The 110,567-nt window shown below is 70.3% G+C and carries 114 protein-coding genes and 5 pseudogenes (2 of these 119 only partly in view); 68 read left to right on the top strand and 51 right to left on the bottom strand.

The window, feature by feature from the left end:
* A protein-coding gene (gene arsM / locus K3769_RS39660; RefSeq protein ID WP_267031050.1) for an arsenite methyltransferase crosses the window boundary here: on the bottom strand, positions 1–185 show its 5' end (the start). Its footprint begins 598 nt before the window's first position; 185 of the gene's 783 nt are visible here — the first part of the coding sequence; it begins with the start codon at positions 183–185; its stop codon lies off the left edge, out of view.
* Positions 186–291: 106 nt separating this feature from the next.
* Between arsM and K3769_RS39655 the strand changes: the two genes are divergently transcribed.
* Together K3769_RS39655 and K3769_RS39650 are read left to right on the top strand one after the other, a co-directional pair.
* Entirely contained in the window at positions 292–678 is a 387-nt protein-coding gene (locus tag K3769_RS39655; RefSeq protein ID WP_267031049.1) for an ArsR/SmtB family transcription factor, read from the top strand.
* Between the two features lie 63 nt (positions 679–741).
* Positions 742–1,161 carry an arsenate reductase ArsC gene (locus tag K3769_RS39650; RefSeq protein WP_267031048.1) on the top strand — a complete coding sequence of 140 codons (420 nt, stop codon included), beginning with the start codon at positions 742–744 and terminating at the stop codon, positions 1,159–1,161.
* A gap of 119 nt (positions 1,162–1,280) precedes the next feature.
* Here K3769_RS39650 and K3769_RS39645 read toward each other — a convergent pair whose 3' ends face one another.
* The 3 genes and pseudogenes from K3769_RS39645 to K3769_RS39635 all read right to left on the bottom strand — a co-directional run.
* Positions 1,281–1,652: a TrkA C-terminal domain-containing protein gene (locus K3769_RS39645; protein ID WP_372515190.1), complete on the bottom strand. Its 372-nt coding sequence runs from the start codon at positions 1,650–1,652 to the stop codon at positions 1,281–1,283.
* Positions 1,644–1,703 (bottom strand): annotated as a pseudogene (locus K3769_RS39640) (hypothetical protein); the annotation flags it as partial. The pseudogene K3769_RS39640 and the gene K3769_RS39645, both read right to left, overlap by 9 nt.
* Positions 1,704–1,809: 106 nt before the next feature.
* Positions 1,810–2,481: pseudogene (locus tag K3769_RS39635) on the bottom strand (HAD-IC family P-type ATPase); the annotation flags it as partial.
* A 486-nt stretch (positions 2,482–2,967) separates the two neighbouring features.
* On the opposite strand from K3769_RS39635, the gene K3769_RS39630 reads away from it, so the two are divergent.
* From K3769_RS39630 to K3769_RS41005, 4 genes and pseudogenes are all read left to right on the top strand, one after another.
* On the top strand, positions 2,968–4,812 hold the full coding sequence (locus tag K3769_RS39630; RefSeq protein WP_435369370.1) for a stealth family protein: 1,845 nt from the start codon (positions 2,968–2,970) through the stop codon (positions 4,810–4,812).
* Between the two features lie 138 nt (positions 4,813–4,950).
* Entirely contained in the window at positions 4,951–5,559 is a 609-nt protein-coding gene (locus K3769_RS39625) for a universal stress protein (RefSeq protein WP_267031047.1), read from the top strand.
* A gap of 16 nt (positions 5,560–5,575) precedes the next feature.
* Positions 5,576–5,971 (top strand): annotated as a pseudogene (locus K3769_RS39620) (flavodoxin domain-containing protein); the annotation flags it as partial.
* Positions 5,972–6,110: 139 nt separating this feature from the next.
* A pseudogene (locus K3769_RS41005) lies at positions 6,111–6,170 on the top strand (hypothetical protein); the annotation flags it as partial.
* 363 nt (positions 6,171–6,533) lie between these two features.
* Here K3769_RS41005 and K3769_RS39615 read toward each other — a convergent pair.
* Positions 6,534–7,202: a ferritin-like domain-containing protein gene (locus tag K3769_RS39615; RefSeq protein ID WP_267031046.1), complete on the bottom strand. Its 669-nt coding sequence runs from the start codon at positions 7,200–7,202 to the stop codon at positions 6,534–6,536.
* 173 nt (positions 7,203–7,375) lie between these two features.
* Here K3769_RS39615 and K3769_RS39610 point away from each other — a divergent pair, with 173 nt between their 5' ends.
* From K3769_RS39610 to K3769_RS39590, 5 genes are all read left to right on the top strand, one after another.
* Positions 7,376–8,074 (top strand): response regulator transcription factor, encoded by a 699-nt coding sequence (locus K3769_RS39610; RefSeq protein ID WP_267031045.1) that lies wholly within the window; start codon positions 7,376–7,378, stop codon positions 8,072–8,074.
* Positions 8,064–9,551, top strand: coding sequence for a sensor histidine kinase (locus K3769_RS39605; protein WP_267031044.1), 1,488 nt, complete (start codon positions 8,064–8,066; stop codon positions 9,549–9,551). Before K3769_RS39610 ends, K3769_RS39605 begins: the two co-directional genes overlap by 11 nt.
* Positions 9,552–9,724: 173 nt before the next feature.
* On the top strand, positions 9,725–10,954 hold the full coding sequence (locus K3769_RS39600) for an NAD(P)/FAD-dependent oxidoreductase (RefSeq protein ID WP_267031043.1): 1,230 nt from the start codon (positions 9,725–9,727) through the stop codon (positions 10,952–10,954).
* 154 nt (positions 10,955–11,108) lie between these two features.
* Positions 11,109–12,494, top strand: a complete 1,386-nt coding sequence (locus K3769_RS39595) for an MBL fold metallo-hydrolase (protein ID WP_267031042.1) — start codon at positions 11,109–11,111, stop codon at positions 12,492–12,494.
* Positions 12,495–12,614: 120 nt separating this feature from the next.
* Positions 12,615–12,905: a hypothetical protein gene (locus tag K3769_RS39590; RefSeq protein WP_267031041.1), complete on the top strand. Its 291-nt coding sequence runs from the start codon at positions 12,615–12,617 to the stop codon at positions 12,903–12,905.
* Between the two features lie 67 nt (positions 12,906–12,972).
* Here the strand turns inward: K3769_RS39590 and K3769_RS39585 are convergent, their stop codons facing one another.
* The 3 genes from K3769_RS39585 to sqr form a co-directional block, all read right to left on the bottom strand.
* The gene (locus tag K3769_RS39585) at positions 12,973–13,446 is read right to left on the bottom strand and encodes a DsrE/DsrF/DrsH-like family protein (protein WP_267031040.1); all 474 of its coding nucleotides are present in this window, start codon (positions 13,444–13,446) and stop codon (positions 12,973–12,975) included.
* Positions 13,447–13,464: 18 nt separating this feature from the next.
* Positions 13,465–13,782: a TusE/DsrC/DsvC family sulfur relay protein gene (locus K3769_RS39580; RefSeq protein ID WP_267031039.1), complete on the bottom strand. Its 318-nt coding sequence runs from the start codon at positions 13,780–13,782 to the stop codon at positions 13,465–13,467.
* Positions 13,783–13,863: 81 nt separating this feature from the next.
* The gene (sqr, locus tag K3769_RS39575) at positions 13,864–15,105 is read right to left on the bottom strand and encodes a type III sulfide quinone reductase, selenoprotein subtype (RefSeq protein WP_267031038.1); all 1,242 of its coding nucleotides are present in this window, start codon (positions 15,103–15,105) and stop codon (positions 13,864–13,866) included.
* 275 nt (positions 15,106–15,380) lie between these two features.
* Between sqr and K3769_RS39570 the strand changes: the two genes are divergently transcribed.
* Entirely contained in the window at positions 15,381–15,848 is a 468-nt protein-coding gene (locus K3769_RS39570) for an OsmC family protein (RefSeq protein ID WP_267031037.1), read from the top strand.
* A gap of 46 nt (positions 15,849–15,894) precedes the next feature.
* On the opposite strand, the gene K3769_RS39565 is transcribed toward K3769_RS39570, so the two are convergent.
* The gene (locus K3769_RS39565) at positions 15,895–16,482 is read right to left on the bottom strand and encodes a rhodanese-like domain-containing protein (RefSeq protein WP_267031036.1); all 588 of its coding nucleotides are present in this window, start codon (positions 16,480–16,482) and stop codon (positions 15,895–15,897) included.
* Positions 16,483–16,563: 81 nt separating this feature from the next.
* Here K3769_RS39565 and K3769_RS39560 point away from each other — a divergent pair, with 81 nt between their 5' ends.
* Positions 16,564–16,851: a metal-sensitive transcriptional regulator gene (locus K3769_RS39560; RefSeq protein ID WP_267031035.1), complete on the top strand. Its 288-nt coding sequence runs from the start codon at positions 16,564–16,566 to the stop codon at positions 16,849–16,851.
* A 21-nt stretch (positions 16,852–16,872) separates the two neighbouring features.
* On the opposite strand, the gene K3769_RS39555 is transcribed toward K3769_RS39560, so the two are convergent.
* Together K3769_RS39555 and K3769_RS39550 are read right to left on the bottom strand one after the other, a co-directional pair.
* Positions 16,873–17,619 carry a sulfite exporter TauE/SafE family protein gene (locus tag K3769_RS39555; protein ID WP_267031034.1) on the bottom strand — a complete coding sequence of 249 codons (747 nt, stop codon included), beginning with the start codon at positions 17,617–17,619 and terminating at the stop codon, positions 16,873–16,875.
* Positions 17,620–18,029: 410 nt separating this feature from the next.
* Positions 18,030–18,329: a hypothetical protein gene (locus K3769_RS39550; RefSeq protein ID WP_267031033.1), complete on the bottom strand. Its 300-nt coding sequence runs from the start codon at positions 18,327–18,329 to the stop codon at positions 18,030–18,032.
* A gap of 100 nt (positions 18,330–18,429) precedes the next feature.
* Between K3769_RS39550 and K3769_RS39545 the strand changes: the two genes are divergently transcribed.
* A complete protein-coding gene (locus K3769_RS39545) occupies positions 18,430–18,645 on the top strand; it encodes a universal stress protein (protein ID WP_267031032.1) in 216 nt (71 codons plus the stop codon).
* Positions 18,646–18,834: 189 nt separating this feature from the next.
* Positions 18,835–19,821: an Acg family FMN-binding oxidoreductase gene (locus K3769_RS39540; protein ID WP_267031031.1), complete on the top strand. Its 987-nt coding sequence runs from the start codon at positions 18,835–18,837 to the stop codon at positions 19,819–19,821.
* A 100-nt stretch (positions 19,822–19,921) separates the two neighbouring features.
* On the opposite strand, the gene K3769_RS39535 is transcribed toward K3769_RS39540, so the two are convergent.
* The 3 genes from K3769_RS39535 to K3769_RS39520 all read right to left on the bottom strand — a co-directional run bounded on the left by K3769_RS39535 (position 19,922) and on the right by K3769_RS39520 (position 22,298).
* Entirely contained in the window at positions 19,922–20,485 is a 564-nt protein-coding gene (locus tag K3769_RS39535; RefSeq protein ID WP_267031030.1) for a TerD family protein, read from the bottom strand.
* A 134-nt stretch (positions 20,486–20,619) separates the two neighbouring features.
* A complete protein-coding gene (locus K3769_RS39530) occupies positions 20,620–21,099 on the bottom strand; it encodes a MarR family winged helix-turn-helix transcriptional regulator (protein WP_267031029.1) in 480 nt (159 codons plus the stop codon).
* Positions 21,100–21,383: 284 nt separating this feature from the next.
* Complete coding sequence (locus K3769_RS39520; protein WP_267031028.1) at positions 21,384–22,298, bottom strand: NADP-dependent oxidoreductase; 915 nt, start codon at positions 22,296–22,298, stop codon at positions 21,384–21,386.
* Positions 22,299–22,711: 413 nt separating this feature from the next.
* On the opposite strand from K3769_RS39520, the gene K3769_RS39515 reads away from it, so the two are divergent.
* Together K3769_RS39515 and K3769_RS39510 are read left to right on the top strand one after the other, a co-directional pair.
* Positions 22,712–23,662, top strand: a complete 951-nt coding sequence (locus K3769_RS39515; RefSeq protein ID WP_267031027.1) for a hypothetical protein — start codon at positions 22,712–22,714, stop codon at positions 23,660–23,662.
* A 10-nt stretch (positions 23,663–23,672) separates the two neighbouring features.
* Complete coding sequence (locus K3769_RS39510; protein WP_267031026.1) at positions 23,673–24,086, top strand: peptidase inhibitor family I36 protein; 414 nt, start codon at positions 23,673–23,675, stop codon at positions 24,084–24,086.
* A gap of 83 nt (positions 24,087–24,169) precedes the next feature.
* Here the strand turns inward: K3769_RS39510 and K3769_RS39505 are convergent, their stop codons facing one another.
* The 3 genes from K3769_RS39505 to K3769_RS39495 are packed head-to-tail and all read right to left on the bottom strand — an operon-like array spanning position 24,170 to position 26,424.
* The gene (locus K3769_RS39505) at positions 24,170–25,219 is read right to left on the bottom strand and encodes an alpha/beta fold hydrolase (protein WP_267031025.1); all 1,050 of its coding nucleotides are present in this window, start codon (positions 25,217–25,219) and stop codon (positions 24,170–24,172) included.
* Positions 25,220–25,243: 24 nt separating this feature from the next.
* Positions 25,244–25,759, bottom strand: a complete 516-nt coding sequence (locus tag K3769_RS39500; protein ID WP_267031024.1) for a DinB family protein — start codon at positions 25,757–25,759, stop codon at positions 25,244–25,246.
* A gap of 38 nt (positions 25,760–25,797) precedes the next feature.
* Entirely contained in the window at positions 25,798–26,424 is a 627-nt protein-coding gene (locus K3769_RS39495; protein WP_267031023.1) for a class I SAM-dependent methyltransferase, read from the bottom strand.
* Positions 26,425–26,513: 89 nt separating this feature from the next.
* Between K3769_RS39495 and K3769_RS39490 the strand changes: the two genes are divergently transcribed.
* The 7 genes from K3769_RS39490 to K3769_RS39460 all read left to right on the top strand — a co-directional run bounded on the left by K3769_RS39490 (position 26,514) and on the right by K3769_RS39460 (position 34,043).
* Positions 26,514–27,122 (top strand): helix-turn-helix domain-containing protein, encoded by a 609-nt coding sequence (locus K3769_RS39490; RefSeq protein ID WP_267031022.1) that lies wholly within the window; start codon positions 26,514–26,516, stop codon positions 27,120–27,122.
* Positions 27,123–27,274: 152 nt separating this feature from the next.
* The gene (locus K3769_RS39485; RefSeq protein ID WP_267031021.1) at positions 27,275–27,808 is read left to right on the top strand and encodes a DUF4396 domain-containing protein; all 534 of its coding nucleotides are present in this window, start codon (positions 27,275–27,277) and stop codon (positions 27,806–27,808) included.
* Positions 27,809–28,010: 202 nt separating this feature from the next.
* Positions 28,011–29,147 (top strand): PQQ-dependent sugar dehydrogenase, encoded by a 1,137-nt coding sequence (locus tag K3769_RS39480; RefSeq protein ID WP_267031020.1) that lies wholly within the window; start codon positions 28,011–28,013, stop codon positions 29,145–29,147.
* A gap of 244 nt (positions 29,148–29,391) precedes the next feature.
* A complete protein-coding gene (locus tag K3769_RS39475; RefSeq protein WP_267031019.1) occupies positions 29,392–30,309 on the top strand; it encodes an endo-beta-N-acetylglucosaminidase H in 918 nt (305 codons plus the stop codon).
* Positions 30,310–30,533: 224 nt separating this feature from the next.
* The gene (locus K3769_RS39470) at positions 30,534–30,746 is read left to right on the top strand and encodes a hypothetical protein (RefSeq protein ID WP_267031018.1); all 213 of its coding nucleotides are present in this window, start codon (positions 30,534–30,536) and stop codon (positions 30,744–30,746) included.
* Positions 30,747–31,098: 352 nt separating this feature from the next.
* A complete protein-coding gene (locus K3769_RS39465) occupies positions 31,099–33,453 on the top strand; it encodes a ricin-type beta-trefoil lectin domain protein (RefSeq protein WP_372515189.1) in 2,355 nt (784 codons plus the stop codon).
* Positions 33,454–33,638: 185 nt separating this feature from the next.
* Complete coding sequence (locus K3769_RS39460; RefSeq protein ID WP_267031017.1) at positions 33,639–34,043, top strand: hypothetical protein; 405 nt, start codon at positions 33,639–33,641, stop codon at positions 34,041–34,043.
* 9 nt (positions 34,044–34,052) lie between these two features.
* Here K3769_RS39460 and K3769_RS39455 read toward each other — a convergent pair whose 3' ends face one another.
* The 3 genes from K3769_RS39455 to K3769_RS39445 form a co-directional block, all read right to left on the bottom strand.
* Positions 34,053–34,382, bottom strand: coding sequence for a type II toxin-antitoxin system PemK/MazF family toxin (locus K3769_RS39455; protein ID WP_267031016.1), 330 nt, complete (start codon positions 34,380–34,382; stop codon positions 34,053–34,055).
* A 116-nt stretch (positions 34,383–34,498) separates the two neighbouring features.
* A complete protein-coding gene (locus tag K3769_RS39450) occupies positions 34,499–35,395 on the bottom strand; it encodes an RNA polymerase sigma-70 factor (protein WP_267031015.1) in 897 nt (298 codons plus the stop codon).
* Between the two features lie 90 nt (positions 35,396–35,485).
* Entirely contained in the window at positions 35,486–36,694 is a 1,209-nt protein-coding gene (locus tag K3769_RS39445) for an NAD(P)/FAD-dependent oxidoreductase (RefSeq protein ID WP_267031014.1), read from the bottom strand.
* Between the two features lie 114 nt (positions 36,695–36,808).
* Between K3769_RS39445 and K3769_RS39440 the strand changes: the two genes are divergently transcribed.
* Both K3769_RS39440 and K3769_RS39435 read left to right on the top strand, forming a co-directional pair.
* Complete coding sequence (locus K3769_RS39440; protein WP_267031013.1) at positions 36,809–37,372, top strand: dihydrofolate reductase family protein; 564 nt, start codon at positions 36,809–36,811, stop codon at positions 37,370–37,372.
* A 117-nt stretch (positions 37,373–37,489) separates the two neighbouring features.
* Positions 37,490–38,167 carry a class I SAM-dependent methyltransferase gene (locus tag K3769_RS39435; protein ID WP_267031012.1) on the top strand — a complete coding sequence of 226 codons (678 nt, stop codon included), beginning with the start codon at positions 37,490–37,492 and terminating at the stop codon, positions 38,165–38,167.
* Positions 38,168–38,293: 126 nt separating this feature from the next.
* On the opposite strand, the gene htpG is transcribed toward K3769_RS39435, so the two are convergent.
* Both htpG and K3769_RS39425 read right to left on the bottom strand, forming a co-directional pair.
* Entirely contained in the window at positions 38,294–40,207 is a 1,914-nt protein-coding gene (htpG, locus tag K3769_RS39430) for a molecular chaperone HtpG (protein WP_267031011.1), read from the bottom strand.
* Between the two features lie 310 nt (positions 40,208–40,517).
* Entirely contained in the window at positions 40,518–41,978 is a 1,461-nt protein-coding gene (locus K3769_RS39425) for an MFS transporter (RefSeq protein ID WP_267031010.1), read from the bottom strand.
* Positions 41,979–42,191: 213 nt separating this feature from the next.
* Here K3769_RS39425 and K3769_RS39420 point away from each other — a divergent pair, with 213 nt between their 5' ends.
* Entirely contained in the window at positions 42,192–42,839 is a 648-nt protein-coding gene (locus tag K3769_RS39420) for a TetR/AcrR family transcriptional regulator (protein ID WP_267031009.1), read from the top strand.
* Here K3769_RS39420 and K3769_RS39415 read toward each other — a convergent pair.
* The 5 genes and pseudogenes from K3769_RS39415 to K3769_RS39390 form a co-directional block, all read right to left on the bottom strand.
* Complete coding sequence (locus tag K3769_RS39415; protein ID WP_308216454.1) at positions 42,808–43,263, bottom strand: hypothetical protein; 456 nt, start codon at positions 43,261–43,263, stop codon at positions 42,808–42,810. The two genes, K3769_RS39420 and K3769_RS39415, sit on opposite strands and share 32 nt — an antisense overlap.
* Positions 43,260–43,937, bottom strand: a pseudogene (locus K3769_RS39410) (response regulator transcription factor). Before K3769_RS39410 ends, K3769_RS39415 begins: the two are co-directional and overlap by 4 nt.
* A gap of 272 nt (positions 43,938–44,209) precedes the next feature.
* Positions 44,210–44,782 carry a DUF305 domain-containing protein gene (locus tag K3769_RS39400; RefSeq protein ID WP_267031008.1) on the bottom strand — a complete coding sequence of 191 codons (573 nt, stop codon included), beginning with the start codon at positions 44,780–44,782 and terminating at the stop codon, positions 44,210–44,212.
* Positions 44,758–46,092, bottom strand: a complete 1,335-nt coding sequence (locus K3769_RS39395; RefSeq protein WP_267031007.1) for a DUF1996 domain-containing protein — start codon at positions 46,090–46,092, stop codon at positions 44,758–44,760. The genes K3769_RS39400 and K3769_RS39395 overlap by 25 nt, the downstream gene beginning before the upstream one ends.
* Positions 46,093–46,181: 89 nt before the next feature.
* The gene (locus K3769_RS39390) at positions 46,182–47,900 is read right to left on the bottom strand and encodes a discoidin domain-containing protein (RefSeq protein ID WP_267031006.1); all 1,719 of its coding nucleotides are present in this window, start codon (positions 47,898–47,900) and stop codon (positions 46,182–46,184) included.
* Between the two features lie 327 nt (positions 47,901–48,227).
* Between K3769_RS39390 and K3769_RS39385 the strand changes: the two genes are divergently transcribed.
* The gene (locus K3769_RS39385; protein ID WP_267031005.1) at positions 48,228–49,220 is read left to right on the top strand and encodes a LacI family DNA-binding transcriptional regulator; all 993 of its coding nucleotides are present in this window, start codon (positions 48,228–48,230) and stop codon (positions 49,218–49,220) included.
* 31 nt (positions 49,221–49,251) lie between these two features.
* Here K3769_RS39385 and K3769_RS39380 read toward each other — a convergent pair whose 3' ends face one another.
* The 4 genes from K3769_RS39380 to K3769_RS39365 form a co-directional block, all read right to left on the bottom strand.
* On the bottom strand, positions 49,252–49,863 hold the full coding sequence (locus K3769_RS39380; RefSeq protein WP_267031004.1) for a class I SAM-dependent methyltransferase: 612 nt from the start codon (positions 49,861–49,863) through the stop codon (positions 49,252–49,254).
* Between the two features lie 352 nt (positions 49,864–50,215).
* Positions 50,216–50,917, bottom strand: a complete 702-nt coding sequence (locus tag K3769_RS39375) for a DAK2 domain-containing protein (RefSeq protein WP_267031003.1) — start codon at positions 50,915–50,917, stop codon at positions 50,216–50,218.
* Positions 50,914–51,939, bottom strand: a complete 1,026-nt coding sequence (locus K3769_RS39370; RefSeq protein ID WP_267031002.1) for a dihydroxyacetone kinase subunit DhaK — start codon at positions 51,937–51,939, stop codon at positions 50,914–50,916. Before K3769_RS39370 ends, K3769_RS39375 begins: the two co-directional genes overlap by 4 nt.
* The gene (locus tag K3769_RS39365) at positions 51,936–53,294 is read right to left on the bottom strand and encodes an MFS transporter (protein ID WP_267031001.1); all 1,359 of its coding nucleotides are present in this window, start codon (positions 53,292–53,294) and stop codon (positions 51,936–51,938) included. The genes K3769_RS39370 and K3769_RS39365 overlap by 4 nt, the downstream gene beginning before the upstream one ends.
* Positions 53,295–53,481: 187 nt before the next feature.
* On the opposite strand from K3769_RS39365, the gene K3769_RS39360 reads away from it, so the two are divergent.
* Together K3769_RS39360 and K3769_RS39355 are read left to right on the top strand one after the other, a co-directional pair.
* On the top strand, positions 53,482–54,369 hold the full coding sequence (locus K3769_RS39360; protein WP_267031000.1) for a dihydrodipicolinate synthase family protein: 888 nt from the start codon (positions 53,482–53,484) through the stop codon (positions 54,367–54,369).
* A 60-nt stretch (positions 54,370–54,429) separates the two neighbouring features.
* A complete protein-coding gene (locus K3769_RS39355) occupies positions 54,430–55,128 on the top strand; it encodes a GntR family transcriptional regulator (protein ID WP_267030999.1) in 699 nt (232 codons plus the stop codon).
* A 141-nt stretch (positions 55,129–55,269) separates the two neighbouring features.
* Here the strand turns inward: K3769_RS39355 and K3769_RS39350 are convergent, their stop codons facing one another.
* Entirely contained in the window at positions 55,270–56,004 is a 735-nt protein-coding gene (locus tag K3769_RS39350) for an alpha/beta fold hydrolase (RefSeq protein WP_267030998.1), read from the bottom strand.
* A 209-nt stretch (positions 56,005–56,213) separates the two neighbouring features.
* Here K3769_RS39350 and K3769_RS39345 point away from each other — a divergent pair, with 209 nt between their 5' ends.
* Positions 56,214–56,687 (top strand): winged helix-turn-helix transcriptional regulator, encoded by a 474-nt coding sequence (locus K3769_RS39345; protein ID WP_267030997.1) that lies wholly within the window; start codon positions 56,214–56,216, stop codon positions 56,685–56,687.
* A gap of 7 nt (positions 56,688–56,694) precedes the next feature.
* Here K3769_RS39345 and K3769_RS39340 read toward each other — a convergent pair whose 3' ends face one another.
* Both K3769_RS39340 and K3769_RS39335 read right to left on the bottom strand, forming a co-directional pair.
* Complete coding sequence (locus tag K3769_RS39340; RefSeq protein ID WP_267030996.1) at positions 56,695–57,009, bottom strand: hypothetical protein; 315 nt, start codon at positions 57,007–57,009, stop codon at positions 56,695–56,697.
* A 149-nt stretch (positions 57,010–57,158) separates the two neighbouring features.
* Entirely contained in the window at positions 57,159–58,103 is a 945-nt protein-coding gene (locus K3769_RS39335) for an alpha/beta fold hydrolase (RefSeq protein WP_267030995.1), read from the bottom strand.
* A 127-nt stretch (positions 58,104–58,230) separates the two neighbouring features.
* On the opposite strand from K3769_RS39335, the gene K3769_RS39330 reads away from it, so the two are divergent.
* Positions 58,231–58,836, top strand: coding sequence for a TetR/AcrR family transcriptional regulator (locus tag K3769_RS39330; protein ID WP_267030994.1), 606 nt, complete (start codon positions 58,231–58,233; stop codon positions 58,834–58,836).
* A gap of 131 nt (positions 58,837–58,967) precedes the next feature.
* Here K3769_RS39330 and K3769_RS39325 read toward each other — a convergent pair whose 3' ends face one another.
* The gene (locus K3769_RS39325; protein ID WP_267030993.1) at positions 58,968–60,695 is read right to left on the bottom strand and encodes a sensor histidine kinase; all 1,728 of its coding nucleotides are present in this window, start codon (positions 60,693–60,695) and stop codon (positions 58,968–58,970) included.
* 299 nt (positions 60,696–60,994) lie between these two features.
* Positions 60,995–61,906 (bottom strand): universal stress protein, encoded by a 912-nt coding sequence (locus K3769_RS39320; RefSeq protein WP_267030992.1) that lies wholly within the window; start codon positions 61,904–61,906, stop codon positions 60,995–60,997.
* A 335-nt stretch (positions 61,907–62,241) separates the two neighbouring features.
* On the opposite strand from K3769_RS39320, the gene K3769_RS39315 reads away from it, so the two are divergent.
* The 3 genes from K3769_RS39315 to K3769_RS39305 all read left to right on the top strand — a co-directional run bounded on the left by K3769_RS39315 (position 62,242) and on the right by K3769_RS39305 (position 64,997).
* Positions 62,242–62,706, top strand: coding sequence for a Crp/Fnr family transcriptional regulator (locus tag K3769_RS39315; RefSeq protein ID WP_267030991.1), 465 nt, complete (start codon positions 62,242–62,244; stop codon positions 62,704–62,706).
* A gap of 35 nt (positions 62,707–62,741) precedes the next feature.
* A complete protein-coding gene (locus tag K3769_RS39310) occupies positions 62,742–63,416 on the top strand; it encodes a CBS domain-containing protein (protein ID WP_267031742.1) in 675 nt (224 codons plus the stop codon).
* 105 nt (positions 63,417–63,521) lie between these two features.
* Positions 63,522–64,997 carry a SulP family inorganic anion transporter gene (locus K3769_RS39305; RefSeq protein ID WP_267030990.1) on the top strand — a complete coding sequence of 492 codons (1,476 nt, stop codon included), beginning with the start codon at positions 63,522–63,524 and terminating at the stop codon, positions 64,995–64,997.
* Between the two features lie 51 nt (positions 64,998–65,048).
* Here the strand turns inward: K3769_RS39305 and K3769_RS39300 are convergent, their stop codons facing one another.
* Positions 65,049–66,188, bottom strand: a complete 1,140-nt coding sequence (locus K3769_RS39300; RefSeq protein ID WP_267030989.1) for a PucR family transcriptional regulator — start codon at positions 66,186–66,188, stop codon at positions 65,049–65,051.
* 86 nt (positions 66,189–66,274) lie between these two features.
* Between K3769_RS39300 and K3769_RS39295 the strand changes: the two genes are divergently transcribed.
* Both K3769_RS39295 and K3769_RS39290 read left to right on the top strand, forming a co-directional pair.
* On the top strand, positions 66,275–67,330 hold the full coding sequence (locus K3769_RS39295) for a ferredoxin reductase (RefSeq protein WP_267030988.1): 1,056 nt from the start codon (positions 66,275–66,277) through the stop codon (positions 67,328–67,330).
* A gap of 7 nt (positions 67,331–67,337) precedes the next feature.
* Positions 67,338–68,456, top strand: coding sequence for a fatty acid desaturase family protein (locus tag K3769_RS39290; protein ID WP_267030987.1), 1,119 nt, complete (start codon positions 67,338–67,340; stop codon positions 68,454–68,456).
* An 87-nt stretch (positions 68,457–68,543) separates the two neighbouring features.
* Here the strand turns inward: K3769_RS39290 and K3769_RS39285 are convergent, their stop codons facing one another.
* Positions 68,544–69,461: a LysR family transcriptional regulator gene (locus K3769_RS39285; RefSeq protein ID WP_267030986.1), complete on the bottom strand. Its 918-nt coding sequence runs from the start codon at positions 69,459–69,461 to the stop codon at positions 68,544–68,546.
* A gap of 201 nt (positions 69,462–69,662) precedes the next feature.
* Between K3769_RS39285 and K3769_RS39280 the strand changes: the two genes are divergently transcribed.
* The 8 genes from K3769_RS39280 (at position 69,663) to K3769_RS39245 (ending at position 77,228) form a co-directional block, all read left to right on the top strand.
* Entirely contained in the window at positions 69,663–70,676 is a 1,014-nt protein-coding gene (locus K3769_RS39280) for a fumarylacetoacetate hydrolase family protein (protein WP_267030985.1), read from the top strand.
* The gene (locus tag K3769_RS39275; RefSeq protein ID WP_267030984.1) at positions 70,673–71,635 is read left to right on the top strand and encodes a cyclase family protein; all 963 of its coding nucleotides are present in this window, start codon (positions 70,673–70,675) and stop codon (positions 71,633–71,635) included. Before K3769_RS39280 ends, K3769_RS39275 begins: the two co-directional genes overlap by 4 nt.
* Positions 71,636–71,689: 54 nt before the next feature.
* Positions 71,690–72,820, top strand: a complete 1,131-nt coding sequence (locus tag K3769_RS39270) for an FAD-dependent oxidoreductase (RefSeq protein WP_267030983.1) — start codon at positions 71,690–71,692, stop codon at positions 72,818–72,820.
* Positions 72,817–73,824 carry an amidohydrolase family protein gene (locus K3769_RS39265; RefSeq protein ID WP_267030982.1) on the top strand — a complete coding sequence of 336 codons (1,008 nt, stop codon included), beginning with the start codon at positions 72,817–72,819 and terminating at the stop codon, positions 73,822–73,824. Before K3769_RS39270 ends, K3769_RS39265 begins: the two co-directional genes overlap by 4 nt.
* Positions 73,821–74,759: a VOC family protein gene (locus K3769_RS39260; protein WP_267030981.1), complete on the top strand. Its 939-nt coding sequence runs from the start codon at positions 73,821–73,823 to the stop codon at positions 74,757–74,759. Before K3769_RS39265 ends, K3769_RS39260 begins: the two co-directional genes overlap by 4 nt.
* Positions 74,760–74,817: 58 nt before the next feature.
* On the top strand, positions 74,818–75,822 hold the full coding sequence (locus K3769_RS39255) for a fumarylacetoacetate hydrolase family protein (protein WP_267030980.1): 1,005 nt from the start codon (positions 74,818–74,820) through the stop codon (positions 75,820–75,822).
* Complete coding sequence (locus K3769_RS39250; RefSeq protein ID WP_267030979.1) at positions 75,819–76,583, top strand: SDR family NAD(P)-dependent oxidoreductase; 765 nt, start codon at positions 75,819–75,821, stop codon at positions 76,581–76,583. The genes K3769_RS39255 and K3769_RS39250 overlap by 4 nt, the downstream gene beginning before the upstream one ends.
* Positions 76,584–76,649: 66 nt before the next feature.
* A complete protein-coding gene (locus tag K3769_RS39245; RefSeq protein ID WP_267030978.1) occupies positions 76,650–77,228 on the top strand; it encodes a dihydrofolate reductase family protein in 579 nt (192 codons plus the stop codon).
* A gap of 107 nt (positions 77,229–77,335) precedes the next feature.
* Here K3769_RS39245 and K3769_RS39240 read toward each other — a convergent pair whose 3' ends face one another.
* On the bottom strand, positions 77,336–77,743 hold the full coding sequence (locus tag K3769_RS39240; RefSeq protein ID WP_267030977.1) for a nuclear transport factor 2 family protein: 408 nt from the start codon (positions 77,741–77,743) through the stop codon (positions 77,336–77,338).
* An 85-nt stretch (positions 77,744–77,828) separates the two neighbouring features.
* Between K3769_RS39240 and K3769_RS39235 the strand changes: the two genes are divergently transcribed.
* Positions 77,829–78,374, top strand: a complete 546-nt coding sequence (locus K3769_RS39235) for a TetR/AcrR family transcriptional regulator (RefSeq protein WP_267030976.1) — start codon at positions 77,829–77,831, stop codon at positions 78,372–78,374.
* Between the two features lie 166 nt (positions 78,375–78,540).
* The gene (locus tag K3769_RS39230) at positions 78,541–78,717 is read left to right on the top strand and encodes a hypothetical protein (protein WP_267030975.1); all 177 of its coding nucleotides are present in this window, start codon (positions 78,541–78,543) and stop codon (positions 78,715–78,717) included.
* 255 nt (positions 78,718–78,972) lie between these two features.
* On the opposite strand, the gene K3769_RS39225 is transcribed toward K3769_RS39230, so the two are convergent.
* Positions 78,973–79,614 carry a hypothetical protein gene (locus K3769_RS39225; RefSeq protein WP_267030974.1) on the bottom strand — a complete coding sequence of 214 codons (642 nt, stop codon included), beginning with the start codon at positions 79,612–79,614 and terminating at the stop codon, positions 78,973–78,975.
* A gap of 25 nt (positions 79,615–79,639) precedes the next feature.
* Positions 79,640–80,050 (bottom strand): RidA family protein, encoded by a 411-nt coding sequence (locus K3769_RS39220; RefSeq protein ID WP_267030973.1) that lies wholly within the window; start codon positions 80,048–80,050, stop codon positions 79,640–79,642.
* Positions 80,051–80,127: 77 nt separating this feature from the next.
* Between K3769_RS39220 and K3769_RS39215 the strand changes: the two genes are divergently transcribed.
* Positions 80,128–80,499 (top strand): winged helix-turn-helix transcriptional regulator, encoded by a 372-nt coding sequence (locus K3769_RS39215; protein ID WP_267030972.1) that lies wholly within the window; start codon positions 80,128–80,130, stop codon positions 80,497–80,499.
* A gap of 31 nt (positions 80,500–80,530) precedes the next feature.
* Here the strand turns inward: K3769_RS39215 and K3769_RS39210 are convergent, their stop codons facing one another.
* Complete coding sequence (locus K3769_RS39210; protein ID WP_267030971.1) at positions 80,531–81,004, bottom strand: hypothetical protein; 474 nt, start codon at positions 81,002–81,004, stop codon at positions 80,531–80,533.
* A 130-nt stretch (positions 81,005–81,134) separates the two neighbouring features.
* Here K3769_RS39210 and K3769_RS39205 point away from each other — a divergent pair, with 130 nt between their 5' ends.
* The 4 genes from K3769_RS39205 to K3769_RS39190 all read left to right on the top strand — a co-directional run bounded on the left by K3769_RS39205 (position 81,135) and on the right by K3769_RS39190 (position 84,871).
* Positions 81,135–82,298, top strand: coding sequence for a serine hydrolase domain-containing protein (locus K3769_RS39205; RefSeq protein WP_267030970.1), 1,164 nt, complete (start codon positions 81,135–81,137; stop codon positions 82,296–82,298).
* Positions 82,299–82,477: 179 nt separating this feature from the next.
* The gene (locus tag K3769_RS39200) at positions 82,478–83,512 is read left to right on the top strand and encodes a winged helix-turn-helix domain-containing protein (RefSeq protein WP_267030969.1); all 1,035 of its coding nucleotides are present in this window, start codon (positions 82,478–82,480) and stop codon (positions 83,510–83,512) included.
* A 157-nt stretch (positions 83,513–83,669) separates the two neighbouring features.
* Positions 83,670–84,467, top strand: a complete 798-nt coding sequence (locus tag K3769_RS39195) for a hypothetical protein (protein ID WP_267030968.1) — start codon at positions 83,670–83,672, stop codon at positions 84,465–84,467.
* A 137-nt stretch (positions 84,468–84,604) separates the two neighbouring features.
* Positions 84,605–84,871, top strand: coding sequence for a DNA gyrase subunit A (locus K3769_RS39190; RefSeq protein WP_267030967.1), 267 nt, complete (start codon positions 84,605–84,607; stop codon positions 84,869–84,871).
* Between the two features lie 51 nt (positions 84,872–84,922).
* On the opposite strand, the gene K3769_RS39185 is transcribed toward K3769_RS39190, so the two are convergent.
* Both K3769_RS39185 and aztA read right to left on the bottom strand, forming a co-directional pair.
* A complete protein-coding gene (locus tag K3769_RS39185; protein WP_267030966.1) occupies positions 84,923–85,405 on the bottom strand; it encodes a hypothetical protein in 483 nt (160 codons plus the stop codon).
* 270 nt (positions 85,406–85,675) lie between these two features.
* Positions 85,676–86,419: a zinc ABC transporter ATP-binding protein AztA gene (gene aztA, locus K3769_RS39180; RefSeq protein ID WP_267030965.1), complete on the bottom strand. Its 744-nt coding sequence runs from the start codon at positions 86,417–86,419 to the stop codon at positions 85,676–85,678.
* Between the two features lie 15 nt (positions 86,420–86,434).
* Here aztA and aztB point away from each other — a divergent pair, with 15 nt between their 5' ends.
* The 7 genes from aztB to K3769_RS39145 all read left to right on the top strand — a co-directional run bounded on the left by aztB (position 86,435) and on the right by K3769_RS39145 (position 94,189).
* Positions 86,435–87,289 carry a zinc ABC transporter permease AztB gene (gene aztB / locus K3769_RS39175; RefSeq protein ID WP_267030964.1) on the top strand — a complete coding sequence of 285 codons (855 nt, stop codon included), beginning with the start codon at positions 86,435–86,437 and terminating at the stop codon, positions 87,287–87,289.
* A 21-nt stretch (positions 87,290–87,310) separates the two neighbouring features.
* Positions 87,311–88,546, top strand: coding sequence for a hypothetical protein (locus K3769_RS39170; RefSeq protein ID WP_267030963.1), 1,236 nt, complete (start codon positions 87,311–87,313; stop codon positions 88,544–88,546).
* On the top strand, positions 88,543–89,514 hold the full coding sequence (gene aztC, locus K3769_RS39165; protein ID WP_267030962.1) for a zinc ABC transporter substrate-binding protein AztC: 972 nt from the start codon (positions 88,543–88,545) through the stop codon (positions 89,512–89,514). Before K3769_RS39170 ends, aztC begins: the two co-directional genes overlap by 4 nt.
* A gap of 129 nt (positions 89,515–89,643) precedes the next feature.
* Entirely contained in the window at positions 89,644–90,852 is a 1,209-nt protein-coding gene (aztD, locus tag K3769_RS39160; RefSeq protein WP_267030961.1) for a zinc metallochaperone AztD, read from the top strand.
* 183 nt (positions 90,853–91,035) lie between these two features.
* Positions 91,036–91,956: a transglutaminase-like domain-containing protein gene (locus K3769_RS39155; RefSeq protein WP_267030960.1), complete on the top strand. Its 921-nt coding sequence runs from the start codon at positions 91,036–91,038 to the stop codon at positions 91,954–91,956.
* Between the two features lie 113 nt (positions 91,957–92,069).
* On the top strand, positions 92,070–93,425 hold the full coding sequence (locus K3769_RS39150; RefSeq protein WP_267030959.1) for an FG-GAP repeat domain-containing protein: 1,356 nt from the start codon (positions 92,070–92,072) through the stop codon (positions 93,423–93,425).
* A 116-nt stretch (positions 93,426–93,541) separates the two neighbouring features.
* A complete protein-coding gene (locus K3769_RS39145) occupies positions 93,542–94,189 on the top strand; it encodes a dihydrofolate reductase family protein (RefSeq protein ID WP_267030958.1) in 648 nt (215 codons plus the stop codon).
* A gap of 439 nt (positions 94,190–94,628) precedes the next feature.
* Here the strand turns inward: K3769_RS39145 and K3769_RS39140 are convergent, their stop codons facing one another.
* The 6 genes from K3769_RS39140 to K3769_RS39115 form a co-directional block, all read right to left on the bottom strand.
* Complete coding sequence (locus tag K3769_RS39140) at positions 94,629–95,216, bottom strand: hypothetical protein (protein WP_267031741.1); 588 nt, start codon at positions 95,214–95,216, stop codon at positions 94,629–94,631.
* 5 nt (positions 95,217–95,221) lie between these two features.
* Positions 95,222–96,613, bottom strand: coding sequence for a hypothetical protein (locus K3769_RS39135; RefSeq protein WP_267031740.1), 1,392 nt, complete (start codon positions 96,611–96,613; stop codon positions 95,222–95,224).
* 8 nt (positions 96,614–96,621) lie between these two features.
* Positions 96,622–97,431: an ABC transporter ATP-binding protein gene (locus K3769_RS39130; RefSeq protein ID WP_267030957.1), complete on the bottom strand. Its 810-nt coding sequence runs from the start codon at positions 97,429–97,431 to the stop codon at positions 96,622–96,624.
* A gap of 140 nt (positions 97,432–97,571) precedes the next feature.
* Positions 97,572–98,396, bottom strand: a complete 825-nt coding sequence (locus K3769_RS39125) for a zf-HC2 domain-containing protein (RefSeq protein ID WP_267030956.1) — start codon at positions 98,394–98,396, stop codon at positions 97,572–97,574.
* A complete protein-coding gene (locus tag K3769_RS39120; RefSeq protein ID WP_267030955.1) occupies positions 98,393–98,953 on the bottom strand; it encodes an RNA polymerase sigma factor in 561 nt (186 codons plus the stop codon). The genes K3769_RS39125 and K3769_RS39120 overlap by 4 nt, the downstream gene beginning before the upstream one ends.
* Positions 98,954–99,061: 108 nt before the next feature.
* The gene (locus K3769_RS39115; RefSeq protein WP_267030954.1) at positions 99,062–100,006 is read right to left on the bottom strand and encodes a LysR family transcriptional regulator; all 945 of its coding nucleotides are present in this window, start codon (positions 100,004–100,006) and stop codon (positions 99,062–99,064) included.
* A gap of 91 nt (positions 100,007–100,097) precedes the next feature.
* Between K3769_RS39115 and K3769_RS39110 the strand changes: the two genes are divergently transcribed.
* The 5 genes from K3769_RS39110 (at position 100,098) to K3769_RS39085 (ending at position 105,696) form a co-directional block, all read left to right on the top strand.
* Complete coding sequence (locus K3769_RS39110) at positions 100,098–101,429, top strand: aspartate aminotransferase family protein (RefSeq protein WP_267030953.1); 1,332 nt, start codon at positions 100,098–100,100, stop codon at positions 101,427–101,429.
* Between the two features lie 200 nt (positions 101,430–101,629).
* Positions 101,630–102,886: a cytochrome P450 family protein gene (locus tag K3769_RS39105; protein WP_267030952.1), complete on the top strand. Its 1,257-nt coding sequence runs from the start codon at positions 101,630–101,632 to the stop codon at positions 102,884–102,886.
* Between the two features lie 135 nt (positions 102,887–103,021).
* On the top strand, positions 103,022–104,458 hold the full coding sequence (locus K3769_RS39100) for an FG-GAP and VCBS repeat-containing protein (protein ID WP_267030951.1): 1,437 nt from the start codon (positions 103,022–103,024) through the stop codon (positions 104,456–104,458).
* 500 nt (positions 104,459–104,958) lie between these two features.
* Positions 104,959–105,411, top strand: a complete 453-nt coding sequence (locus K3769_RS39090; RefSeq protein ID WP_267030950.1) for an NUDIX hydrolase — start codon at positions 104,959–104,961, stop codon at positions 105,409–105,411.
* A 105-nt stretch (positions 105,412–105,516) separates the two neighbouring features.
* The gene (locus K3769_RS39085; protein WP_267030949.1) at positions 105,517–105,696 is read left to right on the top strand and encodes a DUF6480 family protein; all 180 of its coding nucleotides are present in this window, start codon (positions 105,517–105,519) and stop codon (positions 105,694–105,696) included.
* Between the two features lie 375 nt (positions 105,697–106,071).
* Here the strand turns inward: K3769_RS39085 and K3769_RS39075 are convergent, their stop codons facing one another.
* Positions 106,072–107,004: a DUF6461 domain-containing protein gene (locus tag K3769_RS39075; RefSeq protein ID WP_267030948.1), complete on the bottom strand. Its 933-nt coding sequence runs from the start codon at positions 107,002–107,004 to the stop codon at positions 106,072–106,074.
* 243 nt (positions 107,005–107,247) lie between these two features.
* Here K3769_RS39075 and K3769_RS39070 point away from each other — a divergent pair, with 243 nt between their 5' ends.
* The 4 genes from K3769_RS39070 to K3769_RS39055 all read left to right on the top strand — a co-directional run.
* Positions 107,248–107,658: a DUF4190 domain-containing protein gene (locus K3769_RS39070; protein WP_267030947.1), complete on the top strand. Its 411-nt coding sequence runs from the start codon at positions 107,248–107,250 to the stop codon at positions 107,656–107,658.
* 126 nt (positions 107,659–107,784) lie between these two features.
* The gene (locus K3769_RS39065) at positions 107,785–107,973 is read left to right on the top strand and encodes a hypothetical protein (protein ID WP_267030946.1); all 189 of its coding nucleotides are present in this window, start codon (positions 107,785–107,787) and stop codon (positions 107,971–107,973) included.
* A gap of 586 nt (positions 107,974–108,559) precedes the next feature.
* Positions 108,560–110,269 carry a thiamine pyrophosphate-binding protein gene (locus K3769_RS39060; RefSeq protein WP_267030945.1) on the top strand — a complete coding sequence of 570 codons (1,710 nt, stop codon included), beginning with the start codon at positions 108,560–108,562 and terminating at the stop codon, positions 110,267–110,269.
* Positions 110,270–110,295: 26 nt separating this feature from the next.
* Positions 110,296–110,567 carry the beginning of a patatin-like phospholipase family protein gene (locus K3769_RS39055; RefSeq protein WP_267030944.1) on the top strand. It continues 715 nt past the right edge of the window, so 272 of the gene's 987 nt are visible here — the first part of the coding sequence; it begins with the start codon at positions 110,296–110,298; the stop codon falls past the right edge of the window.

The following is a 110,567-nucleotide window of genomic DNA, read 5'->3' as shown; positions in this document are numbered from 1 at the left end:
GCGGCCACCGCTTCGGCGGGCAGCTGCTCGCGGTCGGCGGGCGCGTAGAGGGTGGATCCGAAGGCGTCGTCGATCTCGACCGGCTGCGATCCGCAGCAGGCGGTGCCGCCTTCGGTGACCTGCACGGCCGCGGCGGCGTAGCGTCGGCGGACGGTTTCGCGTAGATCGGTGGTCTGCTCGCTCATGGCTCGACTCCCGGTTGACTGGGCGTGACCACGCCCGGAACGGCCTATATTGACGTTCATTGATACAACCTTGCGCCTTGCGCCTGAGGGACGTCAAGATAGACGTATGTCGAAACAGGAACTTCCGGTGATCGACCAGGACGACGGCGCCGCGGGCTGCTGCCCGGGACTGCTGACGGCGCCGCTCGACGAGGACCGGGCCGTGGAGCTGGCAAAGGTCTTCAAGGCCCTGGGCGATCCCGTCCGGTTGCGGTTGCTGTCGATGATCGCCTCCCGGGCCGGCGGCGAAGTCTGCGTGTGTGACCTCACGCCGGCCTTCGACCTGTCCCAGCCGACGATCTCCCACCACCTCAAACTGCTGCGCCAGGCCGGACTGATCGACTGCGAGCGCCGCGGCACCTGGGTGTACTACTGGCTGCTGCCCGAGGCGACCGACCGCCTCGCCGGCATCCTCACCCGCCCCGCGGGCGGCCCGCTGCCCGCCCCCGCGTGAGTTCGGCCCCTGACACCGCACCGGCGGCCTGCGCCACCGTCACCGCTCCGGAAGGCTCCGCACATGTCCGACTCCCGTCCCAGGCCGTCCGTGCTGTTCGTGTGCGTCCACAACGCGGGCCGCTCGCAGATGGCCGCCGCCTTCCTCACCCATCTCGCGCGCGGCCGGGTGGAGGTCCGCTCCGCCGGGTCCGCTCCGGCCGACGCCGTCAACCCGGTCGCTGTCCGGGCGATGGCGGAGGCCGGTATCGACCTGTCCGCCGAGATCCCGAAGATCCTCACGGTGGAGGCCGTCCGCGCGTCCGACGTGGTGATCACCATGGGCTGCGGTGACACCTGCCCCGTCCTGCCCGGCAAGCGCTACCTCGACTGGCGACTCGACGACCCTGCCGGACAGGGCGTCGAGGCCGTCCGGCCGATCCGGGACGAGATCGAACAGCTCACCCGCAGCCTCCTCGCCGAACTCCTGCCCGAGCACCCTTGACCGTCGCGGTGTCCGATGTCCGACGTCCGACGTCCGACGTCCGACGTCCGGCAGCACGGTCGTGCCGGGTGCTGGGGCGGGCGGACCGGTCGGGGCCTGGCGCGGAGGGTGCGCGTGCGCTATCGGAACGCCGCGTGGACCTCGACCTCCGTGGCGGCGTGCGAGACCACCAGGATCTCGTCCCCCGCCGCGAGGAGCAGATCGGCGGCCGGTGCGACGGGGGTGCCGTCGCGGACGACCGCCGCGACGACCGTGCCCGGCGGGACCTCGACGTCCGCCAGCGGGGCGCCGACGGCACGCGAGGCAGGCGTGATGCTCGTCTCGATCACGTTCACCCCGGCTCTGCTCAGCCGCAGCAGGGCGACGGTGTTCGTGGCTCCCGTGGCCTCCTCGATCAGGGAGACCAGCGGCATGGCGGCGGGTACCGCGGCGTCGACCCCCCAACTGCCGTCGAACAGCCAGGCGTTCGCCTCGTCGTTGACCCGGGCCACCACACGCTCCGCGCGGAACTGCCGTTTGGCGAGGAGGCTGATGACGAGGTTGTCCTCGTCCTCGCCGGTGACCGCGACGACGAGGTCCGTCGTATGGGCACCCGCACGCCGACGGGGCGTAGCCGACGCCCGACACCTCGTGCGGCGTCCCGTCCGCCCACAGCAGGGTGACGGTCATCTCCGCCTGGGTCAGGGTTCCGGTCTCGTCGGTGCAGATCACCGTGGTGGACCCGAGCGCCTCGACCGCGAGCAGTTGTTTGACCAGGGCGTGGCGTCGCGCCATGCGGCGGACGCCGATGGCCAGGGAGACCGAGAGCGTGGCCGGCAGTCCTTCGGGAACCAGTGCCACCATCACTCCGAGCGCGAACACGAAGGTGGGTACCAGGGGTTGCCCGGTCCGCAGGCGTGCCGCGAAGACGCACAGGCCGGTCACGACGGCCAGCGCGGCCACTCTACGGGCCATGGAGGCCACCTGCCGTTGCAGGGGTGTCTTCTGCCGGGGCGCGGTCTCGGTGAGCCGGAAGATCCGCCCGAACTCGGTTTCGGCACCGATCCCGTACACGACCGCGAACAGATCGGTGAACTGGGTCGCGAACTCCCGCCACAGCTTCCGCGACCGGGGCCGGGGCAGTTCGTTCGCGCCGTGCTCCCGCCGCCGTCGGTCCGCCTCGGGCCCGCTCAGGCCGCGCGGCGAGGTGCCGAGTGCCGTGTGGACCGCGTCGGCGGGCAGCAGGTGCGGTGACGGACCAGGTTCCCAGGACGCTTCGTCCTTCCCCGCCGGAATGCCGTAGCCGGATGCGCGCCGTACCGTGACGTGGCTGTCGTCCACTAGAGCCTCCGGACGCCGCTGTTCCTCCGGTGCAGGTTCGATGGGCCGTCACGTGACGGCACGTAACGGCACGGCCGTGCGGCGCGACGGGGTGGGGTCGTGGGTCTCCGTGCGCGAACGGTCGGGGCCGGGCGGGCCGTGCCGGTCCGTGTGCCCCGGTCCCGGCCCCGTTCCAGGCGACGGCGACGGTCCCGGCCTGTTCCGGTCCACGCCCAGGGTCGCCGGTGCGCGGTCCGTCCGGCCAGAGCCGGACGGACCGACCCGCCCGCCGGGGTCGTCCGGGCCCCCGGCGGGGCTTGTCGGCCCTTCTCGGCGTCATCCGGCCGCTCAGGCAGGCACCCGGTCGGCGCGGGACGCGGGCCGTGCGACGGCACGGCGGTTGCGTCCTGTTCAGCCCTTGACGGGGTCCGTAAGGCCCAGGTCCCGCGCGTCCGCTGCGTGGGACGGTGAGGGCAGGGACCCATGTCGCAGGAGGGGGGCCGTCGGATGAGCACCGTCCCGGCACGTGGAAAGCACCCCGTCCGCCGACCACGGGCACCGGCCGCGCCGGTGATGCGGTCCGGCCCGGGCAATCCCGAGGCGTCCTGGCCGGTGCGCCTCTACCGGAACGCCCTGTCCGTGCGACTCCGGCGACTCCTGGTGGCACACACCACTCCCGAGGCCCGTACTCGCGTGAAGCACTGGTTCGCCAGGATGCCGTCCGGCCACCGGGCGCTCGGTCTCGTGCGCTTCATGTGGTGGACGCGAGCGCACTCCCGTCTGGTCACAGGGCCGGAGCGGAGGGCGGCGCTGGTACGGGACGTACCGAAGGTGATTCTCGTACGCTCCGACGTCTCGCCCCTCCACGCGCGCAACGCCAACGCGGCGGCCGTCCGCGCGGCCCTCGACGCGGCGGGCCTCGACCACTTCGCCGTCCGCGGACACAGCAACACGTCCGCCGTCATCGCCCTCGACACCCGCGACCGTGCCGCCGCCCTGCACGCCCTGGAGCGCGCCTGCCGCGAACGGCCCGGGTACGTCGGCGCCCCCGACGGCACCCGGCGGGGACGCCACCTCACCCGCCCCGGGTTCCACCACCGCACCTGGCGACGGTTCGCGGGCGCCGACGTGTTCCGTATCACCTGGTACCGCGGCGATCCGGACGGGCAGCTGGTGTTCGGGCCGAAGTACGGCTGCGACGTCGAGTTCTGGGCGGCGGACGAGGAGGCGGGTGAGCTGCTGGCACCCCGCCCGAACCGCACCGCCGCACAGGTGCCGCGCGACGGCCCCCGGGTCCGCGTCTCCGACTCCCTGTTCACCGCGCTGGCCCCGGCCGACCGGCCCCTGCCACCGGTGCGCACCCGCCGGGAGTTCACCCGTCCCGGCCCCTGGGACGTACGGTTCCCCGTCGACGCCGTGTACACCTGGGTCGACGGGAGCGATCCCCGGTGGCGGCGGCGCCGGGCGGCCTGCGCCGGACAGCCCTACCATGAGGAGGCCGACAACGCGGCGCGGTACATCAGCCGTGACGAACTGCGCTATTCACTGCGCTCGCTCGCCCAGTACGCGCCCTGGGTGCGCACCATCCACCTGATCACCGACGACCAGGTCCCGTCCTGGCTCGACCCAGAGGTCCGCGGCATCCGCGTCGTCAGCCACCAGGACATCTTCGCCGACCCCGGTCTGCTGCCGACGTTCAACTCGCACGCCATCGAGAGCCAACTGCACCACGTCCCGGGCCTGTCCGAACACTTCCTCTACTTCAACGACGACGTGTTCCTGGGCCGGACGGTCGTCCCCCAGGACTTCTTCCTCGCCAACGGCCTGACCAAGTTCTTCCCTTCGTCGGTGCTCATCCCGCCCGGCGCGCCGAGCGTGCGGGACGTACCCGTCGCGGTCGCCGGCAAGAACAACCGCGCACTGATCGAGGCCACCTTCTCCACGGTCGTCAGCCAGAAGATGAAGCACGCCCCGCACCCGCTGCTGCGCAGTGTGCTGTACGAGATGGAGGAGAGGTTCCCGGTGGAGCACCGGGCCACCGCCTCCCACCGTTTCCGCAGCGTCGACGACGTCTCCTTCGTCTCCTCGCTGCACCACTACTACGCCTTCCACACCGCCCGCGCCGTGCCCGCCCGCATCCGCTACGCCTACCTCGACGTGTCCCACCCCGCCCTCGCCACGCGCCTCGCCGCTCTGCTCGCCAGGCGCGACAGGCAGGTGTTCTGCCTCAACGACACGGTCTCCCGCGAACAGGAACCCGTGGCCCGGCAGGCCCTGGTCACCGCCTTCATGCAGGCGTACTTCCCACTTCCCGGCCCCTGGGAGCTCGATCGTGCACGGCACCGGTCATGACACAGCGTCATGACCGCAATGGGGAGGGACCGCTCGGCACCGTCACGGAGCCCTACGGGCCCTTACCCGGCCCCGTGTCACCGCGCCACGGTGAGCAGGAGGGCGCCCATGAGAGGAACGGCGTCCGGGAAGGAAGCCATGAGGGAACCCGTGTCCGGACACCGCGCCCCCGGACAGGTTGTGCGCGGTGCAGGCGACATCGTGGTGGGCGTCGACGGGTCCGCGGCGTCCACGGCAGCGCTGCGCTGGGCCGCGCTGCAGGCCAGGGCCCTGCGGGCCGAGGTGACCGTGGTGCACGCCTGGGAACCGACCGTACGCGGACTCGCGCCCTACGCACCGGTGTCCGCGCGTCCGACGGCCGAGGAGGAACGGCTGCGGGCCGCGCAGGTGCTCGCCGCCACCGTGCGCGACGTCTTCGGTCAGCGGATCGACACCTGCGTGCGGGCGGTCCTGGTCGAAGGGCCGCCCGCGCCGGTGCTGCTGCGCTACGCGCGCGGGGCCCTGCTGCTCGCCCTGGGGCGCGGGGCGCACGGAGAGCTCGGCCTGTCTCCGGTCGGTGCCGTCGGCCGCGAGTGCCTGCGCCACGCGGTGGTCCCCGTCGTCGCGGTGCCCGCCGCCACGCGGACGCCGGCGATGTCCCCGCCGGCAGGCGCACCCATGGCCGTGCCCTCCGGTCGCGGAGCCGCGTGGCCACGCCCGCCGCGTGCCACCAGCCGTACACCCGCGCGCACCCCCTGCGCGGACTGATCGTCGAGGAGATGTCATGAACGTACTGGTCGGCTACGCGACCGAGCACGGTTCCACCCGCGGGATCGCGCAGCGGATGGCCACCGGGCTGACCGCGTCCGGGCTGGAGGCCGAGGCGAGGGACCTCGCGACGGTGGACGACAGCGACGCGTACGGAGCGTTCGTCCTGGGCAGCGCCGTGCACGGGCAGTCCTGGCTGGCTCCGGCCGAGGACTTCGTACGCGCCAACGCCGACGCCCTCGGCATCCGGCCCGTATGGATCTTCAGCGTGGGCATGCCGGGCGCGCTGCGCGGGCCGTGGAAGCGCCTGGGCCCCAAGGAGGCGCCGAGGATCGTCGGGAGGCTGCCGGGCGACCTGCCGTTCCGGGACCACCGGCTGTTCTCGGGCGTCGTCGCACGCGAACAACTGCCCCTGGCCGGACGGCTCGTGTTCCACCTGATGGGCGGACGGTTCGGCGACCACCGCGACTGGGCGGCCATCGACGCCTGGACGGCAGGCATCGCCGCCGACCTGGTCCACGGCCGGCCCGCCGTGGACCGGCAGGCGCGTCCTGGTCGTCGGATCCGGACCGGCCGGACTGCCCGCCGCCCACCATCCGCGCCTGATCGGCCACGAGGTGACGATCCGTGAGGCGCAGGACCGGCCCGGTGGCATGATGCGCTACGGCATCCCGCGCTACCGGCTCCCCCGTGAGGTCCTGGACGCCGAGACCGACCGTATCCTCCGTATCCTCGCGACGGGCGCCACCGTGGAAACCGGTTGCCGGGTGGACGACGTCCTCGCGGCGCAGCGGGACGGCGGCTTCGACGCCGTGTTCCTGGCGGTGACCACCACCGTGGTCACGCCGCGCCGCCGACAGGACGCGTGCGAGAACCCCGACGGTGACGGCAACTGTCCGGGCACCGGCCCCTCTTCGGTCGAATTCCGACCGTCCCGGCCAGGCACAGGCCGGGACCGTCCCCCTACGCCCGACCTACTCGTCCGCGATCCAGTGCTCGAAGGCCATCAGATGCCGCTCGGAGGCGGCGAGCACGTTGGTGTACATCTGGCGCGCGTCCGGGGCGGTGAGTCCGGACAGCGCCTTTTCCAGTGCGGCGATGTCGTCGGTCTCGACCGTGCGGCCCGCCTTCAACGCTCCGGACAGGCTGTCCTCGCCCTGCTTCAGCAGCCGGTCGTACGTGGCCTGGACGGCCGGGTCGGTGAACTCGCCGGCCGGGTTGCCGGCGGTCGGGTCGGTGACGTCGTAGCGGTCCAGCAGGGTACGCACGGCGGTCAGGTGCCGGGTCTCGGCCGCCGCGATCCGCCCGAAGACACGCAGGTCGTAGCGTTCGGCGAACGCCGTGTAGAGGTCGTGCGCGAGCTTCTCCTCCTCGGCCGTCCCCGCCAGCGTGGTCTTCTGCGCGGCCGTCAGGGTCCCCTGCCGGGCCGGGGCGCCCGCGTTGCAGGTTCCGTCGTGCCGCCGCAAGCCGTGCATGTCCCCGCCGTGGTGGCGCCCCTGGTGCCGGGCGTCCATCAGCATGCTCCGCGACGTGGTCCGCGTGTCCCCGTCCGTGCCCGCGGTCACCGGGCCGACTGCCAGCACTCCGCCGATGGCGAGGGCACCCGCGACGACCGCCGCCGCGATCCTGATGTTGCGCTTCATGGCGAACCTCCTCGGGACCGCGGGACCGTTTTCCGTTCCCGCACCATCACCGTCGCCCCCCGCCCTGGAGTCGGCGTGCGATGCGTGTGGAGATGGGATGGAGACGGTCGACGGGCGGGTTGGGGCTGTTCGGCCCCTCCCGGAGGCGCGCGCACGGTGCGTAGGTGTGGGACATGGCCGCCACCGTGCTCGTCGTCGAGGACGAGAAGGAGATCCGCGAGCTGCTGCGCCGCTACCTGGAGCGCGCGGGCTACGGGGTGCTGACGACCGGCTCGGGCGCCGAGGCCGTGCGGCTGCTCGGCGAGCATGGGATCGATCTGACGCTACTGGATCTCGGGCTGCCGGACGTGGACGGGGACGAAGTACTGCGCGAGGCCCGCGCACACGGGCGGGTGCCCGTGGTGGTGCTGACCGCCCGCAGCACCGTCGAGGACCGCATCCACGGGCTGCGGCTGGGCGCCGACGACTACGTGACCAAGCCGTTCAGCCCGACCGAGGTGGTGCTGCGCGTGGGTGCGGTGCTGCAGCGCGTCGGGGGTACGGCGACGGGGGCGGCGCCCGTCCCGTCGTCGTACGGTGAAGGCCGCCTGCGGATCGACGAGGCACGGCACGAGGCGGTGCTGGACGGCTGTTACCTGGAGTTGACGCCCACCGAGTGGGGTCTGCTGACGGCGCTCGCGTCGGTGCCAGGCCGGGTGTTCTCGCGGTACGAGCTCGTCAACCGGGTGCGCGGCTACGAGTTCGCCGGATACGAGCGGACGATCGACTCGCATGTGAAGAACCTGCGGCACAAGCTCGGGGCCGACGGCCCCGGGCTCGTGGAAACGGTGCTGAGTGTGGGCTACCGGCTGGGGTTGGCCCGTGATCCGTGAGCCGCGCTCCGGTGTACGACTCCCCGGTATACGGCTCTCCGGTGGGCTCGGCCCGCTCGGGCGCCGCTTGTTCGCGGCGTTCGCCGTCGTGGCACTGGCGTCCGTGGCCCTGCTGACGGCCGCGGCCCTCGTGGGAACCGACCGCGGGCTCAGCAGCGCCCACCAGGCGGACCGGGAGCGCACGGCCGCCCGGGTGGCCGCGGTCGCCGCCGACGCCTACCGGAGGTCCGGAGGCTGGTCCACGGCCGACCTGTCGAGGGCACGCTCCGTCGCCACCGGCGCCGGAGCGGTGCTCACGGTGCGCGACGCGAATGACGAGGTGGCGACCAAGGGCTCCGGCGCCGGCCCGGAGGGCGAGCACGGCATGTCCGGTTCGGGCCACGGGCAGCACGGGCGAGGGGTCGGCGCGGGGCCCGATGCGAGCGCTCCGGTGGTGGTCGACGGCCGCGCGGTCGGCTCCGTGCGTCTCGTCTTCTCGGCGGGCTCCGGGTCGACGGGCCGGTCCGTCGCCTGGGGCTGGATCGCCGTGGCCGCCGCCGGGGCGCTGGCGCTAGCCCTGGCCGTGAGCTGGTTCGTCACCCGGCGTCTGACGGCCCCCGTGGTGCGGGTCGCGTCGACCGCGCGGGCGCTGGCCACCGGAGACCGCGGGGCGCGGGCCCGGATCGACGCCCCCGGCGAACTGGGCGACCTCACCCGCGCCTTCGACGCCATGGCGGACGACGTCGACCATGCCGAACAGGCCCGTCACCGGCTCGCCGCGGACGTCGCCCACGAACTGCGTACGCCGCTGGCCTCGTTGCAGGCGGGGCTTGAGGAACTGCGCGACGGCTACGCCGACCCGTCGGCCGGACGCCTGGCCTCCCTCCACGACCAGGCTCTGCGGCTCGGCCGCATCGTCGGTGACCTCGGGGAACTCGCGGAGGCCGAGTCGGCCCGGCTGTCCCTGCGCCCGGCCGAGCTGGATCTGACGGCCCTGGCCGAGGCCGCCGTGGCCGAACGGGGGGCCGAGCTGCGTACCGCCGGGCTGACCGTGCGCACCGTGCCCGGCCCCGCTCCCCTGTCGGTCCGGGCCGACGCCGACCGTCTGCACCAGGCGCTCGGCAACCTGCTGAGCAACGCCGCCCGCCACTGCCGCCCCGGCGACACCGTCACCGTCACCACCTCCGCCACGCCCGCCGAAGCCGTCGTGGAGGTGGCCGACACCGGGCCCGGTATCCCCGCCGACGAGCTGCCGCACGTCTTCGACCGCCTGTGGCGCGGCGCACGTGCCGGCGCCGGTGGTGGCAGCGGCATCGGCCTCGCCGTGGTCAAGGAGCTGGTCACCGCCCACGGCGGCACGGTCACCGCGGGCTCCGGACCGAGCGGCGGAACGCGGATGACGCTCCGGCTGCCCAGGACCACCCCGTACGGGGCAGGGCCCGTACCGGGCAGCGGGCCACGAGTTACCTCACGGGCAAATACCCCTGGGGGTATTTGACGCTCTCCCCCGCACCGCCGTACTCTCATCGGAGAGATACCCCCGGGGGTACTTGAGAAGGCAACGAAGTGGCTCGTGAAGTGACACAGGAAGTGCTCCCGCGCCCACCCCGCACATCTCAACACCTGCACACCTGCACACCTGCCCCTCGGAAACCCGAAAGGAGCACCGCCTTGGCCGCCACCCCTTCCCCCGCCGACTCCCCGGTCTCCGGCCGTCACCGCGTCGCCGTCATCGGCGGCGGCAGCGCCGGCATCAGCGTCGCCGCCCGCCTGCGCCGCGCCGGCGTCGGCGACATCACCCTGATCGAACCGTCCGACACGCACTGGTACCAGCCGCTGTGGACCCTGGTCGGCGGCGGCCAGGCACCCCTGGCCGCCACTCGGCGCCCCGAAGGATCGGTGGTCCCGGACGGTGTGCGCTGGATCCGCCGCGCTGCCCTGGCCGTGGATCCGGAGACCCGCACGGTGACCCTGTCCGGGGGTGTCCCCCTCGCTTACGAGTACCTGGTCATGGCACCCGGGCTGCGACTCGACTGGGGCAGCGTGCCGGGCCTGGCCGAGGCCGTCGGGCACGACCGGGTGAGCAGCAACTACGCGCCCGAGTACGCGCCGCGCACCTGGGAGCTGATCAAGTCGATGCGGTCGGGTACGGCCGTCTTCACCCACCCGGCGACCCCGCTGAAGTGCGGCGGCGCCCCGCAGAAGATCGCCTACCTGGCCGCCGACCACTGGCGAAGGCGGAAGGTCCTCGACGACATCCGGATCGTCCTAGTCATCCCCGATCCGACGATGTTCAAGGTGCCCGCCTGGTCGCGGGTGCTGGAGAAGGTGGCGGCCCGGTACGGCATCGAGGTGCGGCTGCGCTCCGAGATGACCGCCGTCGACGGCGACGCCCGCGAGGTCACGATCACCGACCACACGAACGGCACGAAGGAAATCATCGGCTACGACCTCCTGCACGCCGTGCCTCCGCAGAGCGCGCCCGACTGGGTCCAGGCGGGCCCGCTCGCCGACCCGGCCAGCCCTCAAGGGTTCGTCGCCGCCGACAAGTACACCCTGCAACACCCGTCCTATGCCGAGGCCTTCGCACTCGGGGACGTGGCGAACCTGCCGACCTCCAAGACAGGCGCAGCCATACGCAAGCAGGCCCCGGTCGTGGCCGGCAATCTGCTCGACGTCATGAACGGCCGTTCCCCCTCGCACCGGTACGACGGCTACACGTCCTGTCCGCTGGTGACGGCCCGCGACCGGATGCTGCTCGCCGAGTTCGACTACGACCTCAACCCCACGCCCACCTTCCCGCTGCTGGATCCGTTCAAGGAGCGGCGCACGGGGTGGGTGTTCAAGCGGTACGGGCTGCCGCCGCTCTACTGGCACGGCATGCTCACCGGCCGCCTCTGACCGGTCGGCCCGGCATCCCCTGGCCCGGGCGCCCCCGACCCGGGCGCCCCCGCCTCAGGCCGACCACCTCCCCCGCCTCCGACGAAGGCGGACCAGAACCTCACCCATACCCCCGGGGTGACAGACCCCGTCCGACATGGAGGTCATCAGACCAATGTTCTTCGCCCAGTACTACCTCGACTGCCTCTCCCAGGCGTCCTACCTGATCGCCGACGAGAGCACCGGCAAGGCCGTCGTCGTCGACCCGCGGCGCGACGTCTCCGAGTACCTCACCGACGCCGCCGCCCACGGTTTCACCATCGAGGCCGTCATCAACACCCACTTCCACGCCGACTTCCTCGCCGGCCACCTCGAACTCGCCGACCGCACCGGCGCCTGGATCGGTTACGGACGGCGCGCCGAGGCGGAGTACCCCATTCGCAAGCTCGCCGACGGTGAACACATCACCCTCGGGGACGTCCAGTTGCGCATCCTCGAAACGCCGGGTCACACCCCGGAGTCGATCAGCATCCTGGTCCACGAGCACGCGAACGACGCCGTCCCGTACGGCGTGCTGACCGGTGACGCGCTGTTCATCGGCGACGTCGGCCGCCCCGACCTGCTCGCCTCCATCGGCGTCACCGCCGACGAACTCGGCAAGATGCTCTACGACACCGTCCAGCACAAGCTGATGGGCCTCCCGGACGCCGTCCGCGTCTTCCCCGCCCACGGCGCCGGCTCCGCCTGCGGCAAGAACCTCTCCACCCGGCGCCAGTCCACCATCGGCGAGCAGCGCGCCACCAACTACGCCTGCCGGCCCATGAGCGAGGACGCGTTCGTGTCACTGGTGACCGAGGGCCAGCCGTCCGCGCCCGCCTACTTCGTCTACGACGCCATCCTCAACCGTAAGGAGCACGGCCTGTTCGACGCCGCCACCGCACCCCGCCCGCTGTCCGTCGAGGAGTTCCTGCAGCGGCGCGCGGCCGGAGCGGTCGTGCTCGATGCCCGCTCTCCGCAGGACTTCGGTCCCGGGTATCTGCGCGGCTCCGTCAACGTGCCCGCCGACGGCCGGTTCGCCGAGCAGGCGGGCATGGTCGTCGCGCCCGAGCACGAGGTCGTCGTCATCGCCCCGCAGGACCGCGAGGAGGAGATCGTCACCCGGCTCGCGCGGATCGGCTTCGACAGGGTCGGCGGCTACCTGCGCGAACCCGAGGGCGCTTTCCCGGCCCTGGCCGACGAGATGGAGCAGGCCAGCCGCCTGACCGCCGACGAGCTTCGCTCACTGCTGGACGGCGACGAACCACCGTTGCTGCTGGACGTGCGCAACACCGCCGAACGCGAGGAGGGCTTCATCGAGGGCTCCCTGCACATCCCGCTGGCCGAACTCACCCGCCGCAGCGAGGAGCTCCCGGCCGGCCGGCCCCTGGTCGTGCACTGCGCGGGCGGTCACCGCTCGTCCGTCGCCGCCAGCCTGCTGCGCCACCAGGGCCGTACCGACGTCTCCGACCTCCTCGGCGGCTACGGCGCGTGGCTCGCCCTGCCCGCATCCGCCGACGCCTGACCCCACCGAGAGCTGCCACTACTACCCCGGCGGGTATGTGGTCCACAGGCGACGGCACCACCGCCGCGGACGGCATCCGCCGGGGACTGCCGTCCGACCCGGCGGAGGAGCGTGAAAACGATGGCAACAGCAGGTCGTGACCGGCCCCCGACGAGCGGGGACAACTTCGTCGTGACCGCCTGCGGGCGCAGGATCGCCGTGCGGTGCCTGCGGCTCGCGCCCGCGGAGCGACCCATCAGCCGGGTCACCCTGGACGTGGGCCGCGACCAGGGCGACGAGCCGGGTGTGTGGGCGGCACTCACCGCCGACGAGGCACGCGACGTGGCCCACCTGCTCCTCCGGTACGCCGACCTGGCCGAGAACGACACCGAGCCCGCCGGTCCGACACCGGAGGGCTCGCCCTCACCCTGACCGGGGCCGGCATGACAGGCGCCGCCGGCGCGGCCCTGTCACTCGCGCGACCCCGGCGTCGGGCATCTCAGGTGTAGATGATCTGGCCGCCGGCCGCGTGCTGGTAGAACTCGCCGACCGTGATGATGCCCTGGACCTGTTCGACGAGGTCTTCCTTGGCGAGTTCGAAGAGGTCGACGGACGCCTTGCAGGCGTAGATCCCGGCGCCGGTGTCGGCGATCATCTCGATGAACTCGGGGATCGGAGGGATGTCGAGCTTGTCCATCTTGTGCTCCATCTGGCGGGTGACCAGGCCCGGAACGCCGGGCACGCCGCCGAGCAGGGTCGGCAGGTGCAGTCCGGGGTTGCCGACGGTGGCCAGCTTGATGTGTTCCCAGCGCTTCTTCGTGATCGCGTCCAGGCCGAAGAAGGTGAAGAACAACTCGGCCTCGATGCCCTCGGCGCGGGCGCCGTTGGCCATGATCAGCGCGGGGTAGATCCCTTCCAGGGAGCCCTTGGAGACGATGACGGAAACCTTCTCGATCGTGGCGGTGTCGGCCATGACGGACCGCACTCCCTCTCAGATGCACCCGCGGGGCTTGGGGATACCGGCGATCTTCGCGGCGGTCTTCGCCGGACCCTTGGGGAAGAGCTGGTAGAGCTCCTTCACGCTGACGCCGGAGACCTTGCCGAGAACACGCACGGTCGGACCGGTGCCCTTGGCCGCGTACTGGTCGCGCATGAAGCGGATCACGATCCAGTGCCGGTCGGTCAGCGCGTCGATACCGGCCTCCTTGGCGATCTGCTCCGCCATCGGCTCGGTCCAGCGGGCCGGGTCGGTGAAGAACCCCTCGTCGTCGATGGGGACGCCGGTGTTGTCGTAGGTGGTGGTGGGCATGGCGGGTCCTCTCCCTTGAGCCGACCTGAACGGGCGCGTGGCCGCAGACGGACACGTGGGCCTCAGTGCGGCACGTACTCCTCAGTGCGGCACGTGATGCTTGCCGTGCTCGGACATCGCCGAGCCGATACCCGGCAGCTCCCGGCCGGGCAGCAGGCTGTGCCAGTACAGCCACTCGAAGGCGAGCTTGCCGAGATGGGCGGCGTGCGACTCCTTCAGCAGTGGCAGGCCGACAGGGCCCGGGAAGTGACCCGGCAGCGGTTCGGTGTCGTAGTTGAAGTCGATCAGCAGGGCCTTGTGGAAGCCGGTCTCCACGAAGCAGTTGGCATGCCCGTCGAAGGAGGCGTCCAGTGGCTGCCCGGCCAGGAACTGGCCGATGTTGTGCACCAGCACCTCCCCCTCGAAGTGCGCCACCGAGCCCGCCTTGGACGCCGGCAGACCCGCCGCGTCCCCGACCGCGAACACCTCGTGCCGACCCGGAAGTTGCAGGGTGTGCGGGTCGACGGGCACGAAGCCGAGTTCGTCGCCCAGCCCTGCGGAGCGCCCCACGTACTCGGCGCCGCCGTGCAGCGGCACGACCACGGCCAGGTCGAAGGCCACCTCGCGCTCGTCGTAGGACATCAGCCGTCCGTGTTCGCCGTCGACCTCTCCGAGTGTGAACTCGGTGACCAGCTCGATCCCCTTGTCATTGAGCAACCCGCCCAGCGCCTTGGCCGCGACCGGCTTGGTGAACGCCCCGTCGAGCGGGGTGGCGTACGTCAGCTCGACCCGGTCGCGGATGCCCCGGGACCGGAAGTACCAGTCGGCGAGGAACGCGAACTCCAGAGGCGCGACCGGGCATTTGAGGGGCAGGTCGGCGATGTCGACCACCACGCGGCCACCCTCGAAGCGCTCCAGCGCGTCGTGCAGACCGGTGGCGCCGGGCAGGTCGTAGAAGGTGAAGACCTTCTCGCCCCAGCCGGGGCCGGTCAGCCCCTCGGTCTCCTCCGGCAGCAGCCGGGCCCCGGTGGCGACCACGAGGACGTCGTACGACAGCTGGATGCCCCCGGCCAGCCGCACCGTCCGAGCGTCCAGGTCGACCCGGTCGATCCGCGCCATCTTGTAGTCGACGGCCTCGTCCAGTTGCCGGGGACGGGACCGGACCAGGTGGTCGGGCCGAGCGAGCCCGAAGGGCACGAACAGCAGGCCGGGCTGGTAGAGGTGGTCGTCGTCCTGGTCGACGACCGTGACAAGGCACTCGTCTCGGTCGTACGTGCGGCACAGGCGGTTGGCCGTCATGGTGCCGGCGGTTCCGCCGCCGAGAATCACGATGTGTTTGCCCATGCCCCCACTGTCGTGCGCGAGACGACGGCAGGGCATGGGCCGCGGGTCCCCGCCGAGTACCCACCCGGGTATCACTTCGGCCGGGCCCACCGGCCCCCACGCCCCCCGCGTCCGACACGAACCCCCGGGTGAAATACCCGGCAGGGTATGCCCCGGCGTAACCGGGCACGAGGGCCGAACGGCCCCCGGCGCACCCCGTCGGACCCTCGCCCCTCCCCCGCGCTCGCGGTCGACTGGGGTTCGGAGCAGTCGACATCAGCGAGAAGGGCTCGGCCATGACCGGCAGCACACCGCAGACCCTCCACACGAACCGCGCCCGGTCCGGGGACGTGCACCGTCTGGAGGTCGCCCACGTCGACGGCGACGCGTACAGCACGGAGGTGCGGGGACACCGCCTCCAGGTCGACCAGCCCCTGGAGGCGGGCGGGTCCGACACCGCGCCCACCCCCACCGAGCTCTTCGCGGCCTCCCTGGCGACCTGCGTCGCCTTCTACGCGGGCCGCTACCTCCACCGGCACGGCCTGTCCCAGGCCGGGCTGCGCGTCCGCACGGAGTTCACCATGGCCACCGACCGACCGCCGCGCGTGGCCTCCATGCTGCTGGTGATCGTGCCGCCGCCGGAACTGCCCGAGCGGCGGCGTGCGGCCCTGCTGGCGGTGGTCTCGCGCTGCACGGTCCACAACACCCTGCACGAGCCGCCCGAGATCGACATCGAGCTGGCACCGCCCCCATCCCTCCCCTGACAGCCGTCAGGGCGTCCCGGAAGGTCCCCGTCCCAGAACGTCCCGGTCAGCGACTGCGAAGAGCCGCCAGGGTGGCGTCCAGGTCGGCCGCGCGCGGGCGGTTGTGCGGCAGCCTGCCGAGCACGACGGCCATGCCGCAGGTGTCGGTGAGGGCGGAGAAGACCAGGCCGCCCGCGACGCCGGCCGAGACCAACAGGAAGGCCGGATGCGCGAGCAGTCCAAGGGCGAGGCCGAGCAGCACCAGGCTGCCGGCGGTGAAGCGCACCTGGCGTTCCATGCTCCAGCCGGACCGCGTGTCGCAGGCCGCCGGGGTGTGCAGGTCGTGTCCCTCGGCGGCCCAGGCACCGGTACCGCCGGCCAGGGTCGCCGTCGTGACGCCTTGCGCGGCCAAGAGCTTGCAGGCGTTCTCCGAGCGGGTGCCCGAGGCGCACACGACGAGGACGTCGCCGTGTGCGGCGGCGTGCCGTATCTCCGGCAGCGCCCGCCGGATGTGATCCAGGGGGATGTTGAGAGCACCGGGCAGGTGGCCCGAGGCGTACTCGGCGGGCGTGCGCACGTCGATGACGGTCAGCTCGTGCAGCCGGGTGCGGGCCTGGGCCGCGCCGAGCGTCACAGGGGTCGGGTGGTTGGTCATGGCAGGTGTGATCCTTAGTGGTCGACGCAGCCCCGTACCGGGACGTAGAGTACCCCTAGGGGTATTTTCTTGGGAGTGATCGTGGAACTGGAACTTGAAGGTGCGGACCTGAAGGCCGTGCTGAACCGGCTGCGCCGGGCGCAGGGTCAGATCGCCGGCGTGATCCGCATGATCGAGGAGGGGCGTGACTGCGAGGACGTCGTCACGCAGCTCGCCGCCGCCTCCCGCGCGCTGGACCGGGCCGGTTTCGCCATCATCGCGACGGGTCTGCAGCAGTGCGTCACCGACCTGGAGTCCGGGCGCAAGAACGGCGAGGACCCGGCGGCGATGCGCGCGCGGCTGGAGAAGCTGTTCCTGTCCCTGGCCTGAGGGCGTGCGCCGCGGCGGCCGTCACAGCGGCGCGGAGACCAGCATGAAGGCCGCGACGGCCAGCAGTACCAGGGCGAAGATCCGCTGAAGCGTGGGGGCGGAGACCCTCGCGGCCAGCCGCTTGCCGTCCCAGGCACCGAGGACAGCGGCCCCGACGAACGGACCGACCACCGCCCAGTCCAGCCCCTCGACCGCACGGCCCCGCATCGACAGCGCGGCCAGCGAGTTGACGGTGATGACCAGCAGGCTGGTACCCACCGCGTTGCGCATCCGCATGCCCAGCACACCCACCAGGGCCGGTACAGCAAGGAAGCCGCCTCCGACGCCGAGCACCCCGGTGACCGCGCCGAGGCCGGCACCGGCCGCCGCCGCCCGCCCCGGCCGGACCGTCACGGCAACCTCCGCGATGGGCCTCGACCGCAGCATGCGCAGGGCGGCTGCTCCCGCGACCACACCGAACAGCGCCGTCAGCACGGCCTGCGGAGTGCGGCCGGCGAGTGCGCCGCCCAGCATCGCCGGACCGATCCCGGCCGCCGCGAACAGCAGCCCCGTACGCCACCGCACGTTGCCGTCACGAGCATGCGCGACCAGCGCGGTGACCGAGGTGAGCGTGACGATGACCAGGCTCGCGGTCGTCGCACCGACCGGACTGAAGCCGAGCAGGTAGATCAGTGCGGGCACGGCCAGGACGCTGCCGCCGCCGCCGAGCGCGCCGAGCGCCAGCCCGATGACCGCTCCGGCGGCCAGGGCGAGTACGACCGCGCTCACGTGACCGTGCGGTCGCGTGGCGGGTCGACCGCAACCGCCGTCCCCTCGCCGCCGCCGACATGGCTCCGGTTGCCGAGCCCCGACACCGCGTTCGCATCGACGAAGAACACGCCGTACTCCTTTCACATGAGACTTACCCCAGGGGGTATATCTGCGAAGGTAGCACACATACCCCCTGGGGTATTTACGGTCACGAGCTGCGATCCTGGCTCGCGGGAGCCGCGCGGCCCTGGTGCGGTACCAGGGCCCATCGGTCCCTCGGCGCGGCCGGTCAGGGCCGGACGCCCTGTCAAGTGCGGCCCCGACCGGCCCACACCGCGTCCCTTCCCCGCGTGGCACGGTCACTGTGTCCGACCGGACAGGAGGTGCGCGATGCGTAGGCCAGGTTCTGGCGCTGGCGGCGCAATACGTTACGCCGTCGTTCCGATGTCGCCGAGGCGTGGGTGGTCCTCGGGTACCGCGCGCCGGGGGCACTCGCCGGGTTCCTCTTCGGATCCGTGGCCTTCGGAGTGCTGGCCCACGCCGAGCGGCCGGTCGTACTGGTACAGGACGGCGGGACAACGACCGGGGACGGCTGCACGCCCGCGAACTCCGGGCCGCCGGTAGGGGACATCGTCCTCGGCCTGGACCTGCGCGTTCCGGCCGACGCCGTGATCGGGTACGCCATCGAAGCGGCCACGCTGCGTGCCGCCGCCCTGCGCGTCATACACGGCTGGAGCCTTCCCGCGTACCGGTTGCGCGGAGCGGCCGCAGGTCGCGGTGTGACCGCCGCAGCGGCCATCGCGCAACAGGAGCGGCTGCAGCGGTCTCATGCCGTGGCGGGAGAAGTTCCCCGCGGTGGACGTGCGCCCGCAGGCCCTGCCCGGCGCGGCGGGCGCGCACCTCGTGGACGCGTCCCGGGACGCACAGCTTGTCGTCCTGGGCCACGGTCCCCGCCACTCGCCGACGGATCCGCGCATCGGTCCTGTCACGCATGCGGTACTGCACCACGCGCACGCGCCGGTGGCCGTGGTTCCGCACGACTGACCACGACGGGCAGCCGCATCGGACGGTACGGCAGGCCCTCGTGGCCCGGCACCGGGCGCTGCCGCAGGTCCGCCTGGACCCGCCCCAGGGGCCGTCCGGCCCCTCCTTCTCCACCCCCTGCCGCGCGACGCTGAGCCAGTGACCCGATGCCCGGACGACCGGTCGCCGCGAGGCGGGAAGGAGGATCGCATGTCTTCCGCGACCCTGGACGCACCGACCCTGGAGACGCTGGTCTCAGCGGCGGTGGCCGCGCCCTCGATCCACAACACCCAGCCGTGGCGCTTCTGGCTCGACCCCGACCCGGTGACGGTAGGGCTGCGGGCGGTGGCGGAACGGGGCCTGCGCCACATCGACCCCGTCGGACGTGCCCTGCACATCTCCGCGGGATGCGCACTGCTGAACCTGCGGGTGGCGGTGGCACGCTTCGGCTGGGAGCCGGTGACACGGCTGCTGCCGCAGCCCGCCGAACCGGGCCTGCTCGCCACCGTACGACTCGGCGGTAACGCCCGCTCCAACCCGTCGGTGCCGCGCCTGTACGAGGCACTGTGGCGCCGGCACAGCAGCCGGTTCCCCTTCTCCGAACGCCCCCTGCCGACCCGGGTGCTGGCCGAACTCGGCGAAGCGGCCCACGCCGAGGGCGCTGCCCTGACCGTCCCCGCGCCCGACGGGACCGGCCGGCTGCTGCACCTCACCAAGCAGGCGGAACACCGCAACGCCAACGATCCCGAACGGGCCATGGAAAGCCGTCGATGGGTGCACGAACCCGACGAGGGTTCTCTGGGCATGCCGCCCCGGGTGCTGGGACCTCAGGACTTCCGTGAACGGATCCCCATGCGCGACTTCGTTGCCCACCGGCACCCGGACGTGCTGCCCGCCCGGTCCTTCGAGAGGCATCCGGTGATCGCCGTACTGTCCACGGCACATGACCGCCGGAGCGACTGGTTGCGGGCCGGACAGGCGCTGGAGCGCGTCCTGTTGGTAGCGACGACGCACGGCGTCCGGGCCTCCCTCCTGCACCAGGCGCTGGAGTGGCCGGACCTCCGCGAGGGCCTGCTGCCGGACGAAGGCCCGCTCGGCCACGCCCAGATGCTGATCCGTCTCGGGTACGGACCGGCGGGGCCCTCCACCCCGCGCCGCGGCGCGCCGGCCGACCCGATCGGCCCAATGCTGCAGTGACCCGTGCCCCGGCGGGCGTCCTCCCCTTCGCCCGCTCCACCCCGTACCACCGCCCGCCCACGCGCTACGGGCCTGCGCATTCCGACCGGTGGGCTGCGAGCTACTGGGTACCGCCCATTTCCGCGGTGAAGACCACGGGGTCGCTGTCGGAGCCTCGGACCATCCCATGGAAATTCCACGCCGCCGTGGCGTCCCTGGTGAACTCCGCGACCGTTGTGGCCGTGGATGCGGCGACCTGTGAGAAATCGTCCGTGAGGAGTTCCTCGTAACCCTCGACGACCTGCACTCCGGCGTTGGACAGATCGCCGAACGTCTTGTGGCCGCTGTTCTGGTGAATCACCACGCCCACGACCACCCGTGCGAAGGACGAGGCGAGACGGTCGAGTTCCAGGGTCATCACTTCCACGTAGCCGAAACCCTGACCGGTCTGACTGTGCCGGTTCATATTGATGGTGCCGTCCGGTGAGCGACTGTCGAAATGGACGACGTACACCGGTTTCCCGTGCGGGGCGTCCACCGAATAGGTCGCGGCGATGATGTCGAGATGGTGCGGTGGCTGATTCCAGGCATTGGGATCCCATTTGAGCCGCACCTCGACCTTTTCCACACCCCGTTTACCGCTGTACACCGGATCGCTGCCTTTCCTGTCCACATTGCTGCCCATATCGCTGCGGCTGGTTCCTCCATCGTCAAGTATGTCTCGCCGAGGTCCTGTTGAAGCCTCGCACCGCGGCGCGTGTGCGGATCCGAAGGGCCCGCGACCCGCCCGAAAACGTCCTTCACCAGCGCCGGGCAGACCTATTCGTCCGACGGAACCTGGTGACCTCGGTCCTTGACCGACCGCACGATCGCGTACGCGGTCGCGGTGAACGCCTCGATCTGCTCCGCCGTCAGGCCCTGCACGGAGATCTTCTCCAGGGTCCGCCACATGTCCGCGATGGGCTCACGCAGGGCACGTCCGGCGTCGGTGAGGTGGACGACCATGACACGCCGGTCGTGTGCGGCGGGTTCCCGTACGAGGAGTCCGGCGTCCTGCATCCGGCGCAGCGACTTGGAGACGGTGGAGTGGTCGAGGCCGACGGTCTCCAGGAGTTCGGACTGGGTCTGGCCGTCGCGGTCGAAGAGCTGCATGAGCAGCAGTTCCTGTCCCGGGTGCAGATTCATGTTGCGGAGCATGGTGGCGGCATGGCCGCGGTGGGCGCGGGCGAGCTGGAAGACGGCATAGCTGAGGCGGCCGTCGCGCGCTGTGCCGGGGGGCCTGGAGGCGGGGTCGGTCATCGGTTCTCCTCAGGCGTCGTGGCGGGTGGGGTAGTCGATGTGCCCGGTCTCGCCGCCGCTGCAGAGGGTGGCCGGGTCAGGCGTGTTCAGCGGCGCCCCAGAGCGTACTCGCTCGACCAGGTCGGGATTGGCCGGACGCGGTGAACATCATGCCCGCCGGACGCGCCACGGAGGGTGCCACCGGCTGCCGCCCGTGCGGGGTGTTGTAGGTGCGGGAGGTGGTCACGACAGTCAAGGGGGTCAAGGGGGTCAAGGGGATCGGAGGCGGCCGGCGATGGACGGGGTCAGCCGACGGTCAGGACGAGCTTTCCGCGGCTGTGGCCGGCGTCGCTGGCCTGCTGGGCCTTGGCGGCGTCGGCGAGCGGGTGGGTGGCGCCGACCGTGATCGTCAGGGTGCCGTCGGCGGCCTGCTGGGCGAGTTCGGCCAGTCGGGCGGCCGAGCGTCGCTGGGGGCCTTCGGCGAAGACGATGCCGAGTTCGCGGGCGCGGAAGTCGGCAGTGGTGACGATGCGGCCGGTGGTGCCGCGCAGGGTGATGGAGTCCTCCAGTGCGCCCTTGCCGGCGGCGTCGAACACGGCGTCGATGCCGTGCGGGGCCACGGCGCGCACCCGCTGGACGAGGTCCTGTCCGTAGGGCAGCGCGGTGGCGCCCAGTGAGGTGACGTAGTCCTGGTTGGCGGGACCGGCGGTGCCGATGACGCGGGCGCCGCGGGCTACGGCGAGTTGGACGGCGATGGTGCCCAGCGCGCCGGAGGCGCCGTGGATGAGCAGGGTCTCGCCCGCTTTGATGTCGAGCAGGTCCAGGACCCGTTCGGCGCCGTCACCGGCCACCGGGAGGGCGGCGGCGTGGGTCCAGGGCAGGCCTGCGGGCTTGGGGGCAAGGACGGTGGCGGTGGCGAGTGCGTACTGGGCGTAGGAGCCGGTGTCCGACCAGCCCAGTACCTCGTCGCCCACGGTGAACCGGTCGACGCCTTCGCCCAGTGCGTCGATGATTCCGGCGATCTCGCCACCGGGGATGGCGGGCAGGGTGGTGGGGAAGATGGCCTCCATGATCCCGGAGCGGATCTTGCCGTCGACCGGGTTGACACCGATCGCCTGGACGCGGACCCGGACCTGGCCGGAGCCGGGCTGGGGGATCTCGACCTCCGTCTCGTGCAGGACCTCGGTGCCGCCGAACGTGTCGAAAACGATGGCCTTCATGACTGTTCTCCTTGGGTGGGGCAGTACGGTGACCCCGATTACGTGGCCAGCCACGTAAAACGTAGCACCGATTATGTGGCTAGCCAAGCATTCGCCGTGAAGCGAGTGCGGCTGGATCCGCCTCGCCCCGCCCCGCCCCGCCCCGCCCTACCTCGCCCCGCCATCACAGTCGCGGATCTCCACCCCCGCACCCCCTCGCCGAGGTACTGCCGGGCGGCGTCAAGGACGAACGACTCACCCAAACATGTCATGTCCTGCACCTTTCACTCACAGTTGAAAGGATTGCGGTAGGTCTGCGAGGAACGGAGACTAGCCGCACCGCAACCGCCCCACAGGGAACAACGGGCAGCGGACAGGCCTGAGTTCGCAAGAACCCGACAGCGGCAACGATGGCGAGAGGAGTGCGTCCGTCGATGAGGCGTCACCGTGCAACGATCGGCATCGCGACCACCGGCCTGGCCGCGGCCCTGTTACTGGCCGGATGCGGAACGGCCACGGACGCCCCGCCGTCGCGCCCCCACCCGACAGCTCCGTCCCGCGAGCCGAGCGCGGAGGAGTCCCGGCTGCTGGACCGGGCGGAACAGGTCCTGATCAGCCGGTGCATGACGGCGCGGGGATTCAGGTACGAGGTCACGGACGTCATCGGCGCCTCCGGAGAGGGCGCCCGCTCCTTCCCGTACGCAGTCGACGACGTCGCCTGGGCCCGCGCCCACGGATACGGCGGCCGTCAGGAACGTCTCAAGGCCGCCGCACAGCAGGCCGACCCCAACCAGCGGTACTTCCACAGGCTGTCCCCGTCCGCCCGGGTGGCCGCACGCACCGCACTGACCGGGCCCTCCCCCGTGGGACTGTCGGTGAAAGCACCCACCGGGATGACGATCACCGCCTCCACCAAGGGCTGTATCGCGGACGCCGAACGCACTCTTTACGCAGACCTCGACGACTGGTTCCGGGTCAAGGTCATCACCATGAACCTGCGTCCCCTCCGCGAGACGCGCGTACACAAGGAGCGTCGGTACACGGACGCAGTGCGCAGGTGGGCCGGCTGCATGCGACAGGCAGGCCGCCCTTACGCCACTCCGGACGAGTCACGGCAGGCGGCGGCCCGCTACGCCGAGAACATGCCGGCAGCCAAAGCGGACGCGGCCGAGACCGCGCTCGCCGTCACAGAAGCAACCTGCGCCACCAACACACCACTGGCGCGGGTCTCAAAGGCTCTGGACCGCTCCCACGGCGAACAACTCCGCACCCGGTACGGGGAGGAGCTCGCCGAAAGGTGGCGGTTCCAGAACGCCGCGCTGCCCATGGCGCGGCGCCTTGCACCACCTTCTCCATCCGCATCACCGGGTAAGACCGAGCCCTGAGGAGGGCCCCATGCGTAAGTTCCGCACCATGCTGCTGGCCGGCGCGTTCGTCCTGCCGCTGCTGACCGTGCCTGCCACCCTGTCCACCGCGAGAGCCGCCACGCCCGACACCTCCGACCTGGCCGCCGACGGCGCCTACTGGGTGTGGGAGGACACCAACCGTGGCGGTTCCCAGTGCGGGTGGAGCGGCAACGACGCCGACTGGAGGACCTGCGGCTGGGGCGGCGGCTACAACATGAACGACCGCGCTTCCTCCTGGTGGAACAACGGCTACTCGGGCGCCTACGGCGACGTACGCGTGTACGCGGACATCAACTACGGCGGCGCCTCCACCTGCGCCCCCAACGCGGGCTCGGGCAACATCCCGTGGGAGTGGAACGACCGCATCTCCTCCCACAAGTGGGTCACCAACTGCGGCTACTGACCACCCACCCTCACCGGTGGGCGTGTGCGGTCCGGCGGTGAGGGAATGTCAGTGTCCGTTGCGATGCCGCCTTGGTGGCGTGGTCATCCGTCGAGGAAACGCAACAGCTCGGCGGTGACGAACCGAGGGTTCTCCTCGACGAGCCAGTGGCCGGCCTTCGGCACGTCCACCGCCCGCACGATGTTGGTCATGCGCGGGGCGGCTGTGCCCTGGATCGCTTCGAGTTGTCCTTGTGCGGCCATGAGCAGGGTCGGGACACGCACCGGTGCCGCTGCCACAGTGTCGCGGACGTCTTTGTCGAGGGCGCGGTAGAGCTCGAAGCCGCCCGACAGGACCTTGGGCCGACTGTACGTTCGTGCGTACTCGTCGATCTCGGCGCCGGTGAACGGAGACCGGTCGGAGGTGCCGCCGAACGCCGAGCCACCGAAGGAGACTTGAGGATAGAACAGTGCCAGGTACTCGCGGACATCGTCATCCACGACCGCCTCGGGGACTCGTCGCTGGGAGTGAAAGGCGATGTGCCAGCTCAGCGAGCGGTACGTTCTCGCATCGATCGCGGGCCCGGGCAGCGGCAGGTCGAGGTAGCCGAGGCGTGCGGTGTCGTGAGGAAATTGGCCGGCGTACTGGAATGCCACCGCGGCGCCGAGATCGTGCCCGATGACACGGGCATCACGCACCCCGAGCTGATCGGCGATCAGCTCGTGCACGTACCGCGCCAGCGTGGCTTTGTCGTATCCGCGGGGAGAGCCGGTGCTGTCGCCCAGTCCGGGGAGATCGACGGCGTAGACGGTGTGGTGCTCAGCGAGTTCCGGCATGATCGGCCACCAGCCGTACCAGGTCTGTGGCCAGCCGTGTATCAGCACGACCGGTGTGCCGCTGCCGCCCTTCACATAGTGCATACGGACGCCGTCGACCTCGGCGAACTTGTGCCGGAAGGTCTTGTCGAACCGGGGATCGTCCTGGCTGGCGGCGGCGTAGGCGGGAACATCGCCACCGGCTGCCGTAGTGGACCTGGAGGCGGGGGCGGCACAGGCTGTGGTGACGATCGTGAGCAGGAGGGCGAGCACCATGGTTGCCGCCGTGTGCGCGGAACGGAGGGAGCGCCGTGGCAACGGCCGTGGATCCGTGGTCATGTGTTTCCGTCCTGAGAGGGTGGGTCAGCGGCCGGTCGTGCCGTCGATGAGTTCGCGGAGGATGTCCGCGTGGCCCGCGTGCCGGCCGGTCTCCTCGATCATGTGGGCGAGGGCCCAACGGACGCTGGGAGCGGGGCGGTCCGGCCGCGGTCGGGGAACCGGTGTGCCGAGATCGGCGCACCCGTCGAGAACGTCGTTCGCGCGCTCGACCGCGTTCCGGTAGCGGGCGACGACCTCGGCCACGCTGTCCGTCCGTGCGGCGCGGAACGTCGCCTGCCAGTCGGTGACGTCGTCCCCGAGGAACATCGACCGCTCGACGTACGTCAGGTGGTTGAGCAGGCCGAGCAGGTTCGTGCCCGACGGCACTGCGGCTGTTCGCACCTGCGGCTCGGGTGCGCCGTCGACCTTCGTGGCGATCGAGGTCCGGAGGTAGTCGAGAAAGCCGCGCAGGACCTCGATCTCACTGCGTCCGGTCCGGGGCGGCGGGGTGTCGCCACGGCCAGTGCGGCGTGTGGAGGGGCGTCGTGTGGTGCTGGGCAAGTGTGGTCGCCTTCCTTCAGTGGGGGCAGGCCGCCGTGTCAGGCGGTGCGGCGGATGAGGAGGACGTGGTCGGTGACCTCGGCGGTGTGCCCGCCCGGTCCGGTCGCGATCCGGCGCGGCGCGTCCGCCCGCTCGACCGTCCATGTCTGCGGGGCCAGGCCGATACCGGCGGCGACTTCCCGCGGGCTCGGGTAGTGGACGTCGGGATCCTGGTTCCACGACCACGGCGCGGTCGAGCCGTGGTCGACGACCAGCAGCCGCCCGCCCGGGCGCAGTGCGTGCGCGGCCGAGCGCAGGACGGTTGCCCGGTCCAGCTCATGGGGGGTGTGCAGGTAGTGGGCGCAGATCAGGTCGAATGCGCCGGGCGGGAACGACATGTCCACGTTGTGCTGCACGGTGGTGACACGGTCGCCCAGGCCGTGTGAGCGGGCGAGGGCGGCGAGCCGCTCGACCGCCACGGCCGAGATGTCGGCGGCGGTGACCTGCCACTGCTGGCCGGCGAGCCACAGCGCGTCGCCGCCGTCACCGCAGCCGAGGTCCAACGCGTCACCGGGCGGCAGGCCCGTCACCGTCTCGGTGAGGCGGACATTCGGCCGCGGGTTGCCGGCTGCGGGCCGGGCCGCGTAGACGCCGTCCCAGAAGGCGACCGCATCGCTGGTACTCATCAAGATCTCCTTGCGTCGGCAGGTGCTCAGTCTTGGCAGGCAACCCCCGGCTTGGCACGGAATCTTGCGGTAGTGGCAAGGTGGGCCGCATGGATCCCAAGACGGACGACGACGTGCTCGACGCGGTGGGGTCGCGGCTGCGTGCGCTGCGTCGTGACCGCGGCATCACCCTCGCCGACCTGGCGGCGACGACCGGCGTGTCGGAGAGCACCCTGTCCCGGCTGGAGAACGGGCAGCGTCGCCCGAGCCTGGAACTGCTGCTGCCGCTGGCCCGTATCTACGACGTTCCGCTGGACGACCTCGTCGGTGCCCCGCGCACCGGCGACCCCCGGATCCACCTCAAGCCGATCAGGCAGTTCGGCATGACCTTCGTGCCCCTGTCCCGGCGACCGGGTGGTGTGCACGCGTTCAAGATGATCATCCCCGCCCGGCCGGAACCACTCGAACCGACCCCGCAGACCCACGAAGGCTTCGAGTGGCTCTACGTGCTCACCGGACGCCTGCGACTCGTGACCGGCGAGCGGGACCTGATACTGCCGCCGGGTGAGGCAGCCGAGTTCGACACGTCCTTGCCCCACTGGCTGGGCAGCGCCGACGGCGGCGCGGTTGAGCTTCTGATCCTGTTCGGCCTGCAAGGGATGCGGGCGCACGTACGCACCGACGCTCATCGGCCCTCTCAGGCCGAGAGCCGACGGTGACGATCACGTAGCGACCCAAGGGGTCGGTGAGAGGAACGCAGGAGCGGCTCACCAATCCCCTTAACGGAATACCCCCCAGGGGTATACCGTTCCACTGTGGGAACGACAAGAACCGACATCGACACCGCTGGACGGACAAGGGGACGACAGCCATGGAACACCACGCACATCACCACGACACCGGCGCCGCGCACGACGACGACCACGACGCGCACCAGGCCTTGCATGGTCACGGCGATCAGCACGCCGGCGCGGCCACCTGGGCGGCCGCCGCGAAGGCGACTCTGCACTGCCTGACCGGGTGCGCGATCGGCGAGATCCTCGGCATGGCGATCGGCACGGCCCTGATGTGGAGCAATGCCGCGACCATGGCTCTGGCGATCGCGCTGGCCTTCGTGTTCGGGTACTCGTTGACGCTGTTCGCGATCCGCAAGGCCGGCCTGGGCCTGAAGAGCGCGATCAAGGTGGCGCTGGCCGCCGACACCGTCTCCATCATCGTGATGGAACTCGTCGACAACGGCATCATCGCGGTGGTCCCCGGCGCGATGGACGCCCATCTGGACGAGACGCTCTTCTGGACGTCTTTGCTGGGCGGCTTCGTCATCGCCTTCCTGCTCACCACGCCGGTGAACCGGTGGATGATCGGCCGCGGCAAGGGCCATGCCGTCGTCCACGCCTACCACTGACGCCGAAGAAGAGATGCAGTTGGTCTATACCAAAAAGCTCTACCCCAGTACCCTCATCCGTAGCCGGTAGCCAGTAAGCAGCACACTGCTCTCTCACCCCCCACTCCCCCCACCACCAGGTTGCGTGTCGCCGCCCTCGGCGCCCCAAGACAGCCTCAGCAGCCGCGCGGCCTGCCGATTCACCGCCTCCAGGAGGAACCCGGTGAAACTTCGCACCAGAAGCACGGCGATCATCGGCACCATCTGTCTCACCGCTTCCCTCGCCCTGACCGCGGCGTCGGCGGACGAACCCGCCGCCCCGCGACACGCAGCGAAGATCGCGCTCACGAACGTGGCCACCGCCAAGAATCCGACTGCCGGCGCCGCCGGCCCGTCGGGGAGCCTGTGGATCGCCGAACGCGCGGGCACGGTAAGGATCCTGGACGGCAAGGGACTCAGCACGCCCGTCCTCGACATTTCCGCAGAGACCACCACCGACGGCGAACGCGGCCTGCTCGGTATCGCGTTCGACAAGAGGTTCGCGCACTTCTACATCTCGTTCACGGACCTCGAAGGCACCAGCACCGTGGACGAGTTCGCCGTACGGCACGGCAGGATCCAACCGCACACCCGGCGTACGGTCCTGACCCAGACGCAGCCCTACGCGAACCACAACGGCGGTGACATCAAATTCGGCCCCGACGGCTACCTCTACATCGCGCTCGGCGACGGAGGCTCCGGCGGCGACCCGCACGGCAACGGGCAGAACCTCGACACCCTCCTCGGCAAACTCCTGCGGATCGACCCCAGGGGCGGCACTCCGTACGCGATCCCGCCGGACAACCCGTTCGTGAACGACCCCGACGCGAGGGACGAGATCTGGGCGTACGGCCTGCGCAACCCGTGGCGGTTCTCCTTTGACGCGGGCACGGGCGACCTGCTCATCGGTGACGTCGGCCAGAACGACTGGGAGGAGATCGACTGGGCCCCGGCACGCAGCAAGGGCGGAGAGAACTACGGCTGGTCCCAGATGGAGGGCACCCATCCCTTCCGCGGCGGAACGGAACCCGCGAACCACGTACCCCCGATCCACGAGTACGACCGCACCAACCTCGGGTGTTCGGTGACCGGCGGTTACGTCTACCGGGGCAAGGCGATCCCGGCGCTCAAGGGCCAGTACGTGTTCAGCGACTACTGCGACGGCACCGTCCGCTCCCTGCAGCTGAAGAACGGCAAGGTGACCGGCGTGAACGACCTCGTGGTCAACGGCGGAGAGATCATCTCCTTCGCACAGGGCGGCAGTGGCGAACTGTACGTACTCGCCATCGGCGGCGGCGTCTTCCGCATCGACCCGGCCTGAGCCCTGCCGTCAGGCAAGGTTGACAGGCCGCAATTCCACTGGCCCGATCACGCGTCGGGCCGTCAACCGCGGCATGTCCGAAATCCGCAACCAATTCGTCAACGGGCTTACCGAACAACGGAGTTGCAGTGTGACGCATGAGGAAGACGGGAAGAGTTCGCGCACGGCTGTCGGCACTGGGGCAGCTCGCTCGGCATGTTCGGACAGGTCGAGTGCCAACCATGCGACAGGAGACCGATCAACGATGCTCACGCGTGTACGGAGCAGGATGCAGGTGGCCGCGGTCGCCCTCTCGGCCGCCACGGCTCTCGCCCTCGGTGCGACCGTCTCGACCCACGCCACAGCGGCCCCGGCGCTCGCGAAGAACGGCCCGACCTCGGTGGCGTATGTCGAGGTGAACAACAACAGCATGCTGAACGTCGGCAAGTACACCCTCGCCAACGGCGGTGACCCCGTCTTCGACGTGGCCGTGATCTTCGCGGCCAACATCAACTACGACACGAGCACGAAAACGGCCCAGCTGTACTTCAACGAGAACGTGCAGCGCGTCCTCGACAACGCCGCCACCCAGATACGGCCGTTGCAACAAAAGGGCATCAAGGTCGTCCTGTCCGTCCTGGGCAACCACCAGGGCGCCGGCTTCGCCAACTTCCCCTCGCAGCAGACAGCGTCGGCGTTCGCCAAGCAACTGTCGGACACCGTCACCAGATACGGGCTCGATGGCATCGACTTCGACGACGAGTACGCCGAGTACGGCAACAACGGCACCGGGCAGCCCAACACGAGCTCGTTCGTGCACCTGGTGACCGCCCTCCGTGCGAACATGCCGAACAAGATCATCAGCCTCTACAACATCGGACCGGCCGCCTCCCGTCTGTCCTACGGCGGCGTCAACATCTCCTCCAAGTTCGACTACGCCTGGAACCCGTACTACGGATCCTGGCAGGTCCCCGCCATCGGCCTGCCGAAGTCAAAACTGTCGCCGGCAGCCGTCGAGATCGGCAGGACATCGCAGAGCACGGTCACCACCCTCGCCCGCCGCACCGTGAGCGAGGGATACGGGGTCTTCCTGACGTACAACCTCAACGGCGCCGACCGCAGCACGGACATCTCCGCCTTCACCCGGGAGTTGTACGGCAGCGCCGCCGTCTACACACCGTAAAGCGACCGCACACCCGAGCACGGACGGTCCCGGCGGCGTCCCCCACCCGGACGCCGCAGGAGGTGTCTCTCCCACCGACCTGCGCCGGGCCGCCGCCTCACCTCGTCATCGTGACGTCTGGGGCAGCCAGGGAACTGATCTCGCGGACACCGCCACGGCGTGAATGGCTCCTCGATCTTCGGGCACGTGAACTGCGTTGCACCGTAATCGAGTTGGAGGCACACATGAGTGAGCGCACCTGGCGGATGATCCCGAGGAACCGGCCCCTGAGTTTTCTCTACCTGCTGGCCGGTGTCCTTCTGGCATTCAACTCCGTGAATCAGCTGAAGAACGACATGGCCGTGCTGCCCCTGATCTCCGGTCTCGCCGCCGTGGGACTCATCGCAGTGGCCGTCGTGGGCCTGGCCCGTCCCAGCTCCCATCCTCGGACGCGCTGACCCACGCCGGACCGGCGGTCGGCATTGCTCAGCAGGGCCTCTGACGCCGCGCTCGGAGGCCGTGTGCCAGGCAGGTGATGAGTACTCGAGCCGGTGAAAGACGGGAAGCTTTGGCCTCGGTGAGGACAGAGTATGGACGAGTTCGGAGAAAGTCCCTACTGTGTCCGTCGCGACGGCACGAGATCTCACGCGTCCCGTACGCCACTCTCCGTATCCGGTGCGACGGCGCGCACCGGCAGCGGTGGATCCTCTCACTCGTCCATCTGCGTTCCCCCACGGCGGGGAGCGAACAGGAGGCTACGTGTATCCACGGCTGTTAACCGGGCGACTCGGCAAACGCCTGGCCACGACCATCGTCACCTCGCTGCTGGCACTCGGGCTGTCCGCCCCCACGGGCTCGGCCGCCCCGACCGACCGTTCCGCCGACGCACTCCCCCCACAGCAGCCGGGTGTCACCCTGCGTGTCTTCGACATGCAGGTGCCGCTCGAAAAGCTGTGTGAACTCAAGCCCGGCCAGACACCGAACGTCGACAAACTGATGCCGGTGATCGACTGGTCCTCCGACACGGACTTCGGCTTCAGTGCCAACTTCGTCTCGCAGACGATCGCCAACCTGAACGTCCCCACCGCCGGGACGTACACCTTCCGGCTCACCACCGACGACGGCTCCCGACTCCTCGTCGACGACCAACTCGTCATCAGCCACGACGGGTTGCACGGCGCCGAGCCGAAGGACGGCAACGTTGTCCTGACGGCCGGATACCACTCGATCCGCATCGACCACTTCGAGAAGGACGGCGGGCAACAGGTCACCCTCGGTTGGAAGCCGCCCTCCGCCGCCGCCTTCACCGTGGTGCCCAACTCGGTGCTCAGCACGGACGCCGACGTCGTCCGGGTCACGGCTCCGGGACGCAAGGAATGCGAGCTGGCGGGCGATTCACCGGGCGATGGTCTGCCGCTGACCGGCGTGCACCCGAACTACACCCTGACCAACCTGCGGCCCACCGGCTTCGAACCACAGGTGTCCGCCATGGACTGGCTTCCCGACGGCAGGCTCGCCGTGGCCACCTGGGGCGGTTCGGAGAACACCGCCGGCGAGGTCTACCTGCTGAGCAACGTCACCGGAAACACCGGACCCGACAAGGTGACGTACAAGAAAGTGGCCTCGGGTCTCAAAGAGCCCATGGGCATCAAGTACGTGGACGGCAAGCTGTACGTGTCGCAGAAGCACGAACTGACCGAGCTCAACGACACCAACGGCGACGAGGTCACCGACACCTACCGGCGGGTCGCCACCTGGCCCTACGGCGGCAACTTCCACGAGTTCGCCTTCGGCCTGCTGTACAAGGACGGGTTCTTCTACCTGAACCTGTCCGTGTCCATCAACTACGGCGGAGCGACGACGAATCCGCAGCCCGCTCCGAACCGTGGCTCCACGATAAAGGTCAACAAGGCGACGGGGGCGGTCACTTATGTGGCCGGCGGTCTGCGCACCCCCAACGGCATCGGGTGGGGCCCCGAGGGTGACATCTTCGTCACCGACAACCAGGGCGGCTGGCTGCCCTCGTCGAAGCTGGTCCAGGTGAAACAGGACCGCTTCTTCAACCACTACACCAACCCCTCAGGACCCTTCGACTCGCAGAACGTGACCAAGCCGGTCCTGTGGCTCCCCCAGAACGAGATAGCCAACTCCCCCAGCACACCACTGCAGTTGAACGACGGACCCTTCGCCGGCCAGATGCTGTTCGGCGACGTGACCTACGGGGGCATCCAGCGCGGATACCTGGAGAAGGTCAACGGCGAGTACCAGGGCGCCGTGTTCCGTCTCACCCAGGGCCTGGAGGTCGGAGTCAACCGGATCAGTGTCGGGCCCGACGGCGCCCTGTACATCGGCGGCCTCGGAGCGGACGGCAACTGGGGCCAGGAAGGCAAACTCAAGTTCGGCCTGCAGAAGCTGACACCGTCCGGCACCGACGCCTTCGACATGCGGCAGATGCGCGCCGTCAACGGCGGCTTCGCCATCGAGTACACCCAGCCCATCTCGACCGAGACCGTTGCGGGCCTGGCCGCGCGCTACAAGGTCAAACAGTGGCGTTACGTGCCCAGGTCCGACTACGGCGGTCCCAAGGTCGACGAGGAGACACTGACCGTCCAGTCGGCCACCGTGTCCAGCGACCGCAAGACGGTCACCCTGGCCATCCCCGGCCTCAAGCCCAACCGGGTGGTCCACGTCCGCTCCGCCCGCCCCTTCGGCTCGGCCGACGGCAAGCAGTTGTGGAGCACCGAGGCCTGGTACACCCTGAACCAGCTTCCCGCGACGCCGTCCCGCACCGGAGAGGTGAAGGGCATCGGCAGCAAGTGCCTGGACGTGGACAACGCCAACACGGCCGACGGTACGAAGGTCCAGGTGTGGACCTGCAACAGCACCGCGGCCCAGGAGTGGTCCGTGCTCGGCACGGGGGCCGTTCGCGCGCTGGGCAAGTGCCTGGACATCGACAACTCGGGCACGGCCGACGGCACGAAGGTGCAGCTCTACACCTGCAACGGAACCGCGGCCCAGGTCTGGCAGCAACAGACCAACGGCTCGCTGCGCAACCCGCAGTCCGGGAAGTGCCTGGACGTCAACGGCGGCTCATCGGCCGACGGCACCGCGGTCCATCTGTGGACATGCGGCAGTCAGCAGAGTCAGAAGTGGGTCCTTTCATAGATCCATAGAGCCATAGATCTTCCACCGGAAACGGAAAGCGGCTGCTGCACAGCGCCGAGGGCCGCGCGGATCCGGGCCCTCGGCGCACCCGGACACAGCACAAGTCCTGCGGCGTCAGCGCGGGCTACGACCACAGAACGCGCCAAGGCGCTCCGACACGGGCACCGCCCCGTCACCGCGACACCGTGAGGTTGAATCTCGCGTCGCCCAGGGCTCGCACTATCGCGAAGTACAGCGACCCGGCTTGTTCGGTCGCGGCGGCTGTCTGGACCCGGGCTGCCGCCTCGCCGCCGGTGTGCTCGGTGGCGGCCTGCCGGATGATCGTCGCCGAGGGGTTGAGCAGGACTGTCTCCCAGCACCTCGTCCCCGATCTCGTCCAGGACACCGAGCACATCGGCGCCGGGCAGGGCGGTGACGACGAGGTCGGAGGCGGCGATGGCGCTGCGGTGGTCGAGCCGGTCGGATCCCGTGGGCGCCCGGGATCCGTAGAGCACGGCACCGACCGCCTGCACGAGGACCTGCTGAATCTGGTCCGCGGCATCGCCGAGGCGACGCACGTCGGCCAGGGCTCGCTGGAACTCGACCGCTGACGGAGGCTTCTACTCAAGTCCGCCTAGGTGGAGGAGTTCTTGGAGATCGCCAAGCTTCGCGGGCGACAGCACTCCCGCCTGCTCGACGAGGTCATTCCGGGTCAAGGTGAGCAGCCACGTGCAGGGGATGAGGCCGGGACGCGGGATTGCGACTCGCAGGACGCCTGCAAGAGGTAGGCCTTCGGAAGCACCTACTGCCAGCTCGGCGGCCATTCCACCGAGATCGGTGCCGGCGGGAGCGACGCCCTGCATCGCCCGGAACTCGGACGCTCCCTCCGAGAGCAGTACGACCGGTCGCCGCTCGTCGATCTCCGCCCACCAGACTTCGCCACGTTGCACAGGTCCTCCTCGCACAGGTTCTCCTTGTATAGAGCAGCGGACGAACTCTGCGGTGCGCCCCGGTTCGCACCACCTCATTGTCCGGATCGACGCCCGCGGTCGGGGACCCTTGGTGTTCAGCGCAGGGTGAGTGGGGTCGCGGACGTGAGGTGGGACAGTTTCTCGGGGTTGCGGACGTAGTAGAGGCCGGTGATGCGGGCGTCCTGGACACTGATCGCCATGACGCCGTCGATCTCGCCGTCCAGGCGGACGAGGAGTGCCGGGTTGCCGTTGACCACAGTCCGTTCGACGGTCAGCGTGTCCAGGAACTTGCCGATGCCGCCGGCGAACATAAGGGACACCCGCTCGGCGCCGGTGACCGGCCGCAGTGCGGCGTGTTTGATGCCGCCGCCGTCGCTCATCAGGACGACCTCGGGGGCGAGAACCTCAAGGAGGGCCTGTGAGTCCCCGGTGGTGACCGCCCGGTGGAACGACTCCAGGACCGCCTGGCCCTCGTTCGAGGAGACCACCCGGCGGGGGCGGCGGGCGTCGACGTGCCGACGGGCGCGGTGGGCGATCTGGCGGACGGCCGCGGGGCTCTTGTCGACGGCTTCGGCGATCTCGTCGTAGCCGATGTCGAAGGCTTCGCGCAGCACGAAGACGGCACGCTCGGTCGGTGACAACGTCTCAAGTACGAGCATGAGCGCCATCGACACACTCTCGGCGAGCTCTATGTCCTGGGCCACGTCCGGCGTGGTGAGCAGCGGTTCGGGGAGCCAGGAGCCGACGTACGCCTCCCGCCGGCGCTTGATGGTGCGCAGCCGGTTGAGTGCCTGGCGGGTGGTGATCCGGACGAGGAGGGCGCGCTGGTCGCGTACCTGGTCCTGGTCGGCCTTGACCCATTGCAGCCAGGTCTCCTGGAGGACGTCCTCGGCGTCGGCCGCCGAGCCGAGTACCTCGTAGGCGACGGTGAAGAGCAGGTTGCGGTGCGCGAGGAATGCCTCGGTCGCCGGGTCGGTGGCGTCGTCGCTCATCTCTCGTCCCGTTTCCTCGTCCTTCGCGGTCGGCCGTGGGGCCGACCGCGTTCGCAGCGTGCACGGCAAGATCTTCCCAGCACCCACCGGTCAGGACGCCCGGTCGGCTGCGGCCCGTGTCCCGGGGCGGCTGGCGCGCAGCGTCTGCCGCCGCTTGGCGACGCCTCCCGGCCTGCGGTGCAGCCTGAACGAACCGGGCTTGTGCGCCTCTTCGGCCAGGTGCCGGGGAATCCCCTGGCAGACCATTTCCTTGATCCGGGCGCCCAGGCCGTCGTCGATGTGCAGCCACACCGCGACGTCGGACCTATTGGCGAACTGGTAGATGCCGGCGCTTCGGCCCAGGCTGATGCACTGGGCGTACATCGACTGATGGAGGTTCTCCGGCTGCTCACCCGCGAGTCTGCTGAGCACGGTATCGGCGGCCCGCGCGCCCAGTGGCGTCGCGTTCAGGCAGCTCATCCGCAGCGGTAGGCCCGACGGCGCCGCCGAGTCCCCGGCCGCGACGATGCGCGCGTCGTCCACGCTCGTCAGTGTCTCGTCCGTGAGCAGCCGTCCCACCGCGTCGGTGCTCAGCCCGCTGCGCGCGCCCAGGTCCGGAACGCCGAACCCGACGGTCCAGACGGTCACTTCGCTCGGCAGTTCACGGCCGTCGGCGAGCCGCACGGCGTCGCCGGTCACCGCCGTCACCTTCGCGTCGGAGCCGTCGATGACCGTCACACCGAGCGCGGTCAGCCGCCTCGCGGCCGAGCGCCGGCCCCGGCTGTGCAGGTACGGGCCGAGAACACCGCCGCAGACCAGAGTCACTGTCCATCCGGCGTCCGCAAGCTCGGCGGCCGTCTCGATGCCGGTGGGACCGGCGCCGACCACCGTCACGGGGGCCGTCGCGGGCGTGGCGTCGAGGACCGCACGCAGCCGCTGCGCCGCTTCCAGGGTGGCCATCGGGTAGGCGAATTCAGCCGCCCCCGGCACGCTCGGTTCGGCGCTGCCGCTGCCCACCGCGTAGATCAGGTAGTCGTAGCCGAGCGTGCCGCCGGCCGACAGCGTCACCCTGCGCTCGGCCGCGTCGATCCGGGTCACGGTGTCGACCGTCAGCCGGACGTGCTCGGCCAGGACGTCGCGGTACGGGACGACAGCGTCGTCGGACCCGCCCACCAGCTGATGCAAGCGGACCCGGTGAACGAGATCCGGGCGCGGGTTGATCAGTGTCACCGTCACGTCGTCTCGCCGCGTCAGCCGGTTCGCGGCCATCACACCGGCGTAGCCGCCACCGATCACGAGCACATGCGTGTTCCCGGTCATGGTGCCTCCTTCGATTCCAGATGTTCGGCCTTGAGTCACCGCGTAGTCGGCCGGTGTGACAGGTTGTGAACCAGATCACTTCGCCGGGCTCGTCCGAGGTGGAAGGCTGACGCCATGCAGAAACTGACCTTTGCCATGAACACGAGCCTGGACGGCTACATCGCCGCGCCCGGCGACGACCTCGGCTGGGGCGTGCCGAGCGACGAGCTGTTCCAGTGGTGGTCCGACCGGGTGGGCGCGACGGGCATGGCGTTGTACGGGCGCAAGCTGTGGGAGACGATGAGCTCCCACTGGCCGACCGCCGACAAGCAGCCGGGTGCCACACCGGCAGAGATCCAGTACGCCGGCCGCTGGCGAGACATGCCGAAGGTGGTGTTCTCCGCCACGACCACCACGGTCGACTGGAACACCCGGCTGGTCACCGGCGACGCGGTCACCGAGATCACCGAACTCAAGGCCGCCGACGGCGGCCGTATCGACATCGGCGGTGCCACTCTCGCCGCGGCGGCCATGCGGGCCGGGCTGATCGACGAGTACACGATCGTCACCCATCCGGTCCTGGTGGGCGGCGGCACACCGTACTTCACGGCCCTGGACAACTGGGTGAAGCTGACCCTGGTGGAGACCCGGACGTTTCCCGACGGCGTGACCTTGACCAGGTACGAGACCAAGCGCTGAGCACTACGTGTCAGATCGGCGCGGGCTTCAGGCACCCAAGGGCGTCCTGGGGATGTCGCTTTGCCGGAACGGCAACAACAGTGGCGTGGGCGGAACGCGATGGGCGACGGTGGGGTCATGCCTGACAACACCCTTCGATCGCCCGCGTCCGACACCCCCTTCTCCGCCGACGGATACGCCGGCGATCCGGCGGTACGGGCGGAGTGGGACAACCGGTACGCCGACCGCCGGCAACTGTGGAGCGGCCGACCCAACGGCGCACTCGTGGCCGAGGTGGCCTCGCTCACGCCGGGACGCGTCCTCGACGTAGGTTGCGGCGAGGGCGCGGACGCCATCTGGCTGGCAGGCCGCGGCTGGGACGTGACCGGGCTTGAGGTCTCGGGAGTGGCGCTGGAGCGGGCGGCGGGGCACGCACGCGACGCGGGCGTCGCCGTTCGCTGGGTCCATGCCGCACTGACGGATGCCGCGCTCCCGCCGGCCTCTTTCGACCTGGTCTCCGCGCAGTACCCGGCTCTGTTGCGCACCCCCGACGCCGCGGCCGAGCGAGCCCTGCTCGCGGCCGTCGCCCCCGGCGGCGTGCTGCTGCTCGTGCACCACGCGGGCATGGACGCCCCGCGGGCGGACCACAGCGAGTTCGACCCGGCCGACTACGTGTGGCCCTCGATGGTCGCCGCCCTGTTGGACGACGACTGGACGGTGGAGGTGGACGAGCAGCGGCCCCGGACGGCACCTGAGGGCGGCGCCGGCGCGCACCACACCGACGACGTGGTGCTACGGGCGCGTCGAGTGCGCTGACGGCCCCTTACACAAGAGGCAGGCTGGTGGCAGCGGTGCTCGGCTCAGCGCCCCGCGCGGGGCGCTGAGCCGACGGGCAGGGGCCGGGCAGGCGCCCGGCCGTCTGTTCCCGGCTGTGTCCGTGCGCTACAGGGCACGGGTCAGTTGGTCGTTCAGCAGACGGGTGAAGCGGGCCGGGTCGGGCAGGTCGCCGCCTTCGGCGAGCAGCGCGCTGCCGTAGATGACCTCGGCGATCTCTGCCAGCGCGGGGTCGTCGGCGTTGGCCTCGTGGGCCGTGCGCAGGGCGGTGACCAGCGGGTGTGCAGGGTTGAGTTCCAGGGTCCGCTTGACGGCGGGCAGTTGCTGTCCCATCGCGCGGTACATCTTCTCCAGGGTCGGGGTCATGTCGTGGGCGTCCCCCACGATGCATGCAGCCGAGGTGGTCAGACGCGACGACAGACGCACCTGCTTGACGTACTCGGACAACGTGGTGGTCAGCCGTGACAGCAGGACGGCGTAGTCCTGCTCGCGCTGGGCCTGTTCGGCGGACTCTTCGCCCTCGGCCGGCTCGTCGAGGTCGACCTGGCCCTTGGCGATGGACTGGAGAGGGTGCCCGTCGAAGGCCGGGACCCGGTCGGCCCAGACCTCGTCGACGGGGTCGGTGAGGATCAGGACCTCGTAACCCTTGGCCGCGAGAGCTTCCATGTGAGGGGAGTTCTCCACCGTCGCACGGGTTTCGCCCGTCAGGTAGTAGATCGCCTCCTGGCCGTCCTTCATGCGCTCGACGTACTCGCGCAGGGTGGTGGTCTTCTCCGGATCGTGCGTGGAGGCGGCCGACACCAGTTCCAGCAGCGCCTCGGTGTTGTCCGTGTCCTCGATCAGTCCTTCCTTCAGCACCCGTCCGAACTGCGCCCAGAGCTTCGCGTAACGCTCGCCGTCGTTCGCCTGCATCGTCTTGATCGCACCGAGGACCTTCTTGACCAGGCGTCGGCGTACGCCGCGGATCTGGCGGTCCTGCTGCAGGATCTCGCGGGAGATGTTCAACGACAGGTCGTGGGCGTCGACGACGCCCTTGACGAAGCGCAGGTAGTTCGGCATCAGCGCTTCACAGTCGTCCATGATGAACACGCGCTTGACGTACAGCTGCACCCCGCGCTTGGTCTCCTTGGAGAACAGGTCGAACGGCGCCTGGGAGGGGAGGAAGAGGAGCGCCTCGTACTCGAAGGTTCCTTCGGCGCGCATGTGGATGGTCTCGGCAGGGTCGAGCCAGTCCTGGCTGACCTGCTTGTAGAACTCGTTGTACTCCTCCTGGGTGACCTCGGCACGCGGTCGGGCCCACAGTGCCTTCATCGAGTTGAGGGTGTCGACACCGGGGGCGTCGGATCCTTCGGTGTCCGCGCGCCCGGTGGCCATCCGGATCGGCCAGCGGATGAAGTCCGAGTACCGCTTGACGATCTGACGGATCTTCGACTCGGACAGGTAGTCGGCCAGGTCGTCCTCGCCGTCGGGGGACTTGAGGTGCACTGTCACGGAGGTGCCCACGGGAAGGCCGTCGACGCTCTGGATCGTGTAGGCGCCCTCGCCGTCGGACTCCCACCGGGTGCCGGTCTCGGTGCCTGCCCGGCGGGTGAGCAGGGTGACCTTGTCGGCGACCATGAAGGCGGAGTAGAAGCCGACGCCGAACTGCCCGATCAGACTCTCGGCGGTGGCCGTGTCCTTGGACTGCTTGATCTTCTCCATCAGGCCGGCGGTGCCGGACTTGGCGATCGTGCCGATCAGCTCCACGAGATCGTCCCGGCTCATGCCGATCCCGTTGTCACGGACGGTGAGTGTACGGGCCTCCTTGTCGGCCTCCAGCGAGATGTGCAGGTCGGCGGGGTCGACTTCGGTGAGGTCGGAGTCGGTCAGCGATTCCAGCCGCAGCTTGTCCAGTGCGTCAGAGGCGTTCGAGATCAGCTCGCGCAGGAAGATGTCCTTGTTCGAGTAGATCGAATGAATGACCAGTCTGAGCAACTGTCGTGTCTCGGCCTGGAATTCCAGCGTCTCGACACTGCTGTCCATGAGAAGACCTTTCAATCGGAGTCAACGGGAACAACGGACCGGCGCCCGCGTCACGGGTGGTCATGAGGGGCGCCGTGCGAGGCGTAGTCCGCAGCAGGCAGGGCCGCTGCGGCGCAGAGCGCAGAGCGCAGAGCGCAGACGGCGGAGTGTGCGCGTTACCGCTGGACGCGGATCGTCTGCCGACTGCCGCCGTCACAGGCCCCTCCCCCGGGTTGTCATCGCATAGATGACATCATAATTGTCATCCGATGGATGACCCCTCGCGTACGCGCCGTGCAGGCCGCCGCACGCACCCCGACGCCCCGTCCGCTCATCCTTCCACCCTCTCTTCGACGGCGTGCGAGTCGGTGAGGGTGGCGGCGCCGCCCGCCGCGACCAGGCCGACGATTACCGCCAGTACGGCATAGGCGATCCGCTCTCCGTGAAAGAACGAGTGCACGAGGCCGTCACTCCACACACCCGCGGGCAGCCTGGTGGTGACCAGGGCGGCGATCATGGTGCCGACCAGGGCCGTGCCGACGCTGGTTCCGACTTCCTGGGCGGTGTCGTTGAGCGCCGTGCCGATCGAGGTGCGGTTTTCCGGCATCGCCTCGACCAGGGCGATGGCGCAGATCGTCATGACGGTGCGCAGCCCGATGGTCATCACGACCATGCAGACAGCGATGGCGACGTACCCGTGGTCGACGCCCCAGGCGAGGCCGGCCAGCGCACCGGCCAGGCAGGCCGCGCCGACCAGGCAGGCGACGCGGTGGCCGAACCTCTTCGCGAGCCACTCCGACACAGGAGTCGCGGCGATCATGGTCACGATGATCGGCAGGTTCGCCAGCCCCGCCCGCACTGGGCTCCACCCGTAGGCGTACTGGAAGTGCAGGATGAGGCCGAACATCACGCCGGCCATCGCGATGGACGTACCGATCTGCGCGATGGCCGCGCCGCGGACGGTGCCACTGGAAAAGATCTTGAGGTCAAGCATGGGTGCTTTGCTGCGGCGCTCGTGTCCCACGAACGCGATGCCCGCGGCCACGGCGCCGAGGGCGGACACGATCGTCGCGGTGGAGAGCCAGCCGTGCTCGACGCCGCTGGTCAGCGTGTAGCAGGCCAGACCGATGGTGAGCACGCTCAGAGTGGCGGCAGGCAGGTCGAGCCGGTCCTTGGTCAGATCGTCGGGCCGGTCGGCCGCGACGCCGAGTCGCACACCGATGGCCGCGATCAGCGCGATCGGCGCGTTGACGAGCAGGAGCCACTGCCAGCTGACGTGGGTGAGCGCGGTGCCCCCCAGCAGAGGACCGAGGACGAACCCTGACATGCCGACGACGATCATCAAGGTCATCGCGCGCATGCGCAGCGCCTGGTCGTCGAACAGCCTGAAGACGAGCGAGTTGGTTATGGGCGCCATGGCCGCGGCGGCGATGCCGAGTCCGGCTCTCAGGGCGATGAGCTGCCCGGCGGAGTCGACGGCGACGACGCACAGGCTCAGCAGACCGAACACGGCGAGGCCGATCAGCAGCACGCGCCGGCGTCCGAAGCGGTCGGCCATGGATCCCGCCGTCAGCAGGAGGCCGCCGAACGTCAGCGAATAGGCGCCGGTGACCCACTGCAGGGCGGTGGTGCCACTGCCCAGATCACGACCGATCGTGGGCAGCGCGATCGACAGCAGCGTGTTGTCGACCATCTCGACGAAGAAGGCCAGACAGAGCGCGGCCAGCGGGATCCATGCCGCCCGGAGCGACGGATAGGTACGGGAGACAGCGGGCTCGGTGGTCGCAGTCATGGCCGGCCTCCTTCCAGAGCGTCGCCACGCAGGGGGCGGCGCCCGATATGGAACGCAATTCGATGAACGAACGTTGTTCGATGATAGAACGTTGTTCCAACGTAGAACGCCGTTCGATGTGGCGCAAGCTGTGATTGGATGAGAGCTATGACACCGCCGCGAACACGCTCCGCCGAAGGACCTCCCCGAGGACGCAGGCGCGCTTCGCACTCCATGGAGGCCGTCCTCACCGCGGCCGTGGCATTGCTCGACGAGGCAGGCGGATCGGCGCTGACGTTCCGTGCCCTCGCCGCCCGGCTCGGCACGGGCGTCGGCACCATCTACTGGTACGTCTCGAACAAGGACGAACTCCTCGACCGAGCCACGGACCACGCGATCGGCGGTGTGCTGACGGCCGTGGAGGAGCAGCCCGACAGCGACGATCCGATCGCCGACCTGCGCGCGATGGCCATCACGCTGTTCGACGCGATCGTGGACCGGCCGTGGCTTGCGGCCTACTTCATGCGCAACACCGACGTCCAGGGCAACTCGTTGCGGCTGTACGAGAAGCTCGGCGAGCAGACCCTCCGCCTCGACCTCACGCCCCGGCAGCGGTTCCACGCCGTTTCGGCGATCACGGGCGTCGTGGTCGGCACGGCTGCGGACCTGGGCATGGAAGTGCCGCAGGACATGCTCGACGGTCCTGTGGACCGCGACGCGTACCTCGACCGCTTCGCCGAGACATGGCGCGCACTCGACGCCACGGACTTCCCGTTCGTGCGGCAGATCGCCGACGAGTTCGCGGAGCACGACGACCGGGACCAGTTCATCGCGGCTCTGGATCTGACCCTCACAGGCCTCCGCCTCCAGGCCGGAAGCTGACCGCGCAACGCGCTGACGTGGATACGGGTTGGGCACACAGTCGCAGCGGCCTGTGGAGTCCGGCCGTGACGCACCGTCGGCCGCCTCGATCGGCGAGCGCGGCTGCGATACGGGTCAGCCGGCCGGCGGCCGATGGCTTTTCCAGCAGGTGCCGGTCGGCGTAGATCCACACGTTGGTGTCGAGGACGTCGTCGTGGGGGATTTCCAGGACGCGTACCGTCGACCCGCCGGTGTCGACGGTCGTCGCTACGGCGGCGGCACGGGTGCGCAGCTCGTCGTCCGCCTGCCGCTGGAGGTGGTGCCGGGCCAGGGCGTTGAGGACGCCGGTGAGGATCAGCATCAGGAGGGCGGCCGTGGTGAGGGCCACGAGCGCGAGCCGGCCACGCAGCGTGCGGAGTGCCGACCGGTGGCGGACACCGCTCACGACAGGCGGTGACCCACACCGGGGCCGTGCGGATCGCCCGGGCACTGCCCGCCTCGCGCAGCTTGCGGCGCAGGCGGGTCAGGTACTGGTCGAGGGTGTTGTCGTGGACCTGTGCGCCCTCGGGCCAGCCTGCCCGGACCAGCTCGCGGCGGCGCGCGATGCCGCCGGTGGCCGCCATGAGAGCGGCCAGGAGGCGGAACTCGGCCAGCGTCGGATCGACCGGTGCGTCCCGGATGCTGACGACGTGGCGAACGGCGTCCAGTACCAGGTCTCCGAAACTGACGGCGGGCGGTGGCGCGGTCCGTTCGAGGGCCGCCCGCAGACGGGCGGCGAGTTCGGCCGGACGGAACGGCATGGGCAGGTAGTCATCGCCTCCGGCCGAGAACCCGGACAGCCGGTCGGTGAGCCGGTGGCGGCCGGTGGCGGGCGGTCAGGAAGATGACCGGGGCGAGGAATCCGTTCGCACGCATGGCCTGGCACACATCGCGCCCGTCGGCGTCGGGCAGCCCGATGTCGAGCACCGCGGCGGACAGCCCTGTGCCTGTGACGGCCAGCCGCAGGGCGGTGGTGCCGTCCGGCGCGGGCACGGGGTCGAAGTCCTCGTCGCGCAGCGCGCGGATCAGCACGTCACGCAGGCCGTGATCGTCCTCCACGACCAGGATCGTCCGGCGCACGGTGCTCCTCCCGCTCTTCTCCTGGATCTGTCGGTTCTCGTGCCATGTCCGTGTGTTCTCGGGCGACGAGCCGCACGCGTGCCACCCCGCACAGGCACACCCCCAGCCAGCCGAGCGCGAACAGCCAGCCCCCCGCCGACATCGGTGAACCAGTGCACTCCGAGGTAGAGACATCCGGCGCGGGCGGCCCCGTCCGTGTCCGGCGAGTGCCGGACATGATGCCTCGCAGGACACGGGTGGTGTCGGCCCCCGGGTGTCGCTGGACATGCCGTTCACAGCTCGTCCAGTTCCGCGATCTGCTGGGACGTCCTCTTCGCGATGGCCGCGGCCAGGCCCGTCGCCTCGACGGCCCTGCCCTGGGTCTGCTCGCCGGCACAGAGCAGCCGGGACTGGGTGACATGGGCGCGCAACGCGTCGGTGAGGATCCGGTCGAACGGCCGCCCTTTCGTGGCGGTCGCCTTGTCGAGGGTGTCGAGGCCGACCATGCCCGGCATGGTGTGCCCCTCGTGCGGGTGCGTGTCCGGTACGCCTGACTCCTTCAGGGCGGCGCGCAACCGGCGCAGGTCCGTACGCAGTGTCGAGCCGGTCCTCGCCGCCAGGGTGGCCACGGCCGGGTCCGCCGAGCGGGAGGGTGCCAGGTCGGTCAGTCGCAGGGCGCGCTCGGCCATGGGGATCATCAACAGGATCCAGGCGGTGTCGGTCGCGTTGAAGGCCGATGTCCGTGACACTGCGGCGTTCGGCGACGTACCACCGGTCGCCGGCTGCGCGGTGCAGCCGGCGACCAGCAGTGCCGCCGTCGCGGCGCCCACCGACCACAGGGTCAGAACGTGCCGGCGGAGTTGCACTTGGCCTTCTGGGTGATGCAGTCCTTCACGCGGTGTCCGAGAGCGGCGTTGTCCCAGGCGTTGAAGAAGTCGCCGTGGATCGACGACGCCATGCCCGAGGCCAGCCGGAAGCCCGCGCTGCTGCCGCTGGTCGGGTAGCTGACGACGAAGGAGAGGTTGGGGATGGCGACGGGGTAGGCGCCGCTGCACTTGCCGTCGTAGGTGAACGCCACGTGGGACTTGTGGTCGGGGCTGTCGAGGTTCTTGCCGTCCCAGCAGTCGGGGAAGACGAGTTGGTGGGTGAGGTGGGCCTTCGGGGCGCAGACCGGCCAGTTGCCGTCGGCGCTGCGGCCGATCTCACCGCCCTCGCCGGAGCACCAGTACTGACCGGTCGAACCCGCCGGGGTGGGCGTCTGCGCCTTGGCGTCACCAGCGATCATGCGGAATCCCTCCGGGAAGGGCACGGTCGCCGAGGGGTCGGTCAGCCGTGAACCGTAGTAGACGATCATGCCCTCGGCCTCGACGGCCCGGTCGCCTTCGTACAGGGAAGGGATCCAGTACGCCGACAGGTCGTCGGCCGGGGTGCAACTGGTCGGCTTGTTGGCCAGCAGCGACTGGGCCGTGGAGAACGCGTCGGTGCTCCTGTTGCCGAAGAAGCTGTGCATGTGGGACGCACCGGAAAGGCCCGGCAGGACGATGGGGTCGTCGGGCTTGGAGTGGCTGTACGTGCAGGTGGCGTTGAACTCCGGGACCCGGACCACACCGCTGGGCACCGCGGCCGGCGTCATCGCGCGGAACTGGCCCAGCTGGGCGTTCCACTTGGCCTGGTCGACGGGGACCCAGCCGGGCGCCGCGCCACCGCCCTCACCGACGAAGGAGAACCAGTTGATGTTCACGAAGTCACCGGCCCCCGAGCCGCGCACTACGGCGAACACCGTCTGCGCACCGGTGGGGTGGCTGGAGACCTCGGTCTCCCGGGTCGCCCAGGTCTGCCAACCGCCGGTCGGGGCAACCGAGATGACCGCGAGCAGCGGTCCGGTGAGGCTGCCGGTACGCAGCTCGACCGTGCCCGAGCCGACGGCGGAGGCGATCCGGGCCGACACCGTCAGGCGGCCGGCCGTACCGAGGTCGACGTTGTCGAACCGCATCCAGTCGCCGTCGGCGAGGAAGGCGGCGTTCTGCCCGCCTCCCATGTCCGCGGTCGCCTCCAGCGCGACGCCCGACTGGGCCGCGTAGGACTCGGCCTGGACGGTGACCGTCGCGGCCTGCGCCCGCTGGGTCGAGACGGTCAGGCTCAGAGCGGCGGCCAGCGCGACCACCAGGACGTTCACCAAGAGTGTGTACAGAGGGACGCGATATCTGCGCATCTCACTTCCTCACGAACATCGGGGCTGGGTGGAAACCGAGGGCTGAGCAGGGGCTACTGATAGACCCGTACGAAGTCGACGAGCATCTTGGACGGGAAGGGAGTGGAGGCGTCCGTCGGGCCTGGCCAGTCACCGCCGACCGCGAGGTTGAGGATCAGGTAGTGCGGGTGGTCGAAGATCCACGGCCCGCGTGTCCGCTCCACCTGGTCCTTGTCGAGGGAGAAGACGGTGCGGCCGTCCAGGCTGTAGGTGATGCCCTTGCTGTTCCAGTCGGCGGCCCAGGTGTGGAAGTCGTCGGAGAAGTCGGCGTTCCCGGGCAGGGTGTACGGCGAACCGATTCCGCCTCCGCCGTTGTAGGCGGGCGCGTGGACGGTCGAGTACGCGGTCTTCACGTCCTTGCCGAGGACCTCCACGATGTCGACCTCGCCGTTGTACGGCCACGGGCGGCCCGTCAGGAAGTCGGCGCCCATCATCCAGAACGCGGGCCACAGGCCGTTGCCCTTGGGCACCTTGATACGTGCTTCGACGCGCCCGTAGGTGAACTGGAACGTCGCGCCGGTGTTCATCCGCGCCGAGGTGTACTGGCAGGTGGTGCTGGAGCTCAGCGGGTCACGCGGGCACGACGATCCGGCGGTGACCTCCTTGCGGGCCTCCATCACCAGGTGTCCCGAGCCGTCCAGTGAGGCGTTGCGGTGATCGGTGTAGTACTCCAGCTCGTTGTTCGGTCCCGTGCCCGGGTCGGCCCGCCACTTCGAGGCGTCGGGCCTGCCGCCCGCGGCGCCGTCGAAGTCGTCGCTCCACACCAGCCGCGGCGGGTTCGCGGGGTCGCTCGGCAGGGGCGGGGGTGTGATCGGGGCGCCGCCGGTGCCGTACACCTGGAACTCCCAGAGCGAGTAGCCGTAAGGGGTGGCGCGTTCCGTGCCGTACATGCGGACATGGCGGCCGGAGCCGGAGACGGTCAGTGTCTGCTTGAAGCCCGTGCCATTCGTCGTCGAGTAGATCGGCGTCCAGTCGGTGCCGTTCGGTGAGACCTGGATCTGGAAGGACTTGGCGTAGGCGGGGTCCCATTGCAGGACGACCTTGTCGATCTGTGCCGTCGCGCCCAGGTCGATGGAGATCCAGCCCGGGTCGGTCCAGCCGGTGGTGGGGCTGGTGGCCCAGCGGGAGGCGGGGTCACGGTCGAACGCCCTGGCCGGTGTGCACTCCCAGCAGTTCCCGTCGCTCTGGGAGGAGGAGGCCGCGCCCGGTCTGCCGTACGAGAGCAGCCTGCCCGGGTCGCCGCCGGAACCGCCGGCGGTGCCGTACACCTGGAATTCCCAGAGCGAGTAGCCGTAGGCGGTGGCACGTTGGGTGCCGTACATGCGCACATGGCGGCCGGTGCCGGTGACCGTCAGGCTCTGCGTCCCGCCCGTGCCGGAAGCCGTCTGGTGGACGGTGGTCCAGTTCTGCGCGTCGCTCGACACCTCGATCCTGAAGGCGGTGGCGTACGCGGCTTCCCAGTTGAGGACGACCCTGCTGATCTCGGCGGTCGCCCCGAGGTCGATCTGGATCCACTGCGGATCGGCGAAGGCGCTGGACCATCGGGTTCCAGGGTCTCCGTCGACGGCGCTCCGGGCGTTGAAGTCGCCCTCGGTACTTGAGGCGGTGGCGGTCTTTCCCTGCGAGAGCAGGACCTCCGCGGCCTGTGCGGACGGGGCGGGCAGCGCGATGAAAGTGAGCAGTGAGGCCGCAAGTGTCAGAAATAAGGCGAAGCGACGCAGCGGTGCTCGCATGGGCGACTCCTCAAGTGGGGGGAGGTGAGGGAGCGCTCCCTGAAGGGGAGAATGGAGGGGCGGGTGAAGGCTGTCAAGTGCTGTTTCACCTCGGAAAAACAGGGGTGTTACGCGGACGACTCATCCAGGGAGCGGTCCCTCAGGAGGCTCGTGCCGCGCCGTCGGTCCGAGCGCGGCACCGGGGGCCGGGGGCTCCTGCACATGCTCTTGACGCCCCGGCCTGCGGATACGCTGCTCACAACTTCATGACGCCGAGCCGGAGGTCGCCCCGATGAGAAAACCCGCCCCGCGCACGAACCCGGGCGGCGGCACAGGGGACGGACAGGCATGAAACGCCCCACTCTGGAAGTGGTCGCCGCCCGGGCGGGCGTGTCCAAATCGAGCGTCTCCCGCGTCATCAACGGCGAGACGACGGTCGCCCCGGAGATCCGGGACGTCGTCATGCGTGCGGTGCGCGAACTGGGTTACGTGCCCAACGGGGCGGCCCGCAACCTCGTCACCCGCCGCACGGACACCCTCGCCGTGGTGGTCTCCGACCCGCCGCAGGGAGTCGTCTCCGACGACCCTCTCTTCTCCGCCGTGGTCCGCGCCGTCAGCAGGGAGCTGGAGAAGGCGGGCAAACGGCTCGTACTGATGCTCGCGGAATCGGACCAGAGCCGGACCCGGGTGGTGCAGTACATCGCCGGCGGCCACGTCGACGGCGTGCTCCTGGTCGCCCTGCACGGCACGGATTCCCTGCCGGCCGCGCTCGCCCGGCAGGGTCTGCCCGTCGTCTCCTTCAACCGCACCTCCGCCGAGGACGTCCCGTACGTGGCACTGGACAACGCCGGCGGAGCGGCACTGGCCGTACGCCACCTCCTGGAGCGCGGCCGGCGCCGGATCGCCACCATCACCGGGCCGCTCGAACTCTACGAGGCGCGCGAACGCCTCGCCGGCTACCGGCAGACGCTGCGGGACACCGAGCGGCGCTCGATCGTGGCACTGGGGGACTTCACGAGAGTCTCCGGCGCCGAAGCCATGCGCCAGCTCCTGGAGGACGATCCCGACCTCGACGCGGTGTTCGCCTCCAACGACCTGATGGCGATCGGAGCCCTGCGGACCCTCCAGAAGGCGGGCCGACGCGTGCCCGAGGACGTGGCGGTGATCGGCTTCGACGACATCGAGGCCGCGTCCTACACGAGCCCCGCACTCACCTCGGTACGCAGCCCGATGGCGGACCAGGCGACCGCGGCCGTGCACCTGCTGCTCAGCCTGATAGACGGCGGCCCCACAGATCCGGTGATCATGCCGAACGAACTCGTGGTACGCGAATCGACCTGACCGCGCGGTTGACGCCTCGTCAGAGCGGGGGTCACACGTCGAGGCGGTGGACGCTGACCGCGTAACCGCCGCCTTCGTAGGGAGCGCCGTCCCAGGTGGCGAAGCGGTCGACGAGAGCGAGGCCGGCCGCGTCACAGCACGCGTCGTACTCGGGGAGTGTGGTGGCGGGCGGCACGGGCAGATGGGCGGCGTCCAGTCCGAAGCCCGCGACGAGCAGGCCGCCCGGACGCAGGGTCGCAGCCAGGCGGCCGACCACCGCGGCCTCCGTCCCGGGAGCCAGCAGCGGCAGGACGTTACCGGCGGCGACCACGAGGTCGAAGCCGGCGGCGACACCGAACCGGGCCGGGTCGAACTCCGCGAGATCGGCCCGCAACCAGGGCAGTTCGGGCGCCTGTGCCCGCGCCACTTCCAGCATCGAGGCGTCCAGGTCGACGCCGACGCAGTCGTAGCCGAGCTCCGCCAGCCGGATCATGACCCTTCCGGTGCCGCAGCCCGCGTCGAGCACGCGGGCCGGCGCGGGCACCAGAGCGGCACAGAAGGCCGCCTCCCCGTGCACGTCTTTCCCGCCCCGGGCCAACGCCTCGAAACGCGCGGCATACTCGCGCCCGGACACTCCCCCGGTCAGGTCCCGCCAACGGCTCATGAGATCGACTATATGCCGCTGGGCCTGTGCGTTCAGCCCGCGAGTCTGCGTGCCGGTGGACGAGGTGAGCCCGTGTCAGGTGCGGCAGGGCGGCGTCGCGACGCGGCCGGGCGGGTAGCCGAGCCGACGACGGTCGTCCGGCCGTCCGGCGTGAAGGTGCAGGCAACGTACTGCCGCCCCTTGGTCGCATCCAGCGCACGACAGAGACTGACGCAATAAGGACAATTGCTCATCAGGTCAGTCGAAGATGGATGCCACGCTTGACGGGTACTGCGGCACGACCGCAGGACTGCGGGCGGAGCGAGTGCACCTCACGCGCGCAACGCGGCCCTCCTGGGTGCGGGTGTCCGTGTCACCCGCTGTCGCGTGCCTGCCGGAGCAACTCCTCCAGCCGTTCCGTCGCCGTGTCAGGTGTCCTGTCGGGTGTCAGGCCGGATGTCGGGCCGGACGCCGTGTCGGGTTCGGCCACCTCGGCCAGCGACCAGAAGAGCAGCGCCACGCCCATCGCTCCCGGGTCGGGGGCACCCAGCGCACGGTCGCCCACGTAGGCGGCGCGGCCCCGGCGGGCGCGGACCGCGGCGGTGGCCCGGGCGCCGGAGAGGGCCGCACGGGCAGTGGCGGCGAAGCCCTCCCCCGCGGCCAGGGCGTCCCGCGCGGGGACGAGCGCGTCGACCATGGTGCGGTCTCCGGGCTCCGCCTCCCCCACGCGCTGGATGGCGGCCAGGCCCTCCGTGACACCCGCACGCCAGCCGTCGCGGGCGTCGTCCGTGGCGGACAGGGCCCTGGCGATCTCCTGGAAGAGCAGACCGATGAGGGGGCCGCTGGTGCCGCCGACCTCGTCGAGGAAGACGTTGGCGGCGACCGCGAAGGCGGCTTCGTCCGGGCGTTCGCGGAGTGCGGTCTCGACCTGGTCGAGACCTTCGCGCAGGTTGTCGCCGAAGTCGCCGTCGCCGGAGAGCTGGTCGAGCTCGGTCAGCGTCCCGTGCGCGGTACGGGCTGTCTGTGCGTAGGTGGTCAGGACGAGGCGGTGGTCGAAGCGGTGATCGAGGGTCATCGTGTGGACTCCGTGCCGACGAAGGGCTGGGTGACGGGGAAGGCCGGGGTACGGGCGGGGGCCTGCCACCAGTCGACCCAGCGGTCTCCGGGCGTCGTGAAGGTGAGGGAGAAGCCGCTCATGTCGAGGGCGGGGACGAAGGTGCCGACGAGTTGTCCGACGACGCGCACGCCGTTCTCGTCCAGGAAGTGGCGCACCCGGTCGTGGACGGCGTACAGCTCCAGCAGGGTGGTCGCGCCGAGGCCGCCCACGAGCAGGAGCACGCCTTCGGGGCGGCGGGGCAGGCCGTCGAGCACCTGTTGTGCCATGCGGTCGACGAGTTCGCCGAACGGCGGGCGGGCGACGGTCCGTGCGGCGCGTTCGCCGTGGATGCCCACTCCGTACTCCAGCTCGTCGTCGCCGAGTTCGAAGGCCCGGCCGCCCTGGGCGGGCGAGGTGTGGGCCCGGGAGGCGACGGCCACGCTGCGGGACGCGGCGGCGATCTCGGCGCCCAGGTCCGCGAGTTCGTCGAGGCCGAGTCCGGTGTCCGCGGCCCCGCCCAGGAGCTTCTCGACGATGACGGTGGCTCCCGTACCGCGCCGGCCCGTGGCGGTGCTCTCGTCCTCGGTGGCGAGGTCGTCGTCGACCAGGACGCGGCGCACCCGGACACCGTCGGCGCGCAGGCGCTCCGCGGCGATGCCGAAGTTGATGCGGTCCCCCGTGTAGTTCTTCACGATGTGCAGCACGCCGTCCTCGCCTGCCACGGCCCGTGAGGCCTCGTAGACCTGGCGGTTGTGCGGTGAGGCGAAGACCCGGCCGGGGACGGAGGCGTCGAGCATGCCGCGGCCGACGAACCCGGTGTGCAGGGGTTCGTGGCCGGAGCCACCGCCGGAGAGGAGGCCGACGCGGCGCCGGGGGTCACGGTCGCGTGCGGTGACGTAGAGCGGGTCCTGGTGGAGGTGGAGCAGGTCGGGGTGGGCCAGGGTGAGACCGCGCAGCGCGGCCTCCACGGGCGCGGTGTCGGGGAGGAAGAGGCGGGTCACGGGGTGGCGGTCCTTTCGGGGGCGGGCGTCGGCAGGGGCTCGGGGGTGTCGGGCCGGGCCTCCCCCGCGGCCAGGCGGGTGGTGGCGAGCGCGGACATGATCGCCACGCCGACGCAGTAGGTGATCAGCCAGCCCCAGTGGCCTCCCGCGGTGGCCAGCAGGGCCGTTCCGATGAGCGGGGACAGGCCGCCGCCGAGGGTGGCGCCGAACTGCTGGGTGACGGACAGGCCGGTGTAGCGGACGTTGACGGGATACAGGTTGGAGAACAGTGCGCCCTGTGCTCCGTACATCGCCGCGTGGCCCACGCCGAGGCCGAGGGTCATGCCCAGGGCGTACGCCCAGAACTGGCCGGTCTCGACGAGCAGGAAGAACGGCACGGCGAGAACGGCCTGGAAGAGGGCGCCGGCGATGTAGACCTTGCGGCGGCCGATGCGGTCGGAGAGCGCTCCGAACAGGGGCAGGGTGCAGCATTCGACGGCGCAGGCCACCAGGACGGCGAGGAGTACGGGGGTCTTGTCGCGGTCGAGTTCGGTGGTGACGTAGGTGATGGCGACCACGTAGTAGATGTTGAAGAGGCCGCTCTCGGCGATCTTGGCGAGGATCGAGAAGACGACGGTGGCCGGGCGCCGGGTGAGCACCTCCCGTACGGGCAGGCTCTGCACCTCGCGGTCGGCGCGCATCTTGACGAACTCGGGGCTCTCGGTGATGTGGAAGCGCATCCACATGCCGACGCCGACGAGCAGGATGCTGGCGAGGAACGGCAGGCGCCAGGCCCAGTCGTCGTAGGCCCCGCCGGGCAGTGCCGCGTCCAGGGCCGTGACGAGCCCGACGGGGATCAGGACGCCCGCCGGGGTGCCGATGTGGACGAGGGAGGTGAAGAACCCCTGCCGTTTCCTGGGGCTGTACTCCAGTGCCATGAGGACGCCGCCGCCGTATTCGCCGCCCATGCCCAGGCCCTGGATGAGCCGGATGAGGACGAGGAGGATCGGGGCGGCGATGCCGATGCTGTCGTAGGAGGGCAGCAGGCCGATGGCGAAGGTGCCCAGGCCCATCATGAGCATGGTGATGATCAGGACGTTCTTGCGGCCGAGGCGGTCGCCGAAGTGGCCGAAGAGGATGCCGCCGAGGGGACGGGCCGCGTAGCCGACGAAGTAGGTGGCGAAGGCGGCGAGGGTGCCCACCAGAGGTGAGGCGTCGGGGAAGAAGATCTTGTCGAAGACCAGGGCCGCGGTCGTCGCGTAGAGGGTGAAGTCGTAGTACTCGACGGTGGTGCCCAGGGCGCTGGCGGTGACGACCTTGCGCAGGGACGCCCGGGAGGCCGGCTCGGCGGCCGGTGCCGTGGCTGGTGTGGACATGCTCGCTCCATTGCGATGGCGGCTCGAATGCGATGGCGGCTCGAAGACGCGGTCGGTGCCGTCCTCATCATGCGTGCGGGTCGGCGGTGGCCGGAAGGTGTGGTTCCGGTTGGCGGACCCCGTGCTAGCATCTGATGCATCAGACATTACATCCGCATCCTGAGCGCGGCAATACGCAGGAGGACACGTGAAGGACATCCAGCTCGGCGGGATGATTTCCACCGTCGTCACACCGTTCGACGAGAACGACGAGGTCGACCTGGACCTGCTGCGCGGCGAGGTGAAGTACCTCCTCGGCCAGGGCGTCACCGCCATCTGCGCCTGCGGGAGCACCGGTGAGGGGCAGACCCTCTCCCTGGAGGAGAGCGCGGCGATCTGCGCCACCGTCGTGGACGAGGTGGCCGGCCGGGTGCCGGTGATCGGCGGTGTCATCCAGAACTCGACCGCCCAGGCCAAGCGCTACTCGCTCGCCCTCAGGGAGGCCGGGGTCGACGCCCTCCAGGTGACGCCCGTGCACTACGTCTTCTCCCCCTCGCCCGAGGAGACCGTGGCGCACTACCGGGAGATCGGCGAGGCCACCGACCTGCCGATCGTCCTCTACAACGTGGTGCCCTGGGCCCTGGTCCCCGTCGACACCATCGAGCTGCTGCGCGATGTGCCGCAGGTCGTGGCGATCAAGCAGTCCGGCGGCGACATGCACCTGCTCGCCGATCTGCTGCACCGGATGCGCGAGCGGTTCGTCATCCTCGCCGCCCTCGACGACCTGCACTATCCCGCGTTCGTCATGGGCGCCCACGGCGCGCTGGCCGCCATCCCCACGGTCACGCCCGCGCTGAGCGTCGAGCTGTGGAACGCGGTGCAGAGCGGTGACCACGCGAAGGCGTTGAGCCTGCACGAGCGCATTCTCACCGTGTGGCGGGCGATCGACGCGCCCAACCTCCCCGCGACGCTGAAGGCGGCGCTCGAACTCCAGGGCCGCTCCCCGGGACTCCCCCGCCGCCCCTTCCGGCCGGCCGGGGAATCCGACCGCGCACGCATCCGCGAGGCGCTCCGAACGGCTAATCTGATCGATTAGATGTCACGTCCCACATCCTCGTGGGCGACCCGTCTTCCGTACCCGACCCGAGGGGCGTTCATGGCCACCACACCGGTACGCGACCGTCGCGGACCCCAGCCCCTCGTCGTCGAGTCGATCTCCGAGCAGCTGTACTCGATCCTGTGCGCACGCATCACCTCCGGTGAGTACGCTCCCGGTTCACGTCTCGACCCGGGGGCGATCGCGGCGGAGTTCGGCGTGTCGCGCACACCGGTGCGCGACACGCTGGTGCGACTCGAACACGACCGGCTCGTGGAGACGCGTCCGCGCTCGGGCACGTTCGTGACGCGGCCGAGCCGTCAGGACGTGCACGAGGTCTGCCAGTTGCGCAAGGGACTCGAATGGCTCGCCACCGGTGTGGCGGCCTCGAACATGCCGCTGAAGCAGATCGCCGACCTCCGCGAGGAGGCGGTGGCCGCCATCGCCGCCGCCGAACGCGGCGACTACGAACCGTTCTTCGCCAGCGACACCCGCATCCACGGCGAGATCATCGCCAGCACCGGCAACAGCAGGCTCATCTCCGCCCGCGATTCGGTCGAGCCCTTCGTGTACTGGCTGCGCGTCCTGGGCGCGACCGGGCCGCACCGGCTCGCGGGCTCCACGAAACGGCACCTGGAGATCCTGGACGCCATGGCCGCCCGGGACGTGGCCGCCGCCCAGGAGGCCGCCGCCGTCCACCTCGCCGAGGTCGAGGAGTGGACCCTGGCCGACATGGACTCCCACAGCATCGTCACCTGATCTCACCTCCCCTGACCTCACTTGACCTGGCGATGAACGCGCCCCAGCACGCGAGCAGTTCAAGCTCCGCCGGTCGCGTCCACAAAGGCGGCGTACGAAGCCGTGAACCGGGCTGGCCACCCCGGTGCCGTCCCCACGCGGTCAGATGTTTTCGAGCAGCAGGGCGGCGAGCTCCGCGGGCCTGGTGATCATGGCGTCGTGACCGGTGTCCAGGGTGTGCACGTGGGACAGCTCGCCGTTGGGCTGCAGTGCGGGGACGGGTCGGCGGGTGACGCCCTCGGGTTCGTTGCCGACGCAGAGGATGTGCGTGCGCGGGACGGCCGCCTGTGCGGGGTTGTCCATCTCGACCGGCTGCTGGAAGCAGAGCACCGACTCGTCCGTCAGCGTGCCCCTGAGCCAGGCGATGTCGTCGGAGTCGGTCACGCCGAAGAGGCCGAGTGGCGCGGCGAGTTCCGGCAACGGCGGTATGCGCCAGGGCTGGGCGCTGTCGGCGGCACCGTCGATCATGGCCTTTGTGAGTGGCATGACGTCGATGGCGTTCTCGCCGTGGGTCGGGACCATCGCGTCGAGGTACACCAGACGCGAGATGCGCTCGGGAATCCGGTTCGCCGCGCCGGAGATGACCATGCCCGCGTAGCTGTGTCCGACGAGGACGACGTCGTTCAGGGCGTGGTCGAGGATGAGGTCGACGACGTCCTCGGTGTGGGTGGTGAGTCCGACGTCGGGGCCGAGCAGGTGTGCCTTGTCCCCGTGGCCGGTGAGGGACGGCGCGAAGACTCGGTGGCCCCGGGCGGTGAGCAGGGGCGCGACGCGGTCCCAGGACCGTTCGTCGTGCCAGGCTCCGTGCACGAGGACGTAGGTGGTCGGTCTGGTCATGGCTGGTCCTTCGGGTGGAGGTGGGTCTTCCGGCGGGTGGACATGTGCCGCAGGCGGGCATGGCCGGACAGGCTCAGACATGCTCACGGGCGGGCGCGATGTCGCGATGTATGGATCCGAGAACGTTCGGCGCGAGGACGCCGGGCTAGGCCTCGGCGACCGTTGTGGTGGTGCGCTGCATGTCGGTGCGCTGCATATCGGTGCGCTGCATGTCTTCGACGTTAGGCAGCCGTCAGGAACCAAAAGGTAACCTTCGGTCCGTGAGCCTCCGTCCCGGAACCGTGTTCCTAGCCGACTGCCCCGCCCGCCTGGCCATCGAGATCATCTCCAGCAAATGGGCCGTGGTCACGCTCTTCGCTCTCAGCGACGGCCCTGTCCGCCATGGCGAGTTGGTCGAACTCATCGGCGGTGTCTCACGCAAAGTCCTGACGCAGACACTGCGCCGCCTGCAGGACAACGGACTCGTCGAACGGCACGCGTACGCCGAGGCGCCGCCCCGGGTGGAATACAGCCTGACCGAGCTGGGGCGCACCCTGGAGGAACCCATCAGAAGGCTCACCGACTGGGCGAGAACCAACGGTGAGACGGTTCTCGCCTTTCACGAGGCAGCCGCGGAGAGGGACGCGTCGAGCGCCCCCTCGGACGGGCCGGCGGACGGGTTGACGACTGGGCCGGCTGTCTGAGCGGCGGTCAGAGATCGGCCACGTCGACCAGCCCGTCCTGGATGGCGCGGGCGACCAGATTTGCCTTGGTCCGGGCGGGCCGGCCGACGTTCGCGTACTTGATGCGCACCCGGTCCAGAGATGAGTTGACCGACCGTACGGAGATGCGGAGATGCCGAGACGCCGAGACGCTGCGCGACCAGTTCCTTCGACTCCGATTCGACTGCGACTGGAACCACTCGATGAGCACGTTCTCCTCGCGCACGTTCTCCTCGCGCACCGAGAGCTGGGGGCGGTCGGCGCGGGTCTTCGATCCCAGCGCGCCGGCCAACGCGGGCGGCATGTAGGGCCGTTCGTCGACCGCCAGTGGCCCGGTCCGGGTCGAGGTGCGCGGCGGCAGGGGTATACGCGATGTGCGCGGCGGGAGCGGTATACGCGATGTGCGCGGGAGTCGTGTCCGGCGCATCAGGCGCGCCCTGCACGTCCGGTGCGTCAGACGCGTCCGGTGACGAAGTCGGCTATCGCGGCAGCGACGGCGTCGGGCTGCTCGTCGGGGATGAAGTGCCCGGCGTCGGCCACGACGACTCCGGTGGTGTCGTCGGCCCACGGGCTGAGGGAGGCCGCCATGTCCGGGACGGAGCCGTGGCTGCTGGAGATTCCGAGGACGGGCACGGTCAGGTGCTGCCGGCTGAGCGCCTCGTGGTTCCTGCGCGCGGACTCGGCGGCGTCCCGGTAGTAGGCGAGGGCGGCGCCGAGCCCGCCGTCGGCGGCGAGGGCCGCGGCGTAGAGGTCGAGGTCGGCGTCGTCGAACGTGTCGGGACACAGTGCCTTCGTCCGCAGGAACCAGCCGACGTACTCCCGTTCGCGGCCGGTGAGCAGGGTCTCGGGCAGGTCGGGCACGAGGTGGAACGCGAAATGCCAGGTCTTCCACGCCCGGGCCGGATCGGTGGGGATCGCCTCCGGGAGGGAGATGCCGGGGATTCCGGCGTCCAGCAGGGCGACTCCGCGCAGCCGGTTCTCGTGCTTGAGGGCCAGGGAGAAGGCGACCCACGCTCCGATGTCATGGGCGGCCAGCCAGTAGGACGGCACTCCGAGCGCCTCCACGGCGGTGTGGACGTGGGCGGCGACCGTGTGGGTGTCGTAGCCGCGCTCCAAGCGCTCGGAGTGGCCCTGCCCCGGCAGATCGATCGCGATGACGCGGAACCGGTCGGCAAGGCTGGGCATGACCTTTCGCCAGGCCTGCCAGGTCTGCGGGAACCCGGCGAGCAGGACGACGGCCGAGCCGTCCGGCCGGCCGCCGTCGACGGCATGCAGGCGGATGCCGTCCGCGTCGACCCAGCGGTGGGTGAAACCGGCCAGGTCCTGCGGGGGCAGGTCGCGGACGGGGCTGCATTCGGAGACGGGACTGCTTTCGGAGACGGTCACGGAATCCTCCATCGGTGTACGGAATCCTCCATCGGTGTTGGGTGTGGAGGCTAACACTTCTTGAACCATTTAGTTCAAGATAGGATGGCGACCAACGGCCGGACCCCTACGACAGCGACACACCGACCAGGAGTGCCACATGGCAGGCAAGAAGCAGTTCGACATGGACACGGTGCTCGACGCGGCGATGATCCAGTTCTGGCGCGCCGGCTACGCCGACACCTCGGTCGACGACCTGTCCCGGGCCACCGGTCTGAACCGCAGCTCGATCTACTCCTCGCTCGGCGACAAGGACACACTGTTCCTGCGCTGCCTGGATCGCTACACCGCGCGCTACGGCGACCGGTACGACGCCGCCCTGTCCTGCGCGGCGTCCGAACCCGTCGCGGCCGTCCGCGCGTTCTTCGACGTCACCCTGCAGCGCATCGCCGATCCCGAACTGCCCGATGGATGCCTGATCGCCCAGTCGGCCATGGCGATTCCGGTGCTGAGCCCGGCCGTGGCGACACACGCCAGGCAGGCGCTCGGTTTCCAGCGCCTGCGCCTGCGCGCCGCGCTGAAGGCCGGCCGCATGACCGACCAGGACGCGGACGCCTTCGCCGTACACGCGGCGGCAGTGAACCAGTCCCTCGCTGTCATGAGCAGAGCCGGGTCGAGCCCGGCACAGCTGCGGGCCGTGGTGGACGTGACCGTCGGGGCGCTCTCACAGGCGTTGCGCGAACGCGTCGAGAGCGAGTCTCCCTGATCGGCGGGTCAGTCAAGCAGATGTGTCGGTCGACCAGATGCGCCGGTCTCGGATGCGTCGGTCTCAGATGTGTCGGTCTCAGATGTGTCGGTCTCAGATGTGTCGGTCCGGTCAGCGATCGCAGACGCGCGTCAGGTGGCCGCGCTTACCGGCGCCCACCACACCACAGTGGTACCGCCGCCGTCGGAGTCGCCCAACTGCATCTCCCCGCCCAACTGCCCGGCGCGTTCCGCCATGTTGCGCAAACCGCTGCGGCGGCCCCCGGCCGGGATGCCCACGCCGTTGTCGGAAACCGTCAGGCGTACCTCACGGCCGTCGGTCTCCAGAACCACCGCGGCCCGGGTGGCCCGCGCGTGCCGGGCGATGTTCGTCAGGGCCTCGGAGAGCACGGCCACCACATGGTCCGCCGTCTCCTTGGTGACCTGCGTGTCCACCAGGCCTTCCATCCGGAGGCTGGGGGTGAAGCCCAGCACGGGAGCCGTCTCGCCGACCATGCGTACCACGCGGGCCCGCAAGCCCGGGGCCGTGGCGCCCTCGCGCGCACGCAGACCGAAGATCGTCGACCTGATGATCTTGATGGTCTCGTCGAGGTCGTCCACCGCCCGCACCACGCGCTCGGAAGCCTCGGAGTGCTCGATGAAACGGCCGGCGCTCTGCAGGGTCATGCCGGTGGCGAACAGCCGCTGGATCGCGAGGTCGTGGAGGTCGCGGGCGATCCGGTCACGGTCCTTGAGCACCGCGATCTCCTCGGCGTCCTCCCGGTGTTCGGCCAGTTCCATCGCGACCGCGGCCTGCGCGGCGAAGCCCTGCAGCGCCTCGGTCTCCTTTCCGGTGAACTCCGGCCGACCGGAGTCCCGTACCAGCAGGACGATCCCTCGTACACGCTCGCCCGAGCCGATCGGGACGGCTACCGCCGGGCCCAGCCCGTTGAACCGCTGCGGGCCGGACGCGGCCCGTTCCTCGGTGGAGATGTCGGCGCTGGCGACCGAGGCGGCCGAGGAGAACGCCCGGCCGATCAGACCGTCGTCCACCGGCAGCACGAGCCCGCGGTGCGTCCCGGCGCCCTCTCCGATGGCCAGTTCCACCGTCAGCGAGTCGGTGTTCTCCATCGGCAGGGCGACCACGGCCAGGGCCGCCGAGGTGATCTCCCTCGCCCGTTCCGCGATCAGGCCGAGCACCTCGGCGCGGTCCCTGCCGGACATCAGACAGTGCGTGATCTCCGCGCTCGCCTGCAGCCAGCGCTCACGCAGCCGCGACTCCTCGTACAGACGGGCGTTGTCGATCGCCACGCCGGCCGCCACGGCCAGCGTCGACAGGACCGACTCGTCCTCCTCGTCGAACTGCGCCCCGCCCCGCTTCTCGGTCAGATAGAGATTGCCGAAAACCAGGTCCCGCACCCGGATCGGCACACCGACGAAGGTGTTCATCGGCGGGTGGTGGGGCGGGAAGCCGTACGAGGAGGGATGCTCGGAGAGTTTCACCAGCCGCAGGGGCTCGGGGTGGCTGATGAGCTCGCCCAGAATGCCGTGCCCTTCCGGATAATGGCCGATCTCGGCGATCTGCTTCTCGCTGATCCCGACCGTGTGGAAGGCCGACAGCCGCTTCCCGTCCGGCCCGATCACACCCAGGGCGGCGTACTCCGCGTCCACCAGCACGGCCGCGGCCTCCACGATGCTGTAGAGCGCCTGTTCGAGGTCCAGCTCCCGGCCGACGGAGAGCACGGCCTCCAGCAGGCTGTGCACCCGGTCGCGCGTACCTCGGGCGGCATCCAGCCTGGCCTGCAGTTCCTCCAGCAGCTCGTCCAGCTTCAGCTGCGGCAGCCGTACGCGGGCCTGAAAGGACTCCTCGGAGCTTCCCACCGGTTGATCCTCCAGGTGCCTCGACGCACGGACAGCGGAACGGTTCCGGTCGCGTGTCACGCTATCGGGCCGGTGTGGGAGAGGATACGGATCCGGCCCGGCCGCCACGCCCGGAACCGACCCGCGCCGGTCGGCCCCGGGGCAGCCGGGACGGCACGAACCCGGTGCGGCCGAGGAGGCGTTCGGTGCGGCCCCACCACTCGTTCTGGTACCGGCCGGCGACCGTGACCAGCTCGACCGTGCGCCCGGGGCCGTCCTCCGTGGTCCACCCGGCCCTGGGACGACGGGGCCGGATGACATCAGGCGTGCGGGACCACGGCGACGGGGCAGTTGGCGTGGTGCAGGACCGCGTGGGCCACGGGACCGATGTGCGTCCCGAGGTGGCTCGCCCGGATCTTCCGGCCCACGACGACGAGGCGGGCTTCGGACGAGGCGTGGGCCAGGGCGGCGGCCGGACGGCCTTCGGAGACGGTCTCGGTCACGGAGATCTCGGGGTACTTAGCGCACCACGGCCGCAGCGCCGCGACGACGGCGCGTTCCTGCGCGGCGAGCACCTCCGCCCCCGCCCCGGTGACCGCGTGCAGGTCGGCGCCGTCGGCGGAGGGAACGCTGAAGGCATGGACCACCCGCAGGGCGGCGCCCTGCAGCCGGGCGGCCTCGAAGCCGAACTCGATCAGTTCGTCACAGGGGTGCCGGACGTCCAGGCCGAGCACGACATCGCGGTTCGACGTCCCGTGGGTCTGCGGCGAAGGCTCCTTCCCGCCGGGTGTCGTGGAGTGCTCGTCGGCCGCGGCCCGGCCCGCGCGGACGAGCACGACCGGGCGTACGGACCTGGCGACGACCCGCTGGGACACCGAGCCGACCATGAACCCCGCGAGACCGCCGAGCCCCCGGGAGCCGAGTACCAGCAGTTCGGTCTCGTCGGGTGAGGCGAGCAGCGCCCCGACCGGGGAGTCGGACACCAGCCGGGAATCGATGTGGAGGTCGGGGTGTGCGGCCCGCACGCTGCCGACCACCTGGTTCAGGGTCGCCTGGGCCCACTCGTGCTCGCTGTTGCCCATGGGGACGGAGGCGGGTGGGCGCGGGTGCCACTGCCAGGCGTGCACCAGCCTCAGAGGAGCTCCACGGCGCACGGCTTCCCGGGCCGCCCAGTGTGCGGTCGCAAGGCTCTCGACGGAACCGTCGACGCCCGCGGTTACATGGCGCAGCATGCTGCCTACCTCCTGAGTCCGGAACCGGAAGCTCTTCCCGTCGAAGCACTTCTCGACGAAGCGCTTCTCGACGAAGCACTTTTCGACGAGCCGCTTCTCTTCGAAGCGCTTCTCGTCGAGCTTCGGGCAGAAACCGATCCGTGCGTAGGGGCCTTGCGGCCCTTCGCGGGTCTGTTGGGCCCCACTGGATGGGCCGGGGGGCCGGCACCGTGCGCCGCGGAGCCCGCGCGGAGTACCGGGTGGCCTGCCCATGGGGCCGTGTGGCCCATGGCCCTCACCAGGGCCCGGTAAGACGCTGTAGGGGACAGGACCGCGTGCAGCCTTGGAGGCACCCCATGAACGATTCCGTCACGTCGAACATGATGCGGGCCCTCCCCGCCGAACACCGGCAGCGGTTGCTGCACCTTGCCCACGAGGTGTCGTTCGAGATGGGCAGCCGCCTCTTCGAGGAAGGCGGACGGGCCGACCGGTTCTGGATCGTGCGCACCGGCACGATCGCTCTCGACATGCGGGTGCCGGGCCGGCGGGCGGCGGTCATCGAGACACTCGGCCACAACCAACTCGTCGGCTGGTCCTGGCTGTTCGCGCCGCACACCTGGCATCTGGGCGCCGAGGCGACAACTCCCGTACGGGCCTACGAGTTCGACGCCGCGGCCATACGCGGCCTGTGCGTGAGCGATCCCGCATTCGGCACGGCGGTCACCCAGTGGGTCGGTGACGTACTGGCCCACCGGCTGCGCTCCGCCCGCACCCGGCTGCTGGACCTGTACGCCCCCTACGGCAGCGGCAGCCGCGTCTGAACGACACCCTCGATCGAAGCGCTCAAGGAGGCATGATGCACGGCACGCCGCACGTCGTGAGCGATGTGATGACCCACGCCGTCGCCACGGTGGACCGCAACGCCTCGTTCAAGGAGATCGTGCGGACGATGCAGGAGCGGAAGGTCAGCGCCCTGCCGGTCGTGGGAGGAAAGGGACGGGTGGTCGGGGTCGTCTCCGAGGCCGATCTGCTGCCCAAGGAGGAGTTCCGCGACAGCGACCCCGACCGGTACACGCAGTTGCGCAGGCTCTCCGACCTCGCCAAGGCCGGCGCGGTGACCGCTGAGGAGTTGATGACCTCCCCTGCCCTCACCACCGCCCCCGACGCGACGCTCGCCCAGGCCGCCCGGACGATGGCGCGCGCCAAGGTCAAGAGGCTTGCCGTCGTCGACGCATCCGGTTCGTTGCACGGCATCGTCAGCCGCGCCGACCTGCTCAAGGTCTTCCTGCGGGACGACGAGGAGATGGCGGAGGAAGTCCGGCGGGAAGTCGTGGCGTACCTGTTCCCCATGCCCTCGTCCTCCGTGCGGACGGAGGTACGGGACGGTGTGGTGAAGCTCAGCGGACACATCCGGGACACGTCCCTGGTCCCGGTGGCCGCCCGTCTGGCACGGGCTGTCGAGGGTGTCGTGGACGTCGAGTTCGACCTCTCCGAGCATGGGGATTCGACGGTGGACGAGGCCTGGGGGTGACCGCGTCCGGCTCCGGTCGGCTCTTCGCGGACGTCGGTCCGCCGGTGGACCCTTCGGAGGGCCCGACCGGAGCGGATCCTCGGCGGACCCGACGGGAGGAGGCACATGTCCCCGCGTGTCGGTGGCCGCGTCCCGCTGTGGCGTCGGCCGGCCCCCGGGCTCGGCGCCCTGATCGGCTACCGGCGCGCGTGGCTGAGGGCCGATGTCCTGGCGGGCATGACCGTGGCCGCGTACCTCGTGCCCCAGGTCATGGCGTACGCGGGCGTGGCCGGGCTGCCGCCGGTCGCCGGGCTGTGGGCCATCCTGCCCGCACTGGCCCTGTACGCGCTGCTCGGCTCCTCCTCACTGCTCTCCGTCGGCCCGGAGTCGACGACGGCGTTGATGACGGCGGCGGTGGTGGGTCCCCTCGCGGCCGGAGACCCGGCCCGGTACGCGACGCTGTCGGCCGTGCTCGCGATCGCCGTCGGTCTGCTGTGCGTGGTCGCCTGGGTGGCCCGGCTCGGGTTCGTCGCGGATCTGTTGTCCAGGCCCGTGCTCATCGGATACCTGGCGGGCGTCGCCCTCATCATGATGGTCGATCAACTCCCCAAGCTCACCGGTGTCCGCTCCACGGGCTCCGGGTTCTTTCCGAAGACGTGGTCCTTCGTCCGTAACCTGCCGGACGCCCATCTGCCCACGCTGCTGCTCGCCGCCGCCGTGCTGCTGTTCCTCTTCGCCGCCGCGCGGTACCTCCGCGCCCTGCCCGGCCCGCTGCTGGCCGTCCTACTGGCGACCGCCGCGGTGGTGGCCCTCGGACTCGACGAGCGGCACGGGATCAAGGTGATCGGTGACGTTCCGGCCGGTCTTCCCCCGCTCGCTCCGCCGGACCTGACCGAACTGCCCGACCTGTTGCTGCCCGCCCTGGGTGTCCTCCTCGTCGGCTACACCGACGTCATCCTCACCGCACGTGCCTTCGCGGGGCGCGACGCGCGAGCCCTGGACGCCAACCAGGAGTTCCTCGCCCTGGGCGCCGCCAACCTCGGCGCGGGCCTGGTGCGGGGCTTCCCGGTGAGCAGCAGCGCGAGCCGCACCGCGCTCGCCGCGTCGGCGGGCGGGCGCAGCCAGTTGTACTCGCTGATCGCCGGTTCGGGCGTGCTCGCCGTTCTGCTGTTCCTCAGCCCGTTGCTCGCCCGCACTCCCACGGCGCTGCTGGGGGCGCTCGTCGTCTACGCCGCGGTCCGCATGATCGACCTGGCGGGCTTCCGGCGACTGGCCACGTTCCGGCGCCGCGAACTGCTCCTGTCCCTCGGCTGTCTGACCGGGGTGCTTGTCCTGGACATCCTGTACGGCGTCCTCGTGGCCGTCGGTCTCTCGGTGGCGGAGTTGCCGGCCCGGGTGGCCCGACCGCACGACGCCGTCGACGCACTCCGCCGCGAACTCACCGACCGCGGGATCGTCTTCGCCCTCGCCCGCGTCAAACAGGACCTGCTGGACGACCTGGAGGCATACGGCCTGGCGGACAGCGTCGGCGCGGGGCGGATCTTTCCCACCCTGCCGACGGCGGTGACCGCGTACCGGCAGTGGTGCCGCGAACGCCACTGACACGGATCCGGCGGTCCACAGCCCGCAGAGGCGGTTCAGCCGGCGTACGCGTCAGGTGGGCCGGAGGCCGACCGCCAGCGTCAGTTCCAGGACCCGGTGGGGTGATCCGAGATCCGGGAAGAGCTCCCGCAGCTGCGACATCCGGTACCGGACCGTCTGGGGGTGGACGAACAACGCCGCCGCCACCTCGTCCCGCCTGCCCTGGTGCAGCAGCCACGCCCGCAGCGTCTCCTCCAGCCGCCGCGCCGTCGCGGCGGGCACGGTCCGCAACGGTGCGAGGGCTCGGGCACGCAGGTCGGCGAACGCGTCCGCGTCGGCGCTCAGCACCAGCTCGGGCAGGTGGTCCTCGGTGTCCCGGATGTCGCAGGAGAGGGAGCGCGCGCGGACGGCTCGCGCGTACGAGGCGGAGGCACGCGTCCACGGCCGGGGCGGGCCGATCACGGCGGCGCGGTCGGTCAGCTGCCGCGACAGATGTGACCGGTCGGCATCGGGGACGAGCAGCACACCGGTGGCGTCCGGCAGATCGTCGAGGACCAGGGTGTTCGCGTCGAGCGCGCGGTAGGCGGGGCGGGCCTGGGCGGCGGGCAGCAGGACCGCGGTCAGCGCGACCGGGGGCTGCCACCCCGCCCGCTGCGCGGAGGCCAGCAGCACGTCCGGGCTCGCGCCGGCCAGGAGGTCGCGGGCCAGGTGTTCCAGGTGGCGCTCGTGGGCCCTGCCCCGGGCGGCCAGTTCGTCGGCGTGGCCCGCGGCGCTCGCGGCGGAGAGCTCGTCGATGTAGGCGAAGGTCAGCTCGGCGAACTTGGCGACCTCGGCGGCGGGCAGACCCGCGGGTACGGCACCCGCGGCCAGGCACCGCCAGGCCACCCGGGCGCCGACGCGGTAGGCGGCGAGCAGGGCGTCCATCGAACGGCCGTCGCGCACCTCGCCGCGGCCCAGCTCGTAGGCCGCGTCCCCGGCGTCGCCGCCCGTGGCGTGCCCGCTCGCGAGGTCCAGGTAGTGCCCCAGCGCGGTACGGACGGCTCGGCGGATGGTGCCGCCCATGCGGCCCGAAAGGGCGTTGGCGTAAGGAGGGACCTCGTCGATGATCGCCTGCACGACCTCGTCGGCGGTGGCCCTCAGCTCGGCCCGAAGCGCGGTGACCGTCGTCTCATTGAGGGCCAGTTCGCTGGCTCTCCTGATTGCATGACTCACTTTTTGTTCTCCACGAACAATTCGGCCCACCAGATTTACGTCCTGCGGTCAGGACTTTACTCCGTGAGGTACAGCAAGCTGGAGTCATGACGAACGTAGCCCTCCGCGGCAGGGCGTGGAAACTGCTGGAGATGGTCACGACGCCCCTGCTGCCGTCGGACTACCTCGACCTGGTCAGCCCGCTGCGCGCGGGCGCCGACCTGCGTGGGCGCATCGAGGCCGTGCATCCCGAGACGGACGACGCCGCGACTGTCGTGATCAGGCCGGGGCGGGGCTGGCGCGGCCACACGGCAGGCCAGTACGTGCGGATCGGGGTCGACATCGACGGAGTGCGCCTGTGGCGTGCCTACTCCATCACCTCGCCGACCAGCCGCCGGGACGGCCGCCTCACGATCACCGTGAAGGCGATCCCGGACGGCAAGGTCAGCAACCACCTGGTCCGCAGGGCGAAACCGGGCACGCTGATCCAGCTCGACCAGCCCACGGGTGACTTCGTGCTGCCGCCGGCCAAGCCCGCCAAGGTGCTCTTCCTGACGGCCGGCAGCGGCATCACGCCCGTGATGGGCATGCTGCGCGACACCGAGTTCGACGACGTCGTCATGGTCCACTGCGCGCCGAAGCCGCACGACGTGATCTTCCGTGACGAACTGCTCGGCCTCGACGCGGACAAGAAGCTGCGGCTCACCGAGGTGCACACCGACACGGACGGCAAGCTCGACATCGCCCGCCTCGACGAACTCGTGCCCGACTGGGCCGAGCGCGAGACCTGGGCCTGCGGGCCCGCCGGACTGCTCGACGCCGCCGAGGAGTACTGGACCGGGCACGGGGTACCCGCGCGTCTGCACACCGAACGCTTCCGCCCCGCCGTCGTCGTCACCGGCGACGGCGGCGAGGTCACGTTCAGCACCACCGGAAGGACCGTCGACGCGGACGGCGCCACGCCGTTGCTGGACATCGGCGAGGAGGCCGGTGTGCTCATGCCCTCCGGGTGCCGCATGGGCATCTGCTTCGGCTGCGTCACGCCGCTCAAGGCCGGCGCCGTCCGCGACCTGCGCACCGGCGAGATCACCGAGGCCGAGCCGGGCGTCCTCATCCAGACCTGCGTGTCCGCCGCGGCGGGCCCGTGCGACATCGAACGGTAGGAGCACCTTGACCGCCATCGACCCCACCGCCCACCTGACCGCGGAGCAGATCGAGGAGCTAGGGCGCGAGCTGGACGCGATCCGCGACGAGGTGATCGCGAGCCGCGGCGAGAGCGACGCCGCCTACATCCGCAAGGTCATCTCGGCGCAGCGCAAGCTCGAACTGGTCAGCAGGGGCGTGCTCCTGTTCTCGATCTTCCCGCCCGCGTGGCTGCTCGGCACCGCCGGCCTGTCCGTGGCAAAGATCATGGACAACATGGAGATCGGCCACAACATCCTGCACGGCCAGTGGGACTGGATGCGGGACCCGAAGATCCACTCCACCACCTGGGAGTGGGACCACGTCTCGCCGTCCGAGCAGTGGAAGCACTCGCACAACGAGCTGCACCACACGTACACCAACGTGATCGGCAAGGACAACGACCTCGGCTACGGCATCATGCGCGTCGACGAGGACCAGAAGTGGCATCCGTTCCACCTCGGCCAGCCGCTGTGGAACTTCCTCAACGCCTGCTTCTTCGAGTACGGCATCGCGGCGTACGACCTGGAGCTCGGCAAGAACCTGCACAAGCGCCGCCGCAACAACCCGGAGTTCCGCGCACGGGCCAGGGCCGTGGGCCGCAAGATCCGCAAGCAGGTGCTCAAGGACTACGTGATCCACCCGTTGCTGTCGGGCCCGTCGTTCCTGTCCACGCTCGCCGCCACGTTCACCGCGAACCTGGTCCGCAACCTCTGGACCCACTCGGTGATCATGTGCGGGCACTTCCCCGAGGGCGTACAGGTCTTCGAGCGCCGGTCGATCAAGGGCGAGACGCGCGGCCAGTGGTACCTGCGCCAGATGATGGGCTCGGCGAACATCAGCGGCAGCAAGGCCATGCACTTCATGACCGGCAACCTGTCGCACCAGATCGAGCACCACCTCTTCCCGGACCTGCCGAGCAACCGGTACGCCGAGGTCGCCGTGAAGGTGCGCGCGCTGTTCGAGAAGTACGAGCTGGAGTACATCACCGGGCCGCTGCCCAAGCAGGTGTTCTCCGCCTGGCACAAGGTCTTCCGGCTCTCTCTGCCGAACAAGAAGCCCGCGGTCAGGACGCCGGACCGCGAGCAGGAGCTCGCCGCGGCCTGATCCCGGGGGCGGTTTCTGACCCCTTCGGTTTCAGACCCTTCGGACGGAGGTGACGGCGGCGCGTCGGCCATACGGGTCGGCGCGCGGTCACTCGGCCCCGTTCGCCGCCAGTCGCGCGCCGACGCGCGCGCTGGTCTCGCGCAGCCAGCTGTGGGCCGCGTCGTGCGTGTGCACGGGATGCCACCACAGGGCCTCACGCAGAGGCACCGCCTCGTAGGGCGGCTCCAGTACGCGGACGGCGGCGATCGGGGCGAGCAGCCGCGCCAGGCGTCCCTGGACCAGCGCGATACGGCGGGTACCCGCGACCAGCAGCGGGAGCAGTTGGAAGCTGTCGACGGACACCTCCACGCGCGGCTCGATGCCGAGCATGCCGAGTTGGCGCACGGCCGGAGCGTCGTACGTGCGCTGGTAGGTCACCCACGGCAGCCGGGCGAGGTCTTCGCGGGTGAGCCGGTCGCCGATCTCCGGATGGTCGGCCGAGACGAGGAAGACCCACCGGTCGTCGTACAGGTCGGTGGCGGGGAAATCGCTGATGACGCCGTGCGGCATGAGCAGGCCGTCGATGGCGCTGAGCAGGGTGGCGGTGTCGTCGACGACGGTCGGTGAGGTCTGGGTGAAGCGCAGCCGGACACCGGGGGCCTCCTCGTGCACGACACGGGCGAGTTCGGTACCGAAGACGGCCACCGCGTAGTCGGACGCCATCACCTTGAACTCGCGGCTCTCCCTGGCCGGATCGAAGTCGGCCTGACTGGCGAACAGCCGTTCCAGTACGTCGTAGGCGGTGGAGGTGCGGTTGAGGAGGACCTGACCGAGCGCCGTGAGCTCGTAGTGGCCGCCGACGCGGGCGAGCAGGTCGTCGCCGAAGTGGCGCCGCAGCCGGGCCAGGGCGGCACTCATGGCGGGCTGACTGAGGCCGACGCGCTGCCCGGCGCGCGTCACGTTGCGCTCTTCGAGGAGCGCTCTCAGGGCGACGACGAGGTTGAGGTCCAGGCGACTGAGATTCACGGGTCTTCCTCGGTTGAACGGCTGTCTTCCTCGGTCGTACGGCTGTCTTCCTCGGTCGTACGGCCTGATCGGGTGCGGGGCATGAGCGGTTGTACGGCCTGATCGGCGAGTATTCGTCCGGTGGATGCCAGCCATCCACAGAATCTATTTCCCTGATCAGGGGTGGCGGGTCCAGATTAGTCCCACCGCAACCAAGGGGACATGTCCGTGAAACCAAACTCCGCGTCCGCGCTCTTCGCCGGACCGTTCGCCCTGGCGACCCTGTCCGACACGGACGGGCCGGTCTTTCCCGCTCTGGTCACTCCGGATGCCCGGGTGCTCGGCCTGCGAGCCGTCCTCGACGACGAACGGCTCGACGTACGGCGGCTGTTGGGGAACTGGGAGGCCGTCCTGCCGCGGCTGCGCACGCTGGCGGGCGACGGCGACCTGGCGTGGAGGCCGCTCGCCGGCCTCCGGGTACACGCTCCGGTCGAGCCGCGCCAGGTGTTCCAGTCGGGCGCGAACTACCGGCAGCACGTGATCGACCTGCACGTGGCGCACCGCGCGCCGGACGACGAGCGGCCGGAGGCGGAGCGGCGGGCGGAGGCGGCGGAGATCATGGACCGGCGGGCGGCGGAGGACCTGCCGTACGTGTTCATCGGGCTGCCGAGTGCGATCACCGGGCCCTACGACGACGTCACGCTGCCGGCCTGGGCCGAGCAGCCCGACTGGGAGCTTGAGCTGGCCGCGGTCATCGGCCGACCGGCCCACCGGGTGACGGTGGACGAGGCCCTGGAGTACGTGGCCGGGTACACGATCGCCAACGATCTCACCGACCGTGCCACCGTGTTCCGCCGGGACATGCCGGCCATCGGCACCGACTGGCTGCGCAGCAAGAACGCTCCCGGCTTCACCCCGCTCGGTCCCTGGATCGTGCCCACCGAGTCGATCGCACGCCCGGACGACCTGCGGCTGACCTTGAAGCTGAACGGCGAGACGATGCAGGACGAGTCCACGAAAGACATGATCTTCGACGTGGCGCGCATGGTCTCCTACGCCTCACACACCGCCCGGCTCCTGCCCGGTGACCTGGTGCTGACCGGCAGCCCCGCGGGCAACGGCATGCACTGGGGCCGACTGCTGCGCGACGGAGACGTGATGGAGGGCTCGGTCACCGGGCTCGGTGCGCAGCGCACGCGGTGTGTGGCGGAGGCCGTGGCGGAGGCCTCGTCATGACCTTGGACCGCAACGATCCCGAGGGGTCGATCGCCGAGGCCGCCAAGGCGTATTCCAACTGGGGTCGCTGGGGGGAGGACGACGTGCTCGGCACGCTGAACTTCCTCGACGCCGCCAAGCGTCGTGAGGGCGCCACCCTGATCCGGCGCGGCGTCAGTTTCTCCCTCGCTCAGCGGTTCGACATGGACGGGCCGCAGAAGGGCTGGCGGCGCCGGACCAACCCGGTGCACACGATGCTCGACACCGGCACCGACGCCGCTCTCGGCAACCAGGGCTTCCCGCACGGCATCGGCGGCGCCGACGACGTCATCTCGATGCCGCTGCAGTGCTCCACCCAGTGGGACGGGCTCGGGCACATCTTCGACCACGGCGTGGCGTGGAACGGGCGGCCGGCCGAGAAGGTCGTCACCTCCGACGGCGACCTCGTCACCGGGATCGAGCACATGGCCCCGTACGTCGCCGGACGTGGTGTCCTCCTCGATGTCGGACGGACGATCGGCACCGACGGGGAACTGCCCGACGGCTTCGCCGTCACCGGAGAACATCTGACCGCGACCACGACGGCCCAGGGGGTGTCCGTGGGACGCGGGGACATCGTCCTCGTGCGCACCGGGCAGCTCGCCCGGGTTCGCCGGAACGGCTGGGGTGACTACGCCGGCGGTGCCGCGCCCGGCCTGTCGTTCACCTCGGCCGGCTGGCTGCACGGCACCGAGATGGCCGCGATCGCCACCGACACCTGGGGCTTCGAGGTGCGGCCGAACGAGTTCGAGCACGCCTTCCAGCCTCTGCACCAGGTCGCCATCCCCCACATGGGCCTGCTGATCGGCGAGATGTGGGACCTGGAAGGGCTCGCCAAGGACTGCGCGGCCGACGGGGTGTACGAGTTCTGGCTCACCGCGGCGCCGCTGCCCATCACCGGGGCCGTCGGATCGCCCGTCAACCCGATCGCCGTCAAGTAGGCGACGCACCACGTCGTCACCGTTCAAGCAGACAGCGGAACAAGGGAGTTCCCGATGGATGAAGCCCGCACGGTCCTGGTGATCGGCGGCGGCGCGGCCGGCAACACCGTGACGGTCCTGCTGCGCCGTGCCGGTCTGAGCGTGGACCTGATCGAGGCCAGGGACGACTGGAACGCCACCGCGGGCTCGGGCATCACCCTCCAGGGCAACGCCCTGCGGGTGCTGCGCGAGCTGGGCGTGTGGGACCGGGTCGAGGCGTCCGGCTTCGGCTTCGACGCCGTCGGCATCACGGCCCCCGACGGCAGCGTCCTGCATGTCGCCGAGGACCTCCGCACCGGCGGCGACGACCTGCCCGCCACGGTCGGTATGCAGCGCCCGCGGCTCCAGCAGATCCTCATGGACGCCGTCCGCGCGAGCGGCGCCCGGGTGCGCCTGGGCAGCACGGCCACTTCCCTGGAACAGGACGCCGACGGCGTCAATGTGCTGTTCAGCGACGGTACCGAGAACCGCTATGACCTGGTGATCGCCGCCGACGGACTCGGCTCCACCACCCGTGCCGCCGTCGGCATCACCGAGAAACCGGAACCGACCGGCATGGCCATCTGGCGCGTCGCCGCCCCGCGTCCGGCCGGCGTGACCCGTACCGACCTCGCCTACGGCGGCCCCTCCTACATCGCCGGCTACTGCCCCACCAGCGACACCACCTTGTACGCCTACGTCGTCGAGGGCAACCGCGACCGGACCTCGATCCCCCCGGAGTCGTACGCCGACGAGATGCGCCGCCTGGCCTCCGCGTACGGCGGCTTCTGGCCGGAGATCACCGCGCACATCACCGACCCCGCGAAGGTCAACTACACCTGGTTCGAGCACATGCTGGTGGAAGGCTCCTGGCACCGCGGCCGGATCGTCCTCGTCGGTGACGCCGCCCACTGCTGTCCCCCCACCCTCGCCCAGGGCGCCGCCCTGTCGATGGAGGACGCCTGGGTTCTCGCACAGCTGCTGACGGAGAACCCCTCCTGGGACGACGCCTTGTTCCAGAGGTACTACGAGCGGCGGATCGCCCGGGTCCGCCCCGTCGTGGAAGCGTCGGTGCAGATCGGCCGGTGGCAGCTCGACGGCGTCCGTGACGCCGATGTGCCCGCGCTGATGGGCCGCACCATGACCATGCTCAAGGAGCTGCCGTGACCCTGCCCACCGTCGACGTCCACGCGCACGTCCTGCTGCCCGAGATCGAGGCGCTGGTGGACGGCGCACCGGGCCTGGCGGAGGCGAGGGCCCTGGACGCCCGCCGCAACGGCCCCGCCGCCCTCGCCGTCAACGGCTCCATGATCCGCGAGCGCGTCTCGAAGCTGACGGACGTCGCCGCGCGGCTGGCCGCGATGGACGCCCAGGGCGTGGACGTCCAGCTGGTCAGCCCCTCCCCGTCCCATTACCACTACTGGGCCGATCAGGACACGGCCGAGAAGGTGTACCGACTGGCCAACGAGGCGACGGCGGCGCACTGTTCGGCCGCCCCGGAACGGCTGCGGGGGCTCGGACTCGTCCCGCTCCAGCACCCCGACCACATGGTCCCGGCGCTCGACCATGCCCTGGAGCAGGGTCTGCTGGGGGTGGAGATCTCCAGCCACGCGCCGGGCCGGGAGCTGTCGGATGCCGCGTACGAACCCTTCTGGTCGCGGGCGGAGGAGGCCGGCGCCGTGCTCTTCCTGCATCCGTTCGGCTGCACGCTCGACGAGCGGCTCGACCGCTGGTACCTGTCGAACACCGTCGGCCAGCCCGCCGAGAACGCCGTCGCCCTCTCCCATCTGATCTTCTCCGGCGTCCTGGACCGCCATCCGGGACTGAAGCTGATCGCCGCGCACGGCGGCGGCTATCTGCCCACCCACATCGGCCGCTCCGACCACGCGTGGTCGACCCGTTCCGACGCGGGCGCGGGCTGCGCACATCCGCCCAGCAGCTATCTGCGGCGCCTGTACTTCGACTCCCTCGTCCACGATCCGTACGTCCTGCGGGAGTTGGTCCGGGCCGCCGGAGCCGACCGGGTGCTGCTGGGCTCGGACTTCCCGTTCGACATGGGCACCGAGGACCCCGTGGGCATGGTGCGCGCCGCCCGCCTGTCCGAGGCCGACTTCGACGCCGTACGCGGTGGTAACGCCGCCGCCCTCCTCCGGAAGGACCTGTCCTCATGACTGCACGCCTGCTCACCCATCTGCGGCACGTCGACCTCGCCGTGCCCGACTACGACAAGCAGCTCGACTTCTACTCCGGCGTCTGGGGCCTGACCAAGGTCACCGAGGACTCCGGCATCTCCTTCCTGGCCGCCGAGGGCTCCCCCGAGCAGTACGTCGTCAGGCTGCGCAAGGCCGAGGAGAAGCGCCTCGACCTCGTCTCCTACGGCGCCGCGAGTCCGGCCGACGTCGACACCCTCGCGGAACAACTGCTGGCCGGTGGCGTGCAGTTGGTTTCGCAGCCCGGCAAGGTCGACACGCCCGGCGGCGGTCACGGCTTCCGGTTCTTCGACGTCGACGGCCGCACGATCGAGGTCGTGGCCGACGTCGAGGTCCGGCAGCACCGCAGGATCGAGGAGAAGGAGGCCATCCCGGTCAAGCTCTCCCACGTCGTCCTCAACTCCCCCGACCTCAACCGCACCCGCGAGTGGTACGAGCGCCACCTCGGCTTCGCGCTGTCCGACACCCTGATGCATCCGCGGATGGGTGAGGCGATGCACTTCATGCGCATCAGCAACCAGCACCACTCCATGGCCATCGCCCGGGGTCCGCACACCGCGCTGCACCACGTCTCCTTCGAGATGCGCGGCCTCGACGAGTACATGCGCGGCTCCGGCCGGGTCATGCGCGCCGGGTACCGCAAGATCTGGGGTCCTGGCAGGCATCTGGCGGGTGACAACACCTTCACCTACTTCCTCGACCCGCACGGCAACACGGTCGAGTACACGACGGAGTTGGAGGTGCTGGACGAGGACACCTGGCACCCGCACGTCTACGACTTCTCGCAGCCCGAGGTCACCGACCAGTGGGGCACGGCCAACACCATGAACGAACTGATCGCCAAGGAGTCCTTCAACGACGTGGACCGCGGCGTCTTCGTCGCCCCGCCGGTCTGACCCTTCCGGGTGTTCCTCCTCCCGGCCCTTCCCCCTTCGCTTCCGCCAGGAGCCGCTCATGCGCTTCGCCGCCTACGAACACCAGCACCGGACCGGCGTCGCCGTCGTCGACGACCGGGACGCGGACGGGAGCGGCGACGGGGTCGGGGTCGGCACGCTCCGTCCCGTTCCCGGCGCCGGATCCCTCACCGACCTGATCACCTCCGGCCAGGGTCTCCAGGCTCTGCTGGACGCCGGCGCCGCCGCCCTGGACGGTCCGCCCGGACCTCATGTCTCCGAGGTGCGTCTGCTGCCACCCCTCCGGCCGCCGTCCGTGCGCGACTTCGTCACCTTCGAGGAACACGTCGAGGGTGTACGGCGCTCCGTGGACGGTGTCGCTGGGGTGCCCGAGCAGTGGTACGCGGCGCCGACCTTCTACTTCACCAACCCGCACGCGATCTATGGTCCCGGCGACGGCATTCCCGTACCACCGGGTTCCTCCGTGCTGGACTTCGAACTGGAGGTCGCCGCCGTCATCGGCCGTGAGGGCGGCGACCTCACCCCGGAGCAGGCCCGCGAGCACATCATCGGTTACACGGTCTTCAACGACTGGTCCGCCCGCGACCTGCAGTCGGCGGAGATGAAGGTGGGCCTCGGTCCGTGCAAGGGCAAGGACACCGCCACCACCCTCGGCCCGTACCTGGTCACCGCCGACGAGCTGGAGCCGTGCCGCGACCCGGACGGACTGCTGCGGCTGGCACTGACCGCCGAAGTCAACGGTCAAGTCGTCGGTGAGGACCTGCTGTCCAACATGAGCTGGACCTTCGAGGAGATGGCCGCCTACGCCTCCCGTGGCACCCGGGTCATGCCGGGTGACGTCCTCGGCTCGGGCACCTGCGGCAACGGCGGCTGCCTCGCCGAACTGTGGGGCCTGCGCGGCGAACGGACCCCGCCGCCGTTGAAGCCCGGCGACACCGTCAGCCTCACCGTCGAAGGCATCGGCACACTCACCAACACCGTCGTCCCGGGAACCGAACCCGTGCCGGTGCCGGCCGCCCGGCGACGCGACCGGGCGCGCCCATGAGTGACCCACGGCCCAGGAGGCTGCTCGGCAAGGTCGTCGTGGTCACGGGCGCGGCACGCGGACAGGGCGCGGCCGAGGTGGCGGCGCTCACCCGGGATGGCGCCCGGGTCGTCGCCACCGACGTCGAGCCCGATGTCGCAGCCAATACCGCACCAGGCGTCGGCTGCCGTCGCCTGGACGTGAGCGACGAGCGTCAGTGGGTCGAGTTGGCCGCCGAGCTGCGCGAGACGTACGGGCAGGTGCACGGCCTGGTGAACAACGCGGGCGTGACCTGGCGGGCCCGCGTCGGCGAGGTCCGGGCCGAGGACTTCGAGCGGGTCCACTCCGTCAACGTCACCGGCCCCCTCCTCGGTATCCAGCACCTGAGCCCGCTCATGCCGCAGGGCTCGTCGATCGTCAACGTCGGCTCCTCGGCCGCGCTCACGGCGCATTATCCGGTGGCGTACACCGCGAGCAAGTGGGAGCTGCGCGGCCTGTCGAAGGCCGCGGCGCTCGAACTCGGGCCGCGCGGCATCCGCGTCAACATCGTCCATCCCGGTTACATCGAGACCGGGATGACCGCGTCCGCCGCGCCCGCCTTCCGTGCGGCGAACATCCGTGAAACGCCGCTGGGCCGCACCGGAACCGTCGACGAGGTCGCGCCGCTCGTCGTCTTCCTGCTGTCCGACGACTCCTCGTTCATCACCGGCGCGGAGATTCCGGTGGACGGCGGCTTCACGGCGCACGGTGGCGCGAAATCCATCTCCGACGCGCTGCGGTGAGCGATGAGTTGTCGGTGCGGCGTCGGTCAACCCCTATGACCGACACCTACTTCCTGGAGGAGACCGATGGCCAGTCTCATGGTGGACTTCATCATCTCGCTCGACGGGTACGCGTCCGCTGACGGCTGGCCGGGATTCTGGGGCATGGAAGGGCCCGAATACCTGGCCTGGCTCGACAGCGAAGGCGAGAAGCAGCACACCAGCCTGATGGGCGCTACGACGTACCGACTGATGTCGGGATTCGCCGCCCAGGCACCCGACGACCCCGGCTTCGCCGCGCTGAACAACATGCCCAAGACCGTCTTCTCCTCGACCCTTCAAACGCCTTTGACCTGGCAGCACACCGAGCTGGTCCGGGGAGACGCCGTCGAGGCCGTGCGGCACATGAAAAGGAACACCGCACAGCCCCTGCGCACCCTCGGCAGCCTCAGCCTGTGCCGATCGCTGCTCACGGCCGGTCTCGTGGACCGCTTCCGCCTGGTCGTCTTCCCGGTCATCACCGGCGCCACCGGTCAGGAACGGATCTTCGACGGGCTTCCCGACATCCGTCTCGACCTGATCGACAGCCGCACGTTCGACGGTCGGCTCCAATTGCTGGAGTACGTACCGACTGTCCTCGACGGACCACCCGCCGGGAACAGCTGACGCGCCGCTCCTCCTCCGCCGGCGACCGACAGCGCGGCGGCGGTCGACGTGGCTGCGGTGACAGCGGTGACAGCAGGGACAGCAGGGACGGCGGTCCTGGAGGACCGTCAGGTCAGCAGACCTGCCAGGGCGGCGTGGTCGTGGTAGTCGCGCGACCACGCCACGCGCCCGTCCCTGACGCAGAACACGGCGATGTTGTGCGTGCTCACCGTCGCGCCGTCCGTCGTCCGGGTCACGTCGTTGTCCCACTCCCCCACCACGACCTGCGGGTCGGCCGTCTCGTGCACTTCGATGTTCCGCGGCGACAGGGTGATCGGTGCCGTGCCGAACGCGGCGAGGTGGTGCTCGATCTCGGCCCGGCCCGTCAGCACGACCTCGGCCGGCTTGGCGAACGGCTGCCGTACCACCGCGTCCTCGGCGTACAGACCGGTCACCGTCGTCAGGTCCCGGTCGGCGAGCGACTTCAGCAGCAGCTCGAACACCGCACGGGGACCACGGACAGCGTTGTCGGGCATGATTGCCTCCAGAAGTTAGAATCGGAGTGACCACTCCGTTAATCACGTTACGGAGTGACGACTCCGCTTGTCAAGGAAGGTTCCCGTGTCCCCCCGAGCTGACGCCGCACGCAACCGGTCCGCCGTTCTCCGAGCTGCCGACGAGGTCTTCGTCGAACACGGGGTCACGGCGTCGACGGAGGAGATCGCCCGCCGGGCCGGACTCGGGATCGGCACCGTCTTCCGCCACTTCCCGACCAAGGAAGCCCTGCTCAAGGCGGTGTACGAGCAACGCCTTGAACACCTGGCCGCCCGCGCCTCGACCATCGGGACGGGTGACGCCCCGCCCACCTGGTTCCGGGAGTTCTTCACCGACATCGCCACCACGTCAGCCGAGAAGCTGATCCTCGCCGACGCCCTGGGCGATCTGCGGGTGGCCACCGACCCCGAGGTCACGGCCCGGCTCCGCTCGGCCGTCGGCGCGCTGCTCCAGCGTGCTCAAGCCGCTGGCGCCGTCCGTGGGGACGTGTCGTTCGACGACCTGATCGCCCTGCTGATCGCCGCCGGCCGGGCCGCCCAGGCCACTGCCGACGCGCGGACCCGGGCCCGGCTGATCGACGTCATCCTGGACGGCCTCACGCCCCGCGCGTAGCCGCGCGCCAGGCCGACCGGCAGCGTCTGGTGCGCCGACCAGGTGGCCCGCACACGGACGGATGCGACGACGAAGCCCGACCGCCACCCACCCGGGCGACTCGACGTGCGGTGGAGCGGCGGCTGATGAACAGTCGTAGCAAGTTCCCCACCACAAGGAGATCCTCATGCTTCGACGCATCTCGCTCGTTGTAGTCGGCGTGCTCGCGGTCGGCTTCATGGCCGCGGCTCCTGCCGCCGCTCACCCTTCGGACATCGAAGGCTGCTGGGCGTCCGGCGGTCACGTGAAGGTCGACGACATCAAGGTCGCGGACTTCGACGCCACCTGCTGGTCCGTCGACTGACGACGCATCACGGATGGACCGGTGACCATCCGCATCCGCGACCGCGGCATGCACCGGTCCCGGTCGTCCGCTGCCTGAGACGTCGTACCGGCCGCTCACCGCGGCCGTACGACGTCGACGCAGCGGACCCACCGCAGATCAGACGGTACGGCGGTGGCCCTGATGCCGAAAACGGCCTTGCCCTCCAGTGTTCTGAAGGGCGTACTCCTGTGGTCGTGGCCCCCTCACCCCTGTACGGGCATCAGGGGTGCCGCACTACCGCAGGGCGAGCTGCAGCGCGATGGCCGCGGATCCGGAACTCTTGGAAGGCATCTTCCACCGGTAGGTGGCCCCGTCGCCGTCGACGTAGGTGAGGGTGGCGCCTTTCTGCGCGGCGGTGATGTCGAACGCAACCGTGTCCACCGTAAAGACCTTGGGCGGCACGGTGGCTCCGCCTTCACTGGATCCGACGGCGAACACGCCGCGCGCGGCCTTGGTGTTGCCCGCGCCGACGTTACGGCCGTCGTTGGCCCTCCACCGGAAGCCACCCGTGGCGACAGTGCTGGTCACCGGAGCCTTTGAAGGATTCGCGGCTTCGTACCTGACGACGGCGAAGAGGTCATGCTCCGGGTTGGACGCGCCGGCCTTCTCGACGTAGGCAACGCTGTCCACGGTTATCCGCACGGTGCCTTCGCCGTCGGCCCCGGCGGTGTCGGAGCTCTGCCCCAACCTGAACACGGTGCGCGGACTCGGCCGGGGATCACTCCTGTCGTCCCGGCCGGAACACGCGGTGAGGCTGAGGCAGCAGACCACCGCGAGCGCGGGTGCCGTGACGATGTGACGCATGATTCCCCTGATGATTCCCCTGATGGAAACAGTCCAAGTACGCTCAGTCTGCGCCACCTCGACAGGACTCAACACGTCAGCGTCGCCGCGACGGCGGTCATTCGAGGAGCGCGGTCGCCTCGACTTCGACAAGGACGTCCGGCTCGAAGAGGTGCTCGACGCCGATGAGGGAGGCCGGCGGCAGGGGAAGCCGGAGCCCGATCTCGTCGGCGACCGCCTCCAGACCCGCCATGAGATCGCCGATCTTGTCCGGGTTCCACCGGGTCACGTAGAACGTCAGGCGCAGCACGTCCGCGAACGACGCGCCCGCGCCTGCCAGCCCCAGCGAAGTGTTCCGCAGCGCCTGGGCGACCTGCCCGGCCAGATCGCCGGGGGCGACCGGCGTCCCGTCAGCCTTCCGCGCGATCTGTCCGCTGACATGGACGTGCCGCGTCCCGGTGCCCACGGCGACGTGGTGGTACGGCGTCGCCCGCAGCATGCCTTCCGGCGTGAAGTACTGAACCGCCATGATCTTCTCTCCTCCGCAGTAAGTATCTGTAAGCTACCTAGTAGGAGAAGGACACTTCAACGAGACCAGGTTTCGCCATGGATACCGACGACGAACTCCGTATCGACGCCCCGCATCGCGAACTGCTCGATCAGATCCTCGACAAGTGGTCCCTGAGCGTCCTCAACGAACTCTGCGAACGCCCGTGCCGCTTCAACGAACTGCGCCGGGCCATCCCCCAGGTCACACAGAAATCGCTGACCGCGACGCTCCGGCGACTGGAACGCAACGGCGTCGTCGAGCGCGAGGTCGTCTCCACCCGGCCCGTGGCGGTCATGTACCGCATCACGCCCTTCGGGAAGACCCTGCGCGACCCTGTCGACGTACTGCTGGCATGGGCCGCACAGAACATGCCCACCATCGAGGGCGCGCGGAAGGACTTCGACCGGCGGGAAGAAGCCGACCTCTGAGAGCCGCCGCGGCCCGTTCGTCCGCGCCGCGTCACAGGCGGACCGACGTCGGAGTCCGCAGCACCTCTTCGTCGTCGGTGAAGACCCCGGACGCCGTCGCCCCGCCGAGGAGCGCGGTGACGAGCGCCGCCGCGCCGACGAGCGCCCACCTCCTCCGCCCTCGCCTCACACGGGAAGGTACGGCGACCGGGGGTGGGGTGTTCGTGGGCGGCACGTCGGCGGGTACGGGACCGCACGCGATGCCGGTACGGGCGTCCAGCCACGCCTGCGCCTCGACGCCCCGGATTCCGCAGGCCGCGACGAACGCCGCGACCAGTTCCGCACGGGGAAGCCGTTCCCTGCCGAGCATGGTCGCCGCCGTGGAGTACGGCAGGCAGTGGCCCGCGTCGGCCGCGCGGCGTTCCAGTCGCCGGTAGCTCAGACCCGACCAGGCCTTGAGCCTACGCAGCGCCGCCACGTAGGCGACCGCGTCGGTGTCCGGCGGGGTGGGCGGTGCGGTGGTCATGGCGGTGGTCCCCCTGATGAGCTGGACGTACACGGGCTCGCACAAGCTCGAACACCCTGACAGCTTGAAGAACGCCGGTAGCGACCGTCAACCTCGGTGCGGATTCCCGATGTTGGAGGTCACAGGTCATATGGGTCTGCCCCGCTGCCGTCGCACCCTCACCGCCGTCACCGCGCTGGCGGCCCTGCTGATGCTGAGCTCGTGCACCAAGGAGGGCGATGCCGGGCGGCCCGCCTTCGGGGCCGCCACGGTGGCCCCGAAGGCGGGCGGCGGGGAGTCGATCGCCGACTTCCTCCACCGTGTGCTCCCGGCCGGGGCGGGCGGCACCGTGATCGCCGCCCACGGCGACGAACTCGCCTACTGCGGAGGCTTCGGGGCGGCGGACCGCGCCCAGGGCACGCCCGCGAGCTGCCGCACCGTGTACGACGTCATGTCGATCACGAAGCAGTTCACCGCCGCCGCGATCCTCAAGCTGGAGGTGATGGGACGGCTGCGGGTGAGCGACCGGATCGGCCGCTTCCTGGGGCCGGTGCCCGCCGGCAAGCGCGACATCACGATCGACCAACTCCTCACCCACACCTCCGGCCTGGTGGAGGCACTCGGCGACGACTACAGCCCCATCACGCGCGACGAACTCGTACGCCAGGCACTGGCATCGAAACCGCGGTCGGCCCCGGGAAAGGAGTTCCACTACTCGAACACCGGGTACAGCCTGCTCGCCGCGATCGTCGAGAAGGCGTCCGGGGAGGAATACGAGCCGTTCCTGGCCCGGCATCTGTTCACTCCGGCCGGCATGAAGAGCACGGGATACGTCCTGCCCCGGTGGCCGCGGAAGCTGGTCGCGGTGGAGTACGACAGCCGGGGGCGCGGCCAGGGCAGGCCCATCGACCACCCCTGGGCCGCCGACGGGCCGTACTGGCACCTGCGGGGCAACGGCGGCATGCTCTCCACCGCCCTGGACATGTTCCGCTGGCACCGGGCTCTGTCGGGCGACGACGTACTGCCGGAGGCGGCCAGGCGGAAGCTGTTCGCGCCCCACGTACCGGTACCCGAGCTGGACGGCTCGTACGGATACGGCTGGGCCGTCCGCGAGGCCCCCGCCGGACGGACCGTCTGGCACAACGGCGGCAACGACTGGTCGCTCGCCTACCTCACGAGGTCGCTGCGCGACGGCGTCCTCGTCTACTGGGTCAGCAACCACGCCTACCAGGACGGCAAGTGGGACCTGGAGGACCAGGCGGAGGAACTGACGCAGGGCATCGCCGACCGCGTCCGCGCCGAGCAGGATCACTGACCCGCCGGCTCCTTGCAGAGCGGCACGCGAATCTTCGTTTCCAGCCCGTTCGAGTACGGTCGCGGACGAGGACATCCGCGCGGGGTCGCAGCGGCCATGGAACTCCCTTCTGACGTGAATATGCCTCCCGCCGTGTGTCCACGGGAGCCAAGCTGTCAACACGAGGAGCGGGGAACCTCATGTTGCGCATTCACTTCACCTCCGACGATCTGCGACGCATACGCCTGGCACACCAGCCGGAACCCATGTGGGAAGTGGTCTGCAGCCTCTGCCGCCTGCAGAGCCGTGAAGGTGAAGCCATTTTCGGGACGTGGCGCCGGGACGCGGTGACCCGACTGTCGCGGCCGGACTCCGGCCTCCTGCCCACGCTCCGGTCCCTCGTACCGCTGGAGCCCTGCATTCCGGACCTCCTCACCCCCGCCGACCCCGGGGGCGATCCGGAGGACGCGATCGACATGGTGCTGAGCACCTCACCGCGGCGGCTGCGGCACGCCCTCACGACGCTCAGCGGTGTCACGGCACTGCCCTCGTGGACGGTGGAGCCGGCCGACGGGAAGAGGATGCCGCTCCACCAGCTCGGACGGGCGCTGCACGGCTACTTCGACGCCACGCTGGCCCCGGTCTGGCAGGACCTGCGCGGGCAGGTCGACGCCGATGTGCGGGTGCGCGTACGGCAGTTGGTCGGCGGGGGCAGCGAGGCGCTGCTGCGCGGGTTGCCGACGGCGCGCTGGGAGCCCCCGGTCCTGCTCTTTCCCTGTCCGGCCGACCGTGACCTGTACCTCGCCGGGCGAGGGCTGCGGCTGGTGCCGTCCTTCTTCTGCTGGCGAAGAGTCCTGACGCTCGTGGACCAGGCGCTCACCCCGACCCTTGTCTACCCCGTGCGGCGCCGATCCGCCGGACTGCTGACCGCGACGGCCGACGACACGGGCGATCCGACGCTCTCGGCACTGCTCGGCCGGACGAGGGCTTCGATCCTGGAATCGCTCGCGGACGCCGTCGGCAGGTCGACGTCCGAACTGGCCGAGAGCGTCGGGGTCTCCGTGCCGACGTCGAGTCAGCAGATCTCCGTCCTGCGGGCCGCGGGCCTGATCGTCAGCCGGCGTGACGGAAGACGTGTCCTGCACAGCGCCACCCGGCTCGGCCGCGCACTCGTCGAGAATGGCGGGCGTCGGCACCCGGACACAGGCATCGTCCGAGCACGGTCAGGGCTCTGATCACTGGAATATCCGACCCCCCGGCAGCACCCCGGCACAGTATTTGGCTGTCGTCGAAACGTGTTGCCGCGGGGGTACGGCGTGGAAATCCTGGGCCGGCAGGAGCGTCAACGCCTGCGTACTTCCCGGAGTTCCCGATGAATTGAGGTGTTCGCTGATGTCCAGACGTTTAGCCGGCGTCCTGGTGGCGGTCGCGGCGCTGGCCGGATGCATATTTCCGGCTGCCGCGAGTGCACAGGACCGGCACGCGTGCACGCCCTCGGACTACGCAGAGGGAACCTGCCTGGCCTTCGCCGTGACGGGCGGCGAGAAACCCGAATCGGGGGCGGTCCGTGCCGCCGTCGAGCGCGGTGACGTCGCGCAGGCGCGCGGCTATGTGAAACAGCGCGCGAAGAAGCACCAGGACAGCCTGCAGACGGCACTCCGGGCGCTGGTGGCGCCCCCGGAAGAAGCCTCCGACGCCCGCATTCTCAACGACCCCGAGAACGACGGAATCGGCACGATCACCAGCAGATGGAACTGGCGTCTGGACCAGCCCGTCATCTTCGGCTACTGCGATCCGCAGGGCTGTACGCAGCGGGATGTCCTGGACGCGCACTACACCCTCAACATCTTCTTCTCCGGAGCGACAACCCTGGACGGGGAACTGTCGACCCGGGCGGGTACGACGGTCGACATCAACACCCACGACTGCACGCTGTACGCCGACCTGAGCTGGCAGATCGACCCCAATCTCGCGGACTGGCCCCGGTGCGACACGGCCTACCGGACCAGCCGCTACACGATCTACCCGGGGAATGTCACCCAGATGCGCAAGAACGAGTGGAACTACTTGGCGATCGGTCTGCGTTTCACTCCGACCGGCAGCGACGAGTCATTCCCCTTCAACTGGGAATCCCGGCGCTGGTACGTTGACGGTGGCGGAGCCCAGGAATTCAAGCAGTATTCGCCGTGACGCACACGTGACGCACACGTGACGGACACACCGGTGGGCGCGAACCGCGCAACGCACCCACCGGTGCTCTGCCTTCCTGCCACCGCAACCGCAGCTGCAGTGCAGTGCACTGCATCGGATGTCGAGAAAGGGCCGAGATGAATGACTCGACTCATTCCCTTCGGCAACGCCTGCATGTCCTGGACGGATTACTCCTGGCGATCGAACGCAGACATGAGCTGGTCGACCTCATGTCGGAGTGCGCGTCGACCGACATGGCCCTGCGCAGGATCACCGCACGCTTCGGCGTCACCGAACCCGCCGCGCGCGTGCTCCTGGACATGCAGTTCCGACGCCTCATGCCACACGAGGTGGACAAGCTGCGGCAGGAGGCGGCGCAGCTTCGCGCCACCCTCGATCCGTAGCGCGACCGGCCCTGCCGTCATGGTCGACGCCGGAGCGCCAGGACACACTGCTCAACAGGTGCGAAGCCCCGGAATGGGTTCGTAGTTGCCGCCGCCCGACACCTTGGTGGCGGGAAACCAGCCCCAGCCGTTGTCGGCGTCGGCGACGTCGCCCTGCGTCCAGAGCCACCAGTCGTTGCGGGCTTCACCGACCGGCGGATTCTCCACCCCCGCCATCTTCAGCTGGCAGGCGAACCAGTTCCGGCCGGCGTACAGGTAGCCGCTGTACACGTAGACGGGATAGCCGCCCCGCACCAGATTGCCGCCCTCGTAGGCGTTGCAGTAGGTGGTCGTGTACGTGGTGCCCCTGAAGTCCGTCACGGTGGGCCCTGCCCCGGAGCAGCCGGCCGACGGGGCAGCCGCGGCGGTGCCGCTCGCCCCCAGGCCGAGGCCCGCCGTGACGAGTACGGCCGCGGCGACGGCCCGTACGGCGCGTGCCGGGCCCGCACTCCCGCTGCGACCCTTCCTGCCTTCCCGTATGCGCAACCGGCGCATGGACACCCCTCTCTCCTGGCCGATCCGAGAAACCGGCACCCCGGTGAACGACCGCGGTAGCCGTGACGCGTCCGATGCACGTCCTGGTGACCGGCCCGTCCAAACTGCCGCCGACGCCAGGACACCGCCACACCTTTCCACCGTGCCCAAAAGGACCGGGCGGAGCGGGCGGGAGTGGCCGTCGGTTGGCCACGGGGTGCGAGCCGGGGGCCGGTACCGGATCTGCTGGAGTCCGCGTTCACGTTCACGGTGCTGCCCCCACCTCCCCTCTCAGAGCGTCTGCCAGATGCGGGCCAGTGCCGACGTGGTGAGTACCTCCTCGGGATGTCCTTGTCCGGCGAGGCGGCCGTCCTGGAGCAGGAGGCAGGCGTTCGCTCTGCGGGCGACCTCCAGGTCGTGGGTCGCCTGGACGACTGTCACCCCGTCGGCGACCAGCGCCGTCAGCAACTCCTCGATGCGCTCCCTCGCTTCCGGGTCGAGGCCCGAGGTCGGTTCGTCGAGGAGCAGCAGATCCGATTCCTGCGCCAACCCCTGGGCGATGAGGGCGCGTTGGCGTTGGCCACCCGACAGTTCTCCCAGTTGGCGTGCGGCGAGGTCGCCGACGCCGAGCCGGTCGAGCGCGGCGTCCACGACCGTACGGTCCCGGCCGTTGAGCCGGCGCCATGGCCCACGCCTGCCCCAGCACCCCATCTCCACGGTCTGCCGGACGGTGAGCGGCAGGCTGTCGCCGACGGCTCCACGCTGGGGCACGTACGCGGGCTGCCGTTCTCCGGTGCAGTGGAGTTCGCCGGATGTCGGATGGATCACACCGGCGAGAACACCGAGCAGGGTCGACTTGCCGCTGCCGTTCGGTCCGACGAGTGCCGTCATGGTCAACCTCGTTATCTCCCCGCTGAGTTGACTGAGGACGGGGTGTCCCGGATAGCCGGCGTACAGGTCGGCGAAGTGGACGCGCGCGGTCCGCGCCGGGCTCGTGGTGGGTGACTGGCGAGGTGTTTTGAACATGATTTTCATTGTAGTGTCCCCGGCATGGAATGGATGACGGCCCCGTTCGAGGTCACCTTCGTGCAGCGAGCCCTGTGGGGCGGAGTCCTGGTGTCCGCGATCTGTGCGCTGGCGGGCACCTGGGTGGTACTGCGAGGGATGGCCTTCCTCGGGGACGCCATGTCCCACGGTCTGCTGCCAGGGGTCGCGCTGTCCGCCCTGTTCGGTGGGAACCTGCTGGTCGGCGCGGTGGCCAGCGCCGCCGTCATGACGGCGGGGGTCACCGTGCTGGGGCGTACCCGAAGGCTGTCCCAGGACACCGGGATCGGTCTGCTGTTCGTCGGCATGCTCTCGCTCGGCGTGATCATCGTGTCGCGGTCCCAGTCCTTCGCGGTGGACCTGACCGGCTTCCTGTTCGGTGACGTCCTCGCCGTCAGACAGCAGGACCTCTTCCTTCTCGCGGCGGCGCTGTGCGTGGCGCTGCTCGTGTCGGTCCTCGGCCACCGCGCCTTCCTGGCCCTGGCCTTCGACGCACGCAAGGCGCAGACCCTCGGTCTGCGTCCGCGCCTGGCCCACGCCGTCCTGCTGAGCCTGCTCGGCCTTGCGATCGTCGCTTCCTTCCACATCGTGGGAACGCTGCTGGTCCTCGGCCTGCTCATCGCCCCGCCGGCCGCTGCCCTGCCGTGGGCCGGCAGTGTCCACGGGGTCATGGTCCGGGCGGGGCTCATCGGTGCCGCCGCCACCTTCGGAGGGCTGCTGCTGTCCTGGCACCTGGGCACCGCGGCGGGCGCCACCGTCTCGGGCCTCGCGGTGAGCCTGTTCTTCCTCTCTCACCTGGCGGCCGGCCTGCGCCACCGCGCCGCCCGTCCCTCCCCCGCTCCCGCCCTCCGAGCCCACTGAAAGAAAGCCTGAGCGATCGTCATGACCGTCCGCAGAAACGTCACTCCGTGGGCCTCGGCCGCACTGGTACTCACCGCTTTGCTCGCCACGAGTTGCGCACGGGAGAAGGGCAACGACGCACGGCCCGCGGCGAGTTCCTCCTCCCCCACAGCCCACGGTTACGTGGCGGGAGCGAAGGAGGCCGCCGAACAGCAGTCCCGCCTGATCCTCAACGACCCCGCCGACGGAGCCGGCCGGATCCTCGACCTCATCACCGGCAAGGTGCACAAGACGGACCGGGTCGAAGACGCGTACCGGCTCGGCACGGACGGGAGGTTCGGCTACCTCCACACCTCCGACGGCACGCACGTACTCGACAGCGGCGCCTGGACGGTGGACCACGGGGACCACGTCCATTACTACAGTGCGCCGGTACGGGACGTCGGAGAGTTCGCCGAGAGCCGCCGGGCGCAGGTGCGCAGCGATGTCGTCGTCACCGCGGTGACCGATACCGCCGGGAAGAGTGTCCTGTACGACCGCGGCAAGCTGGAGAAGGGCGAGATGGCGTCCTCCCGGACGCTGGCGGGCACCTACACCGGCGCCGTCGTGCCGTACGGGGAACGCCTTCTGGCCTTCGCCGACGAGGGCGGCACCTCGCAGCTCGTCGTACTCGACCGCAAGGGCAGCCGCGTGGCCACCCCGGACGCGGACTGCGAGGAGCCCCGGGGCGACGCCGTCACCCGACGCGGTGTCGTCCTGGGCTGTGCCGACGGCGCCCTGCTCGTCAGCGCGAAGAACGGCGCCTTCACCGCCGAGAAGATCCCCTACAGCGGTGAGGTGCCCGCGAAGGAACGGGCCGCCTCCTTCCGTCAGCGGCCCGGCAGCGACACCCTCACCGCCCCGGCCGGGAAGGACGCCGTGTGGGTTCTCGACGTGACCGAACGGACCTGGACCCGCGTGGACACCGGGCCCGTCCTCGCCGCCACCACCGCCGGCGAGGGCTCGCCGCTGCTCGTCCTGGAGACCGACGGCTCGCTGCACGGCTACGACATCGCCACCGGCAAGCACATCGCGCGCACCGAGCCACTCCTGACCGAAAAGACGCGGTCCGGCACCGACGCCGGCGCGCCCGTGATCGAGATCGACCGCAGCCGCGCCTACGTCAACGATGCTCGCGGCAAGAAGGTGTACGAGATCGACTACAACGACGAACTGCGCGTGGCACGCTCCTTCGACCTGGACATCGAGCCGGTCCTGATGGCGGAGACCGGCCGATGAAGTGGACCGCGACGAAGCGACGGGTACGGGTTCGCGTGGCGCGGCTGCGCAGCCTGAGCGTGGGCCTGCTCGCACTGATGACCGTTGCCGCCGCCTCCGGCTGTACGGCCGGTACGGACCGGCCCGCCATCGTGGTCACCACCAACATCCTCGGCGATGTCACGCGGGAGATCGTGGGCGACGAGGCCGACGTGACCGTTCTGATGAAGCCCAACGCCGACCCGCACTCCTTCGGTCTGTCGGCGGTACAGGCCGCCGAGCTGGAACGGGCCGACCTGGTCGTCCACAACGGCCTGGGACTCGAGGCGAACGTCCTGCGCCATGTGGACGCCGCCCGCGAGTCCGGCGTCGCCACCTTCGCGGCCGGGGAAGCGGCCGACCCGCTCACCTTCCACCCGGCCGGCGACGGTGGCCCCGTGGACGGGGAAGGGCAGCCCGACCCGCACTTCTGGACCGACCCGGACCGGATACGCAAGGTCGTCCGTCTGATGGCAGACCAGGTGATCGAGCACGTCGACGGCGTGGACGAGTCCGTCATACGCGCCCGGGCCGACCGTTACGGCGAAGAACTCACGGACCTGACCACCTGGATGGAGAAGTCCTTCGACCGCATCCCCGACGGCGGGCGGGCCCTGGTGACCAACCATCACGTCTTCGGCTACCTCGCCGACCGCTTCGACTTCCGGGTGATCGGCGCGGTGATCCCCAGCGGCACCACGCTGGCCTCCCCCAGCTCCTCCGACCTGCGCTCGCTCACCGTGGCGATGCGGAAGGCGGGCGTACGCACCGTGTTCGCGGACTCCTCGCAGCCCACCCGGCTCGCCGAGGTCCTGCGCACGGAACTGGGCGGACGGGTCCAGGTCGTGGAGCTGTACTCGGAGTCGCTGACCGCGAAGGGCGAGGGCGCCGACACCTACGTACGGATGATGCGCTCCAACACCACCGCCATGACCGACGGCCTGACCTGAGCCCTGCCCGTCGGCCGACTCCACGTTTCACCATCCGCGCCACCACAGCACGCCGGACACCGGCCGACGCGGCCGGAACCGTCCTGCGCCACTGCCGCCACCGCGCGGCGAGAAAGGGAAACAACACCGATGAACAAGTCGATACGCACCAGGGCCCTCACGGGCACAGCACTCGCCCTGGCGGTGTCCACGGTTCTGAGTGCCTGCGGAGGAGAGGACAAAGCGTCCTCCGACGCCGGCGCCAAGGCCGAGGGCACGCCGGGCGCGCAGGCCGCGACCGCGGTGAAGGAGCCGCTGGTGGCCACCTTCGACGGTGGTCTGTACATCCTGGACGGCGAAAGCCTCGCACTGCGCAAGACCATCGAGCTGCCCGGCTTCAACCGGGTCAACCCCGCCGGCGACGAGGACCACGTCGTCGTTTCCACCGACACCGGCTTCCGCGTGCTCGACGCCACCGGGCAGGCTCTCACCGACATCGAATACAAGGGTGCCAAGCCCGGCCACGTCGTGCGCCACGCGGGCAGAACAGCGCTCTTCACCGACGGCACCGGAGAGGTCAACGTCTTCGACCCCGCCGATCTGAGCAGCGGGAAGAAGCCGCGGGGACGCACCTACGCCTCCGCCGAGGCACACCACGGTGTCGCCATCGAACTGTCCAACGGCGAACTCCTCAGCACCCTGGGCACCGAGGAGAAGCGGACCGGTGCACTGGTCCTGGACAAGGACGACAAGGAAATCACGCGCTACGAGAAATGCCCTGGTGTGCACGGTGAGGCCGCCGCGAAGAACGAAGCCGTCGGCGTCGGGTGCGAGGACGGGATACTCATCTACAAGGACGGCGAGTTCACCAAGATCGAGGCTCCCGACCACTACGGCCGTATCGGCAACCAGGCCGGCAGCGACGTCTCCCCGGTCCTCCTCGGCGACTACAAGACCGACGCGGAGGCCGAGTTGGAGCGGCCTACACGTATCTCCCTGATCGACACCGAGAAGAAGAAGCTGCGCCTGGTCGACCTGGGCACCAGCTACTCCTTCCGCTCCCTGGCCCGCGGACCGGAGGGTGAGGCCCTCGTGCTCGGCACGGACGGCGCGGTCCACGTGCTCGACCCGGCGAGCGGGAAGACCGAGAAGAAGATCCCGGTCGTCGGCAAGTGGCAGGAACCGCTGGACTGGCAGCAGCCCCGGCCCACCCTGTTCGTCCGGGGCGGCACGGCCTACGTCTCCGATCCGAACGAGAAGGCGTTGCACGCCATCGACCTGGAGACGGGTAAGGAGATCACCTCCGTCACGCTGCCCCGGAGCACCAACGAACTGTCGGGCGTCGTCGCCGGACACTGACCGCGGACGCGCACAGCGCCGACTGTCCCCGCGTCCGGCGGGACGCGGGGACAGCGGGGACAGCGGGGACAGCGGGGACAGCCCCAGGGTCAGTCCTCTGGACATTCGCGGGCGAATTTTGACACGGTGAGGCCGCCGGCCCCGTAATCGAACGTGCGGCCGATACCTGCTGGGGGTCCAGCCATGTCATCCGCCCGCCTCGAACCGGACGCTGCCGCCTTCTACGCCGCGCAGAGCGACTTCTCCGACCCCAACGACCTCGCCCCGCTCTATGCCGATCTTCCGAAGGATCCGGCCCAACTCGCCTGTGTGGCACGCGATCTGATGATCCATCGGCTGGAGGGCGAACTGTTCGGCCATGTCATCCCACAGGACCGCCTGCACCACGATGCCGAGACGCGCTACCTCGACGACATCCTGCGGATCATCGTCGACCGGGACGCCGGACCGCTGACGCGACGGCGTGCTGTCCTGGACCGCTTCGTCGGCGTCTGCCGCGACTTCGCCCTGCTGCACTGCTCGTTCCTGCGCCACGCGGGCGTCTCCTCGCGCCTGCGGTCCGGCTTCGCCGACTACTTCCGCCCGGACGGATTCCACGTCGACCATGTGGTGACCGAGTACTGGGACAGCGAGCGGGGCTGGCTGCTCGCCGATGCCGAACTGGCCGATCCGATGGTCACCGGCACATGGAAGGTGGACTTCGACCCGATGGACGTGCCGCGCGACCGCTTCCTGGTCGCGGGCAAGGCCTGGCAGGCCATCCGGGCGGGCGAGGCGGACCCGAAGACCTTCGGGCTGCACCCACCGCAGGAAGGGCCGATGCACGGGGAGTTCTTCGTCGCGGGCAACGTCCGGCTCGACCTCGCGGCGCTGAACAAGGTCGAGACGCTGCTCTGGGACATCTGGGGCACGGAACCGGACAGCGACGAGAAGATGACGGACACGGTCCGTGAACTCCACGACCAGGCCGCACGGGTGGCCTCCGACGACGTCCCCTTCGATGCGGCGCGGAAGCTCTTCACGCAGAACGACGGGCTGCGGACACCGAGGACCGTGCTGTCCCTGGCACCCTTCAACGGCCCGAGCGAAGTCACCCTCAGATGAACCGCCCCTCCTGCTGACCGGCACATCGGGCAGCGGGTCGTTCGTGCATCACCCCCGTAACAAAGTGATCCACTTCCTTGTGTGGAAAGTGTCCGGGCCCGTGGAGTGGGCTGATGCACTTTTCGACACCAGGCGGTCCCTTCCTCCGTCATCTGCGCGTCTGGCACGCCGTGGCGGCCTCCCTCGTGGTGGTGGCTGTGGTAGTGGCTGTGGTGGTGTTCCTCGTCCTGCGCCCGTCCGACGGTGTGCGCTCGGTGGCCAACAGCCCCTGCCGGCCCACCGCCTCGGCGCGCGAGGACACGCCCGCGCCCCCCGACCTCGACGGGGACGGCTTCGCCGATCTGGTGCACGAGATGTCCCGGTCGCTGAAGGTCGACGTGGTCGTCGTGCCCGGCTCCGAGCACGGTCCGGACCGCGACCGCACGACCGTCCTCACCCAGAACGACCTCGGTGTGCCGGACGACATCCAGGTGGGCGACGACGGGTGGCAGCCCACGGTCGCGGACCTGGACGAGGACGGCCACGCCGACCTCGTGGTCAGCGGCGCAGCCCGGATCGTGTGGGGAGGCCCCGGGGGCCCGCGGGCCGGCGGGCCGCACGGGCGCGTCCCGCTGCCGGGCGACGGGTACCACACCGCGCCGATCGCCGGCGACTTCGACGGGGACGGCCACACCGACCTCGCGGTCTACCGGGACTGGAGTGAGGATCGGGCGGTGGTCGTGCTGCACGGACCGTTCAAGCGCTCCGGTGCCCCCGCCGGCACGGCGGAGATCACCGGCCCGGTCAGCGAGGGCGCGTCACCCGTGCTGGCCGCCGGGGACGCGAACGACGACCGAGCCACCGATCTCGCGCTCTACGACTCCCCCTATGACCCGCCCCTGCTGTTCACCGGCGGTGCCCGTACCGGCACCGGCCTGAGCGAGAAGCCGGAGCGGCTGCCGGTGGGCGAGAACGTCGTCTTCGGCGACTTCGACGGCGACGGACGACAGGACATCGCCGTCGGACGGAGCTTCGTCGACGGCGACGACGAGATCGACACGCCGCACCGGCGCGGCCAGGTCACCGTCCGCTACGGGAAGGAGCCGGGGAAGTGGATCACCATGGAGGGCGGTGACTTCAAGGAGGGCTTCGGCGCCGGGCTCGCCGCCGCCGACTTCGACGGCGACGGCTGCGACGACCTGGCCGTACAGCTCACCAGGAAGAAGGAGGCGGGGGACGCGCGGATCGAGGTGCTGCGGGGCGGCTCCGAGCACGGGCTCGGGTCGAAGCCCTGGCGCGCCACCGAGCGGTCCGTGCCGGGTGACGACGGTCCCGTCGACGCCTCGCTCTTCGCCGTCCACGACTGGGACGCCGACGGCCGCGCGGAACTGGCCCTCTTCGGCGGCGACACCTGGTGGATCACCGACGGCACGCACCACGACGAGACGTCCTTCCCGCTCAACCCCGACAAGCCCCTGGGCGGGCGCTAGGCCTGCAAAAATCCTGGGCGCCTGTGTCGATCCGACCTCGTCCCGTTCGACGTACCGGTGCAGGACGCACCGCAGCACGAGGACGCGCGATGCGACAGGACCTGATGAGGGAAGACATGAAACAGCTCTTGCGGGTGCAGAACTTCACCGTCTCCAGCGACGGCATCGCCGCCGGCGAGGACCAGACCCTGGAGCGACCCTTCGGCCACCACATCGCTCCGAGAGAACTCATGGCCTGGGCCGTCGCCACGGCACACTGGCCCAACCGCACCGATCCCGGAGGAGGCCGCGGCCTGGACGACTACTTCACCCGGGACTTCACCCACAACATCGGCGCCGAGATCATGGGCCGCAACAAGTTCGGGCCCCAACGCGGCCCCTGGCACGACCACCAGTGGCGCGGCTGGTGGGGCGACGAGCCCCCCTTCCACACACCGGTGTTCGTCCTGACCCACCACACACGTCCGTCCTTCACGCTCTCCGACACCACGTTCCATTTCGTGGGCGGCGACCCCGCCGACGTTCTCGCGCGGGCACGGGAGGCCGCGCAGGGCAAGGACGTCCGGCTCGGCGGCGGTGTGAGCACGATCCGGGAGTTCCTCGACGCCGACCTCGTCGACACCCTGCACGTGGTCGTCACGCCGGTGAAACTCGGATCCGGGCTACGCCTGTGGGACTCCCCCGACGAGTTGATGGACCGTTTCCACCTGGAAGTGGTGCCGAGCCCGAGCGGCGTCACCCACCACCTCTTCTGGCGCAAGTGACCGCGCGAACGACCCGGAGAGGCGCTTTGTGCGCACCGGTTCAACTGACGGTGTGTGAAGGGGAATCGCGGGCAATCGTAGGGTTGCCGGCGCCCTGATGGCTTGAGGACCTTTCACCTCTTCTGCATCACGTCGAATCGAGCCGCGATGCCCGGTGAGACACGTCGCAAGGCAGAGCACGACCGCAGAGCATGACCCGGGTACGCGTATGGGGAAGCCCTCGGATCGTGCGGTGATGCCGCGAAGTGTCTCGCCGGGCCGACCGGTTCCCGCTATCCGTTGACGAGTGCCCTCGGCGATCTGCTCGGCGTACTGCCTGCCGCAGAGGCCCGGTACCCGAGCCTGACGCCGCGACACGGCACCGTACGCAAGCCGGGTGCGGCACCTTGCGACCGTACGCGATCCGGGTGCGGCACCTCGCGGTCCCAGGTCCGGTGGGTCAGCGTCTCGGCCCCGCCACCGCGTAGGCCGCGGTGCCGACGACCGTGAGGACCAGGGCCGTCCAGGTGCCCGCGGCCGTGCCGGGTGGCAGCAGCATCCAGGTCGCCACCTCCATCGGCGTACTCGTCGGGGGCGGCGCGAAGAAGGCGAACGAGAGCCAGGCGAACGGCAGCGTCCACGCGTACTGGCCCCCCGCGAGCGCCGCGCCCAGGGCGACCAGCCCCATCAGACCCGCACTGTCGCGGGCCACGAAGGCGGCGGTGGCCATGTTCTCGCCCACAGTCCGAACGGCCAGCAGCATCGCGGCGACGACCGCTCCCGCCACCAGCACGTGCGCCGCTCTGCGGGGTACCCAGCGGATCGCGGCCGTCCGGTCCAGCGCGGCGTCCTGCCCGCTGAGCCCGACCGAGAACGCCATCGCCCCGGCGGCGAGGACGAGCACGGACGGCCCCGGCTCGATGGGCCCGCCGCCCCCGCCCCCTCCTCCGTCCCGGACGAGTACCGCCACCGTGACCGCGCTGACGGCCACCGCGGCGAGCGATGCGGGGATCCGGCGCGAGCGGGCGTACAGCGTGAGCCATCGCATCGGGATCACCGGGAAGCACCACCCTTCAGCGCGGCGAGCGGGTCGCCCTCGCAGGACAACGCGGCGGTCCGCATCGCGCTGATCCGGGCGAGTTGTTCGTCCTGCGGCAGCGCCTTGAGGTCCTGCCACACCGGGCGGGCCGCGGCGCTCTGCTCGGCGGCGGAGTACCCGGTGCCCGCGAGCGGTTCGAGGTCCCCGGTCACCCAGGCGACCGCGACGCTCTGTGCCGAGGGGTCGGCCGCCGTACCGTTCCAGCCGGTGGGGACGCACATCGGCACCATGGCCTGCGCGATCAGGGCCCGGGTCAGTTCCTTGCCCTTCACCCCGCTGATCATGGCGTCGTCGAATTCGAACAGCACGCTGTCGCGGGACCACCGCGGGGTGGAGCCCCAGGGCAGGACGGTGGCGTTCTCCCGGACCGAGACCGGCGCGCGGTTACCCAGGGCGGTGTGCAGGAGGCGCAGCGCCTCCTTGCCGGGACCCACGAGACCGTCGAGCCGTGCCCGCTGCGTGGTCGTCACGCACACCGGACCGTCGCACACAGGCTCCGCCGCGGCCTTGTCGACGACGTACATCCGGGCCGGGTCGGAGGGCAGTACGAGCAGAGCGGCCACCCCGCCCGCCAGGAGGGGCGCCAGAGCGATCAGCCGGGCCGCCCGCGTCGAGGCGATCAGCAGGACGAAGCCGGTCGCGGCCATGCCCAGCAGCCAGACCGTCTGTCCCAGGTGCACGGACGCGGAGAGGGTGAGGAGTGCGTCGCGCACCTCCTCCACCGTCGGTGACAGCAGTGAGACCTGGTTCGGCTCGGTGAGCGGGATCCCGCTCGACGTGAGGGTCTCCGTCCGGCCCAGGGAGGCGTGCATCAGGACCGTGAAGACGAAGGCGGTCATGGCCAGCGCGGGCGGGGTGAGCGCGGACGGCAGGGCCCGCCCGGCCCCCATGCCCAGCGTGGCCCCCGCGACGAGGAAGAGTGCTCCCACCAGTGAGATGGGCAGCCAACCGGCGTGCGTGTAGGCGGTGTTGCCCCACACCTGGACCGCGCCCACGAGGACGAGGAGCGCGAAGGCCGTGGTCAGCGTGAGCGCCGTGATGCCCGTCAGTACGGCGGCCCGGTGCCGGGCGGGCCGTGGCGTGCTCGTCAGCAGTTCGTACATCTTCGAGCGGTGGTCGCGCAGCCCCTGGAGTGCTCCGAGTCCCACGACCAGCGGCCACAGGTAGAAGAGCAGGGAGCGGGTCCACATGGCCATGGGGGTCCACTGGGCCGTCCACGCCGTGGTGTCCCGCCACCATGCGGCGTCCAGCAGGTACAGGAACGCCAGTGCCGGAACCAGGACCACGGCGCCGGCCCATGGGGCGACGGAGCGTCTCAGCTCGGTGCGCAGGACACGGAGGTTCAGCAACTCGTTCACCAGCGGTCCCTGTCCTGGCCGGGCTTCTGCAGCAGCGCCGAGTAGCCGCGCTCCCAGGGGCTGTCGCCCACGTGCTCGGGGCCGCCGGCCGCCGCCAGGCCGTCCGGGGTGCCCTGGAAGACGAGCCGGCCCTCGGCGAAGAGGACCACGTCGGTGCAGGCGGTGGCGACGTCCTCCACCAGGTGGGTCGAGACGAGGACACAGGTGTCCGTGCCCAGTTCCTGCAGCAGTTCGCGGAAGCGCAGCCGCTGCGCGGGGTCCAGGCCGACCGTCGGCTCGTCGAGGAGCAGGACCGCCGGGTCGTTCACGATGGCCTGGGCGATGCCGACGCGCCGCACCATGCCGCCCGACAGGGACTTCATCCTGTCGTCGGCGCGGTCCGCGAGGCCCACCCGCTCCACGGCGCGCTGCACCGCGGCGGGGATGTCCGCCTTCGGCACCTCCTTGAGCCATGCCATGTATTCGACGAACTCGCGCACCGTGAAGCGCTTGTAGTAGCCGAACTCCTGGGGCAGGTAGCCGATCCGGCGGCGCAGCGCACGGTGCTCGCCCCGGCCGCCGACGGGCTCGCCGAACATCTCCAGGGTGCCCTCGGTGGGGCGCAGCACGGTGGCCAGCGTCCGGATGAGGGTGGTCTTGCCCGCCCCGTTGGGGCCGAGCAGGCCGTGTACGCCGGTGCCGAGGCGCAGGTCGAGGCCGTCGACGGCCATCCGGTTCCTGCCGACCCTGACCTTCAGCCCGGTGGCCTGGATCTCCCAGGCGTAGGCCGTCGGCGCGAGATCGGCCGCGTTGACCGCGGACGTCATGTGGTGTTCCTCTCGGTTGGTTCTTTCGTTGTTCATGGCTGCTTGCCGGTTGCGCAGGGCTGCTCGCCGGCTGTTCAGGGCTGCTTGCCGGCTCTTCGGGGCTGCCTGCCCGTCGTCCGGCGATGCCCTTCCGTCGCTCATCAACGGGTTTCCAGCACGGAGTACGCGCTTCTGCGGGCGATGACGACCGCGATGCCGAGGGCCAGGGCCAGCCCCCACGCCGGCAGTCCGTCCGGCCGCAGGACGAAGGCCGTCCTGTTGGTGGCCACGGTCGGTGCCATGACCAGGGCGGCCCACACGGCGGCCAGCACGACGGCGGCGCGAGTCACGCCGACGACTCCGCCGAGCGCCAGCGTCGCCGCGGTGAAGGCCAGGCAGGGCAGCAGCCACTGGGCCACCATCACCCCGGTCGCCCATCCGCACACGAGCAGCACGGGGACGACCACGCCCAGCACGGACACGGTGCGCCGCAGCACCAGTTGGAGCCCGGCCCTGGGCGCCGAGACGGTCAGCTCGTACGCCGGATCCAGCCCGCGGGCCCAGGACGCCGCGACGCCGAGCACGGGCAGGAGCGGTGCGAACAGCAGCACCATCGACACCTCGCCCGTGCCGGTGCCGACCACGTCGAGCAGCAGGGCCAGCAGTGTCACGGCGACGACCATGGCCAGCCACGGCACCATCGCGGGTGTCATCCACCGCGAGAGCCGTGACAGCCACACCTGCCTGAACCGTCCGCGCCGCATCGTGGCGGTGACCGCCAGCCGCGGCTCCAGGCCGGACCACACGGAGTCGACCAGCGACACCACGGCGGGCGCCTCGGCGGCGACCACGGCGGACAGTCGGTCACGGCATGTCCGGCACGTCTCCAAGTGGGCCTCCACGGCCCACAGTTCGTCGGCCGCGAGGTCCGGGCCGCCACGCGCGTACCCCTCGATGATCCGCCCCGACGCGTGTTCCCCACTCATACCAGCGCCCTCCGCATCGCGGTCCGGGCCCGGCGGGCACGGGTCTTGACCGTGCCCTCGGGCAGCCCGAGCAGGACCGCGGTCTCCCGGACGGACAGTCCGTCGAGCACCATGGCCTGCAGTACTTGTCTCAACTCCGGGGCGAGGTGGCGCAGCGCGTCCCCGACCTCGCCCCCGACGGTCGCCGCGAGCGCCTCCTCCTCGGCGGCGGGCGCCTCGACCGGTACGGCGGCGGCCGGCGGGGGTTCCGCGTGGTGGGCCCGGCGCCGGAACGCGTCGACCAGGCGGCGCGCCGCGATCGTCCACAGCCAGCCGGTGGCCGTTCCTCCGACCGCGGCCCCGGCGAACGCGCCCGCCGCTCGCCACACCGCAAGGTAGGTCTCCTGCATGACCTCCGCGACGATCTGCTCGTCGACGCAACGGCGGCGCAGGCGCACCGCCAGCCACGGCGACGTACGCCGGTACAACTCCTCGAATGCGGCACGGTCGCCCTTCGCCACGAGGCGGACGAGACGCTCCTCGTCCACCTCGTGCAGCGGTGCCCTGGCTGATCTCACACCTGCTAGACGCCCGGTCCTCGCGTCAGGTTTTCCCTTTGCCGTGATCCATGTCACACCACAGGGCCCCTCGCCTCCGCTTTCCCGACCCGGACGGTCGGCACGCCGTCACGGGGTGCCGCTCGGCGGTGTCGCGGCGCCCCGGTCCGAGGGCGGGGTGAGGGGCGGAAGCGTCGGGTCGTGGCGCAGCGCGTCGAGGACGACGCGGACGGCGGCGCGGGTGGGGGTACCGCGGCGGACGGCGGCGGTGATGGTGCGGGTGACCGGGGTGGCGAGTTCGCGTGTGGTCACGTCATAGCGGCTGTGGGCGACGGCGAGGGCCGGGAGGAGGGTGATCGACAGTCCGGCCTCGACGTGCTGCAGCGCCATCATGTAGTTGCTGAAACGGCACACGACCCGTGGCTCGAAGCGGGCCTGACGGCACAGCCGCCGGGCGAGGTTGGCCATGTACGACTGCGGCATGTCGAAGGCCCAGGCCTCGTGCGCGAAGGCGGCCAGGTCCGCGGGTCCCCGTCCGGCGGGATGGTCGGGAGGCAGCACCAGCAGCACCGGGTCCTCGGCGAGCGGCACCAGGTCCAGGTCGGGGCCCAGCGGGAGTTCGTCGAAGTCGGTCGTGGTGATGATGATGTCCGCGTCCGCCATGCGCAGGGCGGGCATGCTCGCGTGCGGTTCCAGTTCGAGGATCTCCACGTCCAGGTGGGGGTGGGCGGTCGCGAGCCGCGTCACCGCCGGGACGGCCAGCGTGTGGATGGCACTCTGGAACACTCCCAGCCGGACCAGCCCCGACGGCTCCTCGCCGAAGCCGCGCAACTCGCTCTCGACACTGTCCATGTGGTCGAGGATCGCCCGGGCCCGCTGGGCGAGGATCAGCCCGGCGGACGTCAGCCGTACCCGCCGTCCCGTGCGTTCCAGCAGTTCGGTGCCGGTCTCGGCCTCCAGGACGGCGAGTTGCTGGGAGACGCTCGACGGGCTGAGATGCCCGGCCTGCGCCACCGCGCGCACCGTGCCGAGTGTGTCCAGCTGGCTGAGCAGCCTCAGCCTCCACGGGTTCATCACCCGGGCGATTCTTGTACGGTTCTTCCGCACAGGAAAGCCGACATCGTGTGATGGACGCGAACCTCGACCCGTCCCTACCGTCGACGTCATGGCAGACGACACGACCGGCACGGACCGCGACGCACAGTTCTGGCACGACGCACGGCGCCATCTGCTGCGCTACGGCGTCGCCTTCACCCCCGAGATCATCGAGCGCGCGAGCGGCAGCTTCGTGCACACCGCCGACGGCCGCCGGATCCTCGACTTCACCTCCGGGCAGATGAGCGCGATCCTGGGGCACAGTCATCCACGCATCGTGGAGTGCGTCCAGCGGCAGATCGCCGATCTCGACCACCTCTTCAGCGGCATGCTCAGCCGACCCGTCGTCGACCTCGCGCGACGGCTGGCCGGCACGCTGCCCGACCCGCTCGACAAGGTCCTGCTGCTCACCACGGGCGCGGAGTCGAACGAGGCCGCGGTACGGATGGCGAAACTCGTCACCGGCCGCCACGAGATCGTGTCGTTCGCCCGGTCCTGGCACGGCATGACCCAGGCCGCCGCGTCGGCGACGTACAGCGCGGGACGCAAGGGCTACGGACCCGGGGCGCCGGGCAACTTCGCCATCCCCGTCCCCCACTCCCATCACCCCGACATCACGCACACCGACGGAACCCTCGACTGGCAGCGCCAGCTGGATCTCGCCTTCGACCTCATCGACGCCCAGTCCACCGGCAGTCTGGCGGCGTGCCTGGTCGAGCCGATCCTCAGCTCCGGCGGGGTGATCGAGCCGCCCGCCGGTTACTTCGCCGCGCTGCGCCGCAAGTGCCGGGAGCGCGGGATGCTGCTGATCCTCGACGAGGCGCAGACCGGCCTGTGCCGCACGGGCACCTGGTACGCCTTCGAACGCGACGGGGTCGTCCCCGACCTCCTCACCCTGTCCAAGACACTCGGCGCGGGGCTGCCGCTCGCCGCGGTGATCACCAGCGCGGAGATCGAGGAGCGGGCACACGAACGCGGCTTCCTGTTCTTCACCACCCATGTCTCCGACCCGCTCGTCGCGGCGGTCGGCAACACGGTCCTCGACGTCCTGGAAACCGACCGCCTCGACGAACAGGCCCGCAGCCGCGGGGAGTTCCTGCGCAAGGGACTCGACGAACTGGCCGCCCGCCACCCGGTGATCGGCGACGTACGCGGCAGGGGCCTGCTCCTCGGCGTCGAGTTCACCACGGACGACCCCGACACCTCGGCCGGGGACGCCCTGGGCGCCCGTGTCACCGGCCGCTGCCTCGAACTGGGCCTGCACATGAACATCGTGCAGCTCCCGGGCATGGGCGGCACCCTGCGCATCGCCCCGCCCCTGACCGCCACCGAGGAGGAACTGACCCTCGGCCTGGAGATCCTGGACCGGGCCGTCACGGAGGCGGCCCGCACGGCGTCGTGATCGGCGCGCCGGGCGGTGGTCGGACGCGGGGCCGGGTCGTTACGATGACGGTGGTGGGGTCGGCTCCGGGACGCGTGTCCGGCGACGGTCGCGGCCCTGTCGGGCGGTCGGCCCGGACTCGTCACAGCTTCCTTCGCGGTACGGCCGCACACGGTAGGCGGACGCAAGGCAACGTACCCCACGCCCAGTTGGAGCTGTCCATGCGCATCGACCGTTCGAAGCTGTCGCTCGACCAGCCCGTGTCCTGGCTCGATCCGAACCGCGGGACCCATGAGGAGGCGGCCGAGTGGCTGCGGTACGGCCCCGTGGTGCCGGTGGCGTTGCCGGACGACGTCCGTGCCTGGGCGGCCATGTCTGCCGAGGCCGCCCAGGCGGTACTGGACGCGCACCCCGATCTCTCCAGCGATCCACGGCACTGGGGGGCGTACACACGCGGGGAGATACCCGCCGGATGGCCGCTGCTCAACCTGATCGTCGGGGAGTCGATGCTCAACGCCGACGGGACGGACCATCGCAGGCTGCGCCGCCTGGTGAGTCACGCTTTCACTCCCCGGCGTATCGAGGCGTTCGCACCTCGGATCCACGAGATCACCCGTGCGTTGCTGAACGGTCTGGAGTCCGAGGAGCCCGGGGCGGTGACCGACCTCAAGGAGGGGTTCGCCTATCCGCTCCCGCTGCTGATCATCTGCGAGCTGTTCGGTCTCACCGACCCCGGGCAACAGCGCCGATTACGCAGCCACTTCGGGACGATGCTGAGTGTCGAGGTGAGCGGCGCCGAGCGGCAGAAGGCGGCGCTCGGGCAGCGCGAGGTGCTGGCACAGCTGGTCGCCGAGCGGCGCGCGGCCCCGCTCGGTGATCTGACCAGCGCGCTCATCGAGGCATTGGACGACGAGGACGGCAGGCTGACGGAGAAGGAACTGATCGACACCCTGGAGATCATCCTGCTGGCCGGCCACGAGACGACGGTCAACTCGCTGACCAGCACCGTCCACGCCCTGCTCACCCATCCCGACCAGCTCACCGCGCTTCTCGGCGGCGAACTGGACTGGCCGGCCGCCGTGGAGGCGGGCCTGCACTGGAACTCCCCGCTCCGCAACCTCTTCATGCGGTACGCGCTGCGGGACACCGTCCTGCACGGAGTGACCGTACGCCGCGGCGAGCCGATCATCGTCGGTCTGGCCGCCGCCAACCGCGAACAGCGCGGAACGGTCCCGGCCCGCTTCGACATCCGCGACTCGCGCCACTACGACCGCCAGCTCGCCTTCGGCGCGGGCCCGCACTACTGCCTCGGCGCACCCCTGGCCCGCCTGGAGAGCGCGATCGGGCTCTCCCAGCTCTTCGCCCGGTTCCCCGCCATGCGGCTGGCCGTGCCCGAGTCGGACCTCATACCCGTGATCTCCACGGCGATCAACGGCGTCACCGCCCTCCCCGTCGTCCTGCGACCGACCGCCACCTGAGGACTCGTCAAGGGGCCTCACGCGCAGCCGAGTTCACCGGAGGGACGCTCGCGCACAACCCTTCGTCCACTTCACGAGTCACAGCCCCGGAAGCCCCATCCTCTTGTTTTCCCCTCTGCCTCCGGGAGTTGCCCCGTGCGTGTACGCACCCTGGCCGCCACCGCCGCCGTCGCGGCACTCGCCGCCGCCGGTCTGACCCTGCCGCTCGCCGGGAGCGCCGCGGCGGCGACGACTCCGCGGTTCGACTTCAACGGCGACGGATACGCGGACATCGCGGTCGGCATGCCCGACGCCACGGTGAACGGCAAGGCCAAGGCCGGTTACATCAGCATGATCTACGGAGGCGCGGAGAGCCCTTACCAGTCCACCGGCGTCATCAGCCAGGCCGAGGCCGGCATACCCGGGACGCCCGAGGCGGGCGACCGATTCGGCTCCTCCCTGGCACCCGTCGACATGAACGGCGACGGCGTCTTCGAGCTCGTCGTCGGCGCGAGCGGCGAGTCACTCACCTCCGACCAGCTCAAGGACGAGGGCACCATCACCGTCCTGGAGAGCTTGCAGTGGCACCCCAAGGGCACCACCGTGGCCAGGGGCACGTCCGAGTACAGCAGCATCGGCCGCACGATCGCCACGGGTGACTACGACGGCGACGGCGACACCGACCTCGCGTTCGGCGAGAACGGTGAGGAGCACGGCGCGCTCCGGTTCCGCCCCGGCCCCCTCACCGCCGACCCGGTGACCCCCAGCACCCTGCGCCGCTACAGCATGGGCGGCACCACCCGCGCCCTGGCCACCGGGGACTTCGACGGCGACGGGCGCGACGACCTCGCCGCCACCTGGCGGGGCACCGAGGACTCCAGCACCTTCATCACGCGCTGGGACGAGGAGGCCGCACCGGCGCAGTGGTACGCCGACGCCGACCGCGGCAGTGTGCTCGCCGCCGCCGACTTCGACAGGGACGGCACGGACGACCTCGCGGTCGGCCTCGTACAGCCCAACCCCGAGTCGGAGAGCACACATTGCGAGGACCGGCTCGGCGGCGCTGTGCTCCTGCTCAAGGGCTCGAAGAGCGCCGGCTTCGGCGCCGGGTACGAGTGCATCACCCAGTCGAACCCGGAGGTCGGCGGTGCCGCCGAGGAGGGTGACGACTTCGGCGCCGCGCTGTCCGCCGGCGATCTGAACGGCGACAGCCGTCCGGAACTGGTGGTCGGCGTGCCCGGCGAGGACGTGGGGACCGTGCGGGACGCGGGCGGATACGTCACGTTGAACGGCACGGAACACGGCCTCTACGGAGGGCTGGCCCGCAGCCAGAGCACCCCGAACATGCCCGGCACGGCCGAGGCCGGCGACCGCTTCGGCGCCCAGGTGGCCGTCGGCGACTACAACCTCGACGGGCTGTGGGACACGGCGGTGAGCGCGCCCGGGGAGAACGCCGGTGAGCCCAGGTCCGGTGGTGTCTGGTTCGCGCCGAGCAGCACGCAGGAGACGTACCCGCAGGGCAAGTCACTGACTCCCTACGGCTTCGCGCTGCCCTACGGGGCCATCAAGTACGGAGAGGTACTGGGACTCTAGACAGCCGCGTACCTTCCCGCCGCGCGTGTACTGAGGCGGCCCCGTCCGGCGGGGAGGTGAAACGGGGCCGCCCACGAGAGCGCCGTGAGCTCTCCGGCCATGCGGCGCTCCAGGAGGCCGCCAGAGGTCCGGCGACGCCCTCCACCAGCGACTATCCCATCGCCCGGCATGCCCATGGCATATTCCAGCCATTTCCCGGAGCGTGCCGTACCGCCCCGTACGGCTGTGATCCGCTCACCCGGCCGCCCCGCTGCCGCGGCCGGTCGACCTGCGACCGGGTGAGCGGGGGGATCTCCACACGGGTGCCGCGCCCCTCGCGGTTGAGAAGGCCTGTGAGATAGGGGGCGATGTTCTCCCGCCGTACCGCGCGGTAGGCCTGCTCGATGCGTTCCAGATGCCGCGGCTCGGGGCATCGGGGAGTGCGCCGTCCGTGGAACGGGGGCGGGGCTGTACCGTTCCCATGGGTGACGTCCCGTCTGTTTCCGACCGTCCGAGGCTCCGTGCGACGACTCATTGCCCGCCTCTGGCGGCTCCTGCGCCCCTTCCAGACCCGCATCGCGTGGGCTCTGAACGCCAAGTTCGTGGTCGGCGTGATCGGTGTCGTGCGCGACGACGAGGGCCGGGTCCTGCTGCTCCGGCACCGCATGTGGCCGCCGAACCGCCAATGGGGCCTGCCGAGCGGTTTCGCGCACAAGGGCGAGGACTTCCGGCACACCGTGGTTCGCGAGGTCGAGGAGGAGACCGGTCTCGATGTGGAAGTCGGCCGCCTGGTCATGCTGAACAGCGGCTTCCGCACCCGCATGGAAGTGGCCTACGAGGCACGACTCCTCGGCGGTGAACTGCGCCTCGACCCCTTCGAGATCCTGGAAGCCCGCTGGTGCCGCCCCGATGACCTTCCTCAGGGCATACAACCCGTGTGTCTGCCCCTGATACGCGGCGAGACGACCGCCTGAGAGCGTCGTGGGCCCCCGGCACGGACGCCGATGTACTCCTCCGCCGCGCCGCAGTCACCCCGCTCTGCGGATGCGCGTACGAGTGACCTGCGTGAGCCTGAAGTCATGACAGATCCGCGCGTGCCCTCACAGGAAACGCCCCCGGCAGAGGGTTCGATCGCCGAGGCACACGAGGAACGCGCGGACGGAGGGATGTGGGAACACCCCGGTGTCTGGGTCTGGCTGATCGTCCTCGGTGCCGTGATCGTCGCCGCCTTCTTCATTGCCCGCATCTTCGCTCTCTGACGTCTTCGCGGGTCATACCCCCAGCGGGGTAGCGGAGCGAACGACGGAGTCGTACGTACGGGCGCCGATCCACCGGCCTGTCAGGACGTCGTCCGGGCCTCCCGGCTCCCCGGAGAACAGCGGGGTGGCGGGGCGGGAGGCTTCGCGGCCACGGGCCAGGGTGATGTGCGGCTTCCAGGTCCCGGGGGCATGGATCGGATTCAGCCGAGGTGAGCGGCCTGACTGGGCAGACCGGCGTCCGAAAGGACGCGCCACACATCGCGTACGGTCCGGTCGGTCGCCATGTCGGGCAGGAGCTCGACAGTCTGCATAGGGCCAGCGTACGACGGGGCCATGGGCCATGGGCCGTACGTGGGTGTCGCCGGCGTCGTGCGATCAGCCACTCGGGAAGATCGCGACGCGGGCCTCGCCGGCCAGGTCGGCGACGGTGGGTGAGATGCCGGCAATCCTGCGAAGGAGTTCCAGGTCGTTGAGGACAGTCTCGGGATCGTCTTCGAACGCCTCTACGTCGTCGATGCCCATCTCCGGAAACACCTTGGTGATCGCGTCGGGATGTGTGCCCTCGACCTCGCAGAGGCTGGACAGGTGCATGGAGGCCAACTCCACACCGTCGCGGCTGACGCTGAAGTGCTCGGTGCTGAGGCTGCGGAAGGCCGAGACGGCGAACGTGCCCACGGACAGGTCGGGCCGGTGGACGCCTTCGTTGCCGATGTCCTCGACCAACAGGGCGTGCGGGCCGAGGGCGAAAGCCGCGACGACGTGGGTCTTGTGGTGGTCGACTTCCTCGAAGGCGGCGCGATTCAGGAGCTGGTACCAGGTGGAGGTGCTGATGTCGTCGTCCGCCGCGCCGAACCGGCGCAGCGCTTCGTGCGGTGTGACGTTCTGGATCAGAGTCACGCAGTAGTGCTCGCCCATGCCGAGGTAGTCCATCCAAGGTTCCGGCACGTCGGAGGGCTCATATGTGGGCTCGGTGTCGACGGGCCGGTAACCGCTCGGAAAGAAGCCCTCGTGTTGCACCCACACGACTGCATCCTGCTCGTCCACGAGTACGGGCACCCATGTGGACCACCCGCCGAGGTTGAGGAAGCGCCAGGTGAGTTCGGTCCCCGGCAGTTCGAGGGCACGAGCCTCGTCCGCGGACAGGCCTGTCGATCCGGCGCCGCGGTCACGGCGGCAGTCGAGCCCTCCGTCAGGACGTCGGACGACGGTGCGGTTGCCGTTGTCCGACAACAGGAAGCGTCCGTCGGTGATCGCCGACACCGGCGCCCTGTCTCCCAAGGACTCGGACAGGCCGTACTCGCCCCGCATGCGGAACCTCCCCTGGAACACTGCGACTTGGCGCACACTGTAGTGGTCCGGCGGCCGTGCCGAACGGCCACCCAGGAGGGTACGCGGCAACGTCGGCCTCAGGTCGCGCGGATCGTGCGGATCGGGCGGATCGGACGGTTCACGTGACGGCATGTGACGGCATGTGCTGCTTATCGCGGGGAAGGCGGCTGAGCACACCTACAACATGTGCCGGTCACGGTCAGCGGAAAGCGAGGCCCGCGGATGGCTCACTACGGTCAGCCCGCCCACCCCTATCCCGGACAGCACGGGAATCCCGAGTCGAGGACCGGCAACGGTCTGGCGATCGCGGCATTGGTACTGGGCATCACAGCCTGCGTGTTCTTCTGGACAGTCTTCGGGGGCATCGTTCTGGGCCTGGTGGGGCTGGTACTGGGAATCATCGGAGCCCGGCGCGCCCGCGGCGGACGGGCTCCGCACCGGGGCATGGCGATCGTGGGCGCGGTCCTGAGCGCTCTCGCGGTCATCGCGTCCTCCGTCATCGTCGCGATCGGCGTCTCCTTCCTCACGTCGGACTCGTTCAAGGACTACAACGACTGCGTCCAGCACGCGGACAGCAAGTCCGACCGCGATCAGTGCGCCAAGGACTTCGAACACGACGTCAACGACAACTGACTCCTCCGGGACTCGCCCCACCGGCCCGTACGAGCCGAGCAGAGGGGTCGGGCCGACGCCGCCGATCACGCGCAAGAAGACGTTCGGCGGCGCCGGTCCGGTCGCGCGGCGAGCCAGACTTGGTGGATGAAGACCAATGCCCCGTGGTCGCTGGCGGTTGCCTGGGACTGGATGGAGGAATGCGCGCGGTCCGCGGACAGCGCGGTGCCCGGCGCACAGGACGTGAACGAGTTGGCGGAGGCGGTCGGCCTGGCCACCCGTGAGTACAGCATGCTGGTGGAGACGGGCGTTCCGCTGCGGGCCCTCCCGGGGTAGTCGAGGCCACCGCAGGACCGGATGTCCCGCACGGGCCCCCGACGCGTTCGCCTGCCTCGCCAAGTCGACTCGGGCACGCGGCACCGACTCGCCGTCGGAGGTCCCAGCCCGCTCCCCCTCGCCGCCGGTAGCGGCGACGCGCACGCCGAACCGCGTCACCGACAGGCGGTCGAGGCGCTCGGCCGTAATCGTCCGCGTATGAAGGCGGTCCGCGCCCGCCTCGTCCACGGTGCGTGGCTGAGCCGAAGCGGACGCCGCGAGGGTGCCCGGGTCCACCTGTGCATCGCTCATGAGCCGTAGCTGTTCGCGTCGAGGGACGTGTGGGGCTTCGTGCACCGGGCCGCCCGTGAGCTGACGGCGGGTTCAACGGCATCTCAGGGCCCTTTTCGACAAGGTCGGTGTCGCCTTCCACAGTCAGCCGGGAACGGGCGGGGTCGTCGAGTCGTCGGCCCCTGCCCGGCACGGAGTGGCCGGTTCTCGTGCGTGAAGCCTCGCGGCCCTCCACTACGCTGCACATCCAAAGAACGGACAGAACGTAAGGAAGATCACAAGACGGACATGCGGTGGGTCGATTCGGGGAGGGGCCATGAGGGTCTACGAGGCCATCGTCAAAGGGCTGGAAGGGATCGGGGTGAAGACCGCCTTCGGCGGTGCCGGGGAGAGCGTGGCCGACCTGATGCTGGCCCTGGAGGAGTCGCGGGGGATCCGGACGGTCATCGCCCGTAACGAGCAGGCCGCGTCCTTCATGGCCTGCGGCGAGGCCATGTACACGGATCGGCTGGGCTTCTGCTTCGCGACGGCGGGCCCGGGCGCGTTCAACCTGATATCCGGGCTGAGCGTGGCGATGACCGACTCCTATCCGGTGCTCGCCGTCTCGGGCTACGCGCGGATGGAGTGGGAGGGGTGGGGAGCGCTCAACGAGACCTCCGGCGTGCACCGCACTCCCGACTCCCGGACCATGTTCGCGGCCACGACCAAGAAGTCGTTCCTGATCTCCGACCCGTCCGACACCTGCGACCTCCTGGAGGAGGCCGTCAACACCGCCCTGCGGGGACGGCCAGGACCGGTGCACCTCCATGTGGCCAGCGACCTGAACGAACGCGGCACCGAGGTGAAGAACTTCCGGTCCCTGCGCCTCGACGTGGCCCGCGTACTGCCCGACCCCGCCCGGGTGGAGGAGATCGCCTCGGTGCTGGCGGACAAGCTCCGACAGCACAGGCGGATCGTGCTGCTCGCCGGCTACGGCGCGGTACGCAGCGGAGCCGGGCCGGAGATCAGGCGGCTGATCGAGCGGTTCCAGATCCCCCTGGTCACCACGCTCGACGGCAAGGGCATCGTGTCGGAAGCGCATCCGCTCGCCGTGGGTGTCTTCGCCGACAGCGGTCACTCCAGCGCCTGGAAGGCCTTTCGTGAGGCCGATGTCGTCCTGGCCGTCGGGAACTCCTTCAACCAGCACGCCACCTTCGACTTCCGCGGCGACCTCTTCGAGGACAAGCTGCTCATCCATGTGAACATCGACGGGGGTGAGTTCGAGAAGAGGTACCGGGCCGACCATACCCTGCTGTCCGACGCCCGCCCGGCGGTGGCGGCGCTCGTCGACGCCCTGGAACGGCGGGTCAGCGAGGTGCCGCGGGCCGAGGTCGACGGCCAGGACTACGAGGCCCGGCGTATCGTCCGGCTGCCCGGGAAGCTCCATCCCGGGCAGCTCGCCCAGGCGATCGGCCGGATGCTGCCGCCGCAGGGGATCCTCCTGGGCGACGCGGGCGCCCACACGGCCTGGCTCGGCTACTACGTGGAGCTGGAGGACGGGCAGCACTTCCGCAAGGCCGGTTCCTTCGGGCCGATGGCCGGAGCCGTCAACAGTGCCATCGGCGTACAGCTCGCACACCCGGGACGTACCGTCGTCGTCGGTTGTGGTGACGGCTGCTACGCGATGAGCGGTTTCGAGCTGATGACCGCCGTCGAGCACGAGATCCCCGTCATCTGGGTCATCTTCAACGACGAGGAATTCAAGCTGATCAAGCTCTACCAGCTGTCCCAGCACGGGGAGTCCGCGCTCACCGGGTTCCGCAACCCCGACTACGCGGCCTACGCGCGCGCGTGCGGTGCGGACGGCCACCGGGTGGAGACGCTCGACGAGTTCGAGGACGCCTTCCGCAGGGCGCTGAGCTCCGGTCGGCCCACGCTCATCGACGCCCACATCACCCGGTGGGCCGTGCCGCACTACAGCCCCTCACCCGACGGCGTGATCGCCGGTCTCGTGGAGGCCGCGGAAGAGCGCTACCGGGAGGACTGAGAAGAACCGAACCAGAAGGGGGAGCCATGTCCGACGCGGATCTGGTTCTGGAAGGCGGCGGGGTACGCGGTCTGGGCACCGCGGGTGCGGTGATCCGGCTGCTGGAGGAGGGATACACCTTCCAGCGCCTGGCCGGCACCTCGGTGGGTGCCATCGCCGCGGCCTTCGTGGCGGCCGGCATGGGCGCCGAAGAGCTGCGCGAAGTCATGGAGGAGCTGGAACTGAGCCTGATACCCGACCGCGACCGGCTCGGAAGGTGGCCCATGCCGGGCGTTCCGATGCTGAGCGAGGGCCTTTC

The organism is Streptomyces ortus, assembly GCF_026341275.1.
GTDB classification, from domain to species: domain Bacteria; phylum Actinomycetota; class Actinomycetes; order Streptomycetales; family Streptomycetaceae; genus Streptomyces; species Streptomyces ortus.
This window is presented reverse-complemented; position numbering and strand designations above follow the sequence as displayed.

What these genes read in the sequence shown, in the direction of transcription:
- K3769_RS39585 (WP_267031040.1), bottom strand. Translation starts at nt 13,446, where the DNA reads ATGGCCGACACCGCCACGATCGAGAAGGTTTCCGTCATCGTCTCCAAG.
- K3769_RS39220 (WP_267030973.1), bottom strand. Translation starts at nt 80,050, where the DNA reads ATGGCGGTTCAGTACTTCACGCCGGAAGGCATGCTGCGGGCGACGCCG.
- K3769_RS39190 (WP_267030967.1), top strand. Translation starts at nt 84,605, where the DNA reads ATGAATGACTCGACTCATTCCCTTCGGCAACGCCTGCATGTCCTGGAC.
- K3769_RS39210 (WP_267030971.1), bottom strand. Translation starts at nt 81,004, where the DNA reads ATGACCACCGCACCGCCCACCCCGCCGGACACCGACGCGGTCGCCTAC.
- K3769_RS39340 (WP_267030996.1), bottom strand. Translation starts at nt 57,009, where the DNA reads ATGCCGCCCGCGTTGGCCGGCGCGCTGGGATCGAAGACCCGCGCCGAC.
- K3769_RS39145 (WP_267030958.1), top strand. Translation starts at nt 93,542, where the DNA reads ATGAAACAGCTCTTGCGGGTGCAGAACTTCACCGTCTCCAGCGACGGC.
- aztC (WP_267030962.1), top strand. Translation starts at nt 88,543, where the DNA reads ATGAAGTGGACCGCGACGAAGCGACGGGTACGGGTTCGCGTGGCGCGG.
- K3769_RS39130 (WP_267030957.1), bottom strand. Translation starts at nt 97,431, where the DNA reads ATGACGTCCGCGGTCAACGCGGCCGATCTCGCGCCGACGGCCTACGCC.
- K3769_RS39390 (WP_267031006.1), bottom strand. Translation starts at nt 47,900, where the DNA reads ATGCGAGCACCGCTGCGTCGCTTCGCCTTATTTCTGACACTTGCGGCC.
- K3769_RS39215 (WP_267030972.1), top strand. Translation starts at nt 80,128, where the DNA reads ATGGATACCGACGACGAACTCCGTATCGACGCCCCGCATCGCGAACTG.
- K3769_RS39540 (WP_267031031.1), top strand. Translation starts at nt 18,835, where the DNA reads ATGTCTTCCGCGACCCTGGACGCACCGACCCTGGAGACGCTGGTCTCA.
- K3769_RS39295 (WP_267030988.1), top strand. Translation starts at nt 66,275, where the DNA reads ATGACGAACGTAGCCCTCCGCGGCAGGGCGTGGAAACTGCTGGAGATG.
- K3769_RS39435 (WP_267031012.1), top strand. Translation starts at nt 37,490, where the DNA reads ATGCCTGACAACACCCTTCGATCGCCCGCGTCCGACACCCCCTTCTCC.
- K3769_RS39355 (WP_267030999.1), top strand. Translation starts at nt 54,430, where the DNA reads ATGGCCACCACACCGGTACGCGACCGTCGCGGACCCCAGCCCCTCGTC.
- K3769_RS39310 (WP_267031742.1), top strand. Translation starts at nt 62,742, where the DNA reads ATGCACGGCACGCCGCACGTCGTGAGCGATGTGATGACCCACGCCGTC.
- K3769_RS39280 (WP_267030985.1), top strand. Translation starts at nt 69,663, where the DNA reads ATGTCCGTGAAACCAAACTCCGCGTCCGCGCTCTTCGCCGGACCGTTC.
- aztD (WP_267030961.1), top strand. Translation starts at nt 89,644, where the DNA reads ATGAACAAGTCGATACGCACCAGGGCCCTCACGGGCACAGCACTCGCC.
- K3769_RS39425 (WP_267031010.1), bottom strand. Translation starts at nt 41,978, where the DNA reads ATGACTGCGACCACCGAGCCCGCTGTCTCCCGTACCTATCCGTCGCTC.
- K3769_RS39385 (WP_267031005.1), top strand. Translation starts at nt 48,228, where the DNA reads ATGAAACGCCCCACTCTGGAAGTGGTCGCCGCCCGGGCGGGCGTGTCC.
- K3769_RS39345 (WP_267030997.1), top strand. Translation starts at nt 56,214, where the DNA reads ATGTCTTCGACGTTAGGCAGCCGTCAGGAACCAAAAGGTAACCTTCGG.
- K3769_RS39545 (WP_267031032.1), top strand. Translation starts at nt 18,430, where the DNA reads ATGCCGTGGCGGGAGAAGTTCCCCGCGGTGGACGTGCGCCCGCAGGCC.
- K3769_RS39595 (WP_267031042.1), top strand. Translation starts at nt 11,109, where the DNA reads ATGTTCTTCGCCCAGTACTACCTCGACTGCCTCTCCCAGGCGTCCTAC.
- K3769_RS39610 (WP_267031045.1), top strand. Translation starts at nt 7,376, where the DNA reads ATGGCCGCCACCGTGCTCGTCGTCGAGGACGAGAAGGAGATCCGCGAG.
- K3769_RS39650 (WP_267031048.1), top strand. Translation starts at nt 742, where the DNA reads ATGTCCGACTCCCGTCCCAGGCCGTCCGTGCTGTTCGTGTGCGTCCAC.
- K3769_RS39065 (WP_267030946.1), top strand. Translation starts at nt 107,785, where the DNA reads ATGAAGACCAATGCCCCGTGGTCGCTGGCGGTTGCCTGGGACTGGATG.
- K3769_RS39365 (WP_267031001.1), bottom strand. Translation starts at nt 53,294, where the DNA reads ATGTCCACACCAGCCACGGCACCGGCCGCCGAGCCGGCCTCCCGGGCG.
- htpG (WP_267031011.1), bottom strand. Translation starts at nt 40,207, where the DNA reads ATGGACAGCAGTGTCGAGACGCTGGAATTCCAGGCCGAGACACGACAG.
- K3769_RS39260 (WP_267030981.1), top strand. Translation starts at nt 73,821, where the DNA reads ATGACTGCACGCCTGCTCACCCATCTGCGGCACGTCGACCTCGCCGTG.
- K3769_RS39350 (WP_267030998.1), bottom strand. Translation starts at nt 56,004, where the DNA reads ATGACCAGACCGACCACCTACGTCCTCGTGCACGGAGCCTGGCACGAC.
- K3769_RS39070 (WP_267030947.1), top strand. Translation starts at nt 107,248, where the DNA reads ATGGCTCACTACGGTCAGCCCGCCCACCCCTATCCCGGACAGCACGGG.
- K3769_RS39250 (WP_267030979.1), top strand. Translation starts at nt 75,819, where the DNA reads ATGAGTGACCCACGGCCCAGGAGGCTGCTCGGCAAGGTCGTCGTGGTC.
- K3769_RS39105 (WP_267030952.1), top strand. Translation starts at nt 101,630, where the DNA reads ATGCGCATCGACCGTTCGAAGCTGTCGCTCGACCAGCCCGTGTCCTGG.
- K3769_RS39470 (WP_267031018.1), top strand. Translation starts at nt 30,534, where the DNA reads ATGAGTGAGCGCACCTGGCGGATGATCCCGAGGAACCGGCCCCTGAGT.
- K3769_RS39570 (WP_267031037.1), top strand. Translation starts at nt 15,381, where the DNA reads ATGACCGGCAGCACACCGCAGACCCTCCACACGAACCGCGCCCGGTCC.
- K3769_RS39380 (WP_267031004.1), bottom strand. Translation starts at nt 49,863, where the DNA reads ATGAGCCGTTGGCGGGACCTGACCGGGGGAGTGTCCGGGCGCGAGTAT.
- K3769_RS39205 (WP_267030970.1), top strand. Translation starts at nt 81,135, where the DNA reads ATGGGTCTGCCCCGCTGCCGTCGCACCCTCACCGCCGTCACCGCGCTG.
- K3769_RS39075 (WP_267030948.1), bottom strand. Translation starts at nt 107,004, where the DNA reads ATGCGGGGCGAGTACGGCCTGTCCGAGTCCTTGGGAGACAGGGCGCCG.
- K3769_RS39275 (WP_267030984.1), top strand. Translation starts at nt 70,673, where the DNA reads ATGACCTTGGACCGCAACGATCCCGAGGGGTCGATCGCCGAGGCCGCC.
- K3769_RS39170 (WP_267030963.1), top strand. Translation starts at nt 87,311, where the DNA reads ATGACCGTCCGCAGAAACGTCACTCCGTGGGCCTCGGCCGCACTGGTA.
- K3769_RS39505 (WP_267031025.1), bottom strand. Translation starts at nt 25,219, where the DNA reads ATGACCACGGATCCACGGCCGTTGCCACGGCGCTCCCTCCGTTCCGCG.
- K3769_RS39565 (WP_267031036.1), bottom strand. Translation starts at nt 16,482, where the DNA reads ATGACCAACCACCCGACCCCTGTGACGCTCGGCGCGGCCCAGGCCCGC.
- K3769_RS39335 (WP_267030995.1), bottom strand. Translation starts at nt 58,103, where the DNA reads ATGGAGGATTCCGTGACCGTCTCCGAAAGCAGTCCCGTCTCCGAATGC.
- K3769_RS39475 (WP_267031019.1), top strand. Translation starts at nt 29,392, where the DNA reads ATGCTCACGCGTGTACGGAGCAGGATGCAGGTGGCCGCGGTCGCCCTC.
- K3769_RS39535 (WP_267031030.1), bottom strand. Translation starts at nt 20,485, where the DNA reads ATGGGCAGCAATGTGGACAGGAAAGGCAGCGATCCGGTGTACAGCGGT.
- K3769_RS39195 (WP_267030968.1), top strand. Translation starts at nt 83,670, where the DNA reads ATGTCCAGACGTTTAGCCGGCGTCCTGGTGGCGGTCGCGGCGCTGGCC.
- K3769_RS39615 (WP_267031046.1), bottom strand. Translation starts at nt 7,202, where the DNA reads ATGAAGCGCAACATCAGGATCGCGGCGGCGGTCGTCGCGGGTGCCCTC.
- K3769_RS39230 (WP_267030975.1), top strand. Translation starts at nt 78,541, where the DNA reads ATGCTTCGACGCATCTCGCTCGTTGTAGTCGGCGTGCTCGCGGTCGGC.
- K3769_RS39490 (WP_267031022.1), top strand. Translation starts at nt 26,514, where the DNA reads ATGGATCCCAAGACGGACGACGACGTGCTCGACGCGGTGGGGTCGCGG.
- K3769_RS39315 (WP_267030991.1), top strand. Translation starts at nt 62,242, where the DNA reads ATGAACGATTCCGTCACGTCGAACATGATGCGGGCCCTCCCCGCCGAA.
- K3769_RS39580 (WP_267031039.1), bottom strand. Translation starts at nt 13,782, where the DNA reads ATGCCCACCACCACCTACGACAACACCGGCGTCCCCATCGACGACGAG.
- K3769_RS39150 (WP_267030959.1), top strand. Translation starts at nt 92,070, where the DNA reads ATGCACTTTTCGACACCAGGCGGTCCCTTCCTCCGTCATCTGCGCGTC.
- K3769_RS39110 (WP_267030953.1), top strand. Translation starts at nt 100,098, where the DNA reads ATGGCAGACGACACGACCGGCACGGACCGCGACGCACAGTTCTGGCAC.
- K3769_RS39515 (WP_267031027.1), top strand. Translation starts at nt 22,712, where the DNA reads ATGAGGCGTCACCGTGCAACGATCGGCATCGCGACCACCGGCCTGGCC.
- K3769_RS39330 (WP_267030994.1), top strand. Translation starts at nt 58,231, where the DNA reads ATGGCAGGCAAGAAGCAGTTCGACATGGACACGGTGCTCGACGCGGCG.
- K3769_RS39085 (WP_267030949.1), top strand. Translation starts at nt 105,517, where the DNA reads ATGACAGATCCGCGCGTGCCCTCACAGGAAACGCCCCCGGCAGAGGGT.
- K3769_RS39485 (WP_267031021.1), top strand. Translation starts at nt 27,275, where the DNA reads ATGGAACACCACGCACATCACCACGACACCGGCGCCGCGCACGACGAC.
- K3769_RS39270 (WP_267030983.1), top strand. Translation starts at nt 71,690, where the DNA reads ATGGATGAAGCCCGCACGGTCCTGGTGATCGGCGGCGGCGCGGCCGGC.
- K3769_RS39245 (WP_267030978.1), top strand. Translation starts at nt 76,650, where the DNA reads ATGGCCAGTCTCATGGTGGACTTCATCATCTCGCTCGACGGGTACGCG.
- K3769_RS39060 (WP_267030945.1), top strand. Translation starts at nt 108,560, where the DNA reads ATGAGGGTCTACGAGGCCATCGTCAAAGGGCTGGAAGGGATCGGGGTG.
- K3769_RS39450 (WP_267031015.1), bottom strand. Translation starts at nt 35,395, where the DNA reads ATGAGCGACGACGCCACCGACCCGGCGACCGAGGCATTCCTCGCGCAC.
- K3769_RS39510 (WP_267031026.1), top strand. Translation starts at nt 23,673, where the DNA reads ATGCGTAAGTTCCGCACCATGCTGCTGGCCGGCGCGTTCGTCCTGCCG.
- K3769_RS39140 (WP_267031741.1), bottom strand. Translation starts at nt 95,216, where the DNA reads ATGCGATGGCTCACGCTGTACGCCCGCTCGCGCCGGATCCCCGCATCG.
- K3769_RS39655 (WP_267031049.1), top strand. Translation starts at nt 292, where the DNA reads ATGTCGAAACAGGAACTTCCGGTGATCGACCAGGACGACGGCGCCGCG.
- sqr (WP_267031038.1), bottom strand. Translation starts at nt 15,105, where the DNA reads ATGGGCAAACACATCGTGATTCTCGGCGGCGGAACCGCCGGCACCATG.
- aztA (WP_267030965.1), bottom strand. Translation starts at nt 86,419, where the DNA reads ATGAAAATCATGTTCAAAACACCTCGCCAGTCACCCACCACGAGCCCG.
- K3769_RS39440 (WP_267031013.1), top strand. Translation starts at nt 36,809, where the DNA reads ATGCAGAAACTGACCTTTGCCATGAACACGAGCCTGGACGGCTACATC.
- K3769_RS39125 (WP_267030956.1), bottom strand. Translation starts at nt 98,396, where the DNA reads ATGAGTGGGGAACACGCGTCGGGGCGGATCATCGAGGGGTACGCGCGT.
- K3769_RS39155 (WP_267030960.1), top strand. Translation starts at nt 91,036, where the DNA reads ATGTCATCCGCCCGCCTCGAACCGGACGCTGCCGCCTTCTACGCCGCG.
- K3769_RS39530 (WP_267031029.1), bottom strand. Translation starts at nt 21,099, where the DNA reads ATGACCGACCCCGCCTCCAGGCCCCCCGGCACAGCGCGCGACGGCCGC.
- K3769_RS39240 (WP_267030977.1), bottom strand. Translation starts at nt 77,743, where the DNA reads ATGCCCGACAACGCTGTCCGTGGTCCCCGTGCGGTGTTCGAGCTGCTG.
- K3769_RS39320 (WP_267030992.1), bottom strand. Translation starts at nt 61,906, where the DNA reads ATGCTGCGCCATGTAACCGCGGGCGTCGACGGTTCCGTCGAGAGCCTT.
- K3769_RS39420 (WP_267031009.1), top strand. Translation starts at nt 42,192, where the DNA reads ATGGAGGCCGTCCTCACCGCGGCCGTGGCATTGCTCGACGAGGCAGGC.
- K3769_RS39375 (WP_267031003.1), bottom strand. Translation starts at nt 50,917, where the DNA reads ATGACCCTCGATCACCGCTTCGACCACCGCCTCGTCCTGACCACCTAC.
- K3769_RS39445 (WP_267031014.1), bottom strand. Translation starts at nt 36,694, where the DNA reads ATGACCGGGAACACGCATGTGCTCGTGATCGGTGGCGGCTACGCCGGT.
- K3769_RS39625 (WP_267031047.1), top strand. Translation starts at nt 4,951, where the DNA reads ATGAGGGAACCCGTGTCCGGACACCGCGCCCCCGGACAGGTTGTGCGC.
- K3769_RS39495 (WP_267031023.1), bottom strand. Translation starts at nt 26,424, where the DNA reads ATGAGTACCAGCGATGCGGTCGCCTTCTGGGACGGCGTCTACGCGGCC.
- K3769_RS39305 (WP_267030990.1), top strand. Translation starts at nt 63,522, where the DNA reads ATGTCCCCGCGTGTCGGTGGCCGCGTCCCGCTGTGGCGTCGGCCGGCC.
- K3769_RS39255 (WP_267030980.1), top strand. Translation starts at nt 74,818, where the DNA reads ATGCGCTTCGCCGCCTACGAACACCAGCACCGGACCGGCGTCGCCGTC.
- aztB (WP_267030964.1), top strand. Translation starts at nt 86,435, where the DNA reads ATGGAATGGATGACGGCCCCGTTCGAGGTCACCTTCGTGCAGCGAGCC.
- K3769_RS39200 (WP_267030969.1), top strand. Translation starts at nt 82,478, where the DNA reads ATGTTGCGCATTCACTTCACCTCCGACGATCTGCGACGCATACGCCTG.
- K3769_RS39520 (WP_267031028.1), bottom strand. Translation starts at nt 22,298, where the DNA reads ATGAAGGCCATCGTTTTCGACACGTTCGGCGGCACCGAGGTCCTGCAC.
- K3769_RS39590 (WP_267031041.1), top strand. Translation starts at nt 12,615, where the DNA reads ATGGCAACAGCAGGTCGTGACCGGCCCCCGACGAGCGGGGACAACTTC.
- K3769_RS39115 (WP_267030954.1), bottom strand. Translation starts at nt 100,006, where the DNA reads ATGAACCCGTGGAGGCTGAGGCTGCTCAGCCAGCTGGACACACTCGGC.
- K3769_RS39630 (WP_435369370.1), top strand. Translation starts at nt 2,968, where the DNA reads ATGAGCACCGTCCCGGCACGTGGAAAGCACCCCGTCCGCCGACCACGG.
- K3769_RS39185 (WP_267030966.1), bottom strand. Translation starts at nt 85,405, where the DNA reads ATGCGCCGGTTGCGCATACGGGAAGGCAGGAAGGGTCGCAGCGGGAGT.